The organism is Winogradskyella sp. A2 (assembly GCF_046762865.1).
Lineage (GTDB): Bacteria > Bacteroidota > Bacteroidia > Flavobacteriales > Flavobacteriaceae > Winogradskyella.
Genome location: NZ_JBKQXM010000004.1, coordinates 173014 through 288356, shown reverse-complemented (window position 1 = coordinate 288356; position 115343 = coordinate 173014). Strand labels below are relative to the sequence as shown.

Below are 115343 nucleotides of genomic sequence, written 5' to 3'. Positions count from 1 at the left end.
TAACTTTATCAAAGTTTATAGCTTAATAAATAACCTATGAATACAAAAATATGGTTGTCTTCACCGCACATGAGTGGTAAGGAACAATACTACGTTAAGGAAGCGTTTGATACAAATTGGGTTGCTCCACTTGGCCCAAATGTAAATGGCTTTGAAAATGACCTTAAACAATATTTAGATCAAAATATTTATGTTGCCGCTTTAGTATCTGGAACAGCTGCTTTGCACTTAGGGTTAATTTTATTAGGAGTTGAGAAAGATGATGAAGTGATCTGCCAAAGTAAGACATTTTCGGCCTCGGCAAATCCAATTGTTTACTTAGGCGCTACTCCAATATTTATAGATAGTGAAAAAGATACATGGAACATGTGTCCTGAGCAATTAGAAATTGCAATAAAAGATAGGATTTCTAAAGGTAAAAAACCAAAAGCTATTGTTGCCGTTCATTTATACGGCATGCCTTATAAAGTAGATGATATAAGACAAATTGCCAACAAATATGATATACCAATTTTAGAAGATAGTGCTGAATCTTTAGGTAGCACCTATAAAAATCAAAAATGTGGAACTTTTGGTGATCTAGCTATACTTTCATTTAATGGCAATAAAATCATCACTACATCTGGTGGAGGAGCACTTGTAACTAATACTAAAATATTAAAAGAAAAAGCAGTATTTCTTTCAACTCAAGCTAGAGATAATGCACCTCACTACCAGCATTCTGAGATTGGTTATAACTACAGAATGTCAAATATTGTGGCAGGAATCGGAAGAGGTCAAATGACTATATTAGATAGTCATGTTAATAAAAGACGCTCAAACCATGAGTTTTACAAAGAAGTTTTAAGTCAAATAAGTGAAATACGTTTTTTAGAGGAACCTACTGAAATGTTTTCTAATCGCTGGTTGACTTGTATACAACTACCATCATATAAAATTAGAGAAGAACTTAGAGAGTTTTTGCTTAAGGACAATATTGAATCTAGACCAGTTTGGAAACCAATGCACCTTCAACCAATTTTTAAAGACACTCCAAGCTATATCAATGGAATATCCGAGGATCTTTTTAATAAAGGTCTGTGCTTACCAAGTGGTTCTAATCTAACTGAAAACGAATTAAATAGAGTAGTTTTTGGCATAAAAACGTATTTTGCAGAATGCTAAATAAAATTTTAAATAAAATATCGCAAAAATATGCATCAAAATGGTTGGTGCTATTGTTTGATATATGTATTGTTATAAGTGCATTTTTCATAGCATACTTAATACGATATAATTTTAAACTTGATTTTAGTTTAAAGACTCTAATTGAGCAAATACCATATGTTGCAGTTGCTGCCGTCATAAGTTTTATTTCTGTTGGCTCCTATAAAGGTGTAGTAAGATTTACAGGATTTAAAGATATTGTGAATATTATAATTGGTGCCAATATACTCGCAACTATTCTTATTTGCTTCACTTTTATGAGTAGAAAAGTTAGTATTGTTAATAGCCTATTTAATATCTCCGGCTCTATTGTATATATTCATTTATTATTAAACATACTTTTATTAATAGGTTCAAAACTTTTTATAAAATCAATCTATAGTTATATAAAACAAGATTTAAACTCAGTTACTAATGTCTTGATTTTTGGAGCAGGTAGCTCGGGAATGCTTACCTACGATGCCATTAATAATGACACCAAAAATACACTTGAGGTTGTTGGTTTTATTGATGATGATGAAAGAAAAATAGGTAAGAAAATTAATCTAATAAAAGTCTACAGCCTGTCCTTAATTGATGAAAAATTTATTGAAAAAAATAATGTTGAAGATGTAATTATTTCCATACAAAATATAGATCCATCAAGATTACTTCAAATAACTGGGAATCTATTTAGTTTAGGTTTAAAAGTAAAAATTGTACCTCCTGTACAACACTGGATAGATGGAGATTTAAGTGTAGGGCAGATAAAAGAAGTAAAAATCGAAGATCTTTTAGGTAGAGACCCTATCAATATTAAGAATCCTGATTTGGAAGAGCAATATGATAATAAAGTAATTTTAATTACTGGTGCTGCTGGTTCAATAGGTAGTGAAATTTGCCGAAAAGTAAGTTTATATAATTACAAAAAATTAATACTTGTTGATAACGCCGAATCTGCTCTATATGATATTCAACAAGAATTCCGGCAAGAAGGCCTTTCTAATATAGATGTAATTGTTGCTGATGTAAGGAACAAAACAAGAATAGATCAAATTTTTAACCAATATAAACCAAAAATCGTTTTCCATGCAGCTGCATATAAGCATGTACCACTTATGGAGAATAACCCATATGAAGCTGTCAGTGTGAATATTGGTGGCACAAAAAATGTAGCTGATATTTCAGTAAAACATAGCGTAGACAAGTTCGTACTTATATCCACAGATAAGGCTGTGAATCCTACCAATGTTATGGGTGCAACTAAAAGAATTGCAGAATTATATGTCACTTGTTTAAAGGGCAAAGGCCACTCCAAATTCATAACAACTAGATTTGGAAATGTTTTAGGGTCTAATGGATCGGTAATTCCATTGTTTAAAAAGCAAATCGAAAAAGGCGGCCCCTTAACCGTAACACATAAAGATATTACGAGATATTTCATGACAATACCTGAGGCCTGTCAATTAGTACTAGAGGCCGCTGCAATGGGTATGGGAGGAGAAATATTTGTTTTTGACATGGGCGAACCTATCAAAATATTTAATTTAGCTACTAATATGATTATTCTATCAGGGCTCAGATATCCTGAAGATATTGATATAAAAATAACTGGTTTAAGACCAGGAGAAAAAATATATGAGGAACTCCTGGCTGATGGGGAAAATACTAAAAAGACTTATCACGAAAAAATAATGATTGCAAAATCGAGAAGAGTTGATATAGAATCAGTTGAAAAAGAAATTATTAACTTATCAAATATTAACACGTTAACTCAACCTCTTGAAATTGTATCAGCAATAAAATCACTTGTACCTGAGTTTATTTCTAACAATTCTACCTTTGAAGTATTAGATGATAAAAAATCAACCAATTAATAGATTAAAAATATTAAATATGAAAAATCAACTTATAATAGTATTAATTATAACCATATTATCCACCTCATGTGCTTCACGGAAAAATCTTGTGTATTTTCAAGATGAACCAATCGAAGCAGGTATTTTAGTTTCAGAACCTGAACAGTTAGTCTATAAACCAGATGATATCCTTACAATTAACGTATCTGCCTTAGATCCAGATACGGTAAGACCTTTTAACTTACCAGTTGTTTCAAATAATACAAATGTTGGATTGAATGCACAAGCAAATCTGCAAGTTCAATCATATTTGGTAGATTATGATGGAAATATTCAATTTCCTGTACTAGGAACAATTAAGGTATCTGGCTTAAATAGAACAGAACTGACTTCTTTGTTAACAGAAAGGATTAGTACATATGCCAACGATCCAATTGTTAATATTAGATTGGCAAACTTCACAATAACAATTATTGGTGAAGTAGCAAATCCAGGCACCTTCACAATTCAAGATGAAAGAATAACTTTACTAGAAGCTCTGGGCATGGCTAATGATTTAACCATATTCGGTGAAAGGAAGAATGTATTAATTATTAGAGAAATAGATGGTAAGAAAAAATTTGCTAGTGTAGATCTAACGTCTATAAAAACTGTAAATTCACCCGTATATTATTTGCAACAGAATGATGTTATTTATGTTGAACCAAATAAAGCAAAAATTCGATCCTCTACATTTAATCAAAATAATGCCGTGCTTATTTCGGCAGTAGGTACATTGACGACGATTGTCGCAATATTTTTAGCTAATAGCAAATAATTAGTCACAACTCATTAAAGTATATAATGGATACAAAATCGACTTCAATTACATCATTACACATTAGAAAAAAACTCGAATTATTTTTATCTTATTGGAAGATTATTCTACTTTGTTTGTTTATAGGATTAGGGGTTGCTTTTGTGTATTTGAGATATGCCACGAATGTTTACTTAGCATATGCAACCATTAAAATAAAAGACGAAGACCAATCAAAAAAAATCAGAGGCATTGAGGGAACAAATAGTACAGGTGGTTTATTCTCAGATGGAACAAATAAAATCAAAGATGAAATTGCCATAATGACCTCTCGAACAATTCTGGAGAAAGCTGCAAAAAAGCTTAAATTGAATATACTTTGTTTTGCCCAAGGAAACGTTAAGGAAGTTGAAATGTACAAGAATCCTCCAGTTAAATTAAGTTTCTTTGAAAGCGACTCCATTATTCATAAAGTAGATACAATATTTTACATGAAAATTAAATCACCATCGGAGTTTATATTATTTAACCAACCCGTAAAATCATTTTCAAAAAGGGATGAGAATGAAGGTAAGAATTATGCTTTTGGTGATAAAATAAATACAGGATTTGGAGGGGTAGTTTTTACTCCTAATATAGGTGCTTATGCACCAAAAGTAGGTAGCGATTTAAGTATTGTAATAAAACCTTTATCCACTGTTGTTTACGGTTATCAGCAAAGTATTGTAGTTACAACTGGTGAGGGTTCAAGTATTATTACATTAGAACTCAAACAAAGTAATCTTCAGAAGGCTAAAGATATATTAAATCAGATAATTGAGGAATATAACGACGATGTTTTATTGGACAAAGAAAATGTAATTAAAGTAACTTCAGAATTTATAAATAAACGGTTAAATGTAGTATCACAAGAATTAGAAGAAGTGGATTATACCGCTGAAGAATTACAAAAAACTAATAAACTAACAGCATTAGATAGTCAAGCCGATCTTTATCTACAAAGTGAAAGAAATAATGAAGCACGGATAATGGAAACTGCAAATAATTTGAAGTTGATTGAGTTTTTGCAAGCAGAAGTTAACGATGAAAATAAAGCTTCGGACCTACTTCCACTTAACGTTATTGATAATCAGAACGTTGCGCAAGTTACAAGCAATTATAATGAATTAGTATCGCAAAGAGATCGAATATTAAAAAATTCAAGTGAAAAAAATCCTATCGTCATCAAATTGAATGATGAGATCAAAGCTCAAAAAGAAAATTTACAAAACACACTGTCTAAAATGCAGGAATCTAACCAAATAACACTCAATTCTTTGAATAGAGAGGATGCTCGAATACGAGGACAATTGTACAGTGCACCTGCAAAAGAACGCCAATTTAGGAATATTGAGAGACAACAAGGAATAAAGGAATCATTGTATTTATACCTACTTGAAAAAAGAGAAGAATCAAATATTACACTGGGTATGTATTCTGATAATGCAAAAATAATCGATAAAGCTTATTCGTCTAATATCCCAGTTGCTCCAAATGTAAATTTTGTTTATTTAGCGGCATTTATGTTATCAATGGGTCTACCAATGGGAATAATTTATTTAAAAGATTTATTAGATACGAAAATTTACAGTAAGGATGAATTAATTGAGCTTATTAAAGTGCCTTATATTGGAGATATTCCAAAATCTTCAAAAAAAGAAAAATTAATTGGAAGAGTCGATTATACTCCAAAGGCAGAAGCGTTTAGGATTGTTAGATCTAATATTGATTTTCTGTTAAAAAATGTTGAAAATAGATCAAAAAAACTTTTTGTAACATCTACAAAAGCGCAAGAAGGTAAATCTCACACTAGTACAAATCTGGCAAGTTCAATATCATTTTCTAACAAGAAGGTATTATTAATAGAAATGGACATTAGAGTTCCAAAAATTTTAAAGTATTTAGATATTGACAATTTAAACCATAAAAAAGGACTTACGGATTACATTGTTGATAAATCTATTAAACCTGAGACAGTGATTGTAAACCATCCTTCAAATGAGTATTTGGATATATTACCCTCTGGTTCTATTCCCCCAAATCCGTCTGAACTATTAATGAATGAGAGAGTTGAAGAAATCATAAAATATGCCGAAAATAAATACGACTACATCGTCGTAGACACCTCAGCAGTTGGATTAGTTAGTGACACATTGTTAATTTCCAAATTTGCAGATATGTTTATTTATGTGGTGAGTGTTGACAACGTCGATAAAAGGCAATTTGTACATGTTGCTCAACCTCTATATGAAGAAAATAGACTGCCAAAACTGACTCTATTACTAAATGGAGTTAAAAAAGGAAAAAAAGGTTATGGTTATGGTTATGGCTATGGAAGCACTCCAAATAAAAAGAAGAAATGGTATAACTTTTTCAAAAGCTAATTCAAAGTTTTCTTCGTTGTTTCTCAGTTTTAATTAATCCTAGCTCTCTATTGGTTTGTCCAGCAACCGAGGTATTCTCTTCTGCTCTTCTTATAAGATAAGGCATAACATCCTTTACAGGTCCAAATGGAATATATTTTGCAACATTATAACCGTTTGAAGCGAGATTATAGCTTATATGGTCACTCATACCATATAGCTGACCAAACCATACACTATTATTGTTTTTTTCAATGGCAAACTTTTCCATTAATTCCATAGCCAAATAACTACTCTCTTCATTATGCGTTCCAATGAAAATAGATATTTGCTTTAAATTATTTAAAATATAAGTCAATGTATTATTAAAAATTTCATCTGTTGCATCCTTATTTTCACAAATAGGTGAATTGTAGCCAAGTTCCTCTGCCCTATTTCTCTCCTTTTCCATGTAAGCGCCACGAACAATTTTCATCCCTATTTTAAATCCTTCAGAATTTGCTCTCTGATGCAACGATTTTAAATAGTCAAGTCTGTCCCAGCGATAACATTGCAAGGTGTTAAATACAATTACTTTCTCTTTATTATATTTATACATCATCGCTTCAACAAGATCATCTGCTGCATCTTGCATCCAACTTTCTTCAGCATCAATTAAAACCTCAACATCTTTTTCTGAGGCCATTTTACAAACGGCATCAAACCGGTTAACAATTTTATCCCATTCTTGTTGTTCTTCATTTGTGAGTGTTTTTCCTTCTGACTTTTTTTGATATAAATAAAATCGACCAAAACCGGTTGGTTTAAAAACAACAATGGGCATAGCATCTTTTTCATCACAGAAATTGATGATTTTTAATATTTTATTTAATGCATTATCAAACTGTTCTTCAGTCTCCTTTCCTTCAACAGAATAATCTAAAACAGAACATACATCTTTAGAATATAACTTATCAATAACAGATAAGCAATCTTCTTCATTGACACCACCACAAAAGTGATCAAAAACTGTAGATCTAATTAATCCTTCAACCGGCAAATTAGCTTTTAATGCAAAATTGGTGGCTACAGTACCAATTTTTACCAATGGTTGTGATGAAATCATTTTAAACAAAAAATAGGCACGTTCTAGTTCAGAATCTGATTTTAAACTAAATGCCGTAGCAGTATCTTCAAATAATGAGCGATCAATCATTTCTTTAAAATAACATTTACACAAAAATAATTAATATTGACCTAATTTTTTCTAAAATCTAAGTATTTTCACAACTCAAAATTGAGTCATTTTCAAAATGAAATCTATCCAAACTAAAGGTGCAATTATCCATTTTAATTCTAATGTCTATTCAGAGTTAAATAATCATATAAAAGTTACGAATCCATCCAGTATTTTTATTCTTGTTGATACAAACACTCATGAGTATTGTTTGCCCAAATTTTTATCGAACCTAGAATCTAATGATATTGTGGTTGAAGTTATGGAAATGCCTGAAGGTGAAGATCACAAGACTATTGATATTTGTTTAGGTGTCTGGGAAGCACTATCTGAATACCACGCAGATCGTAAAAGCTTAATGATTAATTTGGGAGGTGGAGTTGTTACTGATCTTGGTGGATTTGTAGCGAGTACCTACATGAGAGGCATTGATTATATAAATGTTCCTACTTCCCTGTTAGCTATGGTTGATGCATCTGTTGGTGGTAAAACTGGAGTGGATTTAGGTTCTCTTAAAAATCAAATAGGTGTTATTAGTGAAGGGAGTATGGTATTAATCGATACTTCATTTCTAGATACCCTACCCCAAAATCATATGGTTTCTGGTTATGCGGAGATGATTAAACACGGTTTAATAACCGATAAGAACTATTGGGATACTTTGACACAGCTGGAGGAACTAGACATTTCAGATTTAGATCAGCTTATTTACGATTCAGTGGTTATTAAAAATAACATTGTCTCAGAGGATCCCACTGAAAAAGGGCTAAGAAAAATATTAAACTTTGGACATACTTTAGGTCATGCTATAGAAAGTTACTTTTTACAAAATGCAGACAAAACTCCCTTACTTCATGGTGAAGCAATTGCTATTGGTATGTTACTAGAAGCTTACCTATCTGCTAAAGTATGTGCATTGACATTAAATGAATTAAAGAATATTTCTGATGGAATATTAAAATCATTTCAGAAGGTTCAAATAAACGAGCAAGATCTAGAAGTTATTATTAGGTTATTAAAGCATGACAAAAAGAATAGCCATGGCAAAGTAAAATTTGTATTGTTAGATGCAATTGGCAAACCAAAAATTGACTGTGAGGTAAGTAATGATGTTATTTATGAAGCATTCAATTATTATAACAATCTATAAATATCGTTCTGTAATAATTGAAATATGATGATTTTCATGTCCAGTTATTATATAACCAATTGCTCTAACCGAAATTTTTGAACCACTTGCCTCGCCCATTAATTTAATGGCTTCAGAATCTATATTTGAAAAAAGTGTAATTGTACTATTTCGAACTGATATATATTCTTCTATTAAGCTATCCATAGTTCGGTTATTAGCCTTACCATGCACAACGTATTCATCTTGGTCAAACCCAACCAATGGAGTCTTATCATTTCTTGTTATACGTAGAGCTCGGTAACAAAAAATACGCTCTGTATCTATAAGATGGAGTAAAATATCCTTAATACTCCATTTATTTTTAGCGTATGCATAACCTTGCTTTTCAATCGGAACACTTTCAAAATATTTTACAACTGACTGTAAATTGTCTTGCAAAGCCTGAACGATATTTATATCCGTTGTTTTATCAATATACTGGCTGTAATAAGGAATGAATTCTTCGGAATTTAGCGTTTTAGAAATCATAATTATAAATAAAAAAACCCTCAGTATAAATAACCAAGGGTTCAATTTGTTTCAATTTAATTTTTATAATTCATTAAAAATAGTGTGCATCAATCGTTTTTTGTCATTAATGCTCTCTTCTAATGAAATCATAGTTTCTGTTCTATAGACACCTTCAATGTCATCTAGCATAAAGATAATCTCCTTAGCATGCATGGTATCTTTGGCTCTAATCTTACAGAAGATATTAAACTTTCCAGTTGTAATATGAGCTACAGTAACGAAAGGAATACTTTCTATTCTTTCTAAAACAAACTTTGTTTGTGATGTGTTCTGTAAAAAGACACCGACATAAGCAATAAATGAGTAACCCAATTTTTTATAATCTAAAGTCAATGATGAACCTTTAATAATACCCGCTTCTTCCATTTTCTTCACTCGTACATGCACTGTGCCTGCCGAAATCAATAATTTCTTTGCAATATCCGTAAATGGTATACGGGTATTGTCTATTAACATATCTAGGATTTGGTGGTCAATTTCGTCTAACTTAAACTTTGCCATAATTATAAATTCTTTAAACTATATGCAAAAATAGAGTATTTTTATTGACAAATAATCATTTAAATTGAATTAGTTTATGGTTTTAGTGATATTTTCTCATTTTTTATAAGAACGAAATCGATTTCGCAAGATACTTTTAGAGGAATTTTTTGATCAGATTTTACGATTTTACCCTGAACATCATATTCTTTATGTCCGTAATATTTCTCTAAATTTGAAATAGAAGCAATATTAGGCTTAAAAGTTATTGAGCCATTTATAAGAATTTCTTTGTACTGAATTGCAATGTCAACTAATTCTTTAGCATTAGTTTCTGTTTTGGCATTTCTAATAATAATATCATAAAATGATTTTGTGTTTTCAGGGATTTCAAAATATTCATGGGAGTTTGAGTCTATAATTCCATTAGATATTACTGATAATCCTTTCAGAAGTGCAATAAAAACAACCTTCCGGATTTCCTCTCTATTATAGTCTCCATCAATATGACCTGCTTCATATAATATCGTTGGTACTCCTAAACTCTGAAACATATCACCCACGCAATTAAGATTAAATCCATCATCATATCGTCCAACAGAATTCGGGATTACTTCTTGCATTGTTTTATTTAAATCTGAAATTATAGACATTGCAACCTTCCTGTTTACGGTCACAGTTCGTTCTTTATCCTGAGATGGTGAAAGAAAGGACATTGAAGCGGATTTACCAGAGTAGCCAACTCCAAAAATTGTACGTTGACCATGGAGATTAAAACAATAATCGGGTTTGAATTCATCAAAGACAGATCTTAATACTTTACTTTCTGGTTGTGATAAATATTGAGCATCTCTGTTTAAATCAATATCATTTGCATTAACACGTGTATATACCTCAGCTCCATCAGGATTAAGAATAGGTATAATATACAAAGTACAACTTTCAAGTATGGTTCTTGAGAGATCAGTATCTAATTCAAAAACATTGAAACAATCAAATAAAGCTTTAGTTGTTGTAGATTCATTACCATGCATCTGAGACCACAACAAAATCTTTTTAGAACCAGATCCATATATGAATGCATATATAGGTTTTTTTTCGACCGAATAACCAATTATAGCCACCTTGGCTTTATCTAGCTTTTCAATACATTTTTCAATATTACTATTGGTAATATATCGGCCAAAAAGCGAAGGCTCTTTTATACTAGAATATTCCTCGTTTAATTGATTAAAGTTCATTTATCTAAATTGACAATAACAAATGTAATCTTTTAATAATTTACATTTGTAAACTTACAAAATTTGATAAATTTTACATTACTAAACAACATTTACAGATTCGCTTGCCTTTTAATAAACTACAATTGAAAATAATGCAAAGAGTTTACTTATATAGTTGTAGTTTATTTATTATCAATATTATATGATATTTTAGTAAAGTTATAGTTTAATGTTATAATAAAAATATTAAGTTTAAAGAGTATATACAGAATACAATTGTTTACATTTGTAACGTTATAATAGTAACAATCCTTGTTTACAATGATAAACAATAGAGAATTTACAAATCGATTACAAAAAATCATTGATTTCCATGATGAAACGGCATCGAGTTTTGCTGAGAAAATTGGAGTTCAAAGATCAAGTATATCTCATATTCTTTCGGGTAGAAATAAACCAAGTTTAGACTTTGTTATGAAATTACTACACACCTATCCTGATGTTGAACTTTATTGGTTAATGAATGGAAAAGGAAATTTCCCAAAGAACATTACTAAAAATGTAACTAAAACATTTAATAATAATACCAGTATAGAAGGTAATACAGAAAAAGAAGAAAGTGTTGATCAAAAAATTGAGAAAATAGTTATTTTTTATAAGGATGGTACATTCAAAAGCTATAATCCTTAATAATACATTACCTATTTAGTACTTTTGTATTTAAGATGAAAAAAATACAATTTCTATTAATCTCTGTTTTGTTAATTGGTTGTTATGACCTTAAAAGAGACTGTACTGACTATAAAACGGGTAAATTTGAATTTAAATATATAATTGATGGTGTTGAAAAAACAGGTCAATTTCTTAGAACTGACGAGTATAATATTGACTATTATGAGGGTGTGATAGATACATCTTCTGTAAGATGGATAAATGATTGTGAGTTTATTTTAAAGAAATTAAACCCAAAATCAAATGCTGATAAAGACGCAATTCATATGAAAATCTTAACAACAACAGACAGTTCATATACATTTGAGTATAAATTGGCAGTAAAAAAGCCTAATAGACCACAACGTGTTGAAAAGGGAATCGCAAAAAAAATAGAATAAGAACATGTTAGAATTCCTCCTTACATCAGATGCTATAATGGCCCTTTTAACATTGACCTTTCTTGAAATTATTCTTGGAATAGACAATATAGTTTTTATTTCTATTGCTGCTAATAAACTCCCTGAACACCAACGAGCTAAGGCAACCAATATTGGCCTTATCCTAGCTATGGTGCAAAGAATTGTGCTCCTTTTTTTCGTTTCGTTTTTAATTGGTTTAAGTGAACCATTTTATACTTTAGAGAATGAATGGCTCAAAATGGCTATCAGCTGGCAAGCCCTTATTTTATTTGCAGGTGGTTTGTTTTTGATTTATAAGAGTACATCAGAGATTAGAGAAAAAGTTGAAACACCAAGTCATGATGAGGAAGGTGTCCGTGCTAAGGTAATTAAATCGCTATCTCAGGCAATTACACAAATACTAATTATTGATTTTATATTCTCAGTAGACTCTATACTTACTGCGGTTGGAATGACCAATGGCTTACACCCCAATCATAATTACACCTTAGTACTAATGGTAATCGCAGTTGTGATTTCTATTTTTGTAATGATAGGGTTTGCAAATCCAATACGTAAATTCATAGATAAGCACCCGAGTATGCAAGTATTAGGATTAGCATTTTTAATTCTTATCGGATTTATGTTAATAACAGAAGCAGCTCACTTATCTCATACAGAATTCTTTGACACTACAGTAGGTGCCATACCTAAAGGTTACCTTTACTTTGCTATTGCCTTCTCTCTTTTTGTAGAATTTTTAAATTACAGAACAACAAAAAATAAGGGTTGAACCTTTTAAAACAATGACGCCTGACCTTTGTCATCTATTTCCGGATCTTCCTTAGAATCTGCTTCATCCGTTTCTGAACTGGTGGGTTGTTCTGCGGTTTCAGGCTTTTCTTCTGGTGCTACCATTTCTTCATCAACCACTTCCAATTCATCTGCATGGATTTCTTCTGGAGCCTCATATGGCAATGGATCTAATAAATTGATTTGATTTATTTTGTCCTTAGTTAATTGATTTCCAAGTGCATTTATTCCTTTTACTGAAATAAAATCTTCAAGATTAACCTCCATATTTGGCTTTCTCTCCTTACCGCGCTCCTTAGTAAACTCAATTTCAGCCATTGGTTTCCAATCTGTTGAGACAATTTCTAATTGGGAATTTGCGTGATCTGAAATAAAAGACTCTTCCTTTCCTTCGTTTTCAATTAAAAAACGTTTAACATAATAACGTTCCTTCTGACCATCGTAATAAATTGCTGATATTGGTTTTTTTGGAATCCATTTTTCCAGCACAATCATATCGCTATCAAAATGAGTCGTCATTTCAGGGATAATTGTTTTCACTATTCCAGATTGAGTAATAATCAATAAACGATCCTCTCCTCTAAATTCACCTATTAGCTCGCCTCTACCATCTACATTTAAGCGTTGAACAGTATCATCAAACCATATCTTACGAGGTTTTAAAGTGGAAACGCCTTTTTCCTTAAGTTCTATTCGTTTAATAGAATATTTGGTCACCTGATTTCCCTTAGAAGCTCTTCCTTTAATAATTATATCCGCAAAATCTAGATCCCATTTTAGTTTTTTAATACTTCCTACTTGTCTAAGCATTACGGTTACAACTTCTGCTTCTCCATTAGGATTTGCTGAGAAATACCAAACTACAGAATTTTTACTTCCATTTGTCAAATCATATTCTCTATCTCTAGTCATGCTAGTAACCGCAAATCGTTTAACATATGAAGGACCTCCTTTACCATCACGATAAATCATATTATAAATGGTACGTTTATCCTTTTTCTTGAAAACAGCAACATGAATTATATTTTTACCAATAAACGTTTTTGAATCTACTTTGGTCACCATCATTTTACCTTCTTTGGTAAACACAATGATATCATCTATATCACTACAATCACAAACATATTCATCCCGTCTTAAGGATGTTCCCACAAAGCCTTCCTCCCTATTAACGTAGAGTTTGGTGTTTCTAATCACAACCTTGGTAGCATCTACATCTTCAAAGATCCGTATTTCAGTTTTACGCTCTTTACCCTCTCCATAATCCTTCTTAAGTCTTTCAAAATAAGCGATAGCATAATCAATAAGGTTTGCTAAATGATGCTTTACCTCAGCGATCTGATCTTCTAAAGCATCTATTTTTTGTTGCGCTTTATCAATATCAAACTTAGAAATACGCTTAATTCGTATCTCTGTTAAACGTACAATATCTTCTTCAGTTACTGCTCGTTTTAAATGCTTTACATGAGGTTTTAACCCCTTGTCTATCGCACTAATAACACCTTCCCATGTTTCCTCTTCCTCAATATCACGATAAATTCTATTCTCAATAAAAATTCGTTCTAGTGAGGCAAAATGCCATTGCTCTTCAAACTCACCAAGTTTTATTTCTAATTCTTGTTTTAAAAGCTGAACGGTATTATCTGTCGATCGACGTAACATTTCTGAAACCCCAACAAAAAATGGTTTGTTGTCTTCAATCACACAACCTAATGGTGAAATTGAAGATTCACAATTTGTAAACGCATATAAGGCATCTATGGTTTTATCTGGTGAGAGACCAGATGGTAAGTGGATAACAATTTCAACTTCAGCCGCAGTATTGTCCTCAATCTTCTTAATCTTAATCTTACCCTTGTCGTTGGCCTTTAATATAGAATCTATTAGCGAGGATGTTGTTGTTGCAAAAGGTATTTCGGTTATTACCAAACTATTTTTGTCACGTTGCGAAATCTTAGCTCTTACACGAACTTTACCACCTCGCAAACCGTCATTATAATTTGTGAAATCAGCAATTCCAGCTGTTGGAAAATCTGGTAAAATTGTAAAGCGCTTCCCTTTTAAGTGTTTTATAGAAGCATCTATTAGTTCTAAAAAATTATGTGGCAATATCTTAGTTGATAAACCTACTGCAATACCCTCACCACCTTGTGCTAATAACAGTGGAAACATTACTGGAAGATTTATCGGTTCTTTGCGTCTGCCATCATAAGACGCCTGCCATTCAGTAATTTTAGGGTTATATACAACATCTAAAGCAAACTTAGAAAGTCTAGCTTCAATATAACGAGAAGCCGCTGCTCTATCGCCTGTTAATATATTTCCCCAGTTTCCTTGGGTATCAATTAATAAATCTTTTTGACCTATTTGCACCATTGCATCAGCAATACTAGCATCACCATGAGGATGGTACTGCATTGTATGACCTACAATATTCGCTACTTTATTATAACGGCCATCATCTAGGTCTTTCATTGAGTGCATTATGCGACGCTGCACAGGTTTAAAACCATCTTCAATAGCAGGTACAGCACGCTCTAATATTACATAAGAAGCATAGTCTAGGAACCAATCCTTATACATACCAGTCACCCTGGTTATGGTTTCTTGAGGCTCTTGATTTTGTTCGTTACTAATATTATCTAATTCTTCGTTTTCTTCTGACATAAGTCTTACTTCACAACTTTATAATGGAATTTTATTCTTCTACTACGTCTAATTCAACCTTAAGGTTTTCTATTATGAATTCTTGTCTTGTAGGGGTATTTTTGCCCATGTAAAATGATAAGAGCTCCTCAATTGACATATCCTTATCTAACATCACTGGATCTAAGCGTATATCCTCACCAATGAAATGTTTAAATTCGTCTGGAGATATTTCACCTAATCCTTTAAATCGAGTTATTTCTGGTTTCGGTTTTAGTTTTTCTAATGCATTTCTTCGCTCTTCTTCACTGTAGCAATAAATTGTTTCTTTCTTATTTCTTACTCTAAAAAGAGGTGTCTGCAATATATATAAATGTCCTTCCTTAATCAACTCAGGAAAAAATTGTAAAAAGAATGTAATTAATAACAATCTAATATGCATACCGTCAACATCAGCATCAGTAGCAATTACAATATTGTTATATCGCAATTCTTCGATTGATTCTTCAATATTGAGTGCAGCTTGAAGTAAATTGAATTCCTCATTTTCATACACAATTTTTTTACTTAAACCATAGGAATTTAAAGGCTTACCTTTTAAACTAAAAACGGCTTGAGTATTAACATCCCTTGATTTTGTAATACTACCTGAAGCTGAATCTCCTTCGGTTATAAATAATGTAGTCTCTAAGTTTCTTTCATTCTTTGTGTCACCAAAATGCACACGGCAATCTCTCAGTTTTTTATTATGCAGACTTGCTTTTTTAGCCCGCTCTTTAGCTAATTTTCTTATTCCTGATAATTCCTTACGCTCACGTTCTGCCTGAAGAATTTTCCTTTGAATCTTCTCTGCCGTGTCTGGATTCTTATGGAAGTAATTATCTAAATTACGTTTTACAAAATCATTAATATAAGTTCTTACAGTTGGTAAATCGCCACCCATATCAGTTGACCCTAACTTCGTTTTAGTCTGACTCTCAAATACAGGTTCCATTACTTTAATAGCAATGGCAGCAACCACCGACTTTCTTATATCTGAAGCATCGTAGTTTTTACCGTAGTACTCTCTAACAGTTTTTACTATTGACTCTCTAAATGCTAATAAGTGTGTACCTCCTTGTGTGGTATTTTGCCCATTAACAAAGGAATGATATTCTTCACTATACTGCGTTTTGCTGTGTGTAATGGCAACTTCAATATCGTTTCCTCTAAGATGTATAATGGGATACAGTAAATCTGAATCTGAAATATTTTCAGATAATAAATCTTTAAGACCATTTTCGGAATAGAACTTTTCACCATTAAAAACAATGGTAAGACCAGGATTAAGGTATACGTAGTTTTTAAGCATTTTAGCTACGTATTCACTTCTGTATTTATAATTCTTGAAAATACCAACATCTGGCACAAAAGAAACTTTTGTTCCCTTTCTGCGAGAGGTCTCTTCAAGTAATTCCTGATTAGTAAGATTTCCTTGTTCAAACTCAGCGGAAGCCGATTTGTTGTCTCGAGTGGATTCTACTCTAAAATAGGTAGATAAGGCATTCACTGCTTTTGTACCAACTCCATTTAATCCAACCGACTTTTTAAAGGCTTTAGTATCATACTTACCACCAGTATTCATTTTTGACACAACGTCAACAACTTTCCCTAGTGGAATTCCACGACCATAATCCCTTACAGTAACACGTTCACCTTGAATAGAAATTTCAATAGTTTTACCAGCACCCATGACAAACTCATCAATAGAGTTGTCTAATACCTCTTTGAGTAGTATATAGATACCATCATCTGGTGAAGATCCGTCACCTAATTTACCGATATACATTCCAGGTCTCATTCTGATATGCTCCTTCCAATCGAGTGAACGAATATTTTCTTCAGTGTAGTTAGACTGTGCTGCCATAGATCTTAGGACGAAAATTTTTGATAGAACGCTAATATAATACTATACCTCATAAAATGAAATACGGATTTACTAAAGTAATTAACAATAAAAAGGTCAATGTTGTTGAGAACATTGACCGCTATTTAAAAAAGTCTGATTGCTATTTTAAACATTAAACAAGAAATGCATGACATCACCATCTTTTACAATGTAATTCTTACCCTCTACTCGCATTTTTCCGGCTTCTTTGACCTTTGCCTCACTCCCATAATGCACATAATCATTATAAGAGATAACTTCTGCCCTAATAAATCCTTTTTCAAAATCGGTATGAATAACTCCTGCAGCTTGTGGAGCTGTTGCTCCTATTGTTACGGTCCAGGCTCTAACTTCTTTAACACCAGCCGTAAAGTAAGTTTGCTGGTTTAATAACTTATATGCTGAACGTATTAATTTTGCTGAACCTGGTTCATCTAAACCAATATCTGCCAAAAACATTTGACGTTCTTCATAATCATCTAATTCATTAATATCTGCTTCAGTTCCCACAGCTAATACCAAAACTTCTGCACTTTCATCTTTTACTGCCTCAGAAACCTTATCCACATAAGCATTTCCTGTTGTAGCTGAAGCTTCATCTACATTGCAAACATACATTACAGGTTTATCCGTAATAAATTGTAATGGCTTTACATATTCTTCATAATCTTCATCCGAAAATTCAATAGCTCTAACAGATATACCAGATTCTAACTTTTCTTTGATTTTTAATAGTACAGCTTCTTCTGCTTGAGCTTCCTTATTACCAGTTTTTGCTGCACGCTTTACTTTATCAAGCTTTTTCTCTGCTGTTTCTAGATCCTTCAACTGCAATTCCATATCAATGGTTTCTTTATCTCTAATAGGGTCAATAGAACCATCTACGTGCACAATGTTATCGTTATCAAAACAACGTAACACATGAAGAATTGCATCCGTCTCTCTAATATTTGCTAAAAACTGGTTACCTAAGCCTTCTCCTTTACTTGCACCTTTAACCAAACCTGCGATATCAACTATTTCTACAGTGGCAGGCACAACTTTTTCTGGGTTGACCAACTCTTCTAATTTAGATAACCTTGGATCCGGTACATTAACAACTCCTATGTTTGGTTCTATGGTACAAAATGGAAAATTTGCACTTTGCGCTTTGGCATTAGATAGACAGTTAAATAAGGTTGATTTTCCAACGTTTGGTAATCCTACAATTCCAGCTTTCATGTATTAATTATTTTGCGAGTGCAAATGTAATTAATTACTGATATATATCATTTCCATTATCCTACTAAAAAGATAATTTACAGAAGATTTAAGTTTTTAGTTATGAAAAAGATATTTATTCTATTGTTAATCTCATGGGGATTAATAAATCAATCTAATGGACAAGAGCTAAATGATGAGGTAAAACAAACACCTCAAGAACTATATGATTTCCATATGGCCAAAAAGAAAAAAAACGCAACTGCAGGATGGTTAGCATTAGCCGGTGGAGTTGGAATGATCGCAGGTGGTGCGGCTATTAATATTGATGAATGTCTGCTTAGTGATTGTAAAAACGGAATGCCGTTGGTTTATCTTGGAGCAGGAATGAGTATAACCAGTTTTGTATTATTCAACAAAGCTTCACAACATAATAAGAAAGCAAAAGTTCAACTTTATAGAGGTGCGGTAGGCATTAATAACGATATCTCTTATAATGGATTGTCAGTCACCTTCAATTTCTAATTTCTATATACCAAGACAATTATTATCACGGTAGAGTATAGTAGTTTGATCAGTTCCAAACCCCGTAGGCTTAATTCCTTTAAAAATTATAGACCTGAAACCCTTCTTTTTATAAAAATCTATACCTTCTTTATAACATTTTCTATAAGTATCATCGAAAATTACTACACCTATATCTGATAAATAATTAAACGCTCTTTTAGCGCATTTTACTCTTTTTCTGCCGTCAATAACTACTACGTCACATTTCTGATCATTTAAATGATAATCTATTGCTCTTGGATAAGAATCATTTAGTTCATGATAGTGTATTTGGCCATTACTAATTTTTTTGAACAATTCTTTTTTAATCTTTTTATACCAATCCTTATCGTATTCAATAGAAATTATCTTTTTGGCTCTTTTTGCAAAAAACATCGTGGAGGCACCTGAGCCATATTCAAAAACAACTAGCTTGTTATGAATTCTTTTATTTAAAAACTCAATAACAGGATAATTCATCCATGGAATATATTCTCCTAACTGATTCTTTAAGTCATAGTTTAAAGTCGATTCTATAAATCCAGTTTGCACTAGATAAGAAGATTCATAATTTGTTAACTGATAACCAAGTTTAAGTTTTTGAAGATGTGGTTTAAATCGATTTGGGAGCAGGAACAATATTATTTGATAAATTTCTTTCTTCATAATTTTACAATTTGAATGAATAACTATCAAAAATTTATTAAGGTTCGCTCACGACGATATTTTGATAAATTTTATTAAGATATTGATAAATATAGTAATTATTTAATTGAATATCAATAAGATATATTATGTTGACTTTTATCGATTAGTTTATTCTAGGTAATAATATTAATTTAAAAATGTATAATCATTCAAATTTGCGATCTATATGAATACTTATATTATCAAGATTTATTGTCTTTTTCGTCATTTTTCCTTTTCAATGCTTTACCAATCCCAGCACCAAGGGCAACTCCAACACCTATCCAGATAGCCAAATTATCAGTAGCAATTCCAATTGCAACGCCAATTGCAATTCCAAAAGCAATTCCCTTAGCTAAACTATTATCCTTATTCATTGCATATATTTTTTAAAAAGTTACAAATTAATCTTTTAAGAATAAAAAAATCCTGAATAGTCATTCAGGATTTAAGTTTGTGTATTTATATTTTGCATTAGTCTTCTGAATGCATAAATCGTTGCTTACCTAGCAGTTGCTCTTCAGTCTCTACAACATCTTCATCTGGCACACAACAATCTACAGGACATACTGCTGCACATTGTGGTTCTTCATGGAAGCCCATGCATTCTGTACATTTATCTGGTGCTATATAGTAGAGCTCGTCACTAATTGGTTCTTGCGTTTCATCTGCATCTACTTCTTTACCACTTGGTAATACTACATTTCCTTTTAAGCTAGTACCGTCTGAATATCTCCAATCATCAGCGCCTTCGTAAATGGCAGTATTTGGGCATTCTGGTTCGCAGGCTCCACAATTAATACATTCGTCAGTAATTATAATTGCCATAATCTTTTTTCTTTTCCTTAATTTTGAAGGTGCAAAAATAAAGCCAAAAAGACATTTTACCAAACACTAGATGGATTTACAACAAAGAATTAACGCTTTCGCAAAATTAGGGACCTTTTTAAGTCAATTCAAAAACCAAGACTTTAAAAAAGATGACCAAATAGAAGCTAACGATATGTTCTTTGATGGTTTTAAGCACCAAATAAAAATAGCCGAAGAAAATAATGGTTGGTTTACAAAAGAAAACATTGTTTACGCTATAGAAAATTGGTCTAAAGCATTGACTATAAGTAATATTAATACCTGGTTAGAAAAGTATAACTTTAATAATGTAAATGAGCAAACTATAGCAATTATTATGGCTGGCAATATCCCTTTAGTTGGATTTCACGACTTTATTTGTGTGTTGTTATCTGGTCATAATGTTTTAGTAAAGCAATCTTCAAACGATAAGCATCTTTTGCCCTTTATTGCCAAATATTTAGAAACTGTACAACCAAAGTTTAAAGGAAAAATAAAATTTACTGAAGATAAATTAGAAGAATTTGATACGGTTATTGCCACAGGTAGCAATAACACGGCACGCTATTTTGAATATTATTTTAAAGACAAGCCTTCAATCATAAGACAAAACAGAAACTCTGTCGCAGTGTTAACTGGTAAAGAATCCAAATTAGAATTAGAAGGACTTTCTGATGATATCTTTAGATATTATGGATTGGGCTGTAGAAATGTATCCAAACTATTCGTACCAAAAGACTATAACTTCGACGCATTTTTTAATGCCGTGTATAAATGGCATCCTATTATTCATAAAGCTAAGTACGCCAATAATTACGACTATAACAAAGCCGTGTATTTAATGAGCGAATTCGATATGCTAGAAAACGGTTTCTTAATGCTCAAAGAAGACAAGAGCTATGCCTCACCAATTGCAACGGTCTTCTATGAACATTATGAAAACACAAAGCAACTAAAGGAAAAATTGGTTGCAGATAGTGACAATATTCAGTGTATTGTAACTAACGGAGATATTGAAAACAAAATAGGTTTTGGGGAAACTCAAAACCCACAATTGTGGGATTATGCGGACAATATTGATACTGTTGAATTCCTGTTAAAAAGATAGCCTAAAAATTATCAATTTCGTAATGCTTTTTAGTCAATTAATTAGCATTTTTGTACGTCTAAAAATAATATCATGAAAAAACATAATTTTAGTGCAGGCCCTTGTGTATTACCAAAGTCTGTAATGGAAAAAGCAGCGGAAGCTGTTGTTAACTTTGACGATGGTTTGTCTCTAATAGAAATATCTCATAGAAGTAAACCTTTTGTTGATGTAATGGAAAAGGCAAGATCTCTTGCTCTAGAATTATTAGGATTAGAAGGTAAAGGCTACAAGGCTTTATTTCTTCAAGGTGGCGCCAGCACTCAATTTTTAATGGTTGCTTTAAATCTATTAGAAAAAAGAGCTGGTTATTTAAATACGGGTACTTGGTCAGATAAAGCAATTAAGGAAGCAAAGATTTATGATGATATTTATGAAGTTGCTTCTTCAAAAAGTGCTGGATACAATTATATTCCAAAAGGATATGATATTCCGGAAGATTATGATTACTTCCACTGTACGTCTAACAACACAATTTTCGGCACACAGATGAAGAATTTCCCTAACTCTCCCATACCAATGGTATGTGATATGAGTAGTGATATCTTTTCACGACAGCTAGATTATACACAATTTGATATTATTTATGCTGGAGCTCAGAAAAATATGGGGCCAGCAGGTACAACTTTAGTTATTGTAAAAGAAGATGTTTTAGGCAAAGTCTCTCGTAAAATACCTTCTATGATGGATTACAAAATTCATATTGGCAAAGGAAGTATGTTTAATACACCTCCCGTGTTTGCAGTTTATGTTTCTATGCTAACAATGCAATGGTTAAAAGATTTAGGTGGCATAAAGGCCATTGAAGAGGAAAATGACAAAAAATCAAGATTAATATATTCTGAAATTGACCTAAATCCATTATTTAAAGGATATGCAGTTAAAGAAGACCGTTCAATAATGAATGCAACTTTCACTCTAGAAAATGAGAATTTAAAAGAAACATTTGACGCTATGTGGAAGGAAGCGGGTATTAACGGCTTAAATGGACATAGAAGTGTTGGTGGCTATAGAGCATCAATGTATAATGCCTTAACATTAGATAGTGTTAAAGCCTTAGTTGAAGTAATGAGCGAATTAGAGCGAAAAGCTTAATCAAATAAATTAAAGATAAAATTATAATGAAAGTATTAGCAAATGATGGTGTTTCTCAAAGCGGAATTTCTGCCTTAGAATCTGCTGGTTATGAAGTGATTACAACTACAGTTGCACAAGAGCAACTACAGAATTATATAAATGAAAATGATATAACTGTCTTATTAGTACGCAGTGCTACCAAGGTTAGAAAGGATATCATTGACAATTGCCCAAATCTCAAGATTATTGGTCGTGGCGGTGTTGGTATGGATAACATAGACGTAGAATACGCTCGAGAAAAAGGTAAACACGTTATAAATACACCTGCAGCATCTTCACATTCAGTTGCAGAATTAGTTTTTGGACACTTCTATGGATTGGCTAGATATTTACACAATTCTAACCGTGATATGCCTCTTGAAGGAGACAAGAATTTCAAGAGCTTAAAAAAGGCCTATGCTAAAGGTAAAGAACTAAAAGGCAAAACCCTTGGCGTCATTGGTTTTGGACGTATTGGTCAGGCAACTGCTAAAATAGGTTTAGGTGCCGGAATGAAAGTTGTGGCGTTCGATCCGTTTATTGAAGAAGTGAATTTAGAACTTGATTTTTTTGATGGACAAAAGGTAAGTTTTGATATTAAGACTATCACTAAAGAAGACGTTTTAAAACAAGCAGATTTTATAACCTTGCACGTACCTGCACAAAAAGATTATGTTATTGATGAAGCGGATTTTAACCAAATGAAAGACGGTGTAATTATAGCAAATGCTGCTCGCGGTGGTGTAGTTAATGAAGTGGCATTAGTAAAGGCAATTGAAAGTGGCAAAGTAGCACGTGCAGCACTGGACGTGTTTGAAAAAGAACCACAACCTGAGGTGCAGCTATTAATGAATGCTTCATTGTCTTTAACACCTCATACAGGTGCAGCTACAAATGAAGCACAAGATAGAATTGGTGTAGAATTAGCCGATCAAATTATCAATATCTTAGGATAATTTCTGATTATATGTGACTTTTTCACAACTAATGAGTCCTAATATTATGTTGGGACTTTTTTTGTACCTTCAAGTCAAATTATTAATTGAAAAAAAATATAACAATGTCAGGAATTTTAGACTTATTAAGTAGCGACCTAGGAAAAACTATTATCAATGGTGTTTCAGGTTCTACAGGAAATGATCAAAACAAGACAAGTAGCGTTTTAACAATGGCTCTACCTGTTTTAATGAAAGCAATGGAGCGTAACGCTTCTACTCCACAAGGAGCACAAGGACTTATGGGAGCCTTAAACAGTAAACACGATGGAAGTATTTTAGACAACCTTGGTGGTTTATTTGGTGGTGGAGTTGATGATAATGTAAAAGTCGATGGTGCTAAAATTCTTGGTCATGTACTTGGTAGTAAGCAACAAGGAGTTCAACAAGTCATTGGACAAAAAGCAGGAATAGATGCTGGCTCTGTAGGTGACATATTAAAAGTAGCAGCTCCGATTTTAATGGGAGTATTAGGAAAGCAAGCTCGTCAAAATAATGTTAGTTCGGAAAACCAATTAACCGGTATGCTTGGTGGTATGCTTGGTGGAAATAAAACTAGTAACGAACAAAGCTTTTTAGAAAGTATATTAGATGCTGATGGCGACGGAAGCATTATTGATGATGTTGCAGGAATGGTTTTAGGTGGTAGCAAGAAAAAAGGTGGCCTTGGAGGTTTACTTGGAGGTCTTTTTGGAAAATAAATACTCACTTATAATAATAAACATTAAAACAGTTCCTTTGGAGCTGTTTTTTTATTTTCGATACTTGTCAAAACCTACTGTTCACTCAGTAATAATTCTTATACACTAATTACTTATTGCCCCTTAGAATAAGAATTACTTCTTTTACGGTGTTAAATACTAAAAAATAATATTAAATTTTAATACCTTTAAATACTATGAAAAAGTTACTACCATTTGTTGTAATTATTGCATTAATTGCAAGTTGTAGCTCATACAATACAAGTCAAGTAATAGATCACGACTCTAAAGATTCATTAGTTAAAAGTGATACTATTTCTATAAGCAGTGATGAAACTGATTATGAAATTATAATTATTGAACCTGGATTTAATCGATGGTTAATAAGTACTGCAAGACCTCGTGGTTTTCATTCACAACAATTTTTTGAAGGTAGAAATATTCTCTTTGTACAAGCTTGGAACCAGAGAAATATGCAACCACAAGTTTACGATCCAAATTTATATGAGTTAAGTATAGATTATGATGTACATACTGATTATGGGTATGAAGTCAATTATTTACTTTATAATTATTTCATCTATTTTCAATTAAAATATAATCAGCGGCTGACTTCGTTTGTTCCTAGAATTTGATGTAATTTTGCACGGCAAAATTGAATTATGAAGAAATTTAAAGAGAAATGGGAGATTCAACAAAATTGGCAGTTGTTATTTCCTTTTCTTGGTTTAATTGGTTTAGTCTATTCAGCTTACAAAATAGCGAATACTTTCCTTGCGCATTATAATATTGTTATTATAATATTTTCAACTGGTTTCATTTCTTATTTTCTATTAAAGATTACACTTCTTCTGTTTAAAAAACTAGAAAAGAAATGGATATTAGACTACAAATGGGAAATGATACGTGTTTTTATAGTATTTGCAATTACAGGAAGCTCATCTGTCTTCGTTGGTAGACCCATTATCAAACTTTTAGGAATTACTAAAGAAAACTTAAACCCTATCTTATACTGGATATTATTTATTATTATTGGGCTCGTATTTTATCAAATTCTTTTAGTTACATTCGGGTGGCTTTTTGGCCAGTTTAAATTTTTCTGGGAATTTGAAAAGAAAATGCTTAGACGTTTAGGATTAAGACGCTTTATAGATTGAATAAAAAAACTTTAATAACGGTAATTTTTAAAACACTAGCTATAGTGTTGGTTTGTGCTGTATTATTGCCGTCAGCAGTAAAGCTATCCCATGCATATAATCATCATGAACATTTTGTTTGCACCGATGATGTAGATCATTCAACACATTTTCACCAATCTGACCTAGATTGTGAGTTTTACAAGTTTAAGCTTAACAATGATTTATATGTGTCTTTTTTGCCTTCGCAAGAGTCGGACCACCTAATTTACAATAAGTCAAATCTGTCTTATTATATATTTTTAAGAACACATCAGCAAGATACTTCGTACTTAAGAGGTCCACCTAGTTTAGTGTAATCAATCAAAATTAAATCACTAGTCTAAAATACAATGCCTAGAGAGGCTTTGTCTCAACAATTCAATTGTTTCTTTGATGAAATACTATATTCTTGTAGTACTATTTACTTTGTGTACATTTAGTTTTGCCCAAAAATGCGATGCCGTATTTTTAGGAGAATTAAAAGATTTTCATGATAATACGCCTCTTGTGGGTGCAACAATATTTATTAAAAATTTAAATAAATACACGACATCTGATGAGAATGGTAAATTTAAGATTGAAAACCTTTGTAATGGTAAGCTTACCCTTATTATTTCTCATATTGGTTGTGAAACAAAAACAATGAATTTTAATATTGTTGGAGACATGTTTCAGAATATTGAATTAGAACATCACATAGAAGAGCTAAATGAAGTTTCTGTAAAAACAACAATTGAAAAAAAAGAGACAAAAACAGCACAAGAGACTGTTATAAAGTCTAATATACTTAAGAAATATTCTAATTTGAGTATTGGTGACGCACTAAAGGAAGTTCCTGGAGTTTCGTCTATCAATACTGGTAATACCATTGTTAAACCAATGGTAAATGGAATGTATGGAAGCAGACTACTAATTCTTAATAACAATGTTAGACTTCAAGATCAAGAATGGGGAATAGAACATGCTCCAAATATTGATATTAACAGTGCCGGTCAAATATCAGTAATTAAGGGTTCTGGAGCCTTAGCTTATGGTGGTGATGCAGTTGGAGGTGTGATAGTCGTAAATCCTCAACGTAATATTATTGTGGATTCAATTTATGGTAAAACCATCGTTGGAGGACAAAATAATGGTAGAGGACTAAATATTAATACCGAATTAAATAAGTCTTTTGCTTCAGGTTGGTACGCTAACATTCAAGGATCTATAAAGCAAAATGGAGATTTTGAAGCACCTGATTATATGTTAACTAATACAGGTTTAAAATCTAATGGTATAACAGTTCAAGGTGGAAAGAAATCTTTTGAAACAGGTTTTGAAGTATTTTACAGTTATTTATATAATGAAATTGGCATCTTGAGATCATCTCATATTGGAAATATTGCCGATTTAGTAAATGCAATAAATTCGCAGGAACCACAAGTAATTGAAGACTTTAGCTATGATATAAACGCTCCAAAGCAAGAAGTGACTCATCATTTAGTTAAGGCCTTGTATTATAAACGTTTCAAAAATTTTGGGAAGTTAAATTTACAGTACGACTACCAGAACAATCAACGTTTTGAGTTTGATGTCCGAGTCGGAGATGACAAAAACAAACCTGCTTTAGATTTAAATCTTCAAACTCATACAGTTTTAGCAGATGTAAATTTAGATTCGGATTTAAGTCGAAAGGTAAATTTTGGATTGATGGGAAGATATCAAAACAATTTTGCTAATCCAGACACTGGAGTAAGAAGATTAATTCCTGATTATGACAAGTACGATTTTGGCATATATGCTACCGCAGAATTAATATTAGGTGATAAAACAACTATAGATGCTGGTATTAGATATGATTTCAATAGAATTGATGCTAAGAAGTTTTATCAAACGACACGTTGGGAAGAACGTGGTTACGATGAAGATTTCGAAGATATTGTTATAGATGATTTGGGTACGCAATTATTAACTAACCCAGTTTTTAATTATCATAATATATCAGCTTCGGCAGGCATTAAATATGATTTGAATGAATCAAGTTACCTAATTGGTAACTATAGTTTATCCAGCAGACCTCCTAACCCTTCAGAATTATTCAGTGATGGATTACACCACTCTGCTGCAAGAATTGAGTTGGGCGATTTAAGGTTAGACCAAGAAATATCAAATAGAATAGCTTTGAGTTATAATTTTGAACATTCAGATTTCAATTTGTTGGTAGAAACTTTTTACAATAGAATAAAGGATTTTATGTATTTGAGACCTTCTGGTATTGAACAGACTATTAGAGGTGCCTTTCCAGTTTGGGAATTTCAACAAACACAAGCAGAGTTGTACGGTATTGATTTAACTATGGAGTACCGTTTTAATCAAAATATTGAATGGCAGAATAAAACCGCTTATATCAAAGGAAATGACTTGAGTTTAGATATAGATTTAATCGATATTCCGGCTTTTAATACAATCAATACCGTTACATATAATAATGAAGATTGGAACAATTTCTCTGCAAGTTTAACCTCAGAATGGGTTTTTGAACAAACCAATTATCCAGACTTTAATTTTGAAACCTACATCCCAACCATAGATGAAACTGTATTGGTAGATATTAGCACTCCGCCACCAGGTTATCATTTATTACATTTTTATAGTGATATAACTTTTGATTTAAGTGAAAAAACCAATTTAAACATTGGTCTAAGTGTAAACAATTTACTTAACACTAGCTATAGAGCATATTTAAGCAGACTACGTTATTTTGCTGATGACTTAGGAAGAAATATTACATTACAATTACAAATAAATTATTAACAGAAACTCAATAAATAAATATTATGAAAACGATAAAACACCTTTTAATTTTATTTTTAAGTATCGGACTTTTTACCGCTTGTAGTGATGATGATGATCCTGCACCAGTAAATGAAGAAGAGGTAATTACAACCATGACTTTAAGCCTTCAAGCTGTTGGAGGAGGAACACCAATTTTGTTCCAATCTCGTGATGCAGATGGTGATGGTCCAAATGCTCCTGTAGTTACTGTAAGCGGTTCATTAACGGCCAACACTACATATGGTGGTTCAATTGTATTTTTAAACGAATTAGAATCTCCTGCAGATAATATAACTGCTGAAGTACAGGCTGAAGAAGAAGAACATCAAGTCTTTTATAGCTTTAATGGTGCTTCTGGTACTACAATAAATTATAACGATAGTGACATGAATGGAAATCCAGTAGGATTAAGTATTACTTTAGCCTCTGGTGATGCCGCAACTGGAAATACTTTAACGGTAGTTTTAAAGCACGAACCCACTAAACCAAATGATGGTACAGCTATTGGTGCTGGAGGAGAAACGGATATTGAAGCTACATTTACTTATGATGTAAATTAGAAATTATTATTCCACTTAAAAAAAGCGCTCATTTGAGCGCTTTTTTTTATGCTTTATTGGTAACTGTACTTGATTTTAAAACATAGGTATATAACCACATTAAGCTAAAGGTAGGCACTACATCTAAGAATGGTAATGCTTCTTCAACGAATGATATTATTGCAGCTATCTTCCCCTCTCTTCCTTTGTAAAGCTTAGTCATCAGGTAGGCCGACAACGGCGCCCAAATAAAATCAAAAGGAGGAAAAACTAATGATACATAACCTAATGCATCAAATAAAAGGCTTAAGGTTAATATTTTGTATTTATTCATTTATTTATATTGTTCATTTTTCACAAATAGTGCAATAAGTATTCCAAACATAATGTCACTGTCAAAAACACATTGTTTTTTGTTAACATCCATTAAACCTTTTTAACTTTAAATTAAGAGCAGATAGATATTAGTAAATGTAGCTTTGCAGCGTTAATCCAAATATTTACCAATTATTTTTAAAAACAACAGTCATTGCTACGCTTCATTCTACCAAAACGGTCATTACTTTTACTTTCTTTCTTGATATTTGTTGTTGGAACAGTCAATAGTCAAGACAAGAAGAAGCTAAACATTTTACGTGCTGAGAAAGCACCAAAAATTGATGGGAAACTTAATGATACGGCTTGGCGAAACGCAGATTTTGCTACTGGCTTTGTTGAATTTGAACCTGGTATTGGTAATACTCGTTCTCAAGACGAACGTACTGAAGTAAAAATATCCTACGACGATAGAGCTATTTATGTAGGTGCATATCTCTATGACGATCCTGAAAAAATGATGAGTCAGCTAACAGCAAGAGATAATTTTGCACAGTCTGATTTTTTTATGGTTGTGTTAAATCCCAATAACGATTCTCAAAACGATACTCAATTTACAGTGTTTAGCTCTGGCCAACAGGCAGATGCTATAGCAAATCCAAGTATTGGTACAGATAGAAGCTGGAATGCAGTATGGCGCAGCGCTGTTCAAATTGTTGATGATGGATGGATCGTCGAAATTGAGATTCCCTATAGAACCTTGCGCTTTCCAGAACAAGAAAACCCCGTTTGGGGTATACAATTTCGTCGCAACTACAGAAGAGAACGTTCAAATTATAGTTGGAATCCAATAGACCCAACAAAAGGGACTGAAGGATTATACCATGGTGAGCTTTTAGGGCTAAATGATATCCAGCCTCCTGTACGTCTTAATCTATACCCTTTCTCAACTGCAATACTAGACGAATTTAATGGAGAAACCACATCTGAATTGCGCTTTGGAATGGATGTGAAGTATGGGATAACGGACAATTTTACACTTGATGCTACTCTAATACCTGACTTTAGTCAGGCAGGGTTTGATAATATTGTACTCAATCTTGGTCCTTTTGAACAAACATTTCAAGAACAACGACAGTTTTTTACAGAAGGGGTTGATTTATTCTCAAAGGGCGGACTCTTTTTCTCCAGAAGGATTGGAAATGATCCAACAGGAGATGTCGACCTAAACGATAATGAAATCATAAATAAGCCAGATGAAGTCAATGTCCTCAATGCTGTAAAATTATCTGGTAGAACAAAAAAAGGTTTAGGTGTAGGATTTTTAAATGCTATTACCGAAAAAACATATGCAACTATTACGGATACCAACACTGGAGAACAACGTGAGGAGGTTGTTGAGCCATTAGCAAATTACAATATTTTAGTAGTAGATCAGCAATTTGGAGGGAACTCGGCTGTAAGTCTTATAAATACCAATGTAACACGCTCTGGTGAGTTTAGAGACGCCAATGCAACCGCATTGGTAGCAAATCTCGTAAACAAAAATAATACGTATCGTGTTGATACAGAGCTAAGAATGAGTAATGTTAATGATCAAAATGAAGATTTGGAAACAGGCTTTAGTAGTTTGTTCAGATTTAGGAAAGTTGGTGGTAATTTCCGTTATGGTTTTGACCACCAATATGCAGATACGAAATTCGATATTAATGACATGGGGCTCAACCTAAGGAACAATCGCAATGATTTTGGTGCTGATGCATCCTATCAGATTTTTGAACCTCAAGGCCGTTTAAATAGTTACAGGATTAACGGTTTTATAAATTACAGGCGCTTGGTTGATCCAAGTACATTTTCAAGATTCAATTTTGGAGGTCGTTACAGAGCTACAACCCGTAAAGGATTAGACTCATACGGTTTCCGATTAAATGTCGAGCCTGGTAAACAGTACGATTTTTTTGAATCTAGAGACGGTAGACCTTTTATCTTTGAGAATGCTGTGAGTCTCGGTGGAAATATATCTACAAATTATAATAGGGTATTTGCAGTCGATATAAGAGCCAATATGGGTACACTTTTTGAAGACGGCAGGGACTTATTTACTTATGATTTTGAATTTCAGCCTAGGGTACGCGTTAACGATCAACTATTATTGGTTTACAGTTTAAACTTTAATTTCAGAAATGGTGATCGCGGCTATGCCACACGTGAAAATAGTGAACCAATTTTTGGGGAACGGAATAGACAACGGGTTATCAACTCACTCCGTGGTAATTATAATTTTGATCCTTTTCATTCACTTGGGTTAGTATTTAGGCACTATTGGGATACCGTAATCTATGATTACGATTTATTTACTTTACTAGACAATGGAAGACTTACTAAAGCATCTGGATACAACTTAGATAATGTAAGTAATAATCCTAATATTAATTTTAGTACTTGGAATATTGACTTAAGCTACTCATGGCAATTTGTACAAGGTAGTTTCTTAACAATTTTATATAGAAATCAACTTTTTAGTAATGATGAAAATGTCAACGATAATTTTAGCGAAAGTTTAGACCTATTGTTTGAGCAACCTGTTCAGCATACGTTATCCGTTCGTCTTCAATATTTTATTGATTGGCAAGGCATTAAATCAGTATTTAAAAAGAACAAAACCACCTCCTAATATTGCGCAATTACACATTTAGTATTACTTTCACGTTTGCATGAGTAAAACAGTAATTTCAGCCAAAAATATTAAAAAAGCCTTTAACGACTTACAGGTTTTAAAAGGTGTAGATTTAATTATTGATGAAAGTGAAATTATATCCATTGTAGGAGCCTCCGGAGCTGGTAAAACTACACTTTTACAAATTTTAGGTACTCTTGATAAACCAGATTATAATTCAGAAACAGAATTAATAATAAATGGTAAATCTATAAAGGAATTAAATGATAAAGCACTGGCAAGGTTTAGAAATAAACACATAGGGTTTATTTTTCAATTCCATCAATTATTACCTGAGTTTACGGCATTAGAAAATGTGTGCATTCCGGCCTTTATTAATAATACACCTAAAGCTGAGGCTGAAAAACAGGCGAAAGAACTATTAGATTATTTGGGCTTAAACGAACGAATTAGTCATAAGCCAAATAGTATGTCCGGTGGTGAACAACAGCGTGTAGCTGTGGCTAGGGCGTTAATTAATCAGCCAAATATTATTTTTGCAGATGAACCTTCAGGTAATTTAGATAGTGAATCCGCAGAACAACTTCATCAACTTTTTTTTAAGCTTAGAGATAAATTTAAACAAACCTTTGTCATTGTAACTCACAATCAAGAATTAGCAAATATGGCTGATCGAAAATTGACAATGGTAGATGGAAAAATTATAAATTAAAAGTTAAAAACTCTTCCTTAAATAGTTGAACTCATACACAACCTGACTCATTGTATTTTGTTAGATAACAATTGATACTTAAAATTTAAAAGTTCATAAATAAAATGATATTCTTCAGTATTTAAGACATTCTAAATCTGTAATTTTGCAGTGCTTTTTAAAATTAACCACATCATGAATTATAGAATAGAAAAAGATACTATGGGCGAGGTAAAAGTACCTGCCGATAAAATTTGGGGTGCCCAAACAGAACGCTCTCGTAATAACTTTAAAATTGGTGCTCCGGCTTCAATGCCTTTAGAGGTAATACATGGCTTTGCATATCTTAAAAAAGCGGCAGCATATGCAAATTGTGAACTCAATGTACTTTCTAAAGAAAAACGTGATTTAATCGCACAGGTTTGTGATGAAATATTAGACAATAAGCATAACGATCAATTTCCGTTGGTGATATGGCAAACTGGTTCTGGTACTCAAAGTAATATGAATGTAAATGAAGTCATTGCTAACAGAGCACATCAAATAGCTGGAAAGGTAATTGGTGAAGGAGAAAAAACGATTCAGCCAAATGATGATGTCAATAAATCACAATCCTCTAACGATACCTTCCCTACTGGTATGCACATAGCGGCCTATAAAAAAGTAGTTGAGACTACAATTCCAGGTATTATTCAATTGCGAAATACATTACATAATAAATCAATTGAATTTAAGAATGTTGTAAAAATTGGACGTACCCATTTAATGGATGCAACTCCTTTAACTTTAGGTCAAGAATTTTCAGGTTATGTTTCACAACTAGATCACGGATTAAAGGCTTTGGAAAATACGTTATCGCATTTAAGCGAATTAGCACTAGGCGGAACTGCTGTTGGTACAGGATTGAACACACCTCAAGGCTATGATGTACTTGTAGCAAAGTACATTTCTGAATTTACAGGACTACCTTTTATTACTGCTGAAAATAAATTTGAAGCATTAGCTGCACACGATGCTATTGTTGAGACTCATGGCGCACTTAAACAAATTGCGGTGTCATTAAATAAAATTGCTAATGATATCCGAATGATGGCCTCAGGCCCTCGTTCTGGTATAGGGGAAATTATTATTCCTGCCAATGAGCCTGGCAGTTCGATTATGCCTGGTAAAGTTAATCCAACACAATGTGAAGCACTAACCATGGTTTGTGCTCAAGTGATAGGAAATGACGTTGCCGTGAGTGTTGGTGGTACACAAGGACATTATGAACTAAACGTTTTTAAGCCAATGATGGCAGCAAATATTTTACAATCATCTCAACTTATAGGAGATGCCTGTGTAAGTTTTGATGTTAATTGTGCTAGTGGCATAGAGCCAAATCATGCTGTAATCAAGGAACTTTTAAATAATTCTTTAATGCTTGTTACGGCTTTAAATACTAAAATTGGGTATTACAAGGCTGCAGAAATTGCTAATACTGCCCATAAAAATGGAACAACCTTAAAAGAAGAAGCAATAAACCTTGGCTATGTTTCTGAAGAAGACTATGATGAATGGGTTAAACCAGAAGAAATGGTGGGAAGCTTAAAATAAAAATAAAGCTTAAATATTTCAAACGCCATTCTTCATCAGATTGGCGTTTTTTTTATTGAAAAAAAATGATAATCTTTACATTAAACCATCCATCATAATGTCAATACTAATAACTAACATAAAACAACTACTTCAGGTCCATAAACATAATGTCACCATAGTAAAAGGCGAAAACATGAAGCATCTTTCTGTTCTGGAAAATGCGTATTTATACATAGAACACGATACTATTATTGAATATGGCAAGATGGATGAATATCATCCAATTGATGCAGAAACTACTATAGATGCTACTGGGAAAATTGTTCTACCATCATGGTGTGACTCGCACTCGCACCTAGTTTATGCTGGTGATAGAACTAGTGAGTTTGTAGATAGAATTAATGGTTTGAGCTATGCAGAAATTGCTAGTCGTGGAGGCGGTATTTTACATTCTGCGAAAGTTTTACAACAAACTTCTGAAGAAGATCTTTATAATCAAGCTGTAAAAAGATTAGATGAAATTATAAAAATGGGCACTGGTGCTGTTGAAATTAAAACAGGATATGGACTTACGGTAGATGCTGAATTAAAAATGCTAAAAGTTATTAAACGTATTAAGCAAGATAGTTTGGCTTTTATAGCACCTACTCTACTAGCGGCTCATGCAATACCAGAAGAATACAGAAAGAACAAAGATGAATATGTAAAACTGATTACAGATGAATTAATTCCCAAAGCAGGAAATCTTAACATATCCCATTTCATTGATGTTTTTTGTGAAGAAGGTTATTTTGATATTGATGATTTAGAAACTATCTTAAAAGCTGGTAAAGCTCATAATTTTAGACCTAAAATACATGTCAACCAGTTTAAAATACTTGGTGGCGTTGCTTTAGGAGTAAAACATAATGCATTATCTGTAGATCATTTAGAATTACTAAATCAAGATGATATTAGTGCATTAAAAGATAGCGATACCATGCCTGTTGCATTACCTGGTTGTTCCTTCTTTTTGGGAATACCGTATACTCCAGCACGGCAATTAATTGATGCGGGATTACCTCTTTCTATTGCAACTGACTATAATCCTGGTTCTGCACCAAGCGGAAATATGAATTTTATTGTTGGTGCAGCTTGCGCAAAACTTAAACTAACACCTGAAGAAGCCATCAATGCTGCTACGATTAATGGTGCATATGCAATGGGTGTGAGCAATATGTATGGTAGTGTTACAAGAGGTAAAAAGGCCAATTTTATTATTACCAAACCAATGAACCACTATAGGGAAATTCCTTATGCATTTGCTCATAATCCTGTAGATAGAATTATAATTAATGGCCAATTACTATAAATAAAAAAATCCAGAAGAATTACTTCTGGATTTTTTGCTATTAATCAACCAACTAAGATCTGATATAACTACTTAAGAATAAATTCTGAAGCAGAAATCAACTCTTTATCATTAAATACGTTTACTCTATACGTACCCTCTTCAAACTTTGAATCATCTATAGCTCCTATATATTCACAGATATCAAGGTTACGGTTTTCGTAATTGAAACGGCTAATAAGACTATAGTTTAATACTTGATCATCAAACTGTACCTGTCCATTAGCGCCTAATACATTGTTTTTAGGATCAATAACCTGTACATATAATTCTTTGTCACCACCTTCTGTTAATGTGTTTTTAGCAACGGTAAAGCATATTTTAATTTTATCGCTACGTCTTGCACGTTCTGTTGGTATTTGTTTACCACTCCGTCTTTCAATAACTCCCAATCCTTTAAGACCAACTGTTTGTAAGGCAGCTGCATCCTCCACAACATTGGCCAATTCTGTATTTTGTACTAAAAGTGAATCTGTAAACATAGTACGCTCTTTCAACTGTACTTGTGTACTATCTAATGAAACGGCCAATAGTTCGTTCTCTACTTTTAAACGATCGTTTTCTTCCAATAGAATTTCCATTTCCTCTTGAAGCGCTAAATACTTCTTTCTATATCTCCACAAGCTATTAACGCTATTTTGGGATACTTTCAATGAATCCATTAAGTTTTGAATACGTTCTCTTGCATCAACTAAATCTTGATTTGTTCTTTCACCCTCAGCAATTGCAGCATCATAATCTTTAGCCATATTGCTTAAGTCTTTCATTACTTGTTGCTTCTCACTGATTAGAACTTTTTCCGTTTCTTGCTTATCACTATAAAGCTTTGAAGCATAAAACGCTGTTCCTAAAAATAAAACCAATAGTATTCCTAATCCTACTTTAAGACCTATACCTGATTTTTGTGAACCTTCCATAAATTGTGTTTTTAAGTTATTGTTAATCCCCTTTTTATTTTGATTTAAAGATAAAATAAAAATGTACATTTAATCTTTATTTTATTCACCATATGAAAAATCTTGTTTTACTCTCTAAGAAAGATCGAGATCTACTCGTAAACCCTCGCAAAGGCGAATCAAAATTTGGTGAACATGTGAAGTTATTACCTAACCTCAGTAACATATACGAAGACATTGCAAATTTAGATGTCGACTATGTTATTTTTGGAATCAGAGATGATATTGGTGTACAAGCCAATTACGGTGAACCGGGCACCAGAAAAGCTTGGGAGGCTACGCTTAATAGCATTTTAAATACGCAAAGTAATATTTATACAAATGCAAATAGAGTTGCAATTCTTGGACATTTAAATTACCAAAAAAAACAAAATGAACTAACTCAAGTTGACCTTAACAAGAGAAAATCTATATCTAAACTAAGATTAGAAGTTGAAAATATAGATAAGGATGTCAATTATTTGGTTTCATGTATAATAAGAACTGGTAAAACCCCAATAATTATAGGTGGAGGGCACAACAATTCTTATGGCAATATAAAAGGTACGTCTTTAGCATTAAACAATAAGATTAATGTCATTAATCTCGATGCTCATACAGATTTTAGGCCTGAGGAAGGTAGACATAGTGGTAATGGATTTAGCTATGCTTTTGCCGAAGGTTTTTTAAAACGTTATTTCATTTTTGGGCTTCATGAAAATTACACATCTTCAAAAATACTTAAGACTATTAAAAAGTTAAAAGATGTAAAGTTCAATACATATGAATCCATAGAAGTGAGAAATGAATTAGATTTCAATGATCAGCTTAAATATGCCTTAGAATATATCTCAAAAGATGCTTTTGGCATTGAAATAGACTGTGATGCCATTGAAAATATGCCTAGTAGTGCTATGACACCAAGTGGCTTTAGTATGAAGCAAACGAGGCAATTTGTACATTATTTTGGTCAGCATAATAATGCAAAATTCTTACACATTTGTGAGGCATCACCAACAAAAAAATCTAAAACAAAGGTTGGTAAAGCTATATCATATTTCATAACAGATTTTATAAGAGCACATGGAAGTTGAATTAATTGATTTTAACAAAGCTTATTCACAGAACTTCTATGATTTAAATATCGAATGGCTTAAAACTTATTTTTATGTTGAGCCAATTGATGAAGAAGTTTTAAGTAAACCTGAAACATATATCATCAATAAAGGTGGTTACATTTTCTTCGCGAAAATCGAAAATTCAATTGTTGGCACTGTTGCGCTTATGCCTACTGATTCTGAAGGCGTTTTAGAACTCACTAAAATGGCGGTATTACCAAAAGAACGCGGTAAAAAAATTGGACAAAAACTTTTACAACACTGCATTGATTTTGCAATGAAAGAAAAGCTTTTTGGACTGCTATTATACTCTAATACTAAGTTAGAGAATGCTATTTATTTATATAGAAAATATGGCTTTAAAGAGTTAGAATTAGAAAAAGACAATCCTTATGAACGTGCAGACATAAAGATGTTATTGAAATTTAATAATTAATTCCCAATAGCTTTCAATGAATCTATTTTACGCTGTAATGCATCTATTTGTTCTGCCGTGCCCTCAGCTTCAGGTATAATTTGTAAAGAATCTAAGGCTTGTTCCATTAAATCCTCATCTTTTGGTTGTTCATTAAAATAATAACCAATCCCTTCACTAGCACGCCATGCTTCATTCAATTGATTGTAGACCGTTACATCCCACGTACTTGGATGTTTTACATCTATCCAAATTACATCTCTATATTCACTATCTATTAATACCAAATCTGGTGTTGCAGAACCATCAAACTGTTGTGCATTTCTCTCACTAATAGAGGATATAGTTCCCAAGAAAAACATTCGTTTTCTTCCTGCAATATCCTTCACATATGGTCTAAACTCTACCGGAGTGCTTGCATTCCAATCATACTCTTTCCTAGATTCTTTTACCTTCAATGGCATTGCTGAAACTCCTGCGTAACCTTGCTTTTTACTAGCATGATCGTAGTAATATAGTTTATCTGTGCCATCTGCAGGTACAAAGACACTATAACTTAGACTAGTGCGCTCATCACCTACAGGTTCTAAACCAAACCAATGATAAAGTCCACTATAAGCATTAGTATTAGAACCAGCAAAATCAAAATCCGTTACATAAGGTTGTTGGTTCTGGTCTTTTGGCATTAACGGAATCTTTACAGCAGTTTCCATATTCCATGGCAATGGATCACTAAATCCGCCCAAAAACTTTAAAGACTCAGCCTGTAATTGAGAAACCTCTTCTGCTAAAGTGTTTTGTTTATTGAGAAATTTATAATTCTTAATTTCATCTGGACTCACAAATGTTCCTTTACCAATTAAAATACGTTCTATATAATCGTTAAAATTATGATCACCATTTTCAACTATCATAACACCACCAAAGGTCGGATAAGGGAAAAAGAAACCTTTCCATTTAATTAGACTCACAACTTGAACCCATTCGCCATTATCGTTTTTCATATAAAACGTATCACTTGGCTCATAATTAAAAAGCATCCAAGGATTAAATCGCTGTACAACTGCATTGTATGTGTTTCTGCTAAATTTTAATGATTCTCCAATTGAAAATGTAACCGGAATTCTGTTTTCATTAGAAAATCTCGGAAATGGTGTTGTACTGCTTACTGCAAATACTTCTTCAGTATTATCACTTATACGTTGCATTATATACTTTTCACTAGGCTGTATCGCCATTGTCCATTTGTTTTCAGTACCAATACGTACTAAATGTGGAAGAGAAACATCTTTTGTCTCACCAACACTTTCATTGGCCATTGAAAATATATTACGAAGGGGTTGTATACGTTCGTTTTGAGTTAAAGGCAGCTCATTTATTTCTACTTTATTAAGGTGGTTAAAGACATTGTAAGTCTTCATGTAATCATATAAGCCTTGATTCCAACCCAGGAAATAAAGTAGACCAAAAAATATTATGAGTATACCTAAAATTCCTAAACGACCTCCAGTATTAGCTGTTTTTCTAAATTTTCTTAAACCTAAGATCAATACTAATAAACTAACAATAATGATAAACAAATATCTTCTGAAGAATAGCAACATAGGCTGATAATCATCCCTAAAAAAGAACAATAAAATAAGCAATAGAAGCGTCAAAAAAATTGTAATTCGCTTCTGCTTAGGGCCTTTTCTCCAATATGATTTTATCATGATAAACTATATGTATTTTTAGCGTTTTTGTTTTGAGTCGTATAACTACATCAAGCCCTTATCCTTAAGACGTTCTCTAGCTGATTTTTTATCTGTCGTATCACTATTAGTTGGTTCCGTGTGAGTTTCTTCAATTTTTTCTGAATCGTCATTTTTTAAATCTTCAACGAAATCTTTTCCTTTTTCTACTGCTTCTTCTACAATATCTCCTATTGAATCACTTTTTTCTTCGACAATTTCTGAAGTCTTAATTACAAAACTTGCAACATACGTACCTAATAATGTTCCTACTGCAAACGACGAAAATGCCGAAATGCCATTATAACTACTAAAAACTGCTAGAGGAGTTAAAAACTCAACAACGAGTGCAGCAACTAAAACTAAACTAACAACGAAAATTAAACGTGGTAAAAATGATTGCTTAAAGACAAACCCTTTTGGGTTATCTGGACTCATCTGTAGTTCTTTACTATTCACAATTTTGTTTAAAAGTCTGTATGCACCATTTCCGTTGGACTCTCTCCAATAAATAAATATTCCGAATAATATGGCTGCTATAAAAATTACAAGTTCTAGTCCCATGGCTTTAGTTTTGTGGTTCTTATAAAATTAGTCTAAAAAACTTAAATATTGTTACTAATCTGTTCTATAACCCAGTCTCTAAATGAGTCGTCCCATGATTCATAACTCTCATAAAACTGCTCTTTATCATACCAGTATAAAAACAATATATCCTTTGGAGCTATGTTGATTAAAAGTTTGTGTATTAAGTCTCTATGTTCTGCTGATAATGAAGAATGAGGCTGATGCAATGCAAAATACAACGACTGATCTACTATATCCTCAATTTTATAGGCATTGCTTCTCTCTAACTTCTCCAGGTATAGCTCAACACTCATCACTTTCTTACGTTTCTTAATATCAATTTTATTAAGATAACTCTTAAACAACACCTTGTTATTTAAAATGTCTTTGATTGGATGTTCAGTTTTATCTAAGAATTGGTATAATTCAAATTTCTTTATCCTTTCATAATTTGACGTTTTTACCATTTCTTCAAGGTTGCAATCAATAATGATATGGTCCTTAAGTTTATCTATAAGCTGTGGTTGCGAGATATGGTATATTAATACGTCATGCAATGTGTCTTTAATTGCTTCTTTATAAATTTCTTTACTTTCAAAAACAACAATAGGTTTAATAAAATCCCTTAAAAGATAGATCCCATCAAAAGCCCTCGTAAAAAAGGAACCTGTTGAAAAATGAAGTGGATGTAATGTTAAATCTCTATCTCTCAAATCACCATAAGCATTGGCAGATTCTAAAAGTTGTTGATGTATATCCTCATCGATAAAATTATTATCATGTTTAAATTTATCAACCAAGGCTAATTGTTCTTTTTGTTTTTCCTCAAGATTATCAATTAACCTAAACGTTATACTCACATCATCATACTTTAAAACATCTAAGGGCTCATAAAAAACATCAATATCTTGGTCGAAGTCTATACAAATAGCAGAATCCCTAGTAATATCATTTATTTTGTCTCCATGCGTTCTAAACACATGCTGCATCATTTCCCTATCAAAAGAGTGAAAGGGTAAATAAACTGGTTTTCCTTTTTGCAAAGGAGATATAATTATTCCATGTGGGTTTGCATCACCATGATTAAGATATTGTACATCCTTCTTTTCCTCTGCAACTTCTGGGCTCCACCCTACACCATCAATAGAGAATGATTTAAGTTTTGTTTCAGTAAAACCAAGGGTTTTTAAGCATTTATTATAACGCTCTACTAACTTACCACTCACAGGTATAAGTTCACTTCTATATAGATTTGCTTCTTTTAATTTCTTCATCTCAACCCAATAAGTTATTTATTTGAGCATATTGAATCAGCATAATGGTCTTAGCATCAATAATTTCTTGATTTTCAACCATTTTAATCACTTTAGAAGAAGGTATTTCTAATACTTCTATTTCTTCATTTTCAGTTTCTAATCCTCCACCTTCACTAATCTTCATACTATCATCAAACTCAGCAACAAATAGATACATCTTTTCTGTCATTGCACCTGGTGACGAATACGCGGTCAGTACCTGTTTAGCAGATGAAATATTGTAACCTACTTCTTCTTCAACTTCAGATATTATGGTCTCCTCCGGAGATTTTGATTTATCAATTGCACCAGCGCATGCTTCAATTGACATTCCTTCTAACTTGTTGTTTTCGTATATAGGCATCCTAAACTGTCTGGTTAATATGACAGTACCTTTCTCAGAATTGTAGAGTAAAATTGCTGTACCATCTCCTCTATTATATGTTTCTCGAGATAATTTTTCCCATTTGCCATTTTTAAACTGAAAGTCATAATCTATCCTATCTAGTTTTGCCCAGGCATCAGATAAATTAATATGTTCTATGTTTCTCAGATTATCCATTAAATCAATCTAATTTTCCGAATTTTTCTCTTGCCTCGGTTTCGATATTTAATTGATTTACTCTAGCATCAACTTTCCGTTTAAAGTCTGTATCAGCAATAGTTGCAACATTATCTAAATATCTGATAACCTCTTGACGTCTAATATCTGAGAAGTTTAATCCTTTCATATTGGCCTTCATCAACTCTTGAAGCATATTAAATTTAGTCTCATAATCTTTTTTGAAATATTTGTCAGGGTTTTCAAACCAATCTTTTTCAAGGTCAAAATCTGTTAAACGTAATGAAATTGCTGATTGAATATTTCGTACGTCCCTAGATGAGAAAAATGGAAAAACCTTCTGTATTTCTTTATATAATGTAGCATAAAACATATGGTCGTCTTCCTCATGTAATTTTTCAACTTTCTCAAATGTTTCTAAAACACGCTCTTCTGTCGGCTTCTCAACAGCCTTTAATATTTCACCCATGCTTTTTGCCAATCCTTGATCTGCCAAATATTGATATACTTCTGGATTGTCCATATTTATGAATTCTGGCATAGTGTTCTTAAGCTTTCTCCACCATAAATAATCTTGATCTAAAAAGTCGTGCTCAGTACGCGCACCATCTATTTTAAATCTACCTTGTACTCGCGATATAACAGCCTTATCTAACATCTCAGGTAGATTAGTGAAGAGACCAATGGAACTATTTCCATAATTGACAGCATACGCACCTTCAGTATATCGTAAAAAGACACCAATTACTTCTTTTACACCTGCTGAAACACCTTGTGCTGTTCGTTCTTGTAAATTATTTTCGGCATCATCAATTGGTGCAAAAATAAGCCGTGTAGGATCTTGTAATGGCTTCATCCATTCTACCATTTTTTCTGCAGAACCACCTTGAAATGTACTTATCAAAGTATCTGGCATTGGATGAAATAAAAATGGTATATCTAAATTATCACAATGTTCTTTTAATCGTGTTGCTATGGCAGCAATAAGCATACTTTTACCTGTACCTGGTATTCCATATCCCATAAAAACAGGCATAAATCCACCGAGTTCCTGAAACGGATTTTTTTGAGCTTCGAAGTCATAGCTCAACATACGTTCTGTTAATCTTCTAGCAAAGTGCTTAGCATCTCTATTACCAACAATCTGTTCAAACTCAATTTTATTAAATTCTACGCTTTTTGCCGTGCCTTGAAAAACGTTATTCCATCCATCAATGGCAAACTCAGAATTCTCAAGTTTGTATGCTCTATCTACTATAGTTTCTGTATACTCTAATGTGCTTCGACGCAATTGAATTTCATCAATTAAGGCTTCAAAATAAACTACGGTAAAATCTATAACATCCTTATCTGATTTGATAATTTCTGGGTGTCCTAAATATTTATCATAATAAAACAGCTGACATGATATACCTTTGATTGGTGACAATAATGAAACCTCTGGAATACCAGCAAATTTTTGCTTCATTACCGATAAATCGTCTGACGCATGAGGTTTTAAATCGTGTAAAATTTTATATGCTGCAGCAAATAACATAAATGCAGTTGCTGTATGCATTTTACTCTCGTATTCTCTTTTTCCTGAACGATCTAAGGCAGATTTATTCTCATTTAAACTAGATAAACCTGAAGCATCGTAATAACTATCTTTTATCCATATACCTAAGGTTATTCCTTCTTGAACCGCATATAAAGTTTGATTTAAGTGCAAAGGGATTGCTACAGACTCTGGCAGCAACCTTTTTTTTAAACCTAAAATTGTTTTGGAAACTGAAGATACAGCTACATTACTGCCGTTGTTAGCCCTTGATAAATAAAGCAAAATAGATTCATCCTTACCACTATTATCTTTATTCTTGGCACGTTGACTCTGCTCCCATTGTACAGATTTTAAATAGGAAGTTGCTTCGTCCCGAAGCATATCGAGTTCATTTTGTTTTATAGGAAAGGTTGAATTATGTTCCATTTACTTTATTCTTAAATCTGAAACCTGAATAGGTGCTTGCGCAAGTTTATTCATAATTTCCGGAGTTTTGTTATGCAATAATTGTATGATTCTGTGTGGTGCAAATACATAGCGCTGTCTAAAAATATTCTCCCACTTTTGAAAAGTTTGTTTGCTAAAAAAACCGCCTTCTTTAAACTCACTTTTTGAACGTATTTCATCAATTTTGAATGAAATAGCATAAGATTCTAAAGGAATTGTCTTTCGGGATATACCTCCTAAAACAGCATGTGTTATATCATTTTCGTCCTTTGCAAATACATTGTGAATAGGCCCTAAGTCTATACGTTTTACAACTTTTGGAAATACTTTCGGCAAACGTTTATCTATAGCATACGCCATAGTATCTAAAGCCATTTCCCTATCCGCAGAAATTTTTAATACTTTATAAATTTCTTCTTTATAATCTTGTACATTTCTTCCGTCATAATTAAAGTACATATAACAGATAAAAGGCCTATTATGTGTAACATCATAGAAACTCCAGCTTACCATATGCTCGGCTGACGAATCTTTTGGTGCATTTAATATCTTGCCTTGTACAAATCTATTGAAGATATATTCTTTTTTAGCTGATGAGTAATATACTATTGATGCCGCTTGAAAAAGTTTCCGCTTAGAAATCGGCTCCTTTTTTCGCATTAAAGTATCTAAAAACTCGTCTTTTAAATCTTCTACATTGGTAAGTCGTCCTAAGAATTCTTCTCTAAGTTCTAAATCGTTAAATAAATAGCGGAATTCTAAATAATTTGGAAAACTAGAATCTGTTAAATCAACTTTCATATTCTCCTCATCATCATACATGTATTTTACACGCATTGCTTCTATTGAATACAATAGTAAGTCGCAATATTGCTTGAACAACAGAATTTCCTGCTCATTAATTATCTGCTTTCGTTGTACGGCAACGATAAGTTCCTTCAGTGAGAAGTCTATCATTTTATGATAGAACACATACTGCTCTTTAGAATCTAATACAGCGGAATCTAATGGTGTTACGATCATATCTAACGTATGCTATTGTAAATGAAGATAGATCAAGGGAAATTTAATAGATCCATCTAATCTTAGCTTTTTACCCTAATAAGTCGTCCTCACTAGTTTCTGGTTTATTATCACCTTCAGGCTCTCCTCCATCGGCAGTAGCATTAGGATCTGCCTTATAATATTCGTCAAAAATCTCCTTCATATCAATTCCGTAACGGTCTGCGAAGTTTTTCTGAATTTCTTCATCTTTAGCTCTAATATCCTTTAAAGCTTCTGCATAACTGCCATAAACACCTTGCATTACTTTTTCGTGTACTGGAATATTATCCATCATTTCTTGACGCGCTCTAGCGCTAGCAGAATGCATTGCAGCGAGTGTCTCACCGATATGCTCATCGGTCTTAACACCTAGATGCTCCAAAATTGCGGCAAATTCTTGATCTGTTCTTGCTTTTAATGCAACAATATAACCGTCATAATATTTTAATCTCTCGTCAGTATCACTTTTTAATTTTGCTCTGTGTGTTTGAAGGTTACTTCTTAACGAGGTTAATACTTTAATGGTTAAGTTATGTTTATGAACAAAACTATCTTTTGAGGCGGCTAAAGTTGTATAAGCATTCTTTAAGCCTTCCAATTCTTCAACCTTTTGCTCTAATTGAGTAACTTTTTCTAATGCCTCAGAATATTCTGTAGATTGTTTATCAGCAACTTCTTCTAGTGCTTGTCTTGCTTGTTTTAACAATGCATATTGTTCTTCAAGTCTAGCTTCTACTTCTTTCTTTTTCTCTAAAGCTTTTGTATGATTATTACTTGCCTCTACAATTGCTGTCTTAAGACTTTCTTCAACTTCTTTAATTTCTAATTCTCTATCTTTTAATCTTTTTATAGCAGCCTGGCTTTTAAACGAAAGTTCATTTAATAAAGTCTGTACATCAGCATTCTCAATTCGTTGTTGAAACATGGCCTTAGCCTTATTATCTGAGGCATCTCTTTCTTTCTGTGCATTCTTAAGCTCTTCTTCTGCCTTTTTTATTTTAGATTTTCTACCCCAAAGGTTATTCCACCACGTATCTGGTTTACTTTGTGCATCCTCTAATTCTACTTTGGCACGTTCTAATCTCTTTACAGCATCATCAATCACTTTTTGCTCGGCTGCATTTAATGCAGAAAAACCTTCGAACATAATACCTACTTCATCCTGATAGTCCGTGAGGTCTTTTATGGCATCTAATAAGGTAGATCTGTCTTTTTCAGCCATATCTACTACAGTGTCTAATGTGGCGTTTAATATCTTTTGACGACTTTCTGGATCATCTTCTTGAGCTAATTTAGATTTCATCTGGTCTATAGCTTTTCCCCAATTTACATCGACCTTTTCTGTTTTCTCGTTGGAATTTGTTTCTAATAAATCAAAATCATCAGACATATTATGTTGTGTTATTTAGTTGAACAATTTATTGATAAGCAATTTCGGTAATTTTATAAGAGAATAAAAATTTTATCCTGTAAATAATAAGTAGTAATTGTTATTAAAATGTTACAGTTGGTTGACTCACAATAACTGTTTAATATCTTTATAAAAAATAAAACCAATGAAAATAACAAAACTATTCCTTTTACTGGCTCTAATTTCTATTGCCTTAAGTTGTAAAAATGAAAAATCAGATACGGACCAAGACAAAGCAATTGCAGAGAATATAGTTTCTGATCCTGTAGTAATAAAACCTATTAAGCATGGTACTTTAGTCATTGAAACTAAAAACGCTACTATTTATGTAGATCCTACAGGTGGTAAAGAAGCATTTGATGGACAAAACAAACCAACACATGTCCTAATTACTGATATTCATGGAGATCATTTAAGCAACACAACATTGGAAAATTTAGATTTAAGTGAAGCCGTTTTAATTGGCCCTAAAGCAGTTACAGATAAAATTCCATCTACATTTTCAAGAACGATCATAACCCTTAATAACGGCAGTAATTATGAAACTGACGGCCTCAACGTTGAAGCAATACCAATGTACAATCTTAGAGAAGAAGCATTGAAATTTCATGAAAAAGGCCGTGGAAATGGTTACATCATTACAATAGAAGGTCAACGAATTTATATTTCTGGTGATACGGAAGACATTCCCGAAATGAGAAACCTTAAGAATATAGACAAGGCATTTGTATGCATGAATTTACCATATACTATGACTGTAGAGAGTGCCGCAAGTGCAGTTCTCGAATTTCAACCAAAAATTGTATATCCATATCACTACAGAGGTACAAACGGATTTAGTGATGTTGGTAAATTCAAATCCATAGTATCAGAAAAAAACAATGAAATTGAAGTGAAATTACTTGATTGGTACAACGATTAAAATGTTAAAATTTCAATTGTTTATAAATTGTCAGAATTGGTATTTCGCCCATTTTTAGTGCGCTTTGCCGAACTTTATTAACAGTTAATCGGTGAAATTGTTAATTAAAAAATGGGATTCGTTTAAAATTAATGACTTATGAATCACATTTTTAACTATCTTAGCCTTGTTTTAATCCAAATCTAAACATTAATTAACCATGATTACCTACCTACTTTCAAAGGCTTTAATAGTGACTACTACACAACTTACTATGATTTTAATAGCCGTTGCAACTATATTCTTAGTATTTATAATAATAGCTGTAGTTAAAATGTACAAGTTAAAAGCACAAAACAAAAAACTTATGGAAACTAACGCTTTTAAAGATGTAGACGAATCTTATAAAGATTTTACCGGAGGTCACCTTTACGGAGATAATTAGAGCTCTTTATGTATAACGCATCGAGGAATATAGCCGTTTTGTACATAGTTTTTATACTACTTGTAGTTTTGCTCGGTCTCAACTTATTTAAAGTTAAGTAGCTAAATAAAAAATCAAAGGTTAACTGAAGAATTAAAAATATAACAAAAAAGCCAGCATTATGCTGGCTTTTTTTATTCGATATAATTCTAAAAAATTATCTAACTAATTTCTTATACTTAATTCGTTTTGGCATTAAATCACCTCCTAATCGTTTCTTTTTGTTTTCTTCATAATCACTAAATCCACCTTCAAAGAAATAGACTTGCGAATCTCCTTCGAATGCTAAAATATGTGTACATATTCTGTCTAGAAACCATCTATCGTGGCTAATCACTACAGCACATCCTGCAAAGTTCTCTAAACCTTCTTCTAATGCTCTTAATGTATTGACATCTAAATCATTAGTTGGCTCATCTAAAAGTAATACATTACCTTCTTCTTTGAGAGTCATAGCCAAGTGTAAACGGTTGCGTTCACCACCAGAAAGCAAATTAACCTTCTTATTTTGCTCACTACCAGAAAAATTAAATCGGCTTAAATATGCTCTAGAATTTACCTGGCGCCCACCCATCATAACTAACTCTTGTTCATCACTAAAGTTTTGCCAAATAGTTTTTTCAGGATCTATATTTGAGTGTTTCTGGTCTACGTAGGCAATTTTAGCTGTATCACCTACCTTAAACTCACCTTTATCTGGTGTTTCTTCACCCATAATCATTCTAAAAATTGTGGTTTTACCAGCACCATTTGGTCCAATAATACCAACAATCCCAGCTTGTGGTAAATTAAAATTTAAATCATCATACAGCAACTTATCACCATAAGCTTTAGCAACACCAGTTGCCTCAATAACATTGGTACCTAATCTTGGGCCATTCGGAATATAGATTTCTAGCTTTTCATCAAGTTGTTTTTGATCTTGACTCATTAGCTTGTCGTAATTCTTTAAACGTGCTTTTTGCTTTGTCTGACGACCTTTAGCCCCTTGTCTTACCCATTCTAACTCGCGTTCTAGCGTCTTTTGACGCTTAGACGCTGATTTACTTTCTTGGGCCAATCGTTTTGACTTTTGATCTAACCAAGACGAATAATTGCCTTTCCAAGGAATACCTTCACCTCTATCAAGCTCTAAAATCCAACCAGCAACATTGTCTAAAAAGTATCTATCGTGTGTTACGGCAATTACAGTACCTTTATACTGAGCTAAATGATGTTCTAACCAATGTACCGATTCGGCATCTAAATGGTTAGTTGGCTCATCTAATAATAACACATCTGGTTCTTTAAGTAATAAACGGCATAGCGCAACACGACGACGCTCTCCTCCTGAGAGCACACCAATTTTCTTGTCACCTTCCGGTGTACGAAGTGCATCCATTGCTATTTCTAATTTGGTATCTAACTCCCAAGCATTAGAAGCATCTATTTGATCTTGCAATTCGGCTTGTCGGTTCATTAGCTTCTCCATCTTATCCGGATTACTATATACTTCTTCCAAACCAAACTGATCATTGATACTGTTGTATTCATCAAGAATAGCTACAGTTTCTGCAACGCCCTCTTTAACAACTTCTATTACTGTTTTATCATCATCTAATTGTGGTTCTTGTTCTAAATAACCTACAGAATAATCCTGAGAAAAGACCACATCACCTTGATAGTTCTTATCTACACCTGCAATAATTTTAAGTAAGGTCGATTTACCAGAACCATTAAGACCTAGTATACCAATCTTAGCTCCATAGAAAAAACTTAGATATATGTTTTTTAAAACTGGTGTATTGGCAGACTGAAAGGTCTTAGTAACACCAGACATTGAGAATATTATTTTCTTATCATCGCTCATAATTATACGCGTCCCTTTAAAGCATTAAACACCCAAGCGATTGCAAAAAAGCCAAATCCTACGGTGGCAAAACCCCAACCAGCTACATCATCATATCTGTAAGCACCCATTAATATGAGTACTACTCCCATAATAAGCATTAACACAGTAGCCCAGGCTAGTACAGTATTTTTATTCATTGCCATAATTGTAATTCTTAATATTAGTTAGTTAGTTGAAACACAAATATCGGTAAATAAACCAAAAAAAGCATCTTAGTTTAAGATGCTTTTTTTGATGTTATATTAAAACTATTCTATAATTAACTTTTTAACTGTATTACCAAATTTTGATTTTAATTGAACAAAATACATTCCACTTTCTAATTGAGAAACATCTATTTGATAGGTATTAGTTTCATTAAAAGCACCTGTAAGAATAGATTTTCCTTGAATATCAAAAATATCAAAACCTAGTTTACCACTTCGACTGGAGTTTAATTTCAAAGTAACATATCTACTTGCAGGTATTGGATATAATTCAAAATTATACAAATTAAATTCTGCAATTGATAAGGCTTCTACAAACTGCGTTTCAAAAATATTAGTAATAACGGGAGCATTAAAATCGAAATAAATTGTGGCAGAATTTGGTATAATATCATTTAAAGCATAGCCAGATTTTGGTTTTATTTTGAAGTACACATAGCCTTGACTACCTAATTCGTCATCTTGCTCAGCAGGTAAATTAATGTTTTGAAATAACCACTCTAAATCAGAATCCGTTTTTGTAACCACAAAATCGTGACTAGATCGCAACATTTGAAATGTAGTTTCATCTAATTGACTATTCAAAACGTCTTCAATTCTAATATTCACAGCATCTGAAGTACCTAAATTCTGAAAACGTATGGTATAATATAAATATTCATCTGATGCTATAAAGTCGTTGAAAACGATTTGTGGCCCATGAGCCTCCATTTTGTCATTTGGATCCCACGAACCAATAACTACCTCTGAAAGTAAAGTCGTATTATTTTCTGAAATTAAATCATTAGTATTTGTGGTATAGTTTGCCTCGTTGGTTAGTGTAGCTCCCAAAGTAGCGGAAACTGCAGTATTTAAACTTATCTCAATTTCTTCGGAATCACCAGGCAACAAGTTTGTAAAATCTACCGTAATGCCTGTAGCATTATTAGTGATGACATAACTAGGATTACTACTAGTTGTATTAAGAATAGTAAACTCACTATCACTAATAAATTCAATGGTACCACTTGCAATAATTGTATTCCCTAAATTTTCAAGTGTAAGGATATTGTTATGAGAAAAGCCAGGTCTTGGTGCAACATTTGGATTTATAAGATAAATTCCTAAATCTTCACAATCATTATTTTTAACAACGGGAATATCTATGGTTATTGAATTTCCATTCATAACACTAACGTCATTAATGGCCGATGAACTTACGGTATAACAGGCCGTGTAATCATTATTTAAAGCATAGGTAATATCATAACTATCTGTATCAAGTGTACTCAATATATTAAAGCTTCCTGTTGATGAATTTACTGAACTTATGTTTCCATTATTGTTAAGTTCATAAGTGAGAATTCCATTAGAGAAATTAGGCTCATTAGTATCAAAAGTACCATTAGCGTTTAAGTCCTCAAAAGTATTAACAGTAATTATGCCATACGCATTGGTGCAAAAAACGTCTATATTTATTGGTGTATAATTTTCTGTTGAACAGCTAATAATCCCATCAGAATCCACATAAAAAGAAATTCTGTTTCCTGTAGAACTGAATACTAATCCTGATAGATCACCATTATTACCATAGGGTGTTGTTGAATTTAAATTTGTCATTCCATCGGAATCAAGCACAACCAAATAATCATAATCAAATTCTACTTGTCCTGCATTAAATCGAAATGATAGGGGACTTCCATCACTGCTCTCAAAAACATATTGCGTACTATCATTAACATCATAACAATATTCGAAATTAAAAGGCACATCCGAACAGTTGACAATTTGAGGGCAGGCTTCTACGCTTAGCATTAATTCCACAATAGTATAGCAACCAGTGACTAAACTTGTTGCTCTGGCAAAAACAGTTCCAGGAGTTGTATAAGGCGAAACAATGGCATTATTATTCGTTTCAGCATCTACAAATGATATATGATAGGTTATATCTATGTCAGTTTCACCATTTATAATTTCATCAGTTTTTGCAGTTAAATCAAATTCTATTATCCCATCGTTATTTTCATCACATGCAAATAAAGGTGTTGGATTTGCTGGTACTGGAATTGGTGTTACCAGTAAATCTAAGGTTGTAATACTATTACAATCGCTAGAGTTATTACTTTCTACTCTAACGTATATGGTTTGAATACTACTTACAATATTAGAATAAGGTGAAAATACCGGATTATTTGAATTTTCTGCGTCAGATAATGTTTCAAAATAAAGAACGTTATAATTTAAAGGGTCATTACTTCCGAGGATTTCAGCATTTTTAGACTCTAAATCGAAAATTGAAAACCCATCATTATCATCATCACAAACCTCCAATGGTGTTGGTGAAGTTATTTGAGCACTTTCTTCAACATTCAATTCTAAAGTCGTTGTATTAATGCAACCTGTTACAAAATCCTCTACTCTCACATAAATTATTTGTGGATTTACTGTATTAAAATAAGTACTGGGATTAGCTATTGTATTACTATTGTTAAGTGCATCTGCCTCTGTTTCGAAGAATGACACATCAACATTTTGCTCAGTGGTAATTAGTGAAATTTGCGATACTAAATCAAAACTAGCTATACCACTACCATCACTTGCACAACCAAATAAGGATGTAGAATTAACCTCGGGTAACTCATTTACCGTAATGATTATTTCTGTATAATTATAACAGTTACTCGTATTACTATCCACTCTTGCATAAACCGAATTTTGTCCAATAGTCAAGCCTGTATACGCAAATGGATTTGTAATACTGTTTATATTGTTTACGGCATCATTACTTGTTTCAAAAAAAGAAATTGTGACATTGCTCTGTCCACCAATTATTGTAGGTTCAAAAGCAGTGAGGTCGAAATTAGCAGAACTATCGCACAATTCTATTGAATTTACACTATTAGCCTGTGGCAAAATCCCATCATTAACTATTAATTCTAACTGAGTGGTTCTATAACATGCCGATGCTTGATTTTGAACCCTAACATAAACCGTTTGAGGATTAGAAATATTATCATATACATTAGGTAATGGGTTCGTATTGGCATCAGCATCTGTCTGAGATAAAAAATAGGTAACATTTACATTCGCTTCGTTATTAATTTCAGAATTTTTTGAAGACAAATTAAATGTAGCAAAATCAGTTTGACTACATATTTCAAGTGGCGCTGGATCATTGACCATTACTGAATTATCTAATACACTTAAGTAAAATGGATTAACGCTAAAACAACCACCATTTGCATTTTGCAATCTTATATATATGGTTTGATTGTAATTATTTGTATTTGTATATGGTGAAATAATTTGGTTAACATCTGTCAATGCATCAGACTCTGATAAATAAAAAGCAACGGTATTATTAATGAAATCTATGGTTGTTTGTTCAGCAATACTATTTAAATCAAAAGATGCAAAACCATCGATAGTAGCATCATCACATATTTCCATTTCCTGAAGCCAAATTTCTGGTTCATCGTTTATATGAACAACAATTTCATCCGTATAGGCTATATTATTTATTATGGTTTCAACATAGTATCGTCCGGCCTGAGTTACATTTAAAATAGGTCCGTTTTCTGGTAAAAAAGTAGTGTCATTTAGAACCCAAGTATAAAATGGACTTTCACCAGGAATTGTAGCGTCTAACACAACTGTGCTACCTGTACACGCTTCAATATCTGGACCTAAATCAATTTGAGCATAGGTTAAACTAAAAGAAAACAAGAATAGAAAAAGTAATTTATGCTTCATAGATTAAGGCTTAATAGGCTTGATTGCTTATCAAAGCTAACTTAAATAATTAATAAAAACAGAAAAGCCTTAGAAATTTCTAAGGCCTTAATAAGTAACAATATGTTGCTGTCCTATGAATCTATTTCATTGGCACTTCGATGATAACAAGTTCTGAATTTTCAGTAGATTTTATATCTAGAGAATGAATTTCACTAACACCAATTGCGTCTCTTTTAGATAATGAATTACCATCTATGCTAACTTCTCCATCTACAACAAATATGTAGACGCCATTATTTTCAGATTTTAAGTTTAAACCAATTGAGTTTTCAGCCTCTAAAGTTGTTCTATAGATATAGGCCTGTTGACTTATGGGCAAGGCATCACCTTCTAACTTATCCTTTGGTGCAACTACAGTTTGCAACTGATTTTGTTTGCCTTGGTTAGGGAATTGTCGTTGTTCATAATTTGGTTTCACACTCATTTCTTCAGGAATTATCCATAGTTGAAGAAAATTAACTTCATTTATTTTACTATCGTTAAACTCAGAATGTGTTAACCCTGTACCAGCGCTCATCACTTGTACTTCACCAACTTCAATGGCTCTCTTGTTTCCCATGCTATCCTTATGAGACAATGCACCTTTAAGCGGAATAGAAATGATTTCCATGTTTTGATGTGGATGTGTACCAAATCCCATTTTTGGTTGTACTACATCATCATTTAAGACACGTAACATTCCAAAATTCATGCGTTCTGGATTTTGGTAGCTAGCAAAACTAAACGTATGATGTGATTTTAACCATCCATGATCTGCATAACCGCGTGTGTCTGCCTTGTGAATTATAGTTTTCATAGTTTTCTGTTTTTATATTAATCAATTAACTGACTGGAAGAAATCCCATTTTACCCATTTGGTAATCTCTCATTGCTTCCAACAATTCTGTTTGAGTATTCATAACGTAGGGTCCATAAGTCGCCACTTCTTCATTAAAAGGTTCACCTGACATAAACAACAACAAACTATCTGTTTCTGCTTCAATAGTAAAGCCTTCACCATCTTGATGAAATTGAATGAGTTGATTCTTATCAAGCTCTAAAGTAGTTTCACCATTAACTTTCACTTTACCTTTTAATAAATATAGCATGCCTTGTTGTGTAATTGGAAATGAAATAGTTTCATTTCCACCTGCCTTTGCTTCTATCATAAAGGCATTGACATCAGATTGTGTAATAATGGATCCTTGATTATCATTTAAATTTCCAGCTATAACTCTGGTTTTTACATTTCCATCGGCCGAAGTATTTACCTTAAAATCTTCATGTTTAACATGTTGATAATTAGCTTGCATCATTTTTTTCTTTGCAGGTAAATTTAGCCACAACTGAATTCCTTCTATCACACCACCCTTTTTAACAAATGATTTTGTAGGTCCTTCTGCATGAACGATACCTCTTCCAGCTGTTGTCCATTGTACATCACCTTCTTTTACTATACTTTCATTACCTAATGAATCTCTATGTAATTGCTCTCCTTGCACCAAGAAGGTTATAGGCTCAAATCCTCTATGTGGGTGTGGCCCTAAATCAAACGGATTACTTCTTTCATTGATTTCATATGGTCCATAATGGTGCAAAAGGATAAATGGATCTACCATATCTATGCCTTGAGTTGGCAATGGTTGACGTAAGCGTATTGGTCCCATATTAACGAAATCGCTTCGTCCTACTCTTTTAATTGTATTTGTTTTCATTTTAATTGCTTTTATTATAATATTTTCCATGGAAAATATTTTATTAAAAAAATGCATTAGCGCATTTTATCTAGCAGATTACTTAACTGCTGTGCTTCGTCTTCATTTAAATTCTTAAGTAATTCTTTATTTAAGTTTTTTGGTATAGACGCTAATAAATTCTTTCCTTCTTCTGTTATAGCAATCTTTACAACACGTCTATCGTTGTCTGACGGTAAACGTTCTATATAATTTTTAGCACAAAGTTTATCCATTAATCGCGTTGCATTGGGTGATCGCTCTAACATTCTATCCTTAATCGTTTGAACTTTCAAAGGTTCACCTGCTCCTTTTAATATTCTAAGGATATTATATTGTTGAGGAGAAATACCAAAATCCTTAAAAAATTCATTTTGACAACTTGTAATCCAGTTCGCTGTGTAGATAATATTTAGTAAAGCTTTTACTCTATTATTAGGAAACGTTGAATTGATATCTTTTGCTAAATCTCCCATAATTAAACACTCTCAGCGAATTGTTCTACCTCTTCTAATAACTGATTATTGAATTCAGAATTCGTAATCTTTCCATCTGAAAAATTATCATTAAACGATGGTAGACTAAAACTCCCAACAATGTTTCCTCCCATATATCCAAATCTAGCCTGAGCTATTTCTAATCCTGTAGCTCCACCTCTAGCACCAGGTGACGTTGCCATTAACAACATGGGCTTATCACTCCATAATTTTCCATCAATACGAGACATCCAGTCAAATAAGTTTTTGAAAACTGTAGCATATGTTCCATTATGTTCTGCTAACGACAACACGATACCGTCAGTGGCTTTTATTAAATTTAAAAACTTGTACGCATTATCAGGTATTCCTTCTGCCAGTTCTAAATTCATACTATACATTGGTAATTCAAAATCATTTAAATCTAAAACTGTGGCTTCAGTTCCTTCTACCAATGACGCAGCGTAAGTTGCTAATTGTTTATTAATTGAAGTTTTGCTGTCACTTCCTGCGAATGCTATTATATTTTTCATATTCATTATAATTATTTGATGCACAAATGTACTATAAAAATATTTATATTCCAAGGAATATAATTCCATGTTATATAAATTTAACGTTTCATTTAGAAAATAGGCTTAACAATTAATATTAATGTTTCGTAAATTCGTGCAAAACAATTCTCTATTAATGGATATCAAATTCAATAAAAACGAAGATCACAATAAGCTTCTACTCTCTGACCTAAAAAAACGTTTTGCCCAAGTTAAATTAGGTGGTGGACAGAAAAGTATTGATAAACATCATAGTAAAGGTAAGATGACCGCTAGAGAACGAATAGATTATCTTCTTGATCCAAAATCAAAATCTATTGAAATTGGTGCTTTTGCTGGTGAGGATATGTATCCCGAATATGGTGGATGCCCTTCTGGTGGTGTAGTCATTAAAATAGGTTATATTAAAGGAAAGCAATGTATTGTCGTTGCCAACGATGCAACAGTAAAAGCTGGTGCATGGTTTCCAATAACAGGGAAAAAGAACCTAAGGGCTCAAGAAATTGCTATTGAAAACAGATTGCCAATTATATATCTTGTAGATAGTGCAGGTGTATTTTTACCTATGCAAGATGAGATTTTTCCAGATAAGGAACATTTTGGGCGGATTTTTAGAAATAATGCCGTAATGAGCAGTATGGGAATTACCCAAATTGCCGCCGTTATGGGAAGTTGTGTTGCTGGTGGTGCCTACTTGCCAATTATGAGTGACGAAGCATTAATAGTCGATAAAACCGGTAGTATTTTTTTAGCTGGAAGCTATCTTGTTAAAGCTGCAATTGGCGAAACCATAGATAATGAAACACTTGGTGGCGCAGCAACACATTGCGAAATATCTGGTGTAACAGATTACAAAGCAAAAGATGATAAAGATGCCTTAGATACTATCAGGAATATTGTAGACAAAATTGGTGATTTTGATAAAGCAGGTTACAATAGAATTAAGCCAAGTAAACCAAAAGAGAACCCTCAGGATATCTATGGAATTGTTCCGAAAAGTAGAGCTGATCAGTATGATATGAATGACATCATTAGCCGATTAGTTGACAACTCTGAATTTGAAGAATACAAAGCTGGATATGGCCAAACCATTATTACGGGTTATGCTAGAGTTGATGGTTGGGCTGTTGGTATTATAGCCAATCAACGACAGATAGTTAAAACAAAGGGTGCCAAAACAAAACCAAGCGAAATGCAATTTGGCGGTGTTATTTACAATGACTCAGCAGATAAAGCCACAAGATTTATAGCTAATTGTAATCAAAAGAAAATTCCACTTGTCTTTTTACAAGACGTTACCGGATTTATGGTTGGTAGCAAATCTGAACATGGAGGTATTATCAAAGATGGTGCTAAAATGGTAAATGCAGTAAGTAATTCTGTGGTGCCAAAATTCACTATAGTAATAGGTAATAGTTATGGTGCCGGTAATTATGCCATGTGTGGTAAAGCTTATGACCCAAGACTAATTGTTGCATGGCCGAGTGCTGAACTTGCAGTAATGAGTGGTAATTCTGCTGCAAAGGTTTTACTTCAAATCGAAACAGCTTCTCTTAAAAAGAAAGGTGAAAAAATCACTAAAGAAAAAGAAGAAGAATTGTTTAATAGAATAAAAGACAGGTACGATAACCAAGTATCACCTTATTATGCTGCAGCTAGACTTTGGACAGATGGAATTATAGATCCATTAGAAACAAGGACTTGGATAAGCATGGGCATTGAAGCCGCCAACCACGCTCCTATTGAAAAACCATTTAATTTAGGTGTATTGCAGGTTTAATTCCCTTGGTGGTCTTTAACTCTCGGTATCGTTAATAATTTGGTTTGTCTGCCATTTACATACCTAAATCCATTCGGGCCCCAAAATCCGGCTTCCTCAAGCATAATTCTAATGTCGCGTTTCCACTCTGGTATTGTCACAGTGGTATTCAACTCAATAGCATAAACCGTATTTTCATGTAAAGGGTAATCACCATTAACTGGCACTCCATCTTGAGAATCCCACATTCCTAATGTTGTACCAGCGCTATGACCATATGCGCCCAATGGATGAGTATATATTGCAGGACGTAAGCCTTCAGCTTTTCCTTGTTCTAATGATTCTTTTAAAACTTGATTTCCTGATTTACCAGTTTCAAAATTCGAAGTAAATATATCCTGAACTCTATTACCATCTTTAAATGCATTTTGTAAGTAATGAGGCGGTTCAGTTTCATTTGGCTTCAAAACATAAGCCAATTCTTGGCAATCTGTGTTCAACCTTAAATAGGTAATACCAAAATCGCAATGCACTAAATCACCAGGAATTATTACCATATTTTCAGGTCTATTTGAAAATGCATATAAATGATTTCCCAGCTCTTCAGCCGTTCTTTGTACATCAACCGTAGGATGGAACCAGGTTTCAAGACCAAGAGATGTTACTTTATCACGCATCCACCACTCTACATCAGTTGTCGTTGTTATGCCTGGGGTAATAACCTTTTCCGAAAATGCCTCTGCAATTATATCATGCGTTATATCAACTAATTGATTATATATAACCATTTCTTTTTCAGTTCTGGTTTCAATCCAACCAATGGCAAGTTTCTCAGCCGATACGACTTTTGTTTGGTGTTCTTTAGATAATACTGACATAAATTCTTCATAGTCTGTTTTAACAATGCCATCACAAATATTAAAGTTCTTTGAATAATTCAATCCAATTACATTAGGATTCCGTTCATTAATAATCTGTACTAATCGGTTCCATTGATTTGGCTCTTGCTCTTTATCCCATGCTGAGATGATATTTTCTCCAAAATTATAACGTGCTACCGCTAGTTTCTCAATGGTATTTTCTTCTTTATTTCTGTAGAATACTAATATTGTTCTTCTTCGCGCATTTAGCCAAGTTGCAGGCAACATAGTTCTTAATACAGGATCCTCATTGTACTCCCTAGATATTAAAATCCACATGTCAATCCCGGCATTGTCCATTAATCCGGGTAATACATTATCGAATCTATCTTTTAATATTTCATCAACTACTTGAGCACGTTGTTTCTCGGGTAATACTTGTTGACCGTTTATAGAAATAGATAAAAAAAGGAGTAAGATTTTAATGAATTTCATGAATAAAATATTTGAATCTAAATGTAATAAAAAGGATATTAATTAACATAATTAATGACATAAGACTGAGACCAAAATTAACAAAGTCATCATAAGTAAAACTAGTAAATAGAAATAATTATAGTTTTATTCTTACAAATTATATCATTTTATCGAATTAATAATGTTGTTTATGGTTCTGATATGTTATATTTCTATATTTCTAACAACTTAACCTAGAATGATTATGAAACTAACTGCAATTGCCCCAACAATTACAGCTGTGATTACTATTTTTTATTTATCTGTATTTACAAGTTCGAAATCGGATTATGTAAAACCAGATTTTCCAATTATTATTAATAATCCTAAAAGCGAGACAATAGTTTATGATGCAAAGAAAGGATTAGCACTAAATGAATTAAATGGAGATTATAAGCAATTGGATATATTCAATATTAAGGGTATTAAAGTAATCTCTATAAATAAGTTTGAAAAGACAATTTATCTCAATGGACTAAAATCCGGATTTTATAAAATTCAGGTTAAATCAACAAACGGTAGTCTAATTACAAAAACACTGGTGAAAATTTAAACTATATTTAATAAAATAAAAAAGGACGCAAATTGCGTCCTTTTTTATTTTTTATATGATTTGTATTAAGCAGTACCTGCTCTTTTCGCTTTCTTTTCTTCTTTAATTTCTTTGAAACGCTCAATCGCCGAACCAAATACCCAATAAGGAATAACAAATGTTAACAGGAATATCATTAACCAAAATCCTATTGTTAGTATAGTTAAAAAAGCTAAGAATCCTAAATATTGATCAAATTCAAACATAATTACGTTTCATTTATTAATGATGCAAAGATAAAACCAATTAATAAGTTTTACAACAGCTTTGTTGAGATTTATCAACAGATTATTAAAAAATATGTTTTTAACCCTTATAGGTTTTTAACATGATAATCTACTAAACCATCTATAGGTCTACGAACAAAATTACCAATTTTAAATCCATACTCACCTGCTACTTCATGAATCTCTTCTTGCGAAAAGTAAGCAATAGAACCTGCAAAATGCACAGGTACACCTGAATCTAACTCTTCTTTATACTGTAGAATCATATTCTCTGTAAATCTGCGAATGCCTTTTTTAATTAAATCTTTAATATAATCTGAATCTTTATTTAAAAACATAAACTCAGCAAAATTTGCTAGGTAAGCATTGGGATTGGGCTGTTTATAAAGGTTATATTTAATAAAATCTGCATCTAATTCATACTTATGCTCAAAAGCAAGTTTTATGGTTTCCGGCATTTTATTAAAATAATAATCCCTAATTAACTCTTTACCATAAAAATTACCACTTGCATCATCCATTAATGTATATCCCAAACTTAATACTCTCTGATGTAGCTTAATACCATCGAAATAACTACAGTTAGAGCCAGTTCCCATAATACAAACTACGGCTTTTTCATCATTAGAATTGATGGTTGCCCTTACTGCAGCCATAGTGTCTTCTTTAACCTCTACATGGGCCTTTAAAAAAATTAACTTTAGCACATGAGTCAACATGAGTCTTGGCTTTTCTGTGCCACAACCAGCACCATAAAAGAAAACATAAGTAACATCATCCTTAAGTGCCATTAAATCTGCACTTTTTTTAATAATTTTTGTTACTTTCTTTTCTGTAAGTATAGCTGGGTTTAATCCTTTGGTCCTAATTTTTTCTGCTAACTTTTTGCCAGTGTTGTCAATGACAATCCAGTCGCATTTTGTAGAACCACCGTCAGTAATTAAAATCATAAAGCCAATAAATTAAAAAATTCCGTAGGTGAACTTAATTCAATCTCCTACGGAATTTTTGAATTAATACTTGTTTATTATAGGTTGTTAACTTTTTGAGCTAAATCAACCATTTTGTTTGAATATCCAAACTCATTATCGTACCAAGAAATTAATTTAAAGAAATTTGAATTAAGTTCAATTGAGGCATCTGCATCAAAAACACTTGTTCTTTCTTCACTTACAAAATCTTGAGATACAACAGCTTCATCTGTATACCCTAAAACACCATTCATAGATCCATTTGCTGCTTTTTTCATTGCGGCTTTAATTTCATCTAATGTAGTAGCTGAATTTGTTTTTACTGTTAAATCTACCACAGAAACATCTGCTGTTGGTACTCTAAATGCCATACCTGTTAATTTGCCATCTAATTCTGGAATAACTTTCCCTACTGCTTTTGCAGCACCAGTAGATGATGGTATAATATTAACAATTGCTGAACGACCTAATCTGTAATTTTTACGTGAAGGTGCATCTACAGTATACTGAGTAGAAGTTGCAGCATGAATTGTTGTCATTAAACCTTCTTTAATACCAAAATTATCTTCTATGACTTTAGCAATTGGTGCTAAGCAGTTTGTTGTACAAGATGCATTAGACACAATGGTGTGACTTGAGGTTAATTTATCATCATTTACACCCATTACAAACATTGGTGCGTCTTTACTTGGTGCAGAAATCACTACTTTTTTTGCGCCACCATCAATATGATATTGTGCCGTTTCTAAGGTTGTAAAAATACCTGTACACTCAGCAACAACATCAGCTCCTGCTTCATCCCATTTTAAGTTTTTCGGATCTTTTTCTGCTGTTATTCTAATTGTTTTTCCGTCAACAACTAAGTTTCCGTCTTTAACTTGAATATCTCCATCGAATCTACCATGAACAGAATCATATTTTAATAAATATGCTAAATGCTCAACATCTAACAAGTCATTAATGGCAACTACATCCACATCTGAACGTTTTACAGTTGCTCTAAATACTATTCTTCCAATTCTACCGAATCCGTTTATTCCTAACTTTAAGTTTGACATTTTTTTTATTATTTAAATTATAGTGTTCTATTTTTATATTGACATTATGTCTGAAACTCTAAGAAGTTCCATATTAATTTTTGATTTACCTTTTACTGCTTGATCAAATGGTGTTAACTCCATAACATCATTTTTTAATCCAACCATGAAGTTGCTTTTACCAACTATAAGACTTTCTACGGCCTTTACTCCCATTCTACTTGCCAAAACACGGTCAAAACAAGATGGCGAACCACCACGTTGCATATGTCCTAATACCGAAACTCTAACTTCATACTCAGACATGTTTTGATCTACATAATCTTTTAATTCAAAAACGTTTTTACCGATTTTATCACCTTCTGCCACAATAACAATACTAGATGATTTACCCGACTGTTTACTTCTTCTTAACGAATCTAGTAATCTATCTAGTCCTAAGTCTTCTTCTGGTATTAGAATTTCCTCTGCACCTGCTCCCACACCAACGTTTAATGCAATATGACCTACATCACGTCCCATTACCTCAATGAAAAATAATCTGTTGTGAGAACTGGCAGTATCTCGAATTTTGTCAATTACACTGACAACCGTATTCAAAGCTGTATCATAGCCTAAAGTATGAGTAGTACCAAAGATATCGTTATCAATTGTACCAGGTATACCCATTACAGGAAAATTAAATTCCTGATTAAAAATCATCGCACCAGTAAAACTACCATCACCACCAATTACAACAAAAGCATCAATTCCAGCTTTTGTAAGTTGATCATATGCTTTTTTTCTACCTTCCTTTGTTCTAAATTCCTTTGATCGTGCAGATTTTAATATGGTACCACCCCTATCAATTATTCCTTTTACACTACGAGCATCCATTTTTACAAAATCACCATCTATCATTCCTTCATATCCTCTGTAAATGCCAAAACATTCAATGTTATGAAACGCACATGTTCTAACTACTGATCTCACAGCGGCGTTCATTCCTGGAGAGTCCCCTCCAGATGTCATTACTCCAATTTTTTTAATGGTGTGCAACATTTTTTTTAATTATTTCAAGTAAAATTAATAAACAAAATACACAATAAAGTGACTATTGTCATAAAAAAACTTGACTGAAAATAATTCAAACGTTTTCGTTGATAAGTATTTTAATAATACGCAATAAATGAGTGGTCTAGAGGCTAGGACTTAGTCTTTTTCTTCTTCATGGTCATATACTCTGGCATAAAGTCATCATCAGTTTCTTCATTTTTTTCTTCTAGCGTATTTTTCTTTTTATCCTTTCGATTCTTTCCAGAAAAAATAATTTGAATAAGTTCTTTAAACGTATCAAACTCTACATTATAAGAAAGACCAATACCTTGAGTATAGCCAATTTCTTCACCAAAATTTCTAATGGTATTTTCTCGGTTAAAAACCTTTGCCCTAAATGTTCCATCGTCGTTTAATAGCCAGTCTACCTGTACGTCTCCAGTGATTGTAGTTTGTTGCGCACTACCAAAGGGTACTCCTAATTTGCCGTTTACCAGAATTTTATCGCTTATTTGAGTTTGAAGTGTAAGACCAAATCTATTATCCGTTTGTAATTCTGGTGTGTTTTCTCCTAATTCTACATCGATACCAACATTGAGATTATCATTATCACCACCAATAATATTATTAACTATACCAGAGAGACGTTCAGATATTGTACCAGTAAAATTTATACCTCTAATCCCACTTGAAAATCCGCCGGTACCCAATAATGTCAATGCTTGGTTATTACGCTCATCTTTTGATGACAACCTATAATCTAACTCAGATTTTACCGTTGACGACACATTAGGAAATCTTAAATCAAAATCTGGCTGAGGCTGTTCTAAATCTCCGGTAAGATATATATCTACCTCGACTGGAATCCTCTGAGTTACTGGGTTATCTAAAAGAACTGAAGGATTAGCAGTAGTCTTATAAATAGCTTTCAAATTAATTTCCGCACCCATAGGATCACCTTCCCAAACGATACTACCTCCTTGCTCTACTTCAAACTTTTTCTCAACAAAACCGCCATATTTAAAATTATATATTCCTTCAAACACGGAAAAATCACCCCACATATTAAAGGTTCCGTTAGTATTAATTAGGAAAACCAAGTTGCCTTCTCCACTTCCTTTAATGGTACTTCCTGCTTCTTTATCGATCACAATTTCAATAGTTGCGTTCTGATTTACATCTAAATCAAAATTAAGCTCAAGACCTTTAACTTCAATTTGCTGAACAACTTCACCGTTAATTCTGGCTTGCTTTTCTTCTGGTGTTAAAAAATGAATAAATGAATTGTCACCAAAACTTTCAGAATCATTAAGAGGTATATTAAATACCGTACCTGGAGCTGTACTTCCTTCAACATTAATTACTAATTGATCAGTTGGGCCAATAATTGATGCTTCTCCAGTAACAAAACCATCGCCATAGTACAATGACTCTTCTTCTTCAATTGTATTTAAAACAAGTAATCTGTCTGTATTTAATTCTAATCCTAATTCCCAATCCGAAAAATTATTGTGCTCTATAAAACCGTTTAAATAACCTTGAGAGAAGAATTTAGAGTCTGTCATAGCAACATTATTAAATATAAACTGTTGCTCCTTTAATGTAACCTTTGAATCAAAATCAAAACCATAATCTACATTTAAGTATGGAATTGATAATCCTGCTCTATCAAGTAAAAGTTCACCATCAATACTTGGTTTATTTAAATTTCCTGTTACTTTGGCATTCCCTGAAACTAATCCCCTAATATTACTAATTACACCCTCTCCTAATGGATTTAAAGGATCTAGTAAAAACTCTTCAAAAATAACATCTAGGTTGATGCTTGGATTATTCTTAGAAACATCAATAAAACCTATGGCTCCAAATGATTTTAAATTGTCATTAACCAGAGCAACATCTACGCCGTAATTCGTTATAGAGTTATTTCCTTCAATTTTTGCAGTTAGATTCCCCAAATCATAATCATTAACAAAAAGACTTGTGACTTCAAGATCTGATTTTGGCAAGTAAATACCATTGTTTTGATTAATATCAATCTTACCATTAACTACACCTTGGAGCGCTAAACTATCAATTCGAGGGGTTATTTTAACGAGCTCAACGTCGTTGAAATCTACTTTTATATTTTTATTACCTCCATCATAGAGAGAACCTGCAACTACAATCTCTTCCCTTCCCTGATTTATTCTTAATGGGAAAATATCAAAGTTTCTAAAATCTCTATCAAATCTAATTTTGTTTAACGTATCCTTATCCGCATTTATCTCCCACTCAAAATCCTTAAAACGGACATCTGATTTACCAAATCCTACCACTGATTTATTCTCATCATCAATTGTGTAAAACAGATTGAGATCAAAATTATCTTTGTTGTTTGTACCACCTTTAAATTCAGTTTTGATTAATAAAGTATCGCGCTTAGTTACATTGATTAGAGTAAAATCAGATGCATCGTAAATTCCTGTACTAAGACTGTCTATCTCAATGTATGTGTTGTATATAGGATTGCTATTATCAACTGTTAGCATTATATCATTTGCGAAATACTTTTGAAATTTTATTTCAGGAGAATTAAAAGTTAAATCGAATCCTTTTTCATCAGATTCAATCTTACCTTCTATAAACGTGTTTTTACCTAAATATAAATCCTTGTAGAAGACTGCGGCAATTTTAGAATAGATGTCGAATTTAAAATTAAGATACTGCCCTTTTTCAACTTCATTTGGAATGTAATTGGTATAAATACTTCCTAAAGAATTTTCTACCAACTTAAGAATATCACGTATTCGATATTTTCCTGTAATCTTACCGCTAACAATATCAGGTGAATTTATGGTTAAGGTTCGTTTATCATCATCGAAAGTTGAAACAATATCAAAATCCTCAAAACGATATTGACTATCTTGATTTTTATACGTAGTATTTTTAATATTTATGGCACCAGTTGCATTGTCATAGCTTGAACCTACAGCTGTCATTCTTACTTTACCTCTAAACTCCGATATACTATCTCGTGTAACAAAATTTAACGCTTTTAAATTTGCATAACCAACATCTGCATTAAAATCAAAATTTTTGATCTCACCTGAGAAATCTGCTAAACCATTAAAATCTAATTTCAGATTTAGGTCTTCAGCATTTAATATTCCGTTAAATACTTTATTACCTAAGTCTCCTGATACTTTAATGTCCATGTAAGTATAATCATTGTAGTTTAGACTATATACATCTCCCTTTATATTGGTTCTTAGATTATCAATTCTAAAGCCTTTACCATCTAAATCCAAATTGGCAGATATGTTCTTAAATGAAGTATCATTTATTAGTACACCAATGTCAAATTCATCAAATACCACATTACCAATATAACTAGCATTGTCAATATTATCAATATTAGATAGTTCAATGTCCGAATCAATTAATCCTAAGTCCGTATCAATTTTAATCTTTGCATCAACAGAGGTTTCTGTAATATATGAGTTACCATTTATTCTAAAATTTCCAACGTTAGAAAAAATTGTTGGTATAGAATTTCCTAATATTCTTGGCAATAAAGCGGTTAGATCATTGTAATTAGATGCCAAATTTTGAAATCTTCCATTCAAAGCAAAACTACCTGATTCTTTACTGAACAAGTTTTGGAAGGTAATATCACCAATGATTTTTGTGTTTCGAGTTGTGCTTACATTTAGGTTTGTGGCTTCTAAATTGTTCAGAGTTCCGTTTAAATCTGCATTTAAAATTGCTTTTTGATTTACTCCAAATTCATCAAAAAATACATTCAATTCTGTTAAAGATATTTCCGAATCCTTAAAACTAGCAGTTACATTGACCTTATCGGTAAAGTCTTTTAAATCTTCTCTTTTATAATCAAACCTCAATTCACCTTTTATTAGTGAGGCATTAGTTTTAATATTAAGATCACCAAAATTCATATGATCCAAGGCATACTCAAAGTTGGCCATGAGATTTTCAACTTTAATTCCTCTACTATCGGTGAAACTGAATTTATTTATACGGGAACTTACATTAGGACCATTAATTAAAAAATTGGTTGTATTAGCATTTAGGTCACTAAATACAAATACTTCTGGGTCTTCGAGATTTTCATCGGTAAGCTTAAAGATTCCATTCTCTATAGAAACATCACTAGAAGAAAATAAAAATTTACTCGGTCCTACCCTTGGGTTGTCATCTTCAAATTTATCTACAAAAATATCTAGATTAGTGTCCTCAGTACCTTCATAAGTTTTTAAGTTAAACAGTAAATCTTGTATATCAATATCACCAAAATTTAACTTGCCGTTATATAGGTTTTTAAAACTAATTATTGAGGTATTAAGTTCTCCAATGCTAATAAGAGTATCCTTTTTATAATCTCGTATAAGTATCTCTTTAAGCTCTACATCTCCATTTAATTGCAGACCAACTTTTCCAATATTTATATCCGTATTAAAATCTTCATTTAGCCTAGAAGTAGCGTATTTCCCTAATTTAGTTTGTACGGCTGGTATAGCAAGGAATAAAAATAGAATAAGAAAAATTAGCAGAATTATACCTGCAATTTTACCTATTATTTTGAGTGCTTTTTTGATAGAATTTAAGCTAATTTATGAATGAAATCTTCACTACCTTTGTCTATACAATACGTTGCTAAGTATGGTTTTAGACTATATCGGTAAAATTAACAATTATTGTGCCTAATATCAGCTATGAAAAACGAAAATATTTATATCCTTGGTATAGAATCTTCTTGTGACGATACTTCTGCAGCTGTGCTATGTAACGATAAGATATTGAGCAATGTTGTTGCAGACCAAAAAATTCATGCTGAATATGGTGGTGTGGTTCCAGAATTGGCATCGCGAGCACACCAACAAAATATTGTTCCTGTTGTTCATCAGGCCATAGAAAAAGCTGAAATTTCTAAAGAACAACTTAGTGCAATTGCTTTTACAAGAGGTCCTGGTTTAATGGGCTCCCTATTGGTTGGGACTTCCTTTGCAAAGTCTCTTGCATTTGGTTTAAATGTACCCTTAATAGATGTTAATCATATGCAAGCTCACATACTTGCTCATTTCATAGATGAGGAAAATCACAAAAAACCTCTTTTCCCATTTTTAGCAATGACAATATCTGGTGGGCACACCCAAATAGTTAAAGTCTCAAACTATTTTGAAATGGAAGTGTTAGGTGAAACAATTGATGATGCTGTAGGTGAAGCTTACGACAAAAGCGGTAAAGTGTTAGGATTAGGCTATCCAGCAGGACCAGAAATAGACAAACTTGCACAAGAAGGTAACCCTAAGGCCTATAGGTTCACAAAGCCTAAAGTGGACGGTCTTAATTTTAGTTTCTCAGGATTAAAAACTGCCATTCTTTATTTTGTTCAGCGTGAAACTAAAGCAAATCCAAACTTTGTAAAAGAAAATTTAAATGACATCTGTGCTTCTATTCAGTATACTATTATTGGTATACTGATGGATAAATTAAAATTAGCTGTGAAGCAAACTGGTATTACACATATTGCTATTGGTGGTGGTGTTTCTGCAAATTCTGGAATTAGAAAAGCTTTAAAGGATGCTGAGCAAAAATTTGGATGGACAACATATATCCCGAAATTTGAATATACTACTGACAATGCTGCCATGATCGCCATTGTTGGGTATTTAAAATATTTAGAAAAAGACTTCTCAGATTTTGATGTGATGGCTACTGCTAGATTGAAATTTTAAATTGTTAAAACATCTGTTGATAAGCAACCTGAAAATCTTTCAAACGAATCTTATATTTTAGTTGTTTTGTTCTTAAATCAATCTAAAATCAAAAATGAAACAGCTTTTAACCGTTTTTTTCATATTGCCATTGATATGTATTGCTCAAGATAATTTCAATAAAGAATTAGACTCTATCCTTTCAAAAGAAGATGCTAAAATATTTATTAAATCAAACAAAAGCATAAAGGGTAAGATAATCGTTTTTAATAAAGAGAAACACAAAACTCAACTAGCTGAGGATTTATTTAAACTCTCAAAAGGTGGCAAAAAAGTAGTTAACACAGAATACAATAATACTTATTATAAAATTCTCGATAAGAAAAAGATACCTCATAATAGAGTCAGTTATGTTTTCTTTGACGGTAAAAAAATGACTGCTTCAGAAATTAACAGTAAACGAGTAAAAATCATGGCATTATATAAAAATGGTTACAAGTTTAAGGATATGGCTAAGTTATACTCCATGGACATAAATGCTAGTAGAGGTGGTGATTCAGGATGGTTTGAAGATGGAAAAATGCATACAGATTTTGAAAACGCTGTGAAATATCATAGTACAGAAGATATCTTTACTTTAGATATTAATGAACTAAATTGGCACTATGTGATTTTAAAAACACACGATGCAAAAAAAATTGAAGAAATTACGGTTTTAAGATTTTCTGAAACTAAAGTATAATGCAACTTTTTTACAATTCTAATATAAGCCAAGAGGATATATTCTTCAATTTTGATAGAGATGAAAGCAGGCACATTGTAAAAGTACTTCGTAAAAAAGAAGGTGATACACTATATATTACAAATGGTCAAGGCTGGATCTTTGAGGCACAACTTGTAGACGCCAACAATAAAAATTCATCCGTAAAAATAATATCTAAGCAATTCTCAGAAAAACGAAAATTTAAACTTCATTTAGCAGTTGCACCAACAAAAATGAATGATCGTTACGAGTGGTTTTTAGAAAAAGCTACTGAAATAGGTGTCGATACTATTACTCCCATTATTTGTGAACGCAGTGAGCGTAAAGTAATTAAAACAGAGCGATTTGAAAGAATTGTACAGTCTGCTATGAAACAATCACTTCAAAATTATTTACCCAAATTAAATGCGCCTATTGACTTCAAAGCATTCATTGAAAAAAATACTGCAGACCAAAAGTTTATTGCACATTGTGAAGACACCGAAAGAACTGATTTTAAAGCCGTACTTGAAACCAATAAAGATTGTTTAATACTAATTGGACCTGAAGGTGATTTTAGTGTTAAAGAAATTCAAATGGCATTGCAACATGATTATATTCCTGTAACTTTGGGTGAGACACGATTAAGAACTGAAACTGCGGGTGTGGTCGCTTGCCATACAGTTGCTTTATTGAATGCATAATTATGAAATATTATAAGGTTTTACTCCTTCTTCTTTCTACCCTTTTTATAAACGCCCAAGAGGTGGCAGTCTTAAAATATAAAGGTGGTGGTGATTGGTATAGTAATCCAACCGCATTGCCAAATTTAGTGAAGTTTTGTAACGATAATATTGATACCAATATCAATGAAAGAATCCAGACTGTCGAGGTTGGAAGCATAGATATTTATCAATTTCCATTATTGCATATGACTGGTCATGGAAATGTTTTTTTCAGTGAAGATGATTCAGAAAATCTGAGAAAATATCTAATCTCTGGTGGTTTCCTTCACATTGATGATAATTATGGTATGGAACCATACATTACGAAAGAATTAAAGAAAGTTTTTCCTAACAAGGAGTTAACAGAAATTCCGTCAAATCATCCAATTTATAACTCAGCTTTTGAATTCCCGAACGGTTTGCCGAAAATTCATGAACACGATGGTCAAGCACCGCAAGCTTTGGGATTGTTTCATGAAGGACGACTTATTTTACTATTTACATTTGAGAGTGATCTAGGTGATGGTTGGGAAGAACAAGAAGTACATAATGATCCACAAGATGTCAGAGAAAAAGCTTTAAAAATGGGTGCAAATATTGTGAAATACGCATTTAAAAATTAAAAATCTCATTGCAACTCACCCATTACACATCTCGATTTAAAAAGAAACTATTTCCTATCACTTTAATTTGTGATAGTGTAACAAATGCACCAAATATCGGCAGCCTGTTTCGTATTGCAGATGCTATGGGTATTGAAAAACTCATATTTTGTGGTGAGAATATTCCATTAGGAAAACGCATGACAAAAACATCACGCTCGACTGAAAAATTTGTAAATTTCGAAATTTACGATTCCATTGAAACTGTTATAGATGAATTGAAGTCACATTTTTTGATAGCTCTAGAAATAACAGAAAACAGTCAATCATTACATACTCTAAAATTATCTACTGACCAACCCATTGCACTAATTATAGGCAATGAGAATTTTGGTATTTCTGAAAACATTCTGAAGAAATGCAATAGTATAGTTCATATTGATATGTACGGCAATAATAGTAGTATGAATGTTGTTACCGCTACAAGTATTGCCTTATACGAAATCACCAAACAACTGAAATCTTAAGTTAGAATTTAGCTATATTTAAACCATGAATTCAAAAATAATAGCAAATGGTATTCTAAGAGCTTTAGGGATTATACTGGCTATAGCTTTGGTGCTATATTTTCTTTATCAAATACAATCCGTAATAGTATATATTGCTGTTGCTGCAGTTATTTCATTAGTTGGAAGGCCTATTGTACTTTTTTTAAGACGCAAGCTTAAGTTTAATAACACTATAGCTGTAATAGTTACAATGGTTCTTTTAGTTGGACTATTTATTGGGTTAATAGGCCTGTTTATCCCCTTGGTAGCAGAACAAGGACAGAATTTGGCCTTATTAGACATTGATCAATTACAAGTCAATATTCAAGATTTATATAATCAAGTTGTTAGCTATTTTGAATTCAAGAATATTGATGTAGAACAATCAATCAAAGATTCTGGTCTACTTTCAAAATTAGATTTCGCTTATATACCAGAGTTTCTAAATAATCTTGTTAGTGGATTAGGTAGTTTTAGCATAGGTTTATTCTCTGTTTTGTTCATTACATTTTTCTTTTTAAAGGATAGTCAACTTTTTGAAAATGGTATAATGACTTTTATACCTAGCGGTAATGAAACCAAGACAAGACGTTCTTTCAATACCATTAAAGACTTACTCTCAAGGTATTTTGTTGGATTAATATTCCAGATTTTAATACTGTTCATTATCTATACTATTGTTCTTTTAATATTCGGAATTAATAATGCTGTAGTTATTGCATTTTTATGTGCGTTATTGAACCTTGTTCCTTATGTGGGACCTTTAATAAGCGGATTTCTTATGCTTCTTTTAAGCATGTCTAGTAATCTTGGTGAAAGTTTTAGTGAAGTAATTTTACCTAAAACCACTTATGTAATGATTGGTTTTATTTTCGCTCAGTTAGTAGATAACTTCTTTAGCCAACCGTTTATATTTTCAAAAAGCGTTAAATCACATCCCTTAGAAATTTTCTTGGTTATAGTTATTGCTGGAATTTTATTTGGTATTGTTGGAATGATTGTAGCCGTACCAACCTATACGGCAATAAAGGTTATTTTAAAAGAATTCTTATCTGAAAATAAGGTCGTAAAAAAACTTACTAAAGACCTATAGCATTAAGTGAATAAACTCATATTAAATACTGTAGTTCAAGAATTTATTGATTTAAATTTAAATTCAGATATATCAAGTTTATTATTGAAATGTATTCCTTTTGAAGGTGTCACTACAAAAGAAATCATAGAACAAATTGAGGCCAAAAAGCGTTGTGAAAAAAAACTGCCAACATGGTTTAAAACTGAATCTATTTACTATCCAAATAAGCTAAATATTGAACAAACATCTTCTGAAATTACGGCAAATTATAAGGCCAATTTAATCTCGGGAAATTCATTGATAGATCTCACAGGAGGCTTTGGAATTGATGCTTATTATTTTTCGCAACAAGTAAAAAGTGTTATTCATTGTGAAATCAATGAAAACCTTTCTGAAATTGTAAAACACAATTATAAAGCTCTTAATGTATCTAATATAGAATGCTTTAACGAAGACGGTATAGATGCTTTAAAACACATTGATGAGCCCTTTGATTGGATTTATATTGACCCTTCACGTCGCGACGATTCTAAGAAAAAAGTGTTCTTATTATCCGATTGTAAACCCAATGTAAAAACATTTCAAGGCTTGTTCTTAAAATATGGAGGGTATGTAATGGTTAAGACATCACCATTACTTGATATTAAGGCAACTATAGGAGATCTAAAACATGTAAAAGCGCTTCACATAGTAGCGGTGAATAATGAAGTTAAAGAATTATTATGGATTTTAGAACGCGATTATGAAGCTGAATTCAGGATAAAAACAGTTAACATAAAAAAATCTTTACAACAAGTTTTTGAGTTTAATTTTGAAGATGAAACAATCGCAACAGTTAATTATACTGAGCCTCTCACCTATTTATACGAACCAAATTCTGCCATATTAAAAGCAGGTGCATTTAATTCTATAAGTTCTATCCTAAATATTCCTAAGCTACATAAACACTCGCATTTATACACTTCAGAACATTTAGATGATTTCCCTGGCAGACGTTTCAAAATTGAAAACGTACTTCCTTTTAATAAGAAAGCATTTGCAAAATTAGGCATAACAAAAGCTAACGTAACTACACGAAACTTTCCTTTATCTGTTGGTGATATTCGTAAAAAGTTTAGAATTAAAGATGGTGGTGATAACTATCTATTTTTTACAACAAATTTAAAAGATGAAAAAACAATTCTAATTTGTTCTAAAATATAATTGGATCGTAAGACTCAATTTCATTATCACTATTAATAACTATCTCATAACCCATGCAGGTTTCCATGTTTATGACCACTTTATCATCATTTGTCATAGGTGTGTTGTTAGAAACTGAAAATAAAACCTCACCAACTGCAAACTCATTCCAAGCTGTTGTAATACCAGGATCAATACTAGTTATAGTGATTTCAGCAATACCATTTTCATTAATTACTTGAAGGTCAAAAGAAATTGTACCATTATTAATTAATCTTGTTTTGGGTAAATCACCTGTACAATTAGTATCAAATTGAGCATCTGATTCTGTAGATTCAAATAATTCTGCATCTGCCGGCTCAACTATACAAGCCTTCAAAATAAAAGCCAACCCAATGAAGGGTATAAATTTAAGTAGGTTTTTCATAGGTTAATAGTTTTTTGAATCAGTAGTACTGTTTCAAAAGATTTGGAAAGCAAACATAAGAAAGTAAATCTATTTATCGATAAAAAGTAATTATTATTCGATGAAATGCATTATTAAAATTTAAAAATTGACGATTCTGTAAACGCATAACATACTACGTTTATAGGTTTAGAATGGATGTTAAGTCCAGTAAATAAACTAAACGCAGGTAAAATTAACTGATTGGAAGCAACCTGATAACATGGTAGTTTTAGCTTTTGTTTTCCTTTACCTTTAATAAGCACACCTGGATGGGTATGACCTGAAATAGTATATGAATTAGAATCATTTTCTTCATGTTCATGAATTAAGGTAAATGGTCCTATCTCTAATTTAGGCACAACTTCAATGTCCAAATCGTCCATTAACTGCTTAGACTGCCTATCGTGATTACCTTGAATTAAAACTAAACTTAATCCTTTATATTGGTGCAACCACAATTTAAATGTCTCCATATCGCTATTGGTTTCAGCATGGAACAGGTCTCCAACTATTAATAGTTTTCGAACCTTAAAATGAATGATTAAATGTTTTAGTCGTTCTAAATCCTTTTGTAATATATCATCAGGTATTGGTATGCCATGATGTCTAAAATGGGCTGTTTTACCAATATGAATGTCAGACAAGATTAGCGCATCTTCCTTTTTCCAATAGATCGCACGCTGGTTGGTAAGAATAAATTCCTCATTTTGAATGATAATATGTTCAGTTACGATTTTCAATTTAATCTATCTTAAAAGCTTGTTCTTTAATACGCTGTATACGTTTATCTAAATTCTCATTACTCATTGTACCACGCAGGCTATCTACTTTAAGCGGGAAACTTAAGGGTGTAAATGACTTAGCACGTTTAACGATGATCTTACTTTTAGAAATACGATTAAAAGCTTCTTGTAATCTTGCTTCCTCCAACTGTTGGTTGAATACTTCCGTAAAGGCTTGTCGCAATAGTAAATTTTCAGGTTCGTAGTCTTCCAAAACCCTAAATATAAGTCCAGATGAAGATTGTAGACTCTTATTGTTCTTGCGTGTTCCAGGTTGGGATTGCACCACCAGTCCTGCAATTACGGCAATATCTCTGAATTTCCTTGAGGCCATTTCTGAGGCGTTAATACTAACAATTACATCATCCATTAAATTCTCCTTACTGAGCAAGGATTTTATATTCTCTTCATTAACAGGGATTGGCTGGTCACTTAATAATTCGAAACCGTAATCATTCATGGCAATGGTAAATGTCATTTGCTTTAATTTACTGATGCGATAGGCCATTAGAGCAGAAAACACCTCATGTACCAATCGGCCTTCAAATGGATACATAAACAAATGATGTCCATCTTTTGTTTTAATGAGTTCAACCAAAAACTCATCCGCTTTTGGTATGTGCGAATGTTCATCTTGTCGGCTCACCAATGGATTTAAAAACCGTAACTCTTTCTCTAATCGTCCTGGCTCTAAAGCATCAGAAAGTTTTAATCTTAGATAATGACTCAGATGTGATGTTAAAGGCAACCGACCACCTAACCAACTTGGCGATACTGCTTTTTTGGCTTTGCTTCGTCTTACCAAAACGGTCATATCCTTAATCTGAACCAATTCTAATATTCGACCAGCTAAGATGAAACTTTCACCAGGTTTTAGTTTTGAGACAAAGAATTCTTCAATCATACCAATATAACCGCCAGAAAAGTACTTTACTTTTAGATTCACTTCACTCACAATAGCACCAATATTCATACGATGCAACATGCTAATTCGTCGGCTTTTCACTTTATATGTTCCATCTTCATCTAGAATGACTTTATGGAATTCTTTATAAGAATGTAGCGTCTTACCACCTTTGGTAATAAAATGCAAACACCATTGCCAATCTTCTTTGGTTAAATACTGAAAGGCATGTACTTGTTTGATACGTTCATATAAAGCCTCAGTGTCAAATCCTTCACCAACAGCTAAAGTGACCATGAATTGCACTAATACATCAAATGTCAACACCATAGGGTCGCGAGATTCCATTTGCCTATGCTTAATAGCTTCCTTTAATGCAGAAACTTCTACTAATTCTAAGGAATGTGTTGGTACAAAGTAAATTTTAGAACGCTCAAATGGCGAATGTCCACTTCGTCCAGCGCGTTGCATAAAGCGCGCTATGCCTTTCACAGAACCAATTTGAATAACGCAATCTACAGGTTTAAAATCGACACCTAAATCTAGAGACGACGTACAAACCACAGCTTTTAAATAACCTGAAGCGATATTATCTTCAATCCAATTTCGAAGTTTTTTATCTATAGAACCATGATGTATCGCTAACAGACCAGCTAAATCTGGTTGTGCATTTAACAACACTTGGTACCATAATTCCGCCTGTCCTCTAGTATTTGTAAAAATTAAAGTTGTTGTGTTAGCATCTATTATCGGCAATATTTTATCTGCCATTTTTGTACCCAAATGTCCAGCCCAAGGCAAAACTTCAATTTCATCTGGAAGCACAGAAATGATGTCTAATTTCTTTTTTTGTTTGGCAGTCACTTGTGTAACCTTTAAGTCTGAATATGGCAACAAGACTTGTTTTGCTTCTTCGAGATTTCCTATCGTTGCCGTGATTCCCCAAATTTGAAGCTTGGGTGAATAATGTCTTAGCTGAGAAATAGCTAGCTCTGTAAGTACACCACGTTTATTTCCTAAAAGTTCGTGCCACTCATCAATAGCGACACACTTTACACTTTTAAACCATCTTGAATTTTTCTTTTGAGAAAATAACAAATGCATCGTTTCGGGCGTAGTAAGCAAAACATCTGGCATTAAGCGTTCTTGCTTGCGTCTTGTTGCGGTAGGTGTATCGCCATTTCTAACTTGCACCGACCAATCTAAACCGATATCATCTACTGCCTCAGTCATAGCCTTTGCCAAGTCCTTAGCCAATGAACGTAATGGACTAATCCATAGTAATTTTAAGCCTTTGGGATACTTTTCAGGGTGATTCAGATAATCGATGACCACAGCCAAAAACACTGAAAAGGTTTTACCAAAGCCCGTTGGTGCTATGACCATACCAGAATAGCCATTTGAATAACGTTGCCAGGTCTGCAATTGAAATGGAAAAGGTGCATGTCCTTTTTCTGCCATCCAATTGTTTATTATTCGCAAGCCTTCGCTATCTCTAAACTGACTCAAGGTGCTGTAATTAATTGTTTAACAGTTTCTATAGTATCTATTTCATCAACGGGTTTATCTCTTCTCCACCGTGCAATTCTAGGGAAACGAAGAGCTACTCCCGATTTATGACGGTTGCTCAATGCGATACCTTCAAAAGCAATTTCAAAAACCAACTCTGGTTTTACGGTTCTTACAGGCCCAAATCGTTCAATAGCATTCTTATTTACCCATTGTGATATTTCTGTAATTTCCTTGTCTGTTAATCCCGAATAGGCTTTAGCAACAGTAACTAAAGCATCATCTTTCTTGACAGCAAAGGTGTAATCTGTGTATTTACTGCTTCGACGACCACTACCCTTTTGAGCATAAATCAATACAGCGTCGATCGTTAATGGGTCAACCTTCCACTTCCACCAGTCGCCTTTTTTTCGACCTGTGTGATAAGGTGATTTCTTCTGCTTTAACATCAAACCTTCACTATTTATGGCTCTTGAATTATCTCTAATAGCGTGAAGCTCTTCCCAGTCTTTGAAATCAACCAAAAATGATAATTCAATATGCTCTGGCAAGGTCACTGAATTGAATAGGGAGTCTAAAAGTTGACGTCTTGTTTTAAATGGTAACGCTCTAATATCATCACCATTGTGTTCCAAAATATCATATGCCTTAAAACCGACAGGTACATCTTGTAACAAACTCTTTGTGACATTTTTACGATTGAGGCGTTTTTGTAAATCATTGAAGAGTAATACATCATTGTTTTTCATAGCTAATATTTCGCCATCAATCACAAAATCATCCTTAAAATTGCTCATAGCTTCCACTAATTCCGGAAACTGCTTCGTTACCAATTCTTCACCACGAGACCAGATATATATTTCGCTATTTCGTTTTACAATTTGCCCACGAATACCATCCCATTTTTGTTCAACAATCCAATCATTGGGTTTGCCTAACTCGGGTAATTCCTTTTCTAGAGCATAGGCCAAACAAAAGGGATATGGTTTCGAATTATCATAATTTATGTGCTTACCGTGAATTAATTCTTCAAAGGAAATACTATCGACAGCCCAATTCCCAATGATGCTGTGCATGAGTTGATTCGCATGAATATTGGTAAGTTTTGCCAAAGCATTAACTAGCGTTTTTTTTGAAACACCTATTCTAAAACTGCCACCGATTAATTTATTGAAGATAAGTCGTTCTTGCTGGTCTAATCCTGTCCAAGCCTCAAGAACGAAAGCTTTTTTTTCACTTTCAGACTTCGGTTTAAGTGCCTTCAATTCTGTCATCCATTCATTTAGACTTAAATCTAAATTATGTGTTGGCTTTGGTAATAACAGTGCCAAGGTTTCACCAAAATCACCAACGGTGCTGTAACTTTCTAAAAACAACCATTCTGGAATATATGTGAGTTCCATACACCATTCCTTCATCAGAGTTGTTTTTACAGGTCGTGATGGACGTTTTCCCGTAAATAAGGCTATCAGCCATAGTTTATCTTTATCTGGTGCTGTTTCGAAGTATCGTACCAGAGCATCAATTTTAGTATTGGTTTTATTAGTAATTTCTATGGTGCTTATTAATTCTGAAAACAACTTCATTCCGCATCGATATTTTCAGTTTCCTTTTCAGCTTTAGCCAAAGCCTCATCACCATACTCCGTTTTAAGTTCATTTGCTTTAATACCAATTTCATTCAAATATTTTGAAAACACAGCCTGAGAACCATGAGTAACATAAACCTGTTCTGCCTCTGTGGCTTTCACTGCCGTTATTAAACCGTTCCAATCCGCATGGTCACTGACTACAAAACCAGCATCAACAGCTTGCCAACGTCTGTTGCCTCTAATTTGCATCCAACCAGAGCAAACTGCTGTTGCGACATTTGGAACGCGCTTCATCATACGCGAGCCTAATAATGATGGTGGTGCTATTATTATTTTATTCTGAAGTGTTTTCTTATCTAAATCTGCAGACCATAACTTGGTTTCTGGTAGCGAAATGCCAGAATTAGGAATAACATTATTTAAATTATAAATAGCACGATGCACATAGATATCATCACAACCATTTAACAAGGACATTAAACGTTGCGCCTTACCCAACGAATAGCCCAAAAAAACAGAAGTTCTATTATTAGCTTGGTTCGTTTTTACCCAATTTTGAAGTTCCATTTGTAATTCTTCCTCCGTTTTCCAATTATAAATGGGTAACCCAAATGTGCTCTCAGTTATAAATGTGTGACATTTAATGGGCTCAAAAGGTTGCGTAATAAAATCAGGCTGAGTTTTATAATCACCTGAAAATACAACCACATAACCTTTGTACTCTAATCGAATTTGTGCGGAACCAATAACATGACCAGCTGGATGAAAGCTAACCTTAACACCATTGATTGTAAGCTCATTATTATATGCAATACTCTGAATATTTATATCAGCACCAAGTCTATGCTTTAAAATAGCCTTAGAATCATCTGTACATAAATAGCGTTTCATACCCCAACGCGCATGATCAGCATGACCATGTGAAATGATAGCATAGTCAACAGGATACCAGGGATCTAAATAGAATTTTCCTTGTGGACAATAAATGCCTTTTTTTGTAAATTTAATAAGTTGGTTTTCCTTAGACATAGCATAACGAAGCTATAGAAAATGTTAAAATGATGATAGTAAAATTTAGTTAAATTTTAGATTTTAAATTATGTACCTGTGAGAATTTAAAATAATAAAAATCTATAGAAAAAATTGATTGATTTTTTTGCGTTCTTTAATATGATAAGTTACATTTGCATCCGCAATTTTAAGGAACGTTCTTTTAAAATATTGGAGAGGTGCCAGAGTGGTAATGGAGCAGATTGCTAATCTGTCAACGCGTAAGTGTTGCCCGGGTTCGAATCCCGGTCTCTCCGCATAAACAAATTGATAACCAATTTCGGGGTGTAGCGTAGCCCGGTTATCGCGCCGCGTTTGGGACGCGGAGGTCGCAGGTTCGAATCCTGCCACCCCGACAAAGAAGTTGAAAATAATTTTAGTAGAAAGCTTGCTTTCTTAAGAAAATTAGGATAAACTTCATTTGGCAACGCCAAATAAGGATCACGGAGCTTAGCGACGTAATCCAAAAAGATTTTCAGGATCAACGCAGTTAATCCTTGAAGGGTCGCGTAGCTCAGCTGGATAGAGCATCTGCCTTCTAAGCAGACGGTCACAGGTTCGAATCCTGTCGCGATCACAAAAAGCCATTTCATTATTGAAATGGCTTTTTTGTTTTAAATTGAATTTTCCTTTCGATGTTTTTATTTAGCCAGAAGTGCAGCTCCTACAATTCCAGCGTTATTTTGATAGGCGGCTGGTATTACCGGTGTTGCTATTTTAATCTGGTCTTTAAATCGATCGAATTTTTTACTTGCACCACCTCCAATTATGATGTAATCAGGTGAAAACAACTTTTCTAAAAGTCGTAAAAATTTATGGACACGTGCACCCCATTCCTGATAGGATAATTTGTAACGCTTACGTGCAGCGTCAGAGACATAATATTCTATACGTTTATGCTTTTTATAAGGCATTGAACCTAACTCAAAATTTGGAATCAACTCACCATTGTAAAAGGCTCCCGAACCAATCCCAGTTCCAAGAGTTATCATAAATACCAAGCCTTTTTTATCTTTTCCAGATCCAAAGGTCATGGTAGCTAATCCGGCAGCATCAGCATCATTAGCAACTGTGAATTCAAGACCAGTTCTTTCCTCAAATAGATCCTCAACATTAACACCTCGCCAGCTTTTATGAATATTTACACTTGTATGAGCAATACCGTGAGTCACTAATGCAGGAAATCCACATCCAACTTTTCCTTTCCAATTAAAATGTTCTACTAGCTCTGCAACCTCATCAGCAACATCAGAAGGTTTTGCTCCCTTGGGCGTTGGTATACGATGACGTTCTGTAATGAGTTCACCTGTTTCTGTATTTACTATAGCCCCCTTGATTCCTGAGCCACCAATATCAATCCCTAATAATTCCATAAGTTGAAAATGTTAATATCGTCTATATGAGAGTAAAATTAAAATGTTAAATATAGTCAAAAGAGACTTCATTCCTTTAATTAATTCAATGGCTTAATAATCAACAATGAAATACTTATTATTAAGCAACTATTAACGCGATATAGTGCAGTCCAGTTAGTGTACACCGCTGGGGTGCCATGTGGTTACTGGCTCGAATCCTGTCGCGATCACAAAAAGCCTTAGTGTTTAAGTAAGGTTTAATTGTTATTCTGGATATTCAATCCTTAAATGATAAATATTAGCAAGTTTATGCTTTAGGACCTTTTTAATGGATTGAATTTCCTTAAATGTAATATTGGCATTTAAAAACTGACCTGTTTCCATCTGCTTATTGACAATATTCTCTACAAAGTCATTGATTTTAGAGCTTGTAGGTTCCTTTAAGCTTTTTGAGGCCGCTTCAACGCTGTCGCACATCATTAGTATGGCGGTTTCCTTGCTAAATGGTTTTGGGCCAGGATATGAAAATTGTTTTGCATCAACATTTTCCTGATTTATCGATTTTTCTTTCATGTAAAAATAGTACACCAAACTGGTACCATGATGCGTTCTAATAAAGTCAATCACTCTATCTGGTAAGTTGTTCTTTTTTGCAATTTCTATTCCTTGAATTACGTGGTCTATAATAATACCTGCACTTTCCTTATTTGATAATTCTTCGTGAGGATTAATGCCATTACTCTGGTTTTCTGTATAGAATGTTGGATTATTCATTTTACCAATGTCATGGTATAAAGCACCTACTCTGACCATCATTGCGTTTGCACCAATTTCATTTGCTGAAGCTTCAGCGAGATTCGCAACGTTTAACGAATGGTGAAATGTACCTGGCGCTCTATTAGAAAGCTCTTTTAATAGTTTTGTATTAGTATCTGATAACTCTAATAAAGACACATCTGATACAAGTCCAAATATCTTCTCGTAGATATATATCAACGGTTGAACAAATAATGTGGCTAAACCACATAAAATAAACAGACCAAACGTTTCCCATTTTAGGTTTCCTACTTGCCCTTCATGAATTACAAAAAATGCGAAATAAGCGATAATATAAATAAAGGTAATTTGACCAACTGATATAAATAGGTTTGCCCTTTTGTACAATTCTGATACAGTTAATATTGTTACTATACCAGCAATTATTTGTAAAAACATGTATTCATAACTGTTAGGCACAATGAATCCTAACAATAGAACCGTAAGAACATGGGCAAATAAACCCAACCTTGCATCAAAAAATGCCTTTAATACAAGTGGTAAAATACATAAGGGAACAATATAGATGTATTGTGAATTATAGTTAATCACAAGGGTGGTTAAAAATATCATTAGGGCTATATTGAAAAAGATAAAGGTCACCTTAGTATTATTTAAAAATACTTCTACCCTATACTTCCTCAAGAACAGAAGTAACATGAGTAAAGTTAAGGCAACTAACAAGGTGTATGCAACTAGCACCCAGTTATAATTGGCAGTATTCCAAACTTGAGATTCATATTCAGATTTCAGAGAGTCTAAAATGGCAAATTGATCTTCCTCTACAACCTGACCCTTAGAAATAATCAACTGATCTTTTTCAATGCTGCCCCTCGTCAATGAGATTTTAAGTAATTCCTCCTCTAAAGTTTTATCAGTAAGTAAATTGTTTAGACTTACGTTAGGTTTAATGACATCAAAGAAGAGGGATATCATTTTGTTTTTATCATTTACTGAAATATCTGAACCAAAATGAATTTCAATAGTTGGTCTTAAAGAACCTATCTGAAACAAATCATTAAAAACCAGCTCTTTTTGAATCTGATTATCAAACACTAAATTTACTGGCCTATCCTTATTAAAGCTATAATCAGAATCCAACACACCATTATTATATAACCTGTCTATTAAACTCTTACCCGATTTATACAAGCTGGTATTTTGAGTACTTATATATATAGAGTCAGCAAAAGTTCGGTTGAAAGCTGTCAAATATTGATTTAAAACGATATCCTTTATTGCGGGATCAGCTTCAAAAAAAACTGGACTTATTTTTCTTATTTCAGTCTGTTCATTTTCAATTTCTTCTTGGGATTTCTTTATGGCAAAATTAAAAGGAGCATAAAGGTTTTCAGACTGCCATGGTTTTCCTTTTTCAAAAGAGTATCTAAACTTCCCGGTTTTTGGAAATAGATATACGATAAAAAGTGTTGTTACTAGAAACAACAAAATCTTGTATACAAGAGCATGGTTTTTATACCATTTATTAAGAAGTACATTCATATACTTTCAAATGTAATAAATATTAGAAATTTAGGAGTTCATATTCAATAATACATTCAAAAATCTCTCAAAAAATGATTAATTTCGCAACCAATTAATATAAAGACAAACATAATGGGCAAGGACGTTGTTATAGTTTCAGCAGTTAGAACTCCAATTGGTAGTTTTTTAGGAAGTTTATCGTCAGTTCCGGCTCCTAGATTAGGTGCCATTGCAATTAAAGGAGCATTAGACAAAATTAATCTAAATCCATATTTGGTTGACGAAGTTTTGATGGGAAATGTTGTGCAAGCAGGTACAGGCCAAGCACCAGCAAGACAAGCGGCAATCTATGCTGGTATACCTAACACAGTACCATGTACAACTGTTAACAAAGTTTGTTCATCCGGCATGAAAGCTATAATGCAGGCAGCTCAAGCTATTCAACTTGGTGATGCTGATATTATTGTTGCTGGGGGTATGGAAAACATGAGTGCAATTCCTCATTATTACCATGCTCGAAGTGCAACAAAATTTGGGCCTGCTACTATGGAAGATGGTATGCAGAAAGACGGCTTGGTTGATGCATATGACAAAAATGCGATGGGTGTTTGTGCAGACGCATGTGCTACAGAATATAATTTTTCTAGAGAAGATCAAGATGCTTTTGCAATTCAATCATATAAGCGATCAACTGAGGCTTGGAATGCTGGAAAATTTGATAATGAAGTTGTACCAGTAGAAGTTCCACAAAGACGAGGAGAACCTGTAGTTATTGGTAAAGATGAGGAATATACTAATGTTAGAATGGAAAAAATACCTGCTCTGAGACCTGCATTTACAAAAGATGGTACGGTTACAGCTGCTAATGCATCTACTATTAATGATGGTGCAGCAGCATTGGTATTAATGACTTCAGAAAAAGCAAACGAACTTGGTCTTAAGCCTATTGCGAAAATAAAGAGTTATGCAGATGCTGCTCACGAACCAAATTGGTTTACTACTGCACCTGCAAAAGCATTACCTAAGGCACTAGCTAAAGCCAATATTGAAATAAGTGATATTGACTATTTTGAGTTTAATGAAGCCTTCTCCGTGGTTGGTTTGGCAAATATGAAAATCTTAGGCTTAGCTGATGATAAAGTAAATGTTAACGGTGGTGCTGTTTCACTAGGTCATCCTTTAGGTTGTTCGGGTGCAAGAATTTTAGTGACACTTATTAATGTACTTATACAAAACAATGCTAAAACTGGAGCAGCAGCCATTTGTAATGGTGGTGGGGGTGCTTCAGCAATGGTAATTGAACGTCTTTAATTTCTTTTTATGCAATACGGCATATGTAATTTAGGAATTGTACCCATAAGGCTCGAGCCATCAGATCCGAGCGAAATGGTTACTCAGGCTCTCTATGGTGACTATTTTAAGGTTCTTGAACAACGTAAAAAATGGAGCCGTATTAGATTTGCTTTTGATAGGTACGAAGGTTGGATTGACAACAAACAGTATTTGGAGATTTCCGAAGCCAATTATAAGTCTTTATTAGATTTACCTTCAATACTATCCACTGATTTGATAGAATATGTTTCTGATCTAAAAAATGATTTATATCCAATTCCTATTGGTTCTGAATTAACTGGAATTGAACTTCTTAACCACAATTTTGAAGGAAATCTTTCGAACGAAAAGAAAGAAAAGACTAACATTGTTCAAACTGCATTTCTTTATCTCAATGCACCATATTTGTGGGGAGGTAAAACACCTTTTGGTATAGATTGTTCGGGTTTTACACAAATGGTTTATAAATTAAATGGTTACAAATTGCTTAGGGATGCATCAGAACAAGCAACATTGGGCCATGCACTGAGCTTTATTGAAGAAAGTGAACCTGGAGATTTAGCCTTTTTTGACAATTCTGAAGGCGATATTATACACGTTGGTATAATAATGGAAGACAACTATATTATACATGCCCATGGAAAAGTAAGAATTGACAGATTAGATCACAGTGGTATTTACAATGTTGATAAAAACTTACACACTCACAAGCTCAGAGTAATCAAAAAAATTATATAAAAAAAGCAACTTTTAAAGTTGCTTTTTTTTATCATATGTTATATTAATTATTTACCACCTGCAGCAGCTTCTAATTCTTCAACCAAAGTTCTCATTTCTTTAAACTTATCCATCTCACCTAAAGCACTATAAATATTCATCAATGTTCTTGCTGCATCTATATTAGACTTTCTCAAAGACAGCGCTTTTTCTAAAAACGGAATAGCTTCTTGGTACAATTGCGAGCGTTTCTCCTTTAATTCATCATACTTTCTATTATCAGCAGAACTAGTACCTAAACCATTCATTTCTTCCACGATTGCAGCTTCACCTTCTAATATTACTACTGCTAAATTGTTATAGGCATCTACATAATTAGGGTTTATTTCAATCGCTTTTTGGTAATATTTTTTAGATGCATCATTATTCCCACCTTCTGCTGCTAATACCCCGAGGTTATATTGAAGCTCTGCATTATTAGGATCTTTTTCAGTTGCTTCTTCCATAAGAGACTTAAACTTATCTCTATTACCCATTTTTAGGTGAACATTTGCTTCCGATAATAATAATCCTATATCGTCAGGACTTATAGCTCTTGCATCTGCCATTGCTCCTATTGCCTTCTCATTCTCACCTTGATTGACGTATATCAATGCTATGTTTTTTACAATTTCAGCTGATTTTGACGAACTTTTTTCATCCTTAGGATCCGTATGTGTTTTGGCTACTTTAACCGATAGATCTCTTGTTTGCATATTTGGGAAACGCTCTTCTTCTCCATTCTCCTTATTGACAGCATAATAATACATTTGCACACCTGTATACCCCATATTTTTCAACGTGATATAATGTTTTAATGCTGTATCATAATCTTGCCCTGTAACGGCAGCGGAAGCCGCATAGTATAGATATAAGGTATCAACAGGAGACATTTTATATACCTTTTCAAATCCAACGGATGCAGTAGCATAATCCTTAGTCTGAAAGGCGTTGTTTGCATTGTTTAAAAAAGTATTCATCATTTGGGTCTTCATTTGATTTGCCTGTTCAGTATATCTCAATTTACCCATTGAAGATTCTAAATCTTTTAAATCACTCAAACTCTGAATTGCATTGTCAATTTCATCATTAGATCCTTGGCCATTTGCATATAAAGCTTGGGCCTTTAGAAAATAAAACTTAGCTTTTGTTTTATCATCCATATTTCCTATTAATCCTTCAGCAGAATTCAATGCAGTTTTAGCACTTGCAAAATTTGAATTCTTAACTGCTTTTTCCATTGCTTTTATTTCATTCTTTTGGGCAAAAGACACAGCAGTAAAAGCTAAAAGTAATACTAATGTCAGTAATTTTTTCATTTTGTAAAATTGATTTTGTTGTTAATTTTAGTTATCTGTTTCACTAGTATCAATAGCCGTGCCATCATTACTATTATCTTGATTATCAGTTGTTTCTACTATATCTTCAGCTTCTTCATCATCTTTCATTACCTTTGCTACAGCAGCAATGGAATCATTTCCTTTTAGATTAATAAGCTTAACGCCTTGTGTTGCTCTACCCATTACTCGTAAATCTGCAACTGCCATTCGTATTGCAATACCAGATTTATTAATAATCATTAAATCATCGTCATCAGTAACATTTTTGATAGACACTAAGTTACCAGTTTTTTCTGTAATAGAAATGGTTTTTACACCTTTTCCTCCTCTATTGGTGATTCTATAATCATCTAAACTAGAGCGTTTACCATAACCGTTTTCTGATACTACAAGTATATTACTTTCCATATCATCTACGGCAATCATCCCAATAACTTCGTCTGTTTTTTCATTCTGTAACCTTATCCCTCTAACTCCTGAAGCATTTCGTCCCATTGGTCTGGTCTTAGCTTCTTCAAAACGAATCGCTTTACCAGATTTAAGTGCTAACATTACCTGACTTTCTCCAGTAGTTAGTTTTGCTTCTAACAATTCATCTCCATCCTTAATGGTAATGGCATTAATACCATTTGTTCTAGGTCTTGAATATTGTTCTAATGAAGTTTTCTTCACTTGGCCTTTTTTAGTAGCCATAATAACATAATGACTATTTATGTAATCCTCATCTTTAAGATCTTGAGTACATATAAATGCCATTACCTTGTCATCTTGCTCTATATTTATTAGGTTTTGGATAGCTCTTCCTTTTGAGGTTTTTGAGCCTTCAGGTATTTCATAAACACGCATCCAGAAACACTTTCCTTTTTGAGTAAAGAACAACATGTATTGATGATTTGTTCCTACAAATAAATGCTCTAAGAAATCTTCATTTCTTGTAGTTGAAGCCTTTTGACCTACTCCACCTCTATTTTGAGTTTTATATTCTGTAAGTGAAGTTCTTTTAATATATCCTGCATGAGAAATTGTAATTACAACCTTCTCATCTGGTATCATATCTTCAATGCTTAAGTCACCACCTGCATATTCAATCACAGATCTTCTCTCGTCACCGTACTTTTCTTTAACAACATTTAATTCTTCCTTAATGATATCCATTCTACGATCCTTTTTATCTAAAATATCTTTAAGATCTTCAATGGTCTTCATTAATTCATCATACTCCGCACGTAACTTGTCTTGCTCCAGACCAGTTAATTGTCGTAATCGCATCTCAACGATTGCCTTAGCCTGAATTTCAGAAAGCTTAAAACGTTCTACTAACTTAGTTCTCGCCTCATCTGCATTGGCAGATGCTCTGATTAGAGCAATCACTTCGTCAATATTATCTGAAGCAATAATTAATCCTTCTAATATATGAGCACGCTCTTCAGCCTTTCTTAATTCGTATTTCGTTCGTCTAACAACAACTTCATGTCTATGTTCAACAAAATATTTAATTAACTCTTTTAAATTTAATAATTGCGGACGACCATTTACTAATGCAATATTATTAACACTAAACGATGATTGAAGCGCTGTATATTTATAAAGTTTATTTAAAACGATATTAGGTATAGCGTCACGTTTTAACACATATACGATACGCATACCGTTTCTATCAGACTCGTCTCTGATAGTTGATATACCTTCAAGTTTTTTATCATTAACTAAATCAGCAGTTTTCTTAATCATGTCTGCCTTATTAACCTGATAAGGAATTTCATTTACAATGATGCATTCGCGACCGTTAACTTCTTCAATATTAGCTTTACCTCGCATTACTATGCGACCGCGACCAGTATGAAAAGCCTCCTTAACTCCATCATAGCCGTATATTGTACCACCAGTTGGAAAATCAGGTGCCTTAACATGTTGCATTAATTCATCAATCTCAATAGCATCATTTTCTATATATGCAATTGTTCCATTTACAACTTCTGTTAAGTTATGAGGAGGCATATTTGTTGCCATACCCACCGCGATACCAGAAGCTCCATTAACCAGCAAACCAGGTATGCGAGTTGGCAATACTGTTGGCTCTTCTAATGTATCATCAAAATTAAGTTTATGGTCAACTGTTTCTTTATCAATATCTGCCAACATGTCTTCTGAAATCTTACGCATACGTGCTTCCGTATAACGCATTGCCGCAGGACTGTCTCCATCAACAGATCCAAAATTACCTTGGCCATCTATTAACATATAGCGCAAACTCCACTCTTGAGCCATTCGCACCATTGTATCATAAACCGATGTATCTCCATGTGGATGATATTTACCTAATACCTCACCAACAATCCTTGCCGATTTCTTATGTGCCGTATTAGCTCTAACACCGAGTTCATGCATACCATATAGTACACGTCTATGCACTGGTTTTAGTCCATCTCTTACATCTGGTAAAGCACGTGACACAATGACCGACATTGAATAGTCAATGTAGGCTGATTTCATTTCATCCTCAATGTTAATTGGAATAAGTTTTTCTCCTTCTGCCATATATTTAATTAATTAGTTTTTTTGTAGGTTTTCAAAACGTGCTAATATAACTAAAATAGCAGTGTTTGAAGAGTTCTTACAAGTGTATTTTAGGACTTTTTATTAACAATATTTGATATCTTTTTTTTAATAAGTATCTATTAATTTCCTTTGATATAAAATGGTTTTTTAGTCTCTTCGTTTATAACTATTAATTAAGGTATAGTTTTTGCCATATAGTTAATATGTTTTATTATTTTTAATGCAGAAAGGAAATTACTATGGATGATAATTTTTCGCCAAGAGTTAAGGATGTAATTGCATATAGCAAGGAGGAAGCATTGAGGCTTGGCCATGATTTTATAGGTACCGAACATTTAATGTTGGGTTTATTGAGAGATGGCAGTGGTAAGGCTATTGATATTTTAAATTCTCTTGATGTGGATCTAAATCATTTAAGAAGAAAAGTTGAAATTTTAAGCCCAGCAAATCCAAATATTGTAACTACATCTAACGAGAAAAAAAACCTACATTTAACAAGGCAGGCTGAACGTGCCTTGAAGACCACGTTTTTAGAAGCAAAACTATTTCAAAGTACTTCAATAAATACAGCACATTTATTATTGTGTATTTTAAGAAATGAAAATGACCCTACAACAAAGCTTTTAAATAAGCTTAAAGTAGATTATGATAACGTAAAAGAAGAATTTAAGTCAATGATTACAAGCGAAGATGATTACATAGACACACCAAAGGCAGAATCTTTCTCCGATGATGAAATAAATGAAGAAGAGGAAGCTAAGCAAAATCCTTTTGGAGGTGGACAATCAGGCAAAACTAATAAGAAGTCTAAAACTCCTGTTTTGGATAATTTTGGTAGAGATCTTACTGTTTTGGCAGAAGAAGGTAAACTTGATCCAGTTGTGGGTCGTGAAAAAGAAATACAACGTGTTTCACAAATTTTAAGCAGACGTAAAAAGAATAACCCGTTACTAATTGGAGAACCTGGTGTTGGTAAATCTGCAATTGCTGAAGGATTAGCCTTGCGAATTGTTAAGCGTAAAGTTTCGAGAACTTTATTTAATATGCGCGTGGTGACATTAGATTTGGCAAGTTTAGTTGCTGGGACCAAATACAGAGGGCAATTTGAGGAGCGTATGAAAGCTGTGATGAATGAACTTGAAAAGAATGACGATATCATTTTATTTATAGATGAAATTCATACAATTGTTGGAGCTGGCGGTGCAACAGGAAGTTTAGATGCTTCTAACATGTTTAAACCAGCATTAGCAAGAGGTGAAATTCAATGTATTGGAGCAACAACTCTAGATGAGTACCGTCAATACATAGAAAAAGATGGTGCCTTAGAACGTCGTTTTCAAAAGGTAATTGTTGAGCCAACTACAGTAACAGAAACTATTGAAATTCTTAACAATATTAAGGGCAAGTATGAAGAACATCATAATGTTAATTATACAGATGAAGCCATTGAAGCTTGTGTTAAGCTTACCAACAGATATATGACTGAGCGATTCTTGCCGGACAAGGCGATTGATGCTTTAGATGAGGCAGGTTCTCGTGTTCATATTACTAATATTGATGTACCTAAACAGATTATTGAGCTAGAAAAGAAACTCGAAGATGTAAGAGAGACTAAAAATAGTGTTGTTAAGAAACAGAAGTATGAAGAGGCAGCAAAGTTAAGAGATGATGAAAAACGACTTGAGAAAGATTTGGCCTCAGCGCAAGAGAAATGGGAAGAAGAAACTAAACAGCATAGAGAAGTTGTTACCGAAGACAATGTAGCCGATGTAATCTCAATGATGACAGGAATACCGGTTAATAAAATTGCACAAACAGAACTAAATAAGTTAGCGCAGTTGCCAGAATTAATTAAAGGCAAAGTAATTGGTCAAGATCAAGCTGTTGCAAAGGTGGTAAAAGCGATTCAGAGAAACAGAGCTGGACTTAAAGATCCTAATAAACCAATTGGTTCATTTATATTTTTAGGGCAAACAGGTGTAGGTAAAACACAATTAGCAAAAGTTTTAGCTCGTGAATTATTTGATAGTGATGACGCATTAGTAAGGATAGATATGAGCGAATACATGGAGAAATTCGCTATCTCAAGATTGATAGGAGCACCTCCAGGTTATGTTGGTTATGAAGAAGGAGGTCAATTAACGGAGAAGATTAGAAGAAAACCTTATGCGGTTGTTCTTCTTGATGAGATTGAAAAAGCGCATCCTGACGTATTCAATATGCTTTTACAAGTTTTAGATGATGGTTATCTTACAGATAGTCTTGGAAGAAAAATAGACTTTAGGAATACCATTATAATAATGACATCTAATATTGGCGCTAGAAAACTTAAAGATTTTGGAACTGGTGTTGGATTTGGAACATCTGCGCAACAATCACAGGAATCAGATCATGCAAAGGCTATAATTGAAAATGCACTTAAAAAAGCATTTGCGCCTGAATTTTTAAACAGAATTGACGATGTCATTGTATTTAATACTCTTGAAAAAGAGGATATCAACAAGATTATAGACATTGAATTGGTTAAGTTAATTGATCGGATTAAAGATTTAGGATACACTCTTAAATTAACAAACTCGGCTAAGGATTATATAGCTGATAAAGGATTTGACAAACAATATGGTGCAAGACCTCTAAATAGAGCTATTCAAAAATATGTAGAAGACGCTTTAGCTGAAGAAATCATAAATGCCAAAATTCAAGATGGTGATACGATTACCATGGATTTGGACACTAAGAGCAATGAGTTAAAGATCAAAATAAAGAGTTCTAGTAAAACGACAGAATCTTAAATTATTTTTGCAAGTATTATTAAAAACTCCTTTGAATTAAAGGAGTTTTTTTTATCTTCAAGTATAATTGATTAAGTCATGAAAAAATCCCTAACCCTCGAATTTTGTGACATTGCAATTTATGATAACTATTTAGTTGTCATAATGAAGGAAGGAGTTAATCTTAAACCAGAGCATAACTCCGTACTAATTGACGTCGCAAATAAATATTATACGGACAGTGAGTTTGTATATATTACACATAGAATAAATTCTTATTCAGTTGACCCAAAAATATATTATGAAACCGCAAAAATCGAGAATTTAAAAGGCTTTGCAGTAGTATCAGAAGATTTCAAAGCTAAAAGTAATGCTGAAGTTGAAAAGATGTTTTTTAACAAACCTTTCGAGATTTTTTATAAACTTGATGAGGCATTGAAGTGGGCTAATGATTTAATTAATCGATAAAATCAGATTTAATCCTTTAATCCATAGTGGTTTAGAAATAATTCTTCGACTTCTATATCTACATCTTTCAAAAATTGAATTGAAGCCTCAATATCATCATGTAAAACCTCATCTACTCTTATAAAAGGCACCACTTTTCTATAATGTTCTAAAAATGACTCTAGTAATGGCGATGTTTTAAGAGGTCTTCTAAACTCAAGTGCTTGAGAAGCGTTCATTAATTCAATTGCAATAACTCTTTCAACATTTCTAATTAAAGTAAAAGCTTGTGTTGCAGCGTTAGCTCCCATACTAACATGATCTTCTTGCCCATTACTTGACACTATACTGTCAACACTGGCTGGAGTAGCTAATTGCTTGTTAGCACTAACAATACTTGCAGCTGTATATTGCGGAATCATGAAACCAGAATTTAATCCTGGATTATCCACTAAAAAAGCTGGAAGGCCTCTTAATCCAGATACTAATTGAAAAATTCTTCTTTCAGAAATATTACCTATCTCGGCCATTGCAATTTTTAAATAATCAAGTGCAAGAGCTAATGGTTGACCATGAAAATTACCACCTGAAATAATTAAATCTTCTTCGTGAAAGATATTAGGGTTATCAGTTACAGAATTGATTTCTGTTAGTATCACTTTTTCTACAAAATCGAGCGTATCCTTCGTGGCACCATGAACTTGAGGAATACATCTAAATGAATAAGGGTCTTGGACGTGTTCCTTTTTTCGAGCAATAAGTTCACTTCCATTAAGTAATTCATTAAATCTTCGTGCAACTTTTCGTTGACCAGGATGAGGTCTTACAGAATGTACTAAATCATGAAAAGGATCTAATCTGCCATCAAAAGCATCTAATGAGACACTTGCAATAATATCTGCTAGATATGAGGTTTTGTGAGACATCAGTAAGAGATAAACTCCATATGCACTCATAAATTGAGTACCATTAAGTAATGCTAAACCTTCTTTAGCTTCAAGTTGAATAGGTTTCCAATTAAATTTATCTAAAATCTCTTCTGCTTCGTATTCTTCGTTATTATGAATTACCCTTCCCTTTCCTATTAAGGGTAAAGCCAAATGCGCAAGAGGTGCTAAATCACCTGAAGCTCCCAATGAACCTTGAGTAAATACAAATGGGAATATGTCATTATTAAAAAACTCAATTAATCGCTCAACAGTTTGTAATTGAACACCACTATGTCCATAACTTAAAGATTGAATCTTTAGTAGCAACATAACTTTAACAACAGATTCTGGTACTCGATCACCCGTACCACATGCATGTGACATTACAAGATTTTCTTGCAATTTTGTTAAGTCATCATTAGAAATTTTCACATTATGTAAGGAACCGAAACCAGTATTTATACCATACATTGGTTTTTTATCACTGGCAAGTTTCTTGTCTAAATATACTTTGCTTGCAATAATCTTTTCAGTTAGCTCTTTAGAAAGTTTTAATTTCTTTTTATCCTTAAAAAGATTGTAAATGGTAACAATATCAAGTGGTTTGGAAGAAATTGTATGGTATTGATTCATTATGATTAGTTAAGTGATATTCAAAATTGAGAATTATTTTATAGACTACCTCAAATTGTTAATAATTCATAGGATTGGCTATTCCTTTAATTAATATATATATTTGGCCAAAATAAATCCCCATTTATGAAACAATTATTAATACTTGGACTTGCCTTATCATTAATCGCTTGTAAGGAAGAGCCAAAAGATTACGCAACTATTTCAGGTAAAATAGAGAATTTTGACGAGACCCAATCGATCAGGATATTTCAAGGCAGAAATTATAGTAAAATCATAGAATTAAATGATGATGGAACCTTTAAAGATACCTTGAAGGTAGAATCGGGAGATTACAATTTTCAGCATGGTAATAAATATGGCCAAATTTATTTAGAGAATGACTATGAATCTTCTTTTACAACAGATTATGAATCATTTGCAGAGTCAATCGTCTATGACGGTGATGGATCTGATATAAATAATTTTACTGTAAAATCATTTTTAATATCTACTGAGCATTTTGACTCCAACTTATTTTCAATGGGTACACAAGAAGATTTGGACAAAGCACTGAATAATTACAATAATGCTTTTAAAGCCTTAAAAGAAAAATATTCTAAAGTTGATTCAACCCATTTTGCAATCGTAGATGAAAATGTTCAGCGTACAGCAAAACAGATCACTAGTTATATGAGTTCTAGGCTAGCAATGCGTGCAAATTTTCCAAAAGGTAGTTTATCTCCTATTTTTACAAACTACGAAAACTTTAAAGGTAACAACACCTCTCTTACAGATTTAAAAGGTAAATACGTTTATATTGATGTATGGGCAACATGGTGTGGCCCTTGTAAAGTAGAAATTCCTTCTCTAAAAAAACTTGAAAAGCAATTTGAAGATAGAAATATCCAATTTGTTAGTATCTCTGTAGATGAAGGTCGAGGATACAATGGTGATGCTGCTGCTGCATACGAGGGTTGGAAAAAAATGGTAAAGGACAAAGAACTTGGAGGGATACAGCTTATTGCTGACAATGGTTTTAATTCTACTTTTATAAAGGATTATAAAATAAACAGTATTCCTAGGTTTGTTATAATAGATCCAGAAGGTAATATTGTTAATGCTGATGCACCGAGACCTTCAAACCCGCAACTTGTTGAATTATTAAACAGTTTAGACATCTAAAGAAAATGCCTTCAAAATTTTGAAGGCATTTTTTATTCCTGTGGCTGTTGTTCACTTTCTGTAGGTTCCTCAGGCTTCTTGAATAAATCAATATATGCTTCTCCTAGTGTCTCAATTATATGGCTAGCTAACAAACTTTGATAGCCGTAATCTTCCAATGAAATATCAGCAGATTTACCATGCAAATAAACACCAAACAAAGTTGCTGGTAATGGCTCGTAATCCTGTGCTATTAAACCCGTAATAATACCTGTTAGAACATCTCCTGAACCAGCGGTTGCCATACCAGGATTTCCTGTTGTATTAACATAAAGTTTATCCTTATAAACACTGATTGTATTTGCTCCTTTGATAACTATGATTAAATCATGTTTTAATGAAAGTAATTTTACTTTATTCAGTTTGTCAAAGTCATCAGTCCACTCACCTACTAACCTTTCTAACTCTTTAGGATGCGGTGTTAAAATGGTTTGAGAAGGCAATAATTTTAATAAGGACTTCTTTTTTGATATTAAGTTTATTCCATCAGCATCAATAACTAATGGTTTTTTATTACTCTTCAAAAACGATTCAAAAGTACCAGCTGTCTTTTTGTTTGTACCAATACCTATTCCAATGCCTATAACATTTGGTTCAATATCAAAATTAATATTGGAAATAATCTTTTCTTCAATATCTGTAAGAACCATTACCTCAGGAATTGAAGCTTGTAAGCTATCATATCCACATTTTGGAATAAATGCTGTAACCAAACCAGTGCCTGAGCTCAATGCTGCTCTACTTGCTAAGTTCACAGCTCCAATTTTACCATAACTTCCTCCTATGATTAAGGCATGTCCAAAATCTCCTTTATGTGCAAATTTATCTCGTGGTTTATAAAGTGGTAAGACCTCAAACTTTGATATTAATTCTGCTTCTGTGTCTGTCTGCATTAAGTAATCTCTATCAATCTCTATATCTAGAACTTCCCATTGAATGGTAAACTTGGCAGTTTCTGGTAAAAAGAAAACCAGTTTAGGAGATTGAAAGCTCAAGGTATAGTTAGAATGAACAACAGCATTCTCATCTTCTATTGCCTTATCTGTATATAATCCAGATGGTATATCTATTGACAAAGTAAAAGCACTGGATGCTTTAAATTTTTGAAACAATTCTTGTACCCATTTATCTGGAGACCTGTTTAAACCAATTCCAAAGACAGCATCTACAATAATATCGTCTTTATGGATTTGAGGAAAATCCTTCGCCTTAGTCATCATTTTAGGCCAATCCTTAGTGACATTCTTTATTCGATCATAATTGATTAAAAAATCTTTGGATCGTTTATCACTATAATTCACGATATAAGTTACAACATTATACCCATGAGTTATGAGATGTCTTGCCAATACCAATCCATCACCACCATTATTACCTATACCACAAAAAACATGAACTGGAACCTGAGCTCCTTGCATACGCATATGAATCCAATTAAAAATTTGGGTTCCTGCGCGTTCCATTAAGTCAGTTGAAGATATATTTTGCCGTTCAGTCGTTAACCTATCACCTTCGTAAATTTGTTCTTTTGAAAATAATTTCATCTATTCATTTAATATCGGTAAAAAAACAGCTTATCATTTCATTGAGTTTAATGTAATATGAGCCTAAAACGTTTAGTTTTTCATAAAAAGAAATAGGCTTTTCCTATAATTCCTCAAAAAAATACAATTTGTTTTTTTATTGTTGTAAAAATAATACATTTGGTGAGTAATGATGAAAAAAATGCACATATCAAAAAACACATTAGTTAAGTCTAACTGTGCAACTATTTCTGTTTATTTTATTTCTACATTTATTACCCTTAGGGGTAATTTGTAATATGCACTTCGTACCAATTATAGTCTATTTAGACAATTTCTATCCTATCAAATAATAAATTATGAAAGTTCTAAAATTCGGCGGAACATCTGTAGGTTCAGCTGAAAATATAAATAAAGTAATCTCAATTTTACAGCAACAAAGCAAATCAACAAAAATTGCTGTGGTTGTTTCAGCTGTTGGTGGTATTACGGATAAGCTAATTGAAGCTGCAGAGTTGGCGTGCAATAAAGACTCTGATTACATCAATAAATACAATAATATTTGGTCTATTCACAATAAAGTTATTGAGGGTTTATTTAAGAGTCTAGAGAATGACAATAACCTTCAAGACCAACATGACGCATTGCACGAAATTATTTCAGATAAATTATATCAGTTAAGAAGTTTACTTGATGGGATCTACCTCATTAATGAGCTTTCTCCAAAAACAAAGGACAAATTATTGAGTTATGGTGAGTATTGTTCATCAACCATAATTAGTCATACACTAATTTCAAGAAATATTGATGCAGAGCTAAAAAACTCGCAAGAATTAATTGTTACCGATTCTAATTTTAATAATGCTCAGGTAAATTTCAAAGTTACCAATAAGAATATTCAGACCTATTTCAAGGATCATAAAACCTCAATAACAATTCTGCCTGGATTTGTATCTAAATCTTCAAATAATGAAATTACCACACTAGGTAGAGGTGGTTCTGATTATACTGCAGCAATTATTGCCGCCGCAATTGGTGCTAATGAATTGCAGATATGGACTGATGTTAGTGGTATGTTTACAACAAATCCAAAGCTTGTAAAACAGGCTTCACCAATAACGGAGTTATCCTATCAAGAAGCAGTAGAGCTCTCACATTTTGGTGCCAAGGTACTTTACCCTCCTACTGTAATGCCAGTTTTAAGGAAAAAGATTCCAATCGTCATAAAAAACACCATGGACCCTGATGCAATAGGTACGACAATAACCTTAGATAAAAAACCAAACGGCATATCTCCTGTAAAGGGTATAAGCAATATAGATGGCATTGCACTTCTTACTCTACAAGGTAATGGCATGGTTGGTATTCCTGGTTTTAGTAAACGATTGTTTGAAACTTTAGCACAAGAAAAAATTAATATCATTTTAATTACCCAGGCATCCTCAGAACATTCCATTTGTTTTGGTATTTCAGAAAACGATGCGTCGAAAGCTAAACTCGCAATTGATGAAGCTTTTGAATTTGAAATTGCACTGCAGAAATTAGATCCTATAGTTGTTGAAACTGACCTTTCTATAATTGCTGTTGTTGGTGATAAAATGAAGAGCCATCAAGGAATTAGCGGCAAAATGTTCAGTACACTTGGAAAAAACAATGTAAATATTAGAGCCATTGCACAAGGTGCTTCTGAGCGTAATATTTCTGCTGTAATTCATAAGAATGATGTAAAAAAAGCACTTAATAGTTTACATGAGCAGTTCTTTGAAATAAAAACCAAACAAATAAATCTTTTTATTACTGGAGTCGGTAATGTCGGCGAACGTCTTATTGAACAAATAAAACAACAGAAATCTTATTTGAAAGAAAACTTTAAAATAAATCTGAGAGTTACAGGACTTTCAAATTCTAGAACAATGGTAGTTGATGATGAAGGTATTAACCTTAAAAATTGGAAGTCATCATTAGCTGATGGTGAAAAAGCGAGTTTAGGCGGATTTTTTGAACATGCCAGAAAATTGAATTTAAGAAATTCTGTGTTTATTGATATTACCGCAAATTCAGATGTGGCAAACATTTATCCACAATATTTAAAAGAAAGTATATCGGTGGTAGCCTGCAATAAAATTGCGTGTTCTACTGATTACGATTATTATAATGAGCTAAAGGATTTGTCTAGAAAATATAATGCCTCATTTTTATTTGAAACAAATGTTGGTGCAGGTTTACCTGTGATAGACACTTTAAACCATTTAATTACTTCAGGTGATAAAGTGAACAATATCAAAGCAGTATTATCTGGTAGTCTTAATTTTATTTTTAATAATTTCAATACCAATACCACCTTTCATGATATAGTTAAACAAGCTCAAACAGAAGGTTATACAGAACCTGACCCAAGAATAGATTTAAGTGGTGTAGATGTAGCTCGTAAAATTTTAATTTTGGCAAGAGAGAGTGGTTATGAAATGGAATTATCTGAAATAAACAGTAAGAACTTTTTAACGCAAAGTGCTATTAAATCAGATTCTGTGGATGATTTTTTCAATACTTTAATTGATGATGAGCCTCATTATCAAGGTCTTTATAAATCGGCAGTTGAAAATAATTCCCAATTGAAGTTTGTTGCAGAATTTAAAGATGGCAAGGCACAAGTAGGACTAGAAGAAATCCCTGAAGGTCATCCATTTTATAATCTTGAAGGGAAGGATAATATTGTAATGTTCTATACGCAACGTTATCCAGAACAACCAATGATAATAAAAGGTGCTGGTGCTGGTGCAGATGTAACAGCTTCGGGATTATTTGCTGATATAATTAGAATAGCTAACAATTAACAATGTCTGAAATTAAAATTTTCTCACCCGCAACTGTTGCCAATGTAGCATGCGGTTTTGACGTATTAGGGTTTTGCTTGGATTCCATCGGTGATTACATGGTACTTAGGAAAACATCAGAGAGAGGAATTAAAATTACCAAAATTGATGGTTTTGATTTACCATATGAAACCGAAAAGAATGTTGCTGGTGTTTCTGCCTTAGCCTTGTATAATGATCTTAAGCCAGAATGTGGTTTCGAAATTGAAATCTACAAAAGAATTAAGCCTGGTAGTGGTATTGGCAGCAGTGCTGCGAGTGCCTCAGGTAGTGTTTATGCCATGAATGAATTATTGGGCAGACCTTATGATAGGACTCAATTGACTTTTTTTGCCATGCAAGGTGAAGTATTAGCAAGTCAATGTGAGCATGCAGATAATTTGGCACCAGGTATTTTTGGTGGTTTTACATTAGTAAAATCTACAGAACCATTAAAAATATTATCCTTACCAACACCTTCAGATTTATTTGCCACTTTAATTCATCCACAGATAGAGATTAAAACTGCGGACTCTAGAGCTGTATTGCCAAAGGATATCCCACTAGAAAGAGCCATAACACAATGGGCAAATGTTGGAAGTTTAGTACATGCTTTGCATACTTCAGATTATCAATTATTAAAGGAATCACTTAACGATGTTGTGATTGAACCACATAGAAAAAAGTTAATTCCATATTTTGATGATGTTAAGACCAATGCAATAAAAGCAGGTGCTCTTGGATGTGCAATTTCTGGTTCTGGTCCTTCAATTTTTGCTTTGAGCAAAGGAGAAGAAACTGCAAACATGGTAGAGAAAGCAATGCAAAGTGTATATTCTAAGTCAGAAATAAAATTTGAAACTTATGTTTCTAAAATAAACATTGAAGGTATTAAAACGGTAAAATGAAATACTACTCTTTAAATAGAAAAGCACCAAATACGAATTTTCAAGAAGCTGTTGTTAGAGGTTTAGCTCCAGACAAAGGATTGTATTTTCCAGAATCGATTACGCCATTGCCAAAGTCATTCTTTGAAACTATTGAAGAAAAATCAAATGTAGATATTGCGTTTGAAGCTATTAAACAATTTATTGTTCCTGAGATACCAGAAGATGTTTTAAAATCTATAGTTGAAGAAACAGTCAATTTTGATTTTCCTGTTGTAAAAATAAATGAGCATATTTCTACCTTAGAATTATTCCATGGACCAACAATGGCGTTTAAGGACGTTGGCGCGAGATTCATGGCAAGATGTTTGGGGTATTTCAATAAAACCAACACCAATGAAGTTACTGTTTTGGTTGCAACTTCAGGTGATACTGGTGGTGCTGTTGCAAATGGCTTTTTAGATGTTAAGGGGGTAAAAGTAGTCATCCTCTACCCTTCTGGAAAGGTAAGTGAGATCCAAGAAAAACAACTAACTACACTTGGGCAAAATATTACAGCTTTAGAGGTTTCTGGTGTTTTTGATGACTGTCAAGATATGGTGAAGCATGCCTTTATTGATGATGAGCTAACCAGTAAAATGCAATTAACTTCAGCAAACTCAATAAATATTGCACGTTGGTTACCACAATTGTTTTATTATTTATTTGCCTATAAGCATCTTAAATCTCAATATAAATCTATAGCATTTTCAGTTCCTAGTGGTAATTTTGGAAATATTTGTGCAGGTATGGTTGCACAAAAGTTAGGATTACCCGTAAAGCATTTTATCGCCTCAAATAATGCAAACGACACGGTAGTTAATTATATGAATACCATGACTTATAGTCCTAAACCATCAGTACAGACCATTAGTAATGCTATGGATGTTGGTAACCCGAGTAATTTTATTAGGATTCAAGAATTACATAATAATGATTTTGAAGCATTAAAATCTAATCTAACATCCTATAGCTATTCTGATAAGGAAACAAAAGAAGCACTACTAGAACTTTTCAAAGATCATGGTTATATTGCGGACCCTCACGGTGCAGTAGGTTATCTCGGTGCTAAGAAATATTTGGAGACTCACAATGACGATCATGTCGTATTTTTAGAAACAGCACACCCAACTAAATTTTTAGACGTAGTTGAAGAAGTTATAGAACAGAAAATTCCACTACCTCCTCAAATTAAAGCAGTTATGGATAAGCAAAAGGAAGCTATTGACATAAGTAATTATGAAGAATTTAAAGGTTTGTTGTTAAACTAATTAATTCATAAAACTCTACTCAAAATATTCAAAACAATAAGGACATCATGATCTTTATCATGTTCATTACAACTAGGAATCCTTACTTTTATAATTACTCTAACCAAGAGTATTAATAGTTATTGTTTGTTTATTACTTAATGGTATTATTAACTTAAAATATTACTGATGCGTATACAAGTTAAAGATTTTATGTCTGCTCCAGTCACAACTGCAATGATTGATCATAATGTTTTAGAGATTAGAACACTTATGAAAGAAAAAGGAATTCATGCAATTCCAATTGTTGAGTACTCCAATGATAAACTAAAGGTTGAAATTACCATTAGAGGCATTATCACCGCCACAGATATAAGCAAAGAAGTAAGTGATGATGCAACTGTGGAAGATGTTATGACTGCTTCGAGCGTCCATATTGCTCATGTAAATTCTAGTGCCAAATCTGCCGCAAAAATGATGTTAAAACATGATGTACATCATATTGTTGCTATGGAAGAAGGGGAAATAAAAGGTATGATTAGTTCTTTAGACTTTGTAAAATTAGTAGCAGAACATTCTTTAGAATAAATATATCTTATCTATTTCAGAACCTGGGTCAATTCCATTTTAAATCAAAATATTTCGATTATAATTAGTTGAAATCACAGGGCTTTAATCATAGCATTAAAATAGTCATTGAAAATTAACCAAGTTTTGGTAATTCCGAGGTTAAATCTTATCGTCTACAAATTTTGGTGTTATGATAAATATCATATTTAAATCAATAAACTAAGCTTAATTTTATTAATTGTATAATCGATACGCCAAATTCGTATCCAAAATTAAGAATATGGCAAAAGTCAAAGGAGCAATAGTAGTTGACACAGAGACCTGTAAAGGTTGTGAAGTCTGTATTCCTGTTTGTGAAGAAAAAGTAATAAGCATGTCAACAGAGGTGAACCGAAAAGGATACCATTATGCCTATATGAGTAATCCTGATGTATGTACCGGTTGCACCAATTGTGCTATAGTTTGTCCAGATCGGGCTATTACGGTATATCGTGTAAAAATTTAAAAGAAATTTCATATAAAAGTATTCCTATGTCCGAATTAAGATTAATGAAGGGTAATGAAGCCTTAGCCGAAGCCACCATTAGAGCCGGTGCTGATGCCTATTTTGGATATCCAATAACACCACAATCTGAAATTATTGAATATTTGATGACTGAACGTCCTGAAAATAGAACAGGCATGGTTGTTTTACAGGCCGAAAGCGAAATCGCAGCCATTAATATGGTTTATGGAGCTGCCAGTACTGGTAAACGAGCGATGACATCATCGTCTAGCCCTGGAATCTCACTTAAACTCGAAGGCGTTTCTTATTTGGCTGGTGCAGAACTTCCGGCTGTTATTGTTAATGTATCTCGAGGTGGACCAGGTCTCGGAACGATACAACCCTCACAAGCTGATTATTTTCAATCTGTAAAAGGTGGAGGTCATGGTGACTATCAACTCTATGTATTAGCACCTGCCTCAGTTCAAGAAATGGCAGATTTTGTTTCAGATGCATTTGATATTGCTTTCAAATACCGCGCTCCTGTTTTAATTCTCTCTGACGGATTGATAGGTCAAATGATGGAAAAAGTTGTTCTAAAAGACCAAAAAGAGCGAATGCCTGATGAAGAAATCATCGAAAAATATGGCGATTGGGCTACAACAGGTAAAAAAGATAGAGAACGAAATATAATTACATCATTAGACTTACAACCAGAAAAAATGGAAGCTAGAGTTCATAGATTACAAAAGAAATATGAACAAATGGAAAAGGAAGATTTACGATATGAAAAAATACATTGTGATGGTGCCGAATATCTTCTTGTGGCATATGGCTCTAGTGCCAGAATTGCTCAAAAGGCTGTTCAATTGGGACGTGAAAAAGGTATTAAAGTCGGCTTATTACGCCCAATAACCTTATTCCCTTTTCCAAAACAACAACTTTTTGAATTGGCAGATCAAGTAAAAGGCATCTTAAGTGTCGAGTTGAGCGCTGGACAAATGGTGGAAGATGTAAGATTAGCAGTAAACGATAAAGTACCGGTTGAGCATTTTGGAAGAACAGGAGGTATAATTCATACTCCTGAAGAAATAGTGGAAGCCTTAGAACAAAAAATCATAAGAAATGGAAGTAATTGATATCATTAAACCCGAGAATCAAGTTTTTAGTAAAACTTGTTTAATGACCGACGCAAACTTGTCTTACTGTCCAGGTTGTGGTCATGGTACCGCTCATAATTTGGCGATGGAAGTCATTGATGAATTAGGCATAGTTGAAGATACTATAGGTGTAGCACCTGTAGGATGTTCCGTATTGGCTTATGATTTTATGAATATTGACATTACTCAAGCAGCTCATGGGCGTGCTCCTGCCCTTGCAACTGCAATTTCGAGAACATGGCCTAATAAATACGTTTTTACCTACCAAGGTGATGGCGATTTAGCAGCCATTGGTACCGCTGAGACTATACATGCTTGTAACAGAGGGGAAAACATCGTAATTATTTTTGTAAATAACGGTATTTATGGAATGACTGGAGGGCAAATGGCTCCAACAACATTGCCTGGTATGCGAACGTCCACCTCGCCACATGGTCGAGATATTGAAACCATGGGCTCACCTCTAAAAATAACAGAGTTGATTGCTAATTTACCTGGCACTTATTATGTTACACGGCAATCTGTACATACACATAAGCACGTAAGAAAAGCAAAAAAAGCAATAAAGACTGCATTTAAAAACACAAGATTGAAGAAAGGTCTTTCTTTTGTGGAAATAGTATCTAATTGTAATTCGGGATGGAAAATGAATCCGAATGAATCAAATAATTGGATGGAAGAAAATATGTTCCCATACTTCCCATTGGGCGATATAAAAGTTAAAGGTCAAATAAAATAAATGTCATGACAGAAGAAATTATTATAGCAGGATTCGGTGGTCAAGGTGTACTATCTATGGGCAAAATATTAGCTTATTCGGGCATTATGCAAGATGAAGAGGTAAGTTGGATGCCTTCTTATGGTCCAGAAATGAGAGGTGGGACTGCTAATGTAACCGTTATACTAAGTGACGAACGCATAAGTTCTCCTTACTTAAAACTCTATGATACAGCTATTATTTTGAACCAACAATCGATGGACAAGTTCGAGAAAACGGTGAAACCAGGTGGTGTTTTAATTTATGATCCTAATGGTATTTTAGTTCATCCTACCAGAACGGATATTGATATTTATCAGATTGAAGGGAATCGATTGGCTACAGAGATGGGCAATAAGAAAGTCTTTAACATGATTGTATTGGGTGGTTTTCTTAAGATTAAACCAATAGTAAAATTAGAAAATGTTATTGAGGGTTTAAAAAAGTCATTACCTGAACGCTATCATGACCTTATTCCATTAAATAAAGAGGCTATCTCTAAAGGTATGCAAAACATCTTTTTATATAAAGTAGAAAATCAACTAGTAGATCATTAATTAAAAAATAAATTCCTATTATTTTACTTACTTTCGGTATCCTCAGCCCAGAAAGAATAGGGTCACTTGGTATGTTATACCATAGCCCAGTAGGTTAGATAAATGATGATATTAGAAGATAAAACTAGTAAAGTGTATTTTTACAAAAAAAACAATTGCCTAATTACAAACATCACTCCACTAAAAGGCTGAATATTAAACCTGTTACATTAGAAGATGCTCCATTCATTTTAGAGTTAATGAATTCGCCAAAGTGGCTTAAGTTTATTGGTGATAGGAATGTTCATAGCGTTGAAGAAGCTGAAACTTACATAAGAGAGAAAGCACTTTCACAGTTAAAAAAACATGGTCATACAAATAATGTGGTGATTAGAAAAAAAGATCAAAAGAAAATTGGAACTTGTGGCATCTATCATCGTGATGGTAAGGATGAAGTTGATATTGGTTTCGCCTTTTTACCGCCTTATGAAGGTAAGGGTTATGCTTACGAAGCAGCAAATGAGCTTATGAAATTTGCAAAGACTCAACTTAAATTAAATATTATAAAAGCATATACCTTAGAAGAAAATAAATCTTCAAGAAAGTTGTTAGAACGGCTAGGACTTGAACTTATTGGTACTGGCAATCTTCCAAATAATGATGAAAAATTATTAATGTACCAAAGAGAATTTAATTAATGGAACACCTCTTAACAATATTATTTGTTTAAGACTGTACCTTTCAATTAATTAGTTTAAGTACATTTATTATCAACTTATTTGAATAATATATGAAAATCACTATTTCACTGCTTACCTACTTTATTAGTATTTCTATTCTAACATCCCAAAATTATACGCTGGTAACAGGTTTAGATAGTGCTGTTGAAGAGACTTCAGGATTGCTTTATCTCAATAATACTTTGATTACTAATAATGATTCAGGGAATACCAATCAACTTTTTGATATTAACACATCTGATGGCACTATTGCAAGAACAATAACAATTCCTAATGCTTCAAATATAGATTGGGAGGATCTGGCATATGATGACAACTATATTTATATAGCTGAAATTGGAAATAATCTAGGTTCAAGAACCGATTTAAAAATTTACCGTATATCTCGTTCAGATTATTTTAATAATACCAGTGTAATTGCTGAAATCATTAATTATAGTTATAGTGATCAAACAGATTTTACACCAAGTCCTTTTGCCACTAATTTTGATGCCGAGGCATTGATTCACTTAAACAATAAACTTTACATTTTTACAAAAAATTGGATTGATGCTAAAACTAATATTTATGAGCTATCAAAAACTCCTGGCACATACACCGCCATATTAATAGATACAATTGACTCACAAGGTCTAATAACCGGCGCATCATACAATAATACGAATGGAAATATAATGCTATGCGGTTATGATGGTCTTGGTTCGTTTTTATTACAATTAAGTGGTTTTAGTAATGGAATTTTCTCAAACGGTACTTTATTAAAAACCGCAATTACACCACCTACAAATTATTCACAACAAACAGAAGGAATAGCATCTCTTAATACAGATGAGTATTATGTTAGTGCTGAGAAAGTTTCAAGTGATTTACATGGTCTGTACAGTTTCAATGTGTCTACCTTAACAGATTCCGAAATGAGTAATAACCAAATCAGTTTTTATCCGAATCCTGCGAAAACAGAATTGATGATTAACAAGGAGGATTGCACAACTAAAATTTACACACTAACAGGTGAACTGATCCTCACAACATCAAATTCTAAAATTAATATTTCAGATTTATCAAAAGGTGTCTATCTCATTAAAATAAAGGATTCGTACAATGGGTATTTAATAAAACGGTTGGTAATTGATTAACTCAGAATCCTTACCAATAATTCTTTAAGGAGATCACCTTGTGGTACAGCATTAGAACCAACACCTTTTCCTTTTACATCAAAATCTCTTAAAAGTGCAATAACAGCACTCACTTTTTTCATTGGATAATTTCTGGCCGCCGTTAAGTATTCATTCACAAAATAAGGGTTTATCCTTAATGCTGAGGCTACACTTCGAGGTGATTTATCATTCATACCATGTAAATGCAATAACTGGGAAAAAAAGCTAAAAAGTAGTGAAATTGAAACCACCATTGGGTTATCCTTTGGATTATCCGCAAAATATTTCGCAATTCGGTGTGCCTTCATAACATCTTTATCGCCAACAGCTTTGCGCAGTTCAAAATTATTAAAGTCTTTACTAATTCCTATATTTTCTTCTACATGCTCTGGTGTTATTTGAGTGCCTTCTGGTAATACAATTTTCAATTTATTGAGTTCATTGTCAATTTTGCTCAAATCTGTACCTAAAAATTCAACGAGCATTTGTGATGCTTTTGGTGAAATATTATATTTCTGCCCTGCTAAAACACGTCTTATCCAATCTGATACTTGATTTTCATATAGTTTTTTACTTTCAAACACAACTCCCATTTTCTTTAAAGCCTTGTAGAGTGCCTTGCGCTTGTCTATTTTTTTGTATTTATAGTTTATGACTAAAATTGTAGTTGGCTGAGGATTTTCCACATAAGTAATCAACTTTTCAATTGTTCTGCTCAAGTCTTGAGCTTCCTTAACAATTACAACCTGATACTCAGCCATCATAGGGAATCGTTTGGAATTACTTATGATATCATCAATAGAAACATCTCTTCCATAAAGTACCATCTGGTTAAATCCCCTTTCAGCTTCATCTAAAATATTATCTTCAATATATTCTGATATCTTATCAATATAATAAGGCTCCTCACCCATTAAAAAGTAAATAGGTTTTAGATTCCTGTTTTTTATCTCAGATACAATTTGTTTAACCTCGTTCAATTGCTGATATCGATTTAATGATTAGTTAAAATTTCAACGAAAATTAACTTGAAATGCTATTAAAATTTTAATTTTGCTAAGTGCAAGAACTTAACTTTCCAAAGTTTGAATACCGTCTCAAAAGTAAAGAAAATAAAGTTTCTATTTTTGATGTTATTAGGAAAAAATTCATCATTCTTCAACCTGAAGAATGGGTAAGACAACACTGTGTACATTATTTAATAAACACAAAGAAATACCCTAAATCATTGATAAATGTTGAGAAAGAACTTAACATCAATGGATTGAAAAAGCGTTATGACATTGTTATTTTTAATTCTGACGGTAGTATACATCTTATAGTAGAATGTAAAGCTCCTTCAATTAAGATTGACCAATCTACCTTTGATCAGATTGCACGATACAATTTAGCATTAGAAGCAACATATTTAATGGTTACTAATGGCATAAATCATTATTATTGCCAAATGGATTTGAATGAAAAACGATATACGTTTTTAAAAGACATATCTAGATATAAAGAAAATTGAAGTACGAGTTAACAGACATAGCAATAGTAATACTAAACTGGAATGGTAAAGACTTACTTGAAAAGTTTCTTCCTTCAGTGGTGAAATTTTCTGAGAATGCTAAGATCTATGTTGCAGATAATGCATCTACTGATGATTCAATTCAGTTTCTATATGAGCATTATCCGGAAATTAATGTTATTAAAAACAAAACGAATGGTGGCTATGCCAAAGGATATAATGATGCATTAAAACATACCAATCAACCATTATTATGCTTACTAAACAGTGATATTGAAGTGACTGAAAATTGGCTTTCCCCTATTTTGAATCAGTACAATTCGGATGAAAATGTAGCAATTGTTCAACCCAAAATATTAGACATCCACAATAAAAACTACTTTGAATATGCTGGTGCAGCTGGTGGGTTTATAGATAAGTATGGCTACCCATATTGCAGAGGTCGAATTTTTAATACTATAGAAGAGGATCAAGGACAATATGATGATGTTGAAACTATTTTCTGGGCATCAGGTGCTTGTTTTTTTATTAAAAATTCTGTTTTTAATGAGCTCAATGGATTTGATGCGTCTTATTTTGCCCATTACGAAGAGATAGACTTATGCTGGCGTGCATTTAATAATAATTATACTACCAAGTATGTTGGTACATCTTCAGTCTATCATGTTGGTGGTGCGACATTACAAAACACCAATCCAAAGAAAACCTATTTAAATTTTAGAAATAGCTTATTTACTTTAGTTAAGAATACAGATTCTAATGTTTTATCTAGGACTATTATACGCATGTTATTAGATGGAATTGCGGCTTTGAGGTTTTTGGTTCAGCTAAAACCAAGGCATTTTGTAGCTATTTTAAAAGCACATGGTTCTTTTTATAAGCATTTGGGTGAAATAGTAGCCCGTCGTAACCAATTGCCTAAACGGGCAAATTACTACAATTTAAAATCCGTTGTTTGGTCTTATTTCGTCAATAGACAGACAAAATTTTAATTGTTTATAAAACTGTTAAAAAATTTGTTAATCAGTGCTATTGCATGTTTTCTTTTATATAATTTTGAGTAGTTATAATTAACAATATAAATAGAGTACTGATTATGAAAAAACTAATGTTATTAAGTATTTGCTCCATGATGCTATTAGCGTCTTGTGTGTCTAAAAAAGAATACTTAGCACTTGAAGAGAAACAGAAAGAAACACAGGATTTATTAAATTCTGCTACAGTAAAATTAAATAAATGTCTTTCTGATGCAGCAGCGGCAAACGCAAGAGTTGAGACGATGAAAGATCAGTTATCTGATTTACGTAAATCAAATCAAGATTTAATTGATACAAAAGGAAATTTAACTACATTAACTCAAAAAGGTGCAGAAAATCTTGAAAAATCTCTTGAGAGCTTAAAAGAAAAAGATCTTAAAATTTCTCGTTTACAAGATGCCCTTACAAAAAAGGATAGTGTAACACTTGCAATAGTATCTAGTTTAAAGAAAGAAGTTGGTATAAACGATCCAGATATTGAGGTAAATGTTGAAAAAGGTGTGGTATTTATATCAATAGCAGACAAACTTTTATTTAAGAGTGGTAGCTATAATGTAACAGAACGAGCAAAAGATGTATTAGCTAAAGTAGCTAAGGTTATTAATAGCAAGCCTAATTTTGAGGCGATGGTAGAATCACATACAGATAATAAATCTTATAGCAAACCTCCATTATTAGATAATTGGGATTTAAGTGTTAAAAGAGCAACGTCTGTAGTAAGAGTTTTAGAAGAGCTTAAAGTTAATCCTCAACAATTAATTGCAGCAGGTCGCAGTTATCACGTACCATTGGTAGAAAATGACACAGCAGAAAACAGAGCTAAAAACAGACGAACTCGTATTGTTGTATTACCAAAAATTGATGAATTCTATGAAATGATTGAGGAAGAAATGAAAAATCTTTCGGCAGGAAATTAAAACGTTAAAACATAAGTTAAAACCCGATACCGTATGTATCGGGTTTTTTTATGCTTTATAATTAGTCCTTAATAATCTTAATAATTTCTGGCAGTAATGCTATTGCAGTTAAAACAACAGCATTATTCTTTTTATTACTGGTATTATTTGCTTTAGTCATATTTGTTTTCGTTTTTTGAACCGTTACCTCATCGACGGTATGTGGAACTCTTATCATAACAACTGAGTTTTCGGTTTCTTCTGTGAAATTTTCTTTAGCCAGTCTATATGCTAACTCTATTCCATTATCTTCAATATAATTTATACTTGACCTAAAATTCTCAACAGCATATACTAGCTTTTTAGTGTTTGTTGCTTCAGTTTGTTTGAGTACAATACCATTATATTTTGAGTAAGTCACTATACTAACAAAATCTTCTTCTGTAAGTCGTTTAGACATAATTTTAAATGCCTGTTGTAACATAACCTTATCTTCTGTATTAAAATTATCTGCGTAGGTTTCAATAAGGAAAGTTATGTTTCTCTTGGGTATTGTATCAGTCTTTGAGGAATATTGTTCCACCATGAAATTGATTAGGTTTTCAATTGCAACTGATTCTGTTTCAATATTTTTTTCTTGTGCAGAACTTGTATAACATAATGCTAATACAAGAATAAATTGTAATAATGTTTTCATGAGAATGGCATTTAAAGTTTACATAAAACTAGTTGCCATACTCAAGGATTAAAACAGACAATGAGTAAACTGTAAATCTGAGTGAGTTAACTACCCTAAAACTTTTTTAATGGTTTTATTACGCTGAATTTTACCGTTAACTGTTTCTACGAACCTATCAATTAAATAAATTTCTTTAGGCAATTCATACTTTGTTAGTCCTTTAAGATGCTTAATTCTATTTTCAATCGAATCTTTTGAATCTCTAGGGTTCTCAATAATAAGTATCAATTTCTCACCTAATGTCCCATCATCTTCTCCTGCGAGGATAAATCTCTCATCAATTACAGGTTGTAATTTTTTTTCTATTTGTTCTGGGAAGAGTTTTACACCACCTGAGTTTATTACATTATCATATCTACCCAATAGTTTAAAACTGGTCTCTGAAGTTAGCTCTACAATATCATTAGTCACTAAGGACTCTTCAACCAGTTTTGATGCATTGATAATTAGACAATTTCTTTCGTCTTTATCAAATGTAACATCAGGCAAGGCATTAAATAATTTTTCTCCTTTTCCAGATTCTGATTCTAATTTACGTACAGCAACATGTGTTACTGTCTCTGTCATACCATAAGTTTCATAAAACTTAGAACTACTATGCTTAATTTGTTCTAATAATGGTTTGGTAATCATAGAACCTCCAACAATAATAGTCTTAATATTTTGAGTATAATTGATAGTATGCTTTAATTGCAAAGGAATCATTGCACAGAAATCATATTGCTTTTCATAGTCAAAAATAGGATGTGCACTAGGTTCTACACAATCAATTTCAAGACCTAATATCATGGCTCTAACTAACATCATCTTACCTGCAATATAATGGCTTGGCAAACAATCTAAAGCACTATCACCTGGTTCTAAACCAAAATAGTCTCCAGTAGCTATGGCTGAATTTACCATTGCCTGTTTTTTTAATTTTATGACCTTTGGTTTACCTGTTGAACCTGAAGTGTTTACGTATAAAAAATCATCTTTGTTAAGCCAATCAATTAAGAAGTTTCCTGTAACCTTTTCATAGGTTTCTCCCTCTTTTATAAGACTATATGCAACTTCCTTTAAATCTTCATAATTAAAATGAAGTCCATTGAGCTTAAAACGATTATGTATTTTATTATACTTTGGAGTCATATCTTCTATTCAATGATTTTATAATCTTCTTTTAACGGTTCAGTAACCTTACCTAGTAATCTTTCTTTCCAATTACTCCATCCATACATTTTAGATAAAATGATTAATAGTACTGGGAAAATGACAAATACAGGTACAATAATATCAACAAATGTTGCTTCAGTAGGGTCTGACATATCCTTAAAAATAGAATAGGTTTTAAAAGCGGTCCAGTCTGCAGTAACTAATAAAGCCGTAAACAAGTTGTTTGCAGCATGAAAACCAAGAGCTAGTTCTAATCCTTCATCCATTAAAGTTATAATTCCTAAAAACAAACCAGTACCTATGTAATATATCATTATGATATAACCCAACTTTTCAACTTCTGGATTAGCAATATGTAGCAATCCAAAAACTAAGGACGTAAATAATAATGGAAACCATCTATTCTTTGTTACAACGCCTATTCCTTGCATTAAATATCCTCTGAATAAATATTCTTCACAACTTGTTTGTAGAGGTACCATAATAATTGCAATGACACTAAGAATTAGAAATTTATTTAAATCAAAATTTAAAACATAATCATCAGGCGTCATAAAATAGTCCATTAAAACAAATCCAGATGATAAAATTCCCCAACCGAAGAAAATTGTCCAGAAGCGTTTCCAATCAATTTTATCTCTTGCTGTGGTAAGTTGAGTGAATGTCATTTTATGGAGATACTTATTAACTAAAAGCAATCCCAATAAACCAATAGCAAAGGATAATAACATTAGGAACAGATTAAGATTTGGTTCCAAAATTGTCATTAATGTGAATTCGTCTAGTTCAAAAAACGACATACTTTGGTTTTTCGCTTCAACAATAGCTGCAACAGTAAATGGTATTTGCCCAATAATTACAAATGCAATAACTATAATAGTTCCAACAAAATATCGCCATCCTTCATGTAACCCTTTAAACGCTTGTTGTATATAATCCATATTTATATTTTAAATTCCCAATCTTTATTAAAATTATATTGCAAAGTACCATTTTTTACCATTAATGGCGAATCAAAATTATTAGTAAATAAACTGCCTGTGCCCAATCCTTGTGGCATATTATTGCGTAATGTATAAGTCCATTGTGCAATGGCATTTAATCCAACATTACTTTCCAAAGCACTAGTTATCCACCATTTTATGTTTAATTCTTCTGCTATATCTATCCATTCACTACTGCCTCTAAAACCACCTATTAAACTTGGTTTTAAGATAATATACTGAGGTTTAATTGTTTGGAGTACATTCTTCTTCTCTTCTGATTTGAAAACTCCAATCAATTCTTCATCAAGTGCAATTGGCAAAGGAGTAGTCTCACATAGCTTAGCCATCGCTTCATATTGCCCAGATTTAATAGGTTGCTCAATTGAATGCAACTGGTATTCAGATAATTTTTTTAATTTATTTAGAGCTTCATCTGGTAAGAATGCACCATTTGCATCTACACGCAATTCAATATCAGAAACCGAAAACTCTTTGCGAATAGATTTAAGAATATCTAATTCAGTCTGAAAATCAATTGCGCCAATCTTTAACTTTATACAATCAAAACCTGATTCAATTTTTTCTATAACTTGCTTCCGCATAAAACCTTCACTACCCATCCAAACTAGTCCATTTATTGGGATAGTATCAAAACCCTTTGTAAAAGCAGATGGAAATAAATGAAATCCATTGTCACTTCCTAAAGATTTAAATGCCATCTCCA

General features: G+C 32.9%; 102 protein-coding genes and 3 tRNA genes (1 of these 105 running past the window's edge). 57 read left to right on the top strand and 48 right to left on the bottom strand.

The annotated features are described in order from the left end of the window. Positions 1-36: 36 nt before the first annotated feature. Genes ACFWV9_RS09870 through ACFWV9_RS09855 form a run of 4 tightly spaced genes read left to right on the top strand, consistent with a single transcriptional unit; the run spans position 37 to position 6263 of the window. The gene (locus ACFWV9_RS09870) at positions 37-1164 is read left to right on the top strand and encodes a DegT/DnrJ/EryC1/StrS family aminotransferase (protein ID WP_411895046.1); all 1128 of its coding nucleotides are present in this window, start codon (positions 37-39) and stop codon (positions 1162-1164) included. Continuing rightward, positions 1158-3062, top strand: coding sequence for a polysaccharide biosynthesis protein (locus tag ACFWV9_RS09865; protein WP_411895045.1), 1905 nt, complete (start codon positions 1158-1160; stop codon positions 3060-3062). The genes ACFWV9_RS09870 and ACFWV9_RS09865 overlap by 7 nt, the downstream gene beginning before the upstream one ends. A gap of 19 nt (positions 3063-3081) precedes the next feature. After that, positions 3082-3861, top strand: a complete 780-nt coding sequence (locus ACFWV9_RS09860; RefSeq protein ID WP_411895044.1) for a polysaccharide biosynthesis/export family protein — start codon at positions 3082-3084, stop codon at positions 3859-3861. 26 nt (positions 3862-3887) lie between these two features. Beyond that, positions 3888-6263: a GumC family protein gene (locus ACFWV9_RS09855; RefSeq protein ID WP_411895043.1), complete on the top strand. Its 2376-nt coding sequence runs from the start codon at positions 3888-3890 to the stop codon at positions 6261-6263. Between the two features lies 1 nt (position 6264). Here ACFWV9_RS09855 and ACFWV9_RS09850 read toward each other — a convergent pair whose 3' ends face one another. Beyond that, positions 6265-7437, bottom strand: a complete 1173-nt coding sequence (locus ACFWV9_RS09850; protein ID WP_411895042.1) for a proline dehydrogenase family protein — start codon at positions 7435-7437, stop codon at positions 6265-6267. A 97-nt stretch (positions 7438-7534) separates the two neighbouring features. Here ACFWV9_RS09850 and aroB point away from each other — a divergent pair, with 97 nt between their 5' ends. After that, on the top strand, positions 7535-8608 hold the full coding sequence (aroB, locus tag ACFWV9_RS09845; RefSeq protein ID WP_411895041.1) for a 3-dehydroquinate synthase: 1074 nt from the start codon (positions 7535-7537) through the stop codon (positions 8606-8608). On the opposite strand, the gene ACFWV9_RS09840 is transcribed toward aroB, so the two are convergent. The 3 genes from ACFWV9_RS09840 to ACFWV9_RS09830 all read right to left on the bottom strand — a co-directional run bounded on the left by ACFWV9_RS09840 (position 8603) and on the right by ACFWV9_RS09830 (position 10881). Continuing rightward, positions 8603-9118: a DinB family protein gene (locus ACFWV9_RS09840; RefSeq protein ID WP_411895040.1), complete on the bottom strand. Its 516-nt coding sequence runs from the start codon at positions 9116-9118 to the stop codon at positions 8603-8605. The two genes, aroB and ACFWV9_RS09840, sit on opposite strands and share 6 nt — an antisense overlap. A 63-nt stretch (positions 9119-9181) precedes the next feature. Further along, on the bottom strand, positions 9182-9661 hold the full coding sequence (locus ACFWV9_RS09835) for an Lrp/AsnC family transcriptional regulator (RefSeq protein WP_411895039.1): 480 nt from the start codon (positions 9659-9661) through the stop codon (positions 9182-9184). 74 nt (positions 9662-9735) lie between these two features. After that, a complete protein-coding gene (locus tag ACFWV9_RS09830) occupies positions 9736-10881 on the bottom strand; it encodes a M14 family zinc carboxypeptidase (RefSeq protein ID WP_411895038.1) in 1146 nt (381 codons plus the stop codon). Between the two features lie 303 nt (positions 10882-11184). Between ACFWV9_RS09830 and ACFWV9_RS09825 the strand changes: the two genes are divergently transcribed. Genes ACFWV9_RS09825 through ACFWV9_RS09815 form a run of 3 tightly spaced genes read left to right on the top strand, consistent with a single transcriptional unit; the run spans position 11185 to position 12768 of the window. Next, positions 11185-11553 (top strand): helix-turn-helix domain-containing protein, encoded by a 369-nt coding sequence (locus ACFWV9_RS09825; protein ID WP_411895037.1) that lies wholly within the window; start codon positions 11185-11187, stop codon positions 11551-11553. Between the two features lie 35 nt (positions 11554-11588). After that, positions 11589-11975 (top strand): hypothetical protein, encoded by a 387-nt coding sequence (locus ACFWV9_RS09820; protein ID WP_411895036.1) that lies wholly within the window; start codon positions 11589-11591, stop codon positions 11973-11975. A 4-nt stretch (positions 11976-11979) separates the two neighbouring features. Then, entirely contained in the window at positions 11980-12768 is a 789-nt protein-coding gene (locus ACFWV9_RS09815) for a TerC family protein (protein WP_411895035.1), read from the top strand. A 5-nt stretch (positions 12769-12773) separates the two neighbouring features. On the opposite strand, the gene ACFWV9_RS09810 is transcribed toward ACFWV9_RS09815, so the two are convergent. The 3 genes from ACFWV9_RS09810 to ychF all read right to left on the bottom strand — a co-directional run bounded on the left by ACFWV9_RS09810 (position 12774) and on the right by ychF (position 18582). Beyond that, positions 12774-15455: a DNA gyrase/topoisomerase IV subunit A gene (locus ACFWV9_RS09810; protein WP_411895034.1), complete on the bottom strand. Its 2682-nt coding sequence runs from the start codon at positions 15453-15455 to the stop codon at positions 12774-12776. 31 nt (positions 15456-15486) lie between these two features. Further along, positions 15487-17340: a DNA topoisomerase IV subunit B gene (locus ACFWV9_RS09805; RefSeq protein WP_411895033.1), complete on the bottom strand. Its 1854-nt coding sequence runs from the start codon at positions 17338-17340 to the stop codon at positions 15487-15489. Between the two features lie 147 nt (positions 17341-17487). Continuing rightward, complete coding sequence (gene ychF, locus ACFWV9_RS09800) at positions 17488-18582, bottom strand: redox-regulated ATPase YchF (protein WP_411895032.1); 1095 nt, start codon at positions 18580-18582, stop codon at positions 17488-17490. 102 nt (positions 18583-18684) lie between these two features. Between ychF and ACFWV9_RS09795 the strand changes: the two genes are divergently transcribed. Next, positions 18685-19086 carry a hypothetical protein gene (locus tag ACFWV9_RS09795; protein ID WP_411895031.1) on the top strand — a complete coding sequence of 134 codons (402 nt, stop codon included), beginning with the start codon at positions 18685-18687 and terminating at the stop codon, positions 19084-19086. A 3-nt stretch (positions 19087-19089) separates the two neighbouring features. On the opposite strand, the gene ACFWV9_RS09790 is transcribed toward ACFWV9_RS09795, so the two are convergent. From ACFWV9_RS09790 to ACFWV9_RS09780, 3 genes are all read right to left on the bottom strand, one after another. Then, positions 19090-19773, bottom strand: a complete 684-nt coding sequence (locus ACFWV9_RS09790) for a hypothetical protein (protein ID WP_411895030.1) — start codon at positions 19771-19773, stop codon at positions 19090-19092. Between the two features lie 224 nt (positions 19774-19997). Then, positions 19998-20171 carry a hypothetical protein gene (locus ACFWV9_RS09785; RefSeq protein WP_411895029.1) on the bottom strand — a complete coding sequence of 58 codons (174 nt, stop codon included), beginning with the start codon at positions 20169-20171 and terminating at the stop codon, positions 19998-20000. Positions 20172-20268: 97 nt separating this feature from the next. Further along, positions 20269-20622: a 4Fe-4S dicluster domain-containing protein gene (locus ACFWV9_RS09780; RefSeq protein ID WP_411895028.1), complete on the bottom strand. Its 354-nt coding sequence runs from the start codon at positions 20620-20622 to the stop codon at positions 20269-20271. A 70-nt stretch (positions 20623-20692) separates the two neighbouring features. Here ACFWV9_RS09780 and ACFWV9_RS09775 point away from each other — a divergent pair, with 70 nt between their 5' ends. The 9 genes from ACFWV9_RS09775 to ACFWV9_RS09735 all read left to right on the top strand — a co-directional run bounded on the left by ACFWV9_RS09775 (position 20693) and on the right by ACFWV9_RS09735 (position 29154). Continuing rightward, a complete protein-coding gene (locus tag ACFWV9_RS09775; protein WP_411895027.1) occupies positions 20693-21751 on the top strand; it encodes an acyl-CoA reductase in 1059 nt (352 codons plus the stop codon). 72 nt (positions 21752-21823) lie between these two features. Then, a complete protein-coding gene (serC, locus tag ACFWV9_RS09770) occupies positions 21824-22885 on the top strand; it encodes a 3-phosphoserine/phosphohydroxythreonine transaminase (RefSeq protein WP_411895026.1) in 1062 nt (353 codons plus the stop codon). 26 nt (positions 22886-22911) lie between these two features. Beyond that, positions 22912-23862 carry a D-2-hydroxyacid dehydrogenase gene (locus tag ACFWV9_RS09765; RefSeq protein ID WP_411895025.1) on the top strand — a complete coding sequence of 317 codons (951 nt, stop codon included), beginning with the start codon at positions 22912-22914 and terminating at the stop codon, positions 23860-23862. 104 nt (positions 23863-23966) lie between these two features. Then, positions 23967-24602 (top strand): DUF937 domain-containing protein, encoded by a 636-nt coding sequence (locus ACFWV9_RS09760; protein WP_411895024.1) that lies wholly within the window; start codon positions 23967-23969, stop codon positions 24600-24602. Positions 24603-24799: 197 nt separating this feature from the next. Beyond that, on the top strand, positions 24800-25237 hold the full coding sequence (locus ACFWV9_RS09755) for a DUF6146 family protein (protein ID WP_411895023.1): 438 nt from the start codon (positions 24800-24802) through the stop codon (positions 25235-25237). A 27-nt stretch (positions 25238-25264) separates the two neighbouring features. Continuing rightward, a complete protein-coding gene (locus ACFWV9_RS09750; RefSeq protein WP_411895022.1) occupies positions 25265-25759 on the top strand; it encodes a DUF6787 family protein in 495 nt (164 codons plus the stop codon). Next, the gene (locus ACFWV9_RS09745) at positions 25756-26097 is read left to right on the top strand and encodes a hypothetical protein (protein ID WP_411895021.1); all 342 of its coding nucleotides are present in this window, start codon (positions 25756-25758) and stop codon (positions 26095-26097) included. The genes ACFWV9_RS09750 and ACFWV9_RS09745 overlap by 4 nt, the downstream gene beginning before the upstream one ends. 76 nt (positions 26098-26173) lie before the next feature. Further along, a complete protein-coding gene (locus tag ACFWV9_RS09740; protein ID WP_411895020.1) occupies positions 26174-28573 on the top strand; it encodes a TonB-dependent receptor in 2400 nt (799 codons plus the stop codon). A gap of 23 nt (positions 28574-28596) precedes the next feature. Then, positions 28597-29154, top strand: a complete 558-nt coding sequence (locus ACFWV9_RS09735) for a type 1 periplasmic binding fold superfamily protein (RefSeq protein ID WP_411895019.1) — start codon at positions 28597-28599, stop codon at positions 29152-29154. A 46-nt stretch (positions 29155-29200) separates the two neighbouring features. On the opposite strand, the gene ACFWV9_RS09730 is transcribed toward ACFWV9_RS09735, so the two are convergent. Next, entirely contained in the window at positions 29201-29467 is a 267-nt protein-coding gene (locus ACFWV9_RS09730) for a hypothetical protein (RefSeq protein ID WP_411895018.1), read from the bottom strand. A gap of 195 nt (positions 29468-29662) precedes the next feature. Here ACFWV9_RS09730 and ACFWV9_RS09725 point away from each other — a divergent pair, with 195 nt between their 5' ends. From ACFWV9_RS09725 to hutI, 4 genes are all read left to right on the top strand, one after another. Beyond that, the gene (locus ACFWV9_RS09725) at positions 29663-32122 is read left to right on the top strand and encodes a DUF5916 domain-containing protein (RefSeq protein ID WP_411895017.1); all 2460 of its coding nucleotides are present in this window, start codon (positions 29663-29665) and stop codon (positions 32120-32122) included. A 40-nt stretch (positions 32123-32162) separates the two neighbouring features. Next, complete coding sequence (locus ACFWV9_RS09720) at positions 32163-32837, top strand: ABC transporter ATP-binding protein (protein ID WP_411895016.1); 675 nt, start codon at positions 32163-32165, stop codon at positions 32835-32837. Positions 32838-33011: 174 nt separating this feature from the next. Further along, a complete protein-coding gene (gene fumC, locus ACFWV9_RS09715) occupies positions 33012-34409 on the top strand; it encodes a class II fumarate hydratase (protein WP_411895015.1) in 1398 nt (465 codons plus the stop codon). Positions 34410-34506: 97 nt separating this feature from the next. Beyond that, entirely contained in the window at positions 34507-35742 is a 1236-nt protein-coding gene (gene hutI / locus ACFWV9_RS09710) for an imidazolonepropionase (RefSeq protein WP_411895014.1), read from the top strand. 68 nt (positions 35743-35810) lie between these two features. On the opposite strand, the gene ACFWV9_RS09705 is transcribed toward hutI, so the two are convergent. After that, positions 35811-36698 carry a chromosome partitioning protein ParA gene (locus tag ACFWV9_RS09705; protein WP_411895013.1) on the bottom strand — a complete coding sequence of 296 codons (888 nt, stop codon included), beginning with the start codon at positions 36696-36698 and terminating at the stop codon, positions 35811-35813. A 92-nt stretch (positions 36699-36790) separates the two neighbouring features. Here ACFWV9_RS09705 and ACFWV9_RS09700 point away from each other — a divergent pair, with 92 nt between their 5' ends. Together ACFWV9_RS09700 and ACFWV9_RS09695 are read left to right on the top strand one after the other, a co-directional pair. After that, positions 36791-37810, top strand: a complete 1020-nt coding sequence (locus tag ACFWV9_RS09700; protein WP_411895012.1) for a formimidoylglutamase — start codon at positions 36791-36793, stop codon at positions 37808-37810. After that, on the top strand, positions 37800-38270 hold the full coding sequence (locus ACFWV9_RS09695; protein ID WP_411895011.1) for a GNAT family N-acetyltransferase: 471 nt from the start codon (positions 37800-37802) through the stop codon (positions 38268-38270). The genes ACFWV9_RS09700 and ACFWV9_RS09695 overlap by 11 nt, the downstream gene beginning before the upstream one ends. Here the strand turns inward: ACFWV9_RS09695 and ACFWV9_RS09690 are convergent. The 7 genes from ACFWV9_RS09690 to ACFWV9_RS09660 all read right to left on the bottom strand — a co-directional run bounded on the left by ACFWV9_RS09690 (position 38267) and on the right by ACFWV9_RS09660 (position 46824). After that, positions 38267-39961, bottom strand: a complete 1695-nt coding sequence (locus ACFWV9_RS09690) for a hypothetical protein (RefSeq protein WP_411895010.1) — start codon at positions 39959-39961, stop codon at positions 38267-38269. The genes ACFWV9_RS09695 and ACFWV9_RS09690 overlap by 4 nt on opposite strands. Positions 39962-40006: 45 nt before the next feature. Continuing rightward, entirely contained in the window at positions 40007-40543 is a 537-nt protein-coding gene (locus tag ACFWV9_RS09685; protein WP_411895009.1) for a hypothetical protein, read from the bottom strand. Positions 40544-40584: 41 nt separating this feature from the next. Beyond that, entirely contained in the window at positions 40585-41820 is a 1236-nt protein-coding gene (locus ACFWV9_RS09680) for a DUF6638 family protein (RefSeq protein ID WP_411895008.1), read from the bottom strand. Between the two features lies 1 nt (position 41821). Then, the gene (locus tag ACFWV9_RS09675; RefSeq protein WP_411895007.1) at positions 41822-42403 is read right to left on the bottom strand and encodes an NUDIX domain-containing protein; all 582 of its coding nucleotides are present in this window, start codon (positions 42401-42403) and stop codon (positions 41822-41824) included. A gap of 4 nt (positions 42404-42407) precedes the next feature. After that, a complete protein-coding gene (locus ACFWV9_RS09670; RefSeq protein WP_411895006.1) occupies positions 42408-44369 on the bottom strand; it encodes an AAA family ATPase in 1962 nt (653 codons plus the stop codon). Continuing rightward, positions 44370-45413, bottom strand: a complete 1044-nt coding sequence (locus ACFWV9_RS09665; protein WP_411895005.1) for a hypothetical protein — start codon at positions 45411-45413, stop codon at positions 44370-44372. A gap of 70 nt (positions 45414-45483) precedes the next feature. Next, positions 45484-46824, bottom strand: coding sequence for a microtubule-binding protein (locus tag ACFWV9_RS09660; RefSeq protein ID WP_411895004.1), 1341 nt, complete (start codon positions 46822-46824; stop codon positions 45484-45486). A 166-nt stretch (positions 46825-46990) separates the two neighbouring features. On the opposite strand from ACFWV9_RS09660, the gene ACFWV9_RS09655 reads away from it, so the two are divergent. Next, positions 46991-47767, top strand: coding sequence for an MBL fold metallo-hydrolase (locus tag ACFWV9_RS09655; RefSeq protein ID WP_411895003.1), 777 nt, complete (start codon positions 46991-46993; stop codon positions 47765-47767). Positions 47768-47966: 199 nt separating this feature from the next. Continuing rightward, on the top strand, positions 47967-48191 hold the full coding sequence (locus tag ACFWV9_RS09650; protein WP_411895002.1) for a hypothetical protein: 225 nt from the start codon (positions 47967-47969) through the stop codon (positions 48189-48191). A 196-nt stretch (positions 48192-48387) separates the two neighbouring features. On the opposite strand, the gene ettA is transcribed toward ACFWV9_RS09650, so the two are convergent. The 7 genes from ettA to ACFWV9_RS09615 all read right to left on the bottom strand — a co-directional run bounded on the left by ettA (position 48388) and on the right by ACFWV9_RS09615 (position 56822). After that, positions 48388-50079, bottom strand: coding sequence for an energy-dependent translational throttle protein EttA (gene ettA / locus ACFWV9_RS09645; RefSeq protein ID WP_411895001.1), 1692 nt, complete (start codon positions 50077-50079; stop codon positions 48388-48390). A 2-nt stretch (positions 50080-50081) separates the two neighbouring features. Beyond that, on the bottom strand, positions 50082-50264 hold the full coding sequence (locus tag ACFWV9_RS09640) for a CAL67264 family membrane protein (RefSeq protein ID WP_411895000.1): 183 nt from the start codon (positions 50262-50264) through the stop codon (positions 50082-50084). A 105-nt stretch (positions 50265-50369) separates the two neighbouring features. Beyond that, the gene (locus ACFWV9_RS09635) at positions 50370-54059 is read right to left on the bottom strand and encodes a T9SS type A sorting domain-containing protein (protein ID WP_411894999.1); all 3690 of its coding nucleotides are present in this window, start codon (positions 54057-54059) and stop codon (positions 50370-50372) included. A 121-nt stretch (positions 54060-54180) separates the two neighbouring features. Continuing rightward, positions 54181-54897, bottom strand: a complete 717-nt coding sequence (locus tag ACFWV9_RS09630) for a pirin family protein (protein WP_411894998.1) — start codon at positions 54895-54897, stop codon at positions 54181-54183. Positions 54898-54922: 25 nt separating this feature from the next. Then, complete coding sequence (locus ACFWV9_RS09625) at positions 54923-55795, bottom strand: pirin family protein (RefSeq protein ID WP_411894997.1); 873 nt, start codon at positions 55793-55795, stop codon at positions 54923-54925. A 56-nt stretch (positions 55796-55851) separates the two neighbouring features. Then, positions 55852-56289: a MarR family winged helix-turn-helix transcriptional regulator gene (locus ACFWV9_RS09620; RefSeq protein WP_411894996.1), complete on the bottom strand. Its 438-nt coding sequence runs from the start codon at positions 56287-56289 to the stop codon at positions 55852-55854. Between the two features lie 2 nt (positions 56290-56291). Continuing rightward, positions 56292-56822 (bottom strand): NADPH-dependent FMN reductase, encoded by a 531-nt coding sequence (locus ACFWV9_RS09615; RefSeq protein WP_411894995.1) that lies wholly within the window; start codon positions 56820-56822, stop codon positions 56292-56294. A gap of 157 nt (positions 56823-56979) precedes the next feature. Between ACFWV9_RS09615 and ACFWV9_RS09610 the strand changes: the two genes are divergently transcribed. After that, on the top strand, positions 56980-58623 hold the full coding sequence (locus tag ACFWV9_RS09610) for an acyl-CoA carboxylase subunit beta (RefSeq protein ID WP_411894994.1): 1644 nt from the start codon (positions 56980-56982) through the stop codon (positions 58621-58623). Here ACFWV9_RS09610 and ACFWV9_RS09605 read toward each other — a convergent pair. Next, positions 58620-59957: a M24 family metallopeptidase gene (locus ACFWV9_RS09605; RefSeq protein WP_411894993.1), complete on the bottom strand. Its 1338-nt coding sequence runs from the start codon at positions 59955-59957 to the stop codon at positions 58620-58622. The genes ACFWV9_RS09610 and ACFWV9_RS09605 overlap by 4 nt on opposite strands. A gap of 226 nt (positions 59958-60183) precedes the next feature. Between ACFWV9_RS09605 and ACFWV9_RS09600 the strand changes: the two genes are divergently transcribed. Further along, complete coding sequence (locus ACFWV9_RS09600) at positions 60184-60531, top strand: hypothetical protein (RefSeq protein WP_411894992.1); 348 nt, start codon at positions 60184-60186, stop codon at positions 60529-60531. A gap of 65 nt (positions 60532-60596) precedes the next feature. Here ACFWV9_RS09600 and ACFWV9_RS09595 read toward each other — a convergent pair whose 3' ends face one another. The 5 genes from ACFWV9_RS09595 to ACFWV9_RS09575 form a co-directional block, all read right to left on the bottom strand. Next, positions 60597-60776, bottom strand: coding sequence for a hypothetical protein (locus ACFWV9_RS09595; RefSeq protein WP_224477861.1), 180 nt, complete (start codon positions 60774-60776; stop codon positions 60597-60599). Between the two features lie 107 nt (positions 60777-60883). After that, positions 60884-61747 carry an N-acetylglucosamine kinase gene (locus ACFWV9_RS09590; RefSeq protein ID WP_411894991.1) on the bottom strand — a complete coding sequence of 288 codons (864 nt, stop codon included), beginning with the start codon at positions 61745-61747 and terminating at the stop codon, positions 60884-60886. Positions 61748-61824: 77 nt separating this feature from the next. Continuing rightward, entirely contained in the window at positions 61825-62826 is a 1002-nt protein-coding gene (gap, locus tag ACFWV9_RS09585) for a type I glyceraldehyde-3-phosphate dehydrogenase (protein ID WP_411894990.1), read from the bottom strand. Positions 62827-62859: 33 nt separating this feature from the next. Further along, positions 62860-63846, bottom strand: coding sequence for a 6-phosphofructokinase (pfkA, locus tag ACFWV9_RS09580; protein WP_411894989.1), 987 nt, complete (start codon positions 63844-63846; stop codon positions 62860-62862). A 143-nt stretch (positions 63847-63989) separates the two neighbouring features. After that, a complete protein-coding gene (locus ACFWV9_RS09575; RefSeq protein ID WP_411894988.1) occupies positions 63990-67808 on the bottom strand; it encodes a translocation/assembly module TamB domain-containing protein in 3819 nt (1272 codons plus the stop codon). Between ACFWV9_RS09575 and ACFWV9_RS09570 the strand changes: the two genes are divergently transcribed. The 8 genes from ACFWV9_RS09570 to ACFWV9_RS09535 all read left to right on the top strand — a co-directional run bounded on the left by ACFWV9_RS09570 (position 67807) and on the right by ACFWV9_RS09535 (position 74452). Beyond that, a complete protein-coding gene (locus ACFWV9_RS09570; RefSeq protein ID WP_411894987.1) occupies positions 67807-68091 on the top strand; it encodes a hypothetical protein in 285 nt (94 codons plus the stop codon). The genes ACFWV9_RS09575 and ACFWV9_RS09570 overlap by 2 nt on opposite strands. A gap of 464 nt (positions 68092-68555) precedes the next feature. Beyond that, positions 68556-69578 carry a tRNA (adenosine(37)-N6)-threonylcarbamoyltransferase complex transferase subunit TsaD gene (gene tsaD, locus ACFWV9_RS09565; protein WP_411894986.1) on the top strand — a complete coding sequence of 341 codons (1023 nt, stop codon included), beginning with the start codon at positions 68556-68558 and terminating at the stop codon, positions 69576-69578. Positions 69579-69672: 94 nt separating this feature from the next. Then, on the top strand, positions 69673-70299 hold the full coding sequence (locus ACFWV9_RS09560) for a peptidylprolyl isomerase (RefSeq protein WP_411894985.1): 627 nt from the start codon (positions 69673-69675) through the stop codon (positions 70297-70299). Further along, positions 70299-71003, top strand: coding sequence for a 16S rRNA (uracil(1498)-N(3))-methyltransferase (locus ACFWV9_RS09555; RefSeq protein WP_411894984.1), 705 nt, complete (start codon positions 70299-70301; stop codon positions 71001-71003). The genes ACFWV9_RS09560 and ACFWV9_RS09555 overlap by 1 nt, the downstream gene beginning before the upstream one ends. Before the next feature lie 2 nt (positions 71004-71005). Further along, a complete protein-coding gene (locus ACFWV9_RS09550; protein WP_411894983.1) occupies positions 71006-71647 on the top strand; it encodes a DUF4159 domain-containing protein in 642 nt (213 codons plus the stop codon). A gap of 8 nt (positions 71648-71655) precedes the next feature. Continuing rightward, on the top strand, positions 71656-72153 hold the full coding sequence (locus ACFWV9_RS09545) for a TrmH family RNA methyltransferase (RefSeq protein ID WP_411894982.1): 498 nt from the start codon (positions 71656-71658) through the stop codon (positions 72151-72153). 25 nt (positions 72154-72178) lie between these two features. Beyond that, complete coding sequence (locus tag ACFWV9_RS09540) at positions 72179-73267, top strand: AI-2E family transporter (protein WP_411894981.1); 1089 nt, start codon at positions 72179-72181, stop codon at positions 73265-73267. Between the two features lie 6 nt (positions 73268-73273). Beyond that, complete coding sequence (locus ACFWV9_RS09535) at positions 73274-74452, top strand: class I SAM-dependent methyltransferase (RefSeq protein WP_411894980.1); 1179 nt, start codon at positions 73274-73276, stop codon at positions 74450-74452. On the opposite strand, the gene ACFWV9_RS09530 is transcribed toward ACFWV9_RS09535, so the two are convergent. The 5 genes from ACFWV9_RS09530 to ACFWV9_RS09510 all read right to left on the bottom strand — a co-directional run bounded on the left by ACFWV9_RS09530 (position 74442) and on the right by ACFWV9_RS09510 (position 80694). Further along, on the bottom strand, positions 74442-74858 hold the full coding sequence (locus tag ACFWV9_RS09530) for a hypothetical protein (RefSeq protein ID WP_411894979.1): 417 nt from the start codon (positions 74856-74858) through the stop codon (positions 74442-74444). The genes ACFWV9_RS09535 and ACFWV9_RS09530 overlap by 11 nt on opposite strands. 113 nt (positions 74859-74971) lie before the next feature. Next, the gene (gene pdeM, locus ACFWV9_RS09525) at positions 74972-75619 is read right to left on the bottom strand and encodes a ligase-associated DNA damage response endonuclease PdeM (protein ID WP_411894978.1); all 648 of its coding nucleotides are present in this window, start codon (positions 75617-75619) and stop codon (positions 74972-74974) included. A gap of 1 nt (position 75620) precedes the next feature. Further along, positions 75621-78074, bottom strand: coding sequence for a ligase-associated DNA damage response DEXH box helicase (locus ACFWV9_RS09520; protein ID WP_411894977.1), 2454 nt, complete (start codon positions 78072-78074; stop codon positions 75621-75623). Next, positions 78071-79660, bottom strand: a complete 1590-nt coding sequence (locus ACFWV9_RS09515) for an ATP-dependent DNA ligase (RefSeq protein ID WP_411894976.1) — start codon at positions 79658-79660, stop codon at positions 78071-78073. Before ACFWV9_RS09515 ends, ACFWV9_RS09520 begins: the two co-directional genes overlap by 4 nt. Beyond that, positions 79657-80694 carry a ligase-associated DNA damage response exonuclease gene (locus tag ACFWV9_RS09510; RefSeq protein WP_411894975.1) on the bottom strand — a complete coding sequence of 346 codons (1038 nt, stop codon included), beginning with the start codon at positions 80692-80694 and terminating at the stop codon, positions 79657-79659. The genes ACFWV9_RS09515 and ACFWV9_RS09510 overlap by 4 nt, the downstream gene beginning before the upstream one ends. Before the next feature lie 194 nt (positions 80695-80888). Here ACFWV9_RS09510 and ACFWV9_RS09505 point away from each other — a divergent pair. The 3 genes from ACFWV9_RS09505 to ACFWV9_RS09495 all read left to right on the top strand — a co-directional run bounded on the left by ACFWV9_RS09505 (position 80889) and on the right by ACFWV9_RS09495 (position 81292). Beyond that, positions 80889-80972: transfer RNA gene (locus ACFWV9_RS09505), tRNA-Ser, on the top strand. A gap of 24 nt (positions 80973-80996) precedes the next feature. Next, positions 80997-81071: transfer RNA gene (locus tag ACFWV9_RS09500), tRNA-Pro, on the top strand. A 147-nt stretch (positions 81072-81218) separates the two neighbouring features. Then, a tRNA-Arg gene (locus ACFWV9_RS09495) sits at positions 81219-81292 on the top strand. Positions 81293-81356: 64 nt separating this feature from the next. On the opposite strand, the gene ppgK is transcribed toward ACFWV9_RS09495, so the two are convergent. Continuing rightward, positions 81357-82088, bottom strand: a complete 732-nt coding sequence (ppgK, locus tag ACFWV9_RS09490) for a polyphosphate--glucose phosphotransferase (protein ID WP_411894974.1) — start codon at positions 82086-82088, stop codon at positions 81357-81359. A 246-nt stretch (positions 82089-82334) separates the two neighbouring features. Further along, a complete protein-coding gene (locus ACFWV9_RS09485; RefSeq protein WP_411894973.1) occupies positions 82335-84389 on the bottom strand; it encodes an HD family phosphohydrolase in 2055 nt (684 codons plus the stop codon). A gap of 114 nt (positions 84390-84503) precedes the next feature. Here ACFWV9_RS09485 and ACFWV9_RS09480 point away from each other — a divergent pair, with 114 nt between their 5' ends. Beyond that, entirely contained in the window at positions 84504-85682 is a 1179-nt protein-coding gene (locus ACFWV9_RS09480) for an acetyl-CoA C-acyltransferase (RefSeq protein ID WP_411894972.1), read from the top strand. A gap of 9 nt (positions 85683-85691) precedes the next feature. Beyond that, positions 85692-86441 (top strand): NlpC/P60 family protein, encoded by a 750-nt coding sequence (locus ACFWV9_RS09475; RefSeq protein ID WP_411894971.1) that lies wholly within the window; start codon positions 85692-85694, stop codon positions 86439-86441. Between the two features lie 47 nt (positions 86442-86488). Here the strand turns inward: ACFWV9_RS09475 and ACFWV9_RS09470 are convergent, their stop codons facing one another. Together ACFWV9_RS09470 and gyrA are read right to left on the bottom strand one after the other, a co-directional pair. Continuing rightward, positions 86489-87778: a tetratricopeptide repeat protein gene (locus tag ACFWV9_RS09470; RefSeq protein ID WP_411894970.1), complete on the bottom strand. Its 1290-nt coding sequence runs from the start codon at positions 87776-87778 to the stop codon at positions 86489-86491. Between the two features lie 27 nt (positions 87779-87805). After that, positions 87806-90337 (bottom strand): DNA gyrase subunit A, encoded by a 2532-nt coding sequence (gene gyrA, locus ACFWV9_RS09465; protein WP_411894969.1) that lies wholly within the window; start codon positions 90335-90337, stop codon positions 87806-87808. Positions 90338-90597: 260 nt separating this feature from the next. On the opposite strand from gyrA, the gene ACFWV9_RS09460 reads away from it, so the two are divergent. Then, a complete protein-coding gene (locus tag ACFWV9_RS09460) occupies positions 90598-93150 on the top strand; it encodes an ATP-dependent Clp protease ATP-binding subunit (protein ID WP_411894968.1) in 2553 nt (850 codons plus the stop codon). Positions 93151-93228: 78 nt separating this feature from the next. Beyond that, the gene (locus tag ACFWV9_RS09455) at positions 93229-93597 is read left to right on the top strand and encodes a hypothetical protein (RefSeq protein ID WP_411894967.1); all 369 of its coding nucleotides are present in this window, start codon (positions 93229-93231) and stop codon (positions 93595-93597) included. Positions 93598-93605: 8 nt separating this feature from the next. On the opposite strand, the gene hutH is transcribed toward ACFWV9_RS09455, so the two are convergent. After that, the gene (gene hutH / locus ACFWV9_RS09450; RefSeq protein WP_411894966.1) at positions 93606-95138 is read right to left on the bottom strand and encodes a histidine ammonia-lyase; all 1533 of its coding nucleotides are present in this window, start codon (positions 95136-95138) and stop codon (positions 93606-93608) included. A 126-nt stretch (positions 95139-95264) separates the two neighbouring features. Here hutH and ACFWV9_RS09445 point away from each other — a divergent pair, with 126 nt between their 5' ends. Beyond that, positions 95265-96302 carry a TlpA family protein disulfide reductase gene (locus ACFWV9_RS09445; protein ID WP_411894965.1) on the top strand — a complete coding sequence of 346 codons (1038 nt, stop codon included), beginning with the start codon at positions 95265-95267 and terminating at the stop codon, positions 96300-96302. Between the two features lie 32 nt (positions 96303-96334). Here ACFWV9_RS09445 and ACFWV9_RS09440 read toward each other — a convergent pair whose 3' ends face one another. Then, a complete protein-coding gene (locus ACFWV9_RS09440; protein ID WP_411894964.1) occupies positions 96335-97885 on the bottom strand; it encodes an NAD(P)H-hydrate dehydratase in 1551 nt (516 codons plus the stop codon). A gap of 338 nt (positions 97886-98223) precedes the next feature. On the opposite strand from ACFWV9_RS09440, the gene thrA reads away from it, so the two are divergent. The 10 genes from thrA (at position 98224) to ACFWV9_RS09390 (ending at position 108275) form a co-directional block, all read left to right on the top strand. Then, positions 98224-100698: a bifunctional aspartate kinase/homoserine dehydrogenase I gene (gene thrA / locus ACFWV9_RS09435; RefSeq protein WP_411894963.1), complete on the top strand. Its 2475-nt coding sequence runs from the start codon at positions 98224-98226 to the stop codon at positions 100696-100698. 2 nt (positions 100699-100700) lie between these two features. Further along, entirely contained in the window at positions 100701-101624 is a 924-nt protein-coding gene (locus ACFWV9_RS09430) for a homoserine kinase (RefSeq protein ID WP_411894962.1), read from the top strand. Continuing rightward, positions 101621-102913, top strand: coding sequence for a threonine synthase (thrC, locus tag ACFWV9_RS09425; RefSeq protein ID WP_411894961.1), 1293 nt, complete (start codon positions 101621-101623; stop codon positions 102911-102913). The genes ACFWV9_RS09430 and thrC overlap by 4 nt, the downstream gene beginning before the upstream one ends. Before the next feature lie 168 nt (positions 102914-103081). Continuing rightward, positions 103082-103480, top strand: coding sequence for a cyclic nucleotide-binding/CBS domain-containing protein (locus ACFWV9_RS09420; RefSeq protein WP_411894960.1), 399 nt, complete (start codon positions 103082-103084; stop codon positions 103478-103480). A 262-nt stretch (positions 103481-103742) separates the two neighbouring features. Then, the gene (locus ACFWV9_RS09415; RefSeq protein WP_411894959.1) at positions 103743-103967 is read left to right on the top strand and encodes a ferredoxin family protein; all 225 of its coding nucleotides are present in this window, start codon (positions 103743-103745) and stop codon (positions 103965-103967) included. A gap of 26 nt (positions 103968-103993) precedes the next feature. Next, a complete protein-coding gene (locus ACFWV9_RS09410) occupies positions 103994-105085 on the top strand; it encodes a 3-methyl-2-oxobutanoate dehydrogenase subunit VorB (protein WP_411894958.1) in 1092 nt (363 codons plus the stop codon). A gap of 43 nt (positions 105086-105128) precedes the next feature. Next, a complete protein-coding gene (locus ACFWV9_RS09405; RefSeq protein ID WP_411894957.1) occupies positions 105129-105845 on the top strand; it encodes a thiamine pyrophosphate-dependent enzyme in 717 nt (238 codons plus the stop codon). Positions 105846-105850: 5 nt separating this feature from the next. Further along, on the top strand, positions 105851-106420 hold the full coding sequence (locus ACFWV9_RS09400; RefSeq protein WP_411894956.1) for a 2-oxoacid:acceptor oxidoreductase family protein: 570 nt from the start codon (positions 105851-105853) through the stop codon (positions 106418-106420). 155 nt (positions 106421-106575) lie between these two features. Beyond that, a complete protein-coding gene (locus ACFWV9_RS09395; RefSeq protein WP_411894955.1) occupies positions 106576-107097 on the top strand; it encodes a GNAT family N-acetyltransferase in 522 nt (173 codons plus the stop codon). Between the two features lie 92 nt (positions 107098-107189). Continuing rightward, positions 107190-108275 (top strand): T9SS type A sorting domain-containing protein, encoded by a 1086-nt coding sequence (locus ACFWV9_RS09390; RefSeq protein ID WP_411894954.1) that lies wholly within the window; start codon positions 107190-107192, stop codon positions 108273-108275. Here ACFWV9_RS09390 and holA read toward each other — a convergent pair. After that, entirely contained in the window at positions 108272-109276 is a 1005-nt protein-coding gene (gene holA, locus ACFWV9_RS09385) for a DNA polymerase III subunit delta (RefSeq protein ID WP_411894953.1), read from the bottom strand. The two genes, ACFWV9_RS09390 and holA, sit on opposite strands and share 4 nt — an antisense overlap. A gap of 80 nt (positions 109277-109356) precedes the next feature. Here holA and ACFWV9_RS09380 point away from each other — a divergent pair, with 80 nt between their 5' ends. The 3 genes from ACFWV9_RS09380 (at position 109357) to ACFWV9_RS09370 (ending at position 111760) form a co-directional block, all read left to right on the top strand. Then, positions 109357-109806, top strand: coding sequence for a type I restriction enzyme HsdR N-terminal domain-containing protein (locus tag ACFWV9_RS09380; protein WP_411894952.1), 450 nt, complete (start codon positions 109357-109359; stop codon positions 109804-109806). Continuing rightward, positions 109803-110798, top strand: coding sequence for a glycosyltransferase family 2 protein (locus ACFWV9_RS09375; protein WP_411894951.1), 996 nt, complete (start codon positions 109803-109805; stop codon positions 110796-110798). Before ACFWV9_RS09380 ends, ACFWV9_RS09375 begins: the two co-directional genes overlap by 4 nt. 104 nt (positions 110799-110902) lie before the next feature. After that, a complete protein-coding gene (locus ACFWV9_RS09370; protein ID WP_411894950.1) occupies positions 110903-111760 on the top strand; it encodes a flagellar motor protein MotB in 858 nt (285 codons plus the stop codon). A 61-nt stretch (positions 111761-111821) separates the two neighbouring features. On the opposite strand, the gene ACFWV9_RS09365 is transcribed toward ACFWV9_RS09370, so the two are convergent. From ACFWV9_RS09365 to ACFWV9_RS09350, 4 genes are all read right to left on the bottom strand, one after another. Further along, a complete protein-coding gene (locus ACFWV9_RS09365; RefSeq protein WP_411894949.1) occupies positions 111822-112436 on the bottom strand; it encodes a hypothetical protein in 615 nt (204 codons plus the stop codon). Between the two features lie 90 nt (positions 112437-112526). Continuing rightward, positions 112527-113609 (bottom strand): AMP-binding protein, encoded by a 1083-nt coding sequence (locus tag ACFWV9_RS09360; RefSeq protein ID WP_411894948.1) that lies wholly within the window; start codon positions 113607-113609, stop codon positions 112527-112529. Between the two features lie 5 nt (positions 113610-113614). Beyond that, the gene (locus ACFWV9_RS09355; RefSeq protein WP_411894947.1) at positions 113615-114574 is read right to left on the bottom strand and encodes a lysostaphin resistance A-like protein; all 960 of its coding nucleotides are present in this window, start codon (positions 114572-114574) and stop codon (positions 113615-113617) included. A gap of 2 nt (positions 114575-114576) precedes the next feature. Beyond that, positions 114577-115343, bottom strand: the 3' portion of a protein-coding gene (locus ACFWV9_RS09350; RefSeq protein WP_411894946.1) for an o-succinylbenzoate synthase. The gene runs 268 nt beyond the window's last position; 767 of the gene's 1035 nt are visible here — the last part of the coding sequence; its start codon lies beyond the right edge, outside the window; the stop codon is at positions 114577-114579.

Bases quoted from the DNA above. Each gene is read 5' to 3' on its own strand.
- ACFWV9_RS09870 (WP_411895046.1), top strand. From the start codon at position 37: ATGAATACAAAAATATGGTTGTCTTCACCGCACATGAGTGGTAAGGAA.
- ACFWV9_RS09865 (WP_411895045.1), top strand. From the start codon at position 1,158: ATGCTAAATAAAATTTTAAATAAAATATCGCAAAAATATGCATCAAAA.
- ACFWV9_RS09860 (WP_411895044.1), top strand. From the start codon at position 3,082: ATGAAAAATCAACTTATAATAGTATTAATTATAACCATATTATCCACC.
- ACFWV9_RS09855 (WP_411895043.1), top strand. From the start codon at position 3,888: ATGGATACAAAATCGACTTCAATTACATCATTACACATTAGAAAAAAA.
- ACFWV9_RS09850 (WP_411895042.1), bottom strand. From the start codon at position 7,437: ATGATTGATCGCTCATTATTTGAAGATACTGCTACGGCATTTAGTTTA.
- aroB (WP_411895041.1), top strand. From the start codon at position 7,535: ATGAAATCTATCCAAACTAAAGGTGCAATTATCCATTTTAATTCTAAT.
- ACFWV9_RS09840 (WP_411895040.1), bottom strand. From the start codon at position 9,118: ATGATTTCTAAAACGCTAAATTCCGAAGAATTCATTCCTTATTACAGC.
- ACFWV9_RS09835 (WP_411895039.1), bottom strand. From the start codon at position 9,661: ATGGCAAAGTTTAAGTTAGACGAAATTGACCACCAAATCCTAGATATG.
- ACFWV9_RS09830 (WP_411895038.1), bottom strand. From the start codon at position 10,881: ATGAACTTTAATCAATTAAACGAGGAATATTCTAGTATAAAAGAGCCT.
- ACFWV9_RS09825 (WP_411895037.1), top strand. From the start codon at position 11,185: ATGATAAACAATAGAGAATTTACAAATCGATTACAAAAAATCATTGAT.
- ACFWV9_RS09820 (WP_411895036.1), top strand. From the start codon at position 11,589: ATGAAAAAAATACAATTTCTATTAATCTCTGTTTTGTTAATTGGTTGT.
- ACFWV9_RS09815 (WP_411895035.1), top strand. From the start codon at position 11,980: ATGTTAGAATTCCTCCTTACATCAGATGCTATAATGGCCCTTTTAACA.
- ACFWV9_RS09810 (WP_411895034.1), bottom strand. From the start codon at position 15,455: ATGTCAGAAGAAAACGAAGAATTAGATAATATTAGTAACGAACAAAAT.
- ACFWV9_RS09805 (WP_411895033.1), bottom strand. From the start codon at position 17,340: ATGGCAGCACAGTCTAACTACACTGAAGAAAATATTCGTTCACTCGAT.
- ychF (WP_411895032.1), bottom strand. From the start codon at position 18,582: ATGAAAGCTGGAATTGTAGGATTACCAAACGTTGGAAAATCAACCTTA.
- ACFWV9_RS09795 (WP_411895031.1), top strand. From the start codon at position 18,685: ATGAAAAAGATATTTATTCTATTGTTAATCTCATGGGGATTAATAAAT.
- ACFWV9_RS09790 (WP_411895030.1), bottom strand. From the start codon at position 19,773: ATGAAGAAAGAAATTTATCAAATAATATTGTTCCTGCTCCCAAATCGA.
- ACFWV9_RS09785 (WP_411895029.1), bottom strand. From the start codon at position 20,171: ATGAATAAGGATAATAGTTTAGCTAAGGGAATTGCTTTTGGAATTGCA.
- ACFWV9_RS09780 (WP_411895028.1), bottom strand. From the start codon at position 20,622: ATGGCAATTATAATTACTGACGAATGTATTAATTGTGGAGCCTGCGAA.
- ACFWV9_RS09775 (WP_411895027.1), top strand. From the start codon at position 20,693: ATGGATTTACAACAAAGAATTAACGCTTTCGCAAAATTAGGGACCTTT.
- serC (WP_411895026.1), top strand. From the start codon at position 21,824: ATGAAAAAACATAATTTTAGTGCAGGCCCTTGTGTATTACCAAAGTCT.
- ACFWV9_RS09765 (WP_411895025.1), top strand. From the start codon at position 22,912: ATGAAAGTATTAGCAAATGATGGTGTTTCTCAAAGCGGAATTTCTGCC.
- ACFWV9_RS09760 (WP_411895024.1), top strand. From the start codon at position 23,967: ATGTCAGGAATTTTAGACTTATTAAGTAGCGACCTAGGAAAAACTATT.
- ACFWV9_RS09755 (WP_411895023.1), top strand. From the start codon at position 24,800: ATGAAAAAGTTACTACCATTTGTTGTAATTATTGCATTAATTGCAAGT.
- ACFWV9_RS09750 (WP_411895022.1), top strand. From the start codon at position 25,265: ATGAAGAAATTTAAAGAGAAATGGGAGATTCAACAAAATTGGCAGTTG.
- ACFWV9_RS09740 (WP_411895020.1), top strand. From the start codon at position 26,174: ATGAAATACTATATTCTTGTAGTACTATTTACTTTGTGTACATTTAGT.
- ACFWV9_RS09735 (WP_411895019.1), top strand. From the start codon at position 28,597: ATGAAAACGATAAAACACCTTTTAATTTTATTTTTAAGTATCGGACTT.
- ACFWV9_RS09730 (WP_411895018.1), bottom strand. From the start codon at position 29,467: ATGAATAAATACAAAATATTAACCTTAAGCCTTTTATTTGATGCATTA.
- ACFWV9_RS09720 (WP_411895016.1), top strand. From the start codon at position 32,163: ATGAGTAAAACAGTAATTTCAGCCAAAAATATTAAAAAAGCCTTTAAC.
- fumC (WP_411895015.1), top strand. From the start codon at position 33,012: ATGAATTATAGAATAGAAAAAGATACTATGGGCGAGGTAAAAGTACCT.
- hutI (WP_411895014.1), top strand. From the start codon at position 34,507: ATGTCAATACTAATAACTAACATAAAACAACTACTTCAGGTCCATAAA.
- ACFWV9_RS09705 (WP_411895013.1), bottom strand. From the start codon at position 36,698: ATGGAAGGTTCACAAAAATCAGGTATAGGTCTTAAAGTAGGATTAGGA.
- ACFWV9_RS09700 (WP_411895012.1), top strand. From the start codon at position 36,791: ATGAAAAATCTTGTTTTACTCTCTAAGAAAGATCGAGATCTACTCGTA.
- ACFWV9_RS09695 (WP_411895011.1), top strand. From the start codon at position 37,800: ATGGAAGTTGAATTAATTGATTTTAACAAAGCTTATTCACAGAACTTC.
- ACFWV9_RS09690 (WP_411895010.1), bottom strand. From the start codon at position 39,961: ATGATAAAATCATATTGGAGAAAAGGCCCTAAGCAGAAGCGAATTACA.
- ACFWV9_RS09685 (WP_411895009.1), bottom strand. From the start codon at position 40,543: ATGGGACTAGAACTTGTAATTTTTATAGCAGCCATATTATTCGGAATA.
- ACFWV9_RS09680 (WP_411895008.1), bottom strand. From the start codon at position 41,820: ATGAAGAAATTAAAAGAAGCAAATCTATATAGAAGTGAACTTATACCT.
- ACFWV9_RS09675 (WP_411895007.1), bottom strand. From the start codon at position 42,403: ATGGATAATCTGAGAAACATAGAACATATTAATTTATCTGATGCCTGG.
- ACFWV9_RS09670 (WP_411895006.1), bottom strand. From the start codon at position 44,369: ATGGAACATAATTCAACCTTTCCTATAAAACAAAATGAACTCGATATG.
- ACFWV9_RS09665 (WP_411895005.1), bottom strand. From the start codon at position 45,413: ATGATCGTAACACCATTAGATTCCGCTGTATTAGATTCTAAAGAGCAG.
- ACFWV9_RS09660 (WP_411895004.1), bottom strand. From the start codon at position 46,824: ATGTCTGATGATTTTGATTTATTAGAAACAAATTCCAACGAGAAAACA.
- ACFWV9_RS09655 (WP_411895003.1), top strand. From the start codon at position 46,991: ATGAAAATAACAAAACTATTCCTTTTACTGGCTCTAATTTCTATTGCC.
- ACFWV9_RS09650 (WP_411895002.1), top strand. From the start codon at position 47,967: ATGATTACCTACCTACTTTCAAAGGCTTTAATAGTGACTACTACACAA.
- ettA (WP_411895001.1), bottom strand. From the start codon at position 50,079: ATGAGCGATGATAAGAAAATAATATTCTCAATGTCTGGTGTTACTAAG.
- ACFWV9_RS09640 (WP_411895000.1), bottom strand. From the start codon at position 50,264: ATGGCAATGAATAAAAATACTGTACTAGCCTGGGCTACTGTGTTAATG.
- ACFWV9_RS09635 (WP_411894999.1), bottom strand. From the start codon at position 54,059: ATGAAGCATAAATTACTTTTTCTATTCTTGTTTTCTTTTAGTTTAACC.
- ACFWV9_RS09630 (WP_411894998.1), bottom strand. From the start codon at position 54,897: ATGAAAACTATAATTCACAAGGCAGACACACGCGGTTATGCAGATCAT.
- ACFWV9_RS09625 (WP_411894997.1), bottom strand. From the start codon at position 55,795: ATGAAAACAAATACAATTAAAAGAGTAGGACGAAGCGATTTCGTTAAT.
- ACFWV9_RS09620 (WP_411894996.1), bottom strand. From the start codon at position 56,289: ATGGGAGATTTAGCAAAAGATATCAATTCAACGTTTCCTAATAATAGA.
- ACFWV9_RS09615 (WP_411894995.1), bottom strand. From the start codon at position 56,822: ATGAAAAATATAATAGCATTCGCAGGAAGTGACAGCAAAACTTCAATT.
- ACFWV9_RS09610 (WP_411894994.1), top strand. From the start codon at position 56,980: ATGGATATCAAATTCAATAAAAACGAAGATCACAATAAGCTTCTACTC.
- ACFWV9_RS09605 (WP_411894993.1), bottom strand. From the start codon at position 59,957: ATGAAATTCATTAAAATCTTACTCCTTTTTTTATCTATTTCTATAAAC.
- ACFWV9_RS09600 (WP_411894992.1), top strand. From the start codon at position 60,184: ATGAAACTAACTGCAATTGCCCCAACAATTACAGCTGTGATTACTATT.
- ACFWV9_RS09595 (WP_224477861.1), bottom strand. From the start codon at position 60,776: ATGTTTGAATTTGATCAATATTTAGGATTCTTAGCTTTTTTAACTATA.
- ACFWV9_RS09590 (WP_411894991.1), bottom strand. From the start codon at position 61,747: ATGATTTTAATTACTGACGGTGGTTCTACAAAATGCGACTGGATTGTC.
- gap (WP_411894990.1), bottom strand. From the start codon at position 62,826: ATGTCAAACTTAAAGTTAGGAATAAACGGATTCGGTAGAATTGGAAGA.
- pfkA (WP_411894989.1), bottom strand. From the start codon at position 63,846: ATGTTGCACACCATTAAAAAAATTGGAGTAATGACATCTGGAGGGGAC.
- ACFWV9_RS09570 (WP_411894987.1), top strand. From the start codon at position 67,807: ATGAGATTTTCAACTTTAATTCCTCTACTATCGGTGAAACTGAATTTA.
- ACFWV9_RS09575 (WP_411894988.1), bottom strand. From the start codon at position 67,808: ATGGCCAACTTTGAGTATGCCTTGGATCATATGAATTTTGGTGATCTT.
- tsaD (WP_411894986.1), top strand. From the start codon at position 68,556: ATGAAAAACGAAAATATTTATATCCTTGGTATAGAATCTTCTTGTGAC.
- ACFWV9_RS09560 (WP_411894985.1), top strand. From the start codon at position 69,673: ATGAAACAGCTTTTAACCGTTTTTTTCATATTGCCATTGATATGTATT.
- ACFWV9_RS09555 (WP_411894984.1), top strand. From the start codon at position 70,299: ATGCAACTTTTTTACAATTCTAATATAAGCCAAGAGGATATATTCTTC.
- ACFWV9_RS09550 (WP_411894983.1), top strand. From the start codon at position 71,006: ATGAAATATTATAAGGTTTTACTCCTTCTTCTTTCTACCCTTTTTATA.
- ACFWV9_RS09540 (WP_411894981.1), top strand. From the start codon at position 72,179: ATGAATTCAAAAATAATAGCAAATGGTATTCTAAGAGCTTTAGGGATT.
- ACFWV9_RS09530 (WP_411894979.1), bottom strand. From the start codon at position 74,858: ATGAAAAACCTACTTAAATTTATACCCTTCATTGGGTTGGCTTTTATT.
- ACFWV9_RS09515 (WP_411894976.1), bottom strand. From the start codon at position 79,660: ATGAAGTTGTTTTCAGAATTAATAAGCACCATAGAAATTACTAATAAA.
- ACFWV9_RS09510 (WP_411894975.1), bottom strand. From the start codon at position 80,694: ATGTCTAAGGAAAACCAACTTATTAAATTTACAAAAAAAGGCATTTAT.
- ppgK (WP_411894974.1), bottom strand. From the start codon at position 82,088: ATGGAATTATTAGGGATTGATATTGGTGGCTCAGGAATCAAGGGGGCT.
- ACFWV9_RS09485 (WP_411894973.1), bottom strand. From the start codon at position 84,389: ATGAATGTACTTCTTAATAAATGGTATAAAAACCATGCTCTTGTATAC.
- ACFWV9_RS09480 (WP_411894972.1), top strand. From the start codon at position 84,504: ATGGGCAAGGACGTTGTTATAGTTTCAGCAGTTAGAACTCCAATTGGT.
- ACFWV9_RS09475 (WP_411894971.1), top strand. From the start codon at position 85,692: ATGCAATACGGCATATGTAATTTAGGAATTGTACCCATAAGGCTCGAG.
- ACFWV9_RS09470 (WP_411894970.1), bottom strand. From the start codon at position 87,778: ATGAAAAAATTACTGACATTAGTATTACTTTTAGCTTTTACTGCTGTG.
- gyrA (WP_411894969.1), bottom strand. From the start codon at position 90,337: ATGGCAGAAGGAGAAAAACTTATTCCAATTAACATTGAGGATGAAATG.
- ACFWV9_RS09460 (WP_411894968.1), top strand. From the start codon at position 90,598: ATGGATGATAATTTTTCGCCAAGAGTTAAGGATGTAATTGCATATAGC.
- ACFWV9_RS09455 (WP_411894967.1), top strand. From the start codon at position 93,229: ATGAAAAAATCCCTAACCCTCGAATTTTGTGACATTGCAATTTATGAT.
- hutH (WP_411894966.1), bottom strand. From the start codon at position 95,138: ATGAATCAATACCATACAATTTCTTCCAAACCACTTGATATTGTTACC.
- ACFWV9_RS09445 (WP_411894965.1), top strand. From the start codon at position 95,265: ATGAAACAATTATTAATACTTGGACTTGCCTTATCATTAATCGCTTGT.
- ACFWV9_RS09440 (WP_411894964.1), bottom strand. From the start codon at position 97,885: ATGAAATTATTTTCAAAAGAACAAATTTACGAAGGTGATAGGTTAACG.
- thrA (WP_411894963.1), top strand. From the start codon at position 98,224: ATGAAAGTTCTAAAATTCGGCGGAACATCTGTAGGTTCAGCTGAAAAT.
- ACFWV9_RS09430 (WP_411894962.1), top strand. From the start codon at position 100,701: ATGTCTGAAATTAAAATTTTCTCACCCGCAACTGTTGCCAATGTAGCA.
- thrC (WP_411894961.1), top strand. From the start codon at position 101,621: ATGAAATACTACTCTTTAAATAGAAAAGCACCAAATACGAATTTTCAA.
- ACFWV9_RS09420 (WP_411894960.1), top strand. From the start codon at position 103,082: ATGCGTATACAAGTTAAAGATTTTATGTCTGCTCCAGTCACAACTGCA.
- ACFWV9_RS09415 (WP_411894959.1), top strand. From the start codon at position 103,743: ATGGCAAAAGTCAAAGGAGCAATAGTAGTTGACACAGAGACCTGTAAA.
- ACFWV9_RS09410 (WP_411894958.1), top strand. From the start codon at position 103,994: ATGTCCGAATTAAGATTAATGAAGGGTAATGAAGCCTTAGCCGAAGCC.
- ACFWV9_RS09405 (WP_411894957.1), top strand. From the start codon at position 105,129: ATGACCGACGCAAACTTGTCTTACTGTCCAGGTTGTGGTCATGGTACC.
- ACFWV9_RS09400 (WP_411894956.1), top strand. From the start codon at position 105,851: ATGACAGAAGAAATTATTATAGCAGGATTCGGTGGTCAAGGTGTACTA.
- ACFWV9_RS09390 (WP_411894954.1), top strand. From the start codon at position 107,190: ATGAAAATCACTATTTCACTGCTTACCTACTTTATTAGTATTTCTATT.
- ACFWV9_RS09370 (WP_411894950.1), top strand. From the start codon at position 110,903: ATGAAAAAACTAATGTTATTAAGTATTTGCTCCATGATGCTATTAGCG.
- ACFWV9_RS09365 (WP_411894949.1), bottom strand. From the start codon at position 112,436: ATGAAAACATTATTACAATTTATTCTTGTATTAGCATTATGTTATACA.
- ACFWV9_RS09360 (WP_411894948.1), bottom strand. From the start codon at position 113,609: ATGACTCCAAAGTATAATAAAATACATAATCGTTTTAAGCTCAATGGA.
- ACFWV9_RS09355 (WP_411894947.1), bottom strand. From the start codon at position 114,574: ATGGATTATATACAACAAGCGTTTAAAGGGTTACATGAAGGATGGCGA.